The sequence below is a fragment of the Rhizobium sp. 22-785-1 genome (assembly GCF_053521965.1).
In genome coordinates this window covers 345,435-460,278 of record NZ_JBNWDI010000003.1, presented here as the reverse complement: position 1 = coordinate 460,278, position 114,844 = coordinate 345,435, and the positions used below count along the sequence as shown (strand labels likewise).

General features: G+C 56.9%; 105 protein-coding genes (1 of these 105 running past the window's edge). 47 read left to right on the top strand and 58 right to left on the bottom strand.

Translation table 11 applies throughout. The features are described from left to right. The 3 genes from ACQZ5M_RS09725 to ACQZ5M_RS09715 all read left to right on the top strand — a co-directional run. Positions 1-482: the 3' portion of an endonuclease/exonuclease/phosphatase family protein gene (locus tag ACQZ5M_RS09725; RefSeq protein ID WP_296014206.1), read on the top strand. The gene continues 340 nt to the left of window position 1, outside the view; 482 of the gene's 822 nt are visible here — the last part of the coding sequence; its start codon lies beyond the left edge, outside the window; the stop codon is at positions 480-482. Positions 483-687: 205 nt separating this feature from the next. Then, a complete protein-coding gene (locus tag ACQZ5M_RS09720) occupies positions 688-1,218 on the top strand; it encodes a DUF992 domain-containing protein (RefSeq protein ID WP_296014207.1) in 531 nt (176 codons plus the stop codon). 101 nt (positions 1,219-1,319) lie between these two features. Continuing rightward, positions 1,320-1,706, top strand: coding sequence for a c-type cytochrome (locus ACQZ5M_RS09715; RefSeq protein WP_296039135.1), 387 nt, complete (start codon positions 1,320-1,322; stop codon positions 1,704-1,706). A 10-nt stretch (positions 1,707-1,716) separates the two neighbouring features. Here ACQZ5M_RS09715 and recX read toward each other — a convergent pair whose 3' ends face one another. The 4 genes from recX to ACQZ5M_RS09695 form a co-directional block, all read right to left on the bottom strand. Continuing rightward, entirely contained in the window at positions 1,717-2,262 is a 546-nt protein-coding gene (recX, locus tag ACQZ5M_RS09710) for a recombination regulator RecX (RefSeq protein ID WP_449079588.1), read from the bottom strand. Position 2,263: 1 nt separating this feature from the next. Beyond that, positions 2,264-3,511, bottom strand: a complete 1,248-nt coding sequence (locus tag ACQZ5M_RS09705) for an adenylate/guanylate cyclase domain-containing protein (protein WP_449079587.1) — start codon at positions 3,509-3,511, stop codon at positions 2,264-2,266. Positions 3,512-3,697: 186 nt separating this feature from the next. After that, on the bottom strand, positions 3,698-3,928 hold the full coding sequence (locus tag ACQZ5M_RS09700; RefSeq protein WP_449079586.1) for a helix-turn-helix domain-containing protein: 231 nt from the start codon (positions 3,926-3,928) through the stop codon (positions 3,698-3,700). Positions 3,929-4,137: 209 nt separating this feature from the next. Then, on the bottom strand, positions 4,138-5,031 hold the full coding sequence (locus ACQZ5M_RS09695) for a helix-turn-helix domain-containing protein (protein WP_296014215.1): 894 nt from the start codon (positions 5,029-5,031) through the stop codon (positions 4,138-4,140). 86 nt (positions 5,032-5,117) lie between these two features. Here ACQZ5M_RS09695 and ACQZ5M_RS09690 point away from each other — a divergent pair, with 86 nt between their 5' ends. The 5 genes from ACQZ5M_RS09690 to ACQZ5M_RS09670 all read left to right on the top strand — a co-directional run bounded on the left by ACQZ5M_RS09690 (position 5,118) and on the right by ACQZ5M_RS09670 (position 11,311). Next, positions 5,118-6,389, top strand: a complete 1,272-nt coding sequence (locus ACQZ5M_RS09690) for an ABC transporter substrate-binding protein (protein WP_449079585.1) — start codon at positions 5,118-5,120, stop codon at positions 6,387-6,389. Between the two features lie 91 nt (positions 6,390-6,480). Next, positions 6,481-7,341, top strand: coding sequence for a carbohydrate ABC transporter permease (locus ACQZ5M_RS09685; protein ID WP_296014219.1), 861 nt, complete (start codon positions 6,481-6,483; stop codon positions 7,339-7,341). Then, on the top strand, positions 7,338-8,174 hold the full coding sequence (locus tag ACQZ5M_RS09680) for a carbohydrate ABC transporter permease (RefSeq protein WP_449079584.1): 837 nt from the start codon (positions 7,338-7,340) through the stop codon (positions 8,172-8,174). Before ACQZ5M_RS09685 ends, ACQZ5M_RS09680 begins: the two co-directional genes overlap by 4 nt. A 15-nt stretch (positions 8,175-8,189) precedes the next feature. Then, positions 8,190-9,272 (top strand): ABC transporter ATP-binding protein, encoded by a 1,083-nt coding sequence (locus tag ACQZ5M_RS09675; protein ID WP_449079583.1) that lies wholly within the window; start codon positions 8,190-8,192, stop codon positions 9,270-9,272. A gap of 35 nt (positions 9,273-9,307) precedes the next feature. Further along, on the top strand, positions 9,308-11,311 hold the full coding sequence (locus ACQZ5M_RS09670) for an aldo/keto reductase (protein ID WP_449079582.1): 2,004 nt from the start codon (positions 9,308-9,310) through the stop codon (positions 11,309-11,311). A gap of 39 nt (positions 11,312-11,350) precedes the next feature. Here ACQZ5M_RS09670 and ACQZ5M_RS09665 read toward each other — a convergent pair whose 3' ends face one another. Then, positions 11,351-12,391: a LacI family DNA-binding transcriptional regulator gene (locus ACQZ5M_RS09665; protein ID WP_449079581.1), complete on the bottom strand. Its 1,041-nt coding sequence runs from the start codon at positions 12,389-12,391 to the stop codon at positions 11,351-11,353. A 136-nt stretch (positions 12,392-12,527) separates the two neighbouring features. On the opposite strand from ACQZ5M_RS09665, the gene ACQZ5M_RS09660 reads away from it, so the two are divergent. From ACQZ5M_RS09660 to ACQZ5M_RS09635, 6 genes are all read left to right on the top strand, one after another. Further along, positions 12,528-13,562: a Gfo/Idh/MocA family protein gene (locus ACQZ5M_RS09660; RefSeq protein WP_449079580.1), complete on the top strand. Its 1,035-nt coding sequence runs from the start codon at positions 12,528-12,530 to the stop codon at positions 13,560-13,562. Between the two features lie 8 nt (positions 13,563-13,570). Beyond that, positions 13,571-14,503: a sugar phosphate isomerase/epimerase family protein gene (locus ACQZ5M_RS09655; protein ID WP_449079578.1), complete on the top strand. Its 933-nt coding sequence runs from the start codon at positions 13,571-13,573 to the stop codon at positions 14,501-14,503. 52 nt (positions 14,504-14,555) lie between these two features. Continuing rightward, complete coding sequence (locus ACQZ5M_RS09650) at positions 14,556-15,764, top strand: ABC transporter substrate-binding protein (RefSeq protein ID WP_296039154.1); 1,209 nt, start codon at positions 14,556-14,558, stop codon at positions 15,762-15,764. A gap of 139 nt (positions 15,765-15,903) precedes the next feature. Next, positions 15,904-16,806 (top strand): carbohydrate ABC transporter permease, encoded by a 903-nt coding sequence (locus ACQZ5M_RS09645; RefSeq protein WP_296014231.1) that lies wholly within the window; start codon positions 15,904-15,906, stop codon positions 16,804-16,806. Beyond that, positions 16,796-17,626 (top strand): carbohydrate ABC transporter permease, encoded by an 831-nt coding sequence (locus ACQZ5M_RS09640; RefSeq protein ID WP_449079577.1) that lies wholly within the window; start codon positions 16,796-16,798, stop codon positions 17,624-17,626. The genes ACQZ5M_RS09645 and ACQZ5M_RS09640 overlap by 11 nt, the downstream gene beginning before the upstream one ends. Then, positions 17,623-18,699: an ABC transporter ATP-binding protein gene (locus tag ACQZ5M_RS09635; RefSeq protein ID WP_449079576.1), complete on the top strand. Its 1,077-nt coding sequence runs from the start codon at positions 17,623-17,625 to the stop codon at positions 18,697-18,699. Before ACQZ5M_RS09640 ends, ACQZ5M_RS09635 begins: the two co-directional genes overlap by 4 nt. A gap of 3 nt (positions 18,700-18,702) precedes the next feature. On the opposite strand, the gene ACQZ5M_RS09630 is transcribed toward ACQZ5M_RS09635, so the two are convergent. Beyond that, positions 18,703-19,113, bottom strand: coding sequence for a TIGR02588 family protein (locus tag ACQZ5M_RS09630; RefSeq protein ID WP_449079575.1), 411 nt, complete (start codon positions 19,111-19,113; stop codon positions 18,703-18,705). Between the two features lie 7 nt (positions 19,114-19,120). Further along, the gene (locus ACQZ5M_RS09625; RefSeq protein WP_449079574.1) at positions 19,121-19,969 is read right to left on the bottom strand and encodes a TIGR02587 family membrane protein; all 849 of its coding nucleotides are present in this window, start codon (positions 19,967-19,969) and stop codon (positions 19,121-19,123) included. 210 nt (positions 19,970-20,179) lie between these two features. On the opposite strand from ACQZ5M_RS09625, the gene minC reads away from it, so the two are divergent. The 6 genes from minC to ACQZ5M_RS09595 all read left to right on the top strand — a co-directional run bounded on the left by minC (position 20,180) and on the right by ACQZ5M_RS09595 (position 26,453). After that, the gene (minC, locus tag ACQZ5M_RS09620) at positions 20,180-20,914 is read left to right on the top strand and encodes a septum site-determining protein MinC (protein ID WP_288431124.1); all 735 of its coding nucleotides are present in this window, start codon (positions 20,180-20,182) and stop codon (positions 20,912-20,914) included. 31 nt (positions 20,915-20,945) lie between these two features. Next, entirely contained in the window at positions 20,946-21,758 is an 813-nt protein-coding gene (minD, locus tag ACQZ5M_RS09615) for a septum site-determining protein MinD (protein WP_296017608.1), read from the top strand. Next, positions 21,755-22,015: a cell division topological specificity factor MinE gene (minE, locus tag ACQZ5M_RS09610; protein ID WP_296017605.1), complete on the top strand. Its 261-nt coding sequence runs from the start codon at positions 21,755-21,757 to the stop codon at positions 22,013-22,015. Before minD ends, minE begins: the two co-directional genes overlap by 4 nt. 113 nt (positions 22,016-22,128) lie before the next feature. Beyond that, positions 22,129-22,848, top strand: coding sequence for a GntR family transcriptional regulator (locus ACQZ5M_RS09605; RefSeq protein ID WP_296017603.1), 720 nt, complete (start codon positions 22,129-22,131; stop codon positions 22,846-22,848). Between the two features lie 135 nt (positions 22,849-22,983). Further along, entirely contained in the window at positions 22,984-23,919 is a 936-nt protein-coding gene (locus tag ACQZ5M_RS09600) for a dihydrodipicolinate synthase family protein (protein WP_296039166.1), read from the top strand. Positions 23,920-24,254: 335 nt separating this feature from the next. Further along, positions 24,255-26,453, top strand: a complete 2,199-nt coding sequence (locus tag ACQZ5M_RS09595) for a methyl-accepting chemotaxis protein (protein WP_449079573.1) — start codon at positions 24,255-24,257, stop codon at positions 26,451-26,453. A 29-nt stretch (positions 26,454-26,482) separates the two neighbouring features. Here ACQZ5M_RS09595 and ACQZ5M_RS09590 read toward each other — a convergent pair whose 3' ends face one another. After that, the gene (locus ACQZ5M_RS09590; RefSeq protein ID WP_449079572.1) at positions 26,483-27,592 is read right to left on the bottom strand and encodes an RHE_PE00001 family protein; all 1,110 of its coding nucleotides are present in this window, start codon (positions 27,590-27,592) and stop codon (positions 26,483-26,485) included. Between the two features lie 296 nt (positions 27,593-27,888). Between ACQZ5M_RS09590 and ACQZ5M_RS09585 the strand changes: the two genes are divergently transcribed. After that, positions 27,889-29,208, top strand: a complete 1,320-nt coding sequence (locus tag ACQZ5M_RS09585) for an MFS transporter (protein WP_296017595.1) — start codon at positions 27,889-27,891, stop codon at positions 29,206-29,208. A gap of 35 nt (positions 29,209-29,243) precedes the next feature. Here the strand turns inward: ACQZ5M_RS09585 and ACQZ5M_RS09580 are convergent, their stop codons facing one another. The 5 genes from ACQZ5M_RS09580 to ACQZ5M_RS09560 form a co-directional block, all read right to left on the bottom strand. After that, on the bottom strand, positions 29,244-30,572 hold the full coding sequence (locus ACQZ5M_RS09580; RefSeq protein WP_449079611.1) for a sensor histidine kinase: 1,329 nt from the start codon (positions 30,570-30,572) through the stop codon (positions 29,244-29,246). 4 nt (positions 30,573-30,576) lie between these two features. Beyond that, the gene (locus ACQZ5M_RS09575; protein ID WP_296103619.1) at positions 30,577-31,230 is read right to left on the bottom strand and encodes a response regulator; all 654 of its coding nucleotides are present in this window, start codon (positions 31,228-31,230) and stop codon (positions 30,577-30,579) included. A gap of 68 nt (positions 31,231-31,298) precedes the next feature. After that, positions 31,299-32,945, bottom strand: a complete 1,647-nt coding sequence (locus ACQZ5M_RS09570; RefSeq protein WP_449079610.1) for a phosphoethanolamine transferase — start codon at positions 32,943-32,945, stop codon at positions 31,299-31,301. A 143-nt stretch (positions 32,946-33,088) separates the two neighbouring features. After that, positions 33,089-34,105, bottom strand: a complete 1,017-nt coding sequence (locus ACQZ5M_RS09565) for a DNA topoisomerase IB (protein ID WP_449079571.1) — start codon at positions 34,103-34,105, stop codon at positions 33,089-33,091. Between the two features lie 98 nt (positions 34,106-34,203). Beyond that, positions 34,204-35,427: a PQQ-dependent sugar dehydrogenase gene (locus tag ACQZ5M_RS09560; RefSeq protein ID WP_449079570.1), complete on the bottom strand. Its 1,224-nt coding sequence runs from the start codon at positions 35,425-35,427 to the stop codon at positions 34,204-34,206. 182 nt (positions 35,428-35,609) lie between these two features. On the opposite strand from ACQZ5M_RS09560, the gene ACQZ5M_RS09555 reads away from it, so the two are divergent. Further along, a complete protein-coding gene (locus tag ACQZ5M_RS09555; protein WP_296017591.1) occupies positions 35,610-35,795 on the top strand; it encodes a hypothetical protein in 186 nt (61 codons plus the stop codon). On the opposite strand, the gene ACQZ5M_RS09550 is transcribed toward ACQZ5M_RS09555, so the two are convergent. From ACQZ5M_RS09550 to ACQZ5M_RS09540, 3 genes are read right to left on the bottom strand one after another with little or no spacing between them, the layout of a single operon-like run. Beyond that, positions 35,792-36,421, bottom strand: a complete 630-nt coding sequence (locus ACQZ5M_RS09550; RefSeq protein WP_296099263.1) for a class I SAM-dependent methyltransferase — start codon at positions 36,419-36,421, stop codon at positions 35,792-35,794. The two genes, ACQZ5M_RS09555 and ACQZ5M_RS09550, sit on opposite strands and share 4 nt — an antisense overlap. Before the next feature lie 8 nt (positions 36,422-36,429). After that, on the bottom strand, positions 36,430-37,098 hold the full coding sequence (locus ACQZ5M_RS09545; RefSeq protein WP_296017586.1) for a pseudouridine synthase: 669 nt from the start codon (positions 37,096-37,098) through the stop codon (positions 36,430-36,432). A 50-nt stretch (positions 37,099-37,148) separates the two neighbouring features. Then, positions 37,149-37,736: an IMPACT family protein gene (locus ACQZ5M_RS09540; protein WP_296039185.1), complete on the bottom strand. Its 588-nt coding sequence runs from the start codon at positions 37,734-37,736 to the stop codon at positions 37,149-37,151. Between the two features lie 76 nt (positions 37,737-37,812). Between ACQZ5M_RS09540 and ACQZ5M_RS09535 the strand changes: the two genes are divergently transcribed. Together ACQZ5M_RS09535 and ACQZ5M_RS09530 are read left to right on the top strand one after the other, a co-directional pair. After that, positions 37,813-39,027: a TIGR03862 family flavoprotein gene (locus ACQZ5M_RS09535; protein WP_449079569.1), complete on the top strand. Its 1,215-nt coding sequence runs from the start codon at positions 37,813-37,815 to the stop codon at positions 39,025-39,027. 137 nt (positions 39,028-39,164) lie between these two features. Continuing rightward, positions 39,165-42,116: a hybrid sensor histidine kinase/response regulator gene (locus ACQZ5M_RS09530; protein ID WP_296099256.1), complete on the top strand. Its 2,952-nt coding sequence runs from the start codon at positions 39,165-39,167 to the stop codon at positions 42,114-42,116. Between the two features lie 10 nt (positions 42,117-42,126). Here the strand turns inward: ACQZ5M_RS09530 and ACQZ5M_RS09525 are convergent, their stop codons facing one another. The 9 genes from ACQZ5M_RS09525 to ACQZ5M_RS09485 all read right to left on the bottom strand — a co-directional run bounded on the left by ACQZ5M_RS09525 (position 42,127) and on the right by ACQZ5M_RS09485 (position 53,660). Then, a complete protein-coding gene (locus ACQZ5M_RS09525) occupies positions 42,127-43,071 on the bottom strand; it encodes a 2-hydroxyacid dehydrogenase (protein WP_449079568.1) in 945 nt (314 codons plus the stop codon). Positions 43,072-43,272: 201 nt separating this feature from the next. Continuing rightward, on the bottom strand, positions 43,273-45,621 hold the full coding sequence (locus tag ACQZ5M_RS09520; protein ID WP_296099251.1) for a Wzz/FepE/Etk N-terminal domain-containing protein: 2,349 nt from the start codon (positions 45,619-45,621) through the stop codon (positions 43,273-43,275). A gap of 70 nt (positions 45,622-45,691) precedes the next feature. Continuing rightward, positions 45,692-46,684 (bottom strand): glycosyltransferase family 2 protein, encoded by a 993-nt coding sequence (locus tag ACQZ5M_RS09515; protein WP_449079567.1) that lies wholly within the window; start codon positions 46,682-46,684, stop codon positions 45,692-45,694. Continuing rightward, complete coding sequence (locus ACQZ5M_RS09510; RefSeq protein ID WP_449079609.1) at positions 46,681-47,622, bottom strand: glycosyltransferase; 942 nt, start codon at positions 47,620-47,622, stop codon at positions 46,681-46,683. The genes ACQZ5M_RS09515 and ACQZ5M_RS09510 overlap by 4 nt, the downstream gene beginning before the upstream one ends. 2 nt (positions 47,623-47,624) lie before the next feature. Then, positions 47,625-48,641 carry a glycosyltransferase family 2 protein gene (locus ACQZ5M_RS09505; RefSeq protein WP_449079566.1) on the bottom strand — a complete coding sequence of 339 codons (1,017 nt, stop codon included), beginning with the start codon at positions 48,639-48,641 and terminating at the stop codon, positions 47,625-47,627. Further along, on the bottom strand, positions 48,638-49,837 hold the full coding sequence (locus ACQZ5M_RS09500; RefSeq protein ID WP_449079565.1) for a glycosyl transferase family 1: 1,200 nt from the start codon (positions 49,835-49,837) through the stop codon (positions 48,638-48,640). The genes ACQZ5M_RS09505 and ACQZ5M_RS09500 overlap by 4 nt, the downstream gene beginning before the upstream one ends. Before the next feature lie 39 nt (positions 49,838-49,876). Further along, positions 49,877-50,668: an endo-1,3-1,4-beta-glycanase ExoK gene (gene exoK / locus ACQZ5M_RS09495; RefSeq protein ID WP_296017568.1), complete on the bottom strand. Its 792-nt coding sequence runs from the start codon at positions 50,666-50,668 to the stop codon at positions 49,877-49,879. A 3-nt stretch (positions 50,669-50,671) separates the two neighbouring features. After that, positions 50,672-51,820, bottom strand: coding sequence for an acyltransferase family protein (locus ACQZ5M_RS09490; protein WP_449079564.1), 1,149 nt, complete (start codon positions 51,818-51,820; stop codon positions 50,672-50,674). Between the two features lie 355 nt (positions 51,821-52,175). Further along, positions 52,176-53,660, bottom strand: a complete 1,485-nt coding sequence (locus tag ACQZ5M_RS09485; protein WP_296099239.1) for a lipopolysaccharide biosynthesis protein — start codon at positions 53,658-53,660, stop codon at positions 52,176-52,178. Positions 53,661-53,780: 120 nt separating this feature from the next. Here ACQZ5M_RS09485 and ACQZ5M_RS09480 point away from each other — a divergent pair, with 120 nt between their 5' ends. Beyond that, positions 53,781-54,749 carry a glycosyltransferase family 2 protein gene (locus ACQZ5M_RS09480; RefSeq protein WP_296099238.1) on the top strand — a complete coding sequence of 323 codons (969 nt, stop codon included), beginning with the start codon at positions 53,781-53,783 and terminating at the stop codon, positions 54,747-54,749. Between the two features lie 34 nt (positions 54,750-54,783). Then, positions 54,784-55,737, top strand: a complete 954-nt coding sequence (locus ACQZ5M_RS09475) for a polysaccharide pyruvyl transferase family protein (protein WP_296099235.1) — start codon at positions 54,784-54,786, stop codon at positions 55,735-55,737. Between the two features lie 24 nt (positions 55,738-55,761). Here the strand turns inward: ACQZ5M_RS09475 and ACQZ5M_RS09470 are convergent, their stop codons facing one another. After that, positions 55,762-56,751 (bottom strand): glycosyltransferase family 2 protein, encoded by a 990-nt coding sequence (locus tag ACQZ5M_RS09470; RefSeq protein WP_449079563.1) that lies wholly within the window; start codon positions 56,749-56,751, stop codon positions 55,762-55,764. A 126-nt stretch (positions 56,752-56,877) separates the two neighbouring features. Then, positions 56,878-57,168, bottom strand: coding sequence for an exopolysaccharide production repressor protein (locus tag ACQZ5M_RS09465; RefSeq protein WP_296103153.1), 291 nt, complete (start codon positions 57,166-57,168; stop codon positions 56,878-56,880). Between the two features lie 342 nt (positions 57,169-57,510). Between ACQZ5M_RS09465 and ACQZ5M_RS09460 the strand changes: the two genes are divergently transcribed. Next, on the top strand, positions 57,511-57,780 hold the full coding sequence (locus ACQZ5M_RS09460) for a DUF6074 family protein (RefSeq protein ID WP_296039217.1): 270 nt from the start codon (positions 57,511-57,513) through the stop codon (positions 57,778-57,780). Positions 57,781-57,800: 20 nt separating this feature from the next. Here the strand turns inward: ACQZ5M_RS09460 and ACQZ5M_RS09455 are convergent, their stop codons facing one another. After that, complete coding sequence (locus tag ACQZ5M_RS09455) at positions 57,801-58,844, bottom strand: LacI family DNA-binding transcriptional regulator (RefSeq protein WP_296103151.1); 1,044 nt, start codon at positions 58,842-58,844, stop codon at positions 57,801-57,803. A 162-nt stretch (positions 58,845-59,006) separates the two neighbouring features. Here ACQZ5M_RS09455 and ACQZ5M_RS09450 point away from each other — a divergent pair, with 162 nt between their 5' ends. The 3 genes from ACQZ5M_RS09450 to ACQZ5M_RS09440 all read left to right on the top strand — a co-directional run bounded on the left by ACQZ5M_RS09450 (position 59,007) and on the right by ACQZ5M_RS09440 (position 62,678). Continuing rightward, positions 59,007-60,527 (top strand): sugar ABC transporter ATP-binding protein, encoded by a 1,521-nt coding sequence (locus ACQZ5M_RS09450; RefSeq protein WP_449079562.1) that lies wholly within the window; start codon positions 59,007-59,009, stop codon positions 60,525-60,527. A 64-nt stretch (positions 60,528-60,591) separates the two neighbouring features. After that, positions 60,592-61,605, top strand: a complete 1,014-nt coding sequence (locus ACQZ5M_RS09445) for an ABC transporter permease (RefSeq protein WP_449079608.1) — start codon at positions 60,592-60,594, stop codon at positions 61,603-61,605. Positions 61,606-61,730: 125 nt separating this feature from the next. Continuing rightward, complete coding sequence (locus ACQZ5M_RS09440) at positions 61,731-62,678, top strand: substrate-binding domain-containing protein (protein ID WP_296103146.1); 948 nt, start codon at positions 61,731-61,733, stop codon at positions 62,676-62,678. A 58-nt stretch (positions 62,679-62,736) separates the two neighbouring features. Here ACQZ5M_RS09440 and ACQZ5M_RS09435 read toward each other — a convergent pair whose 3' ends face one another. The 3 genes from ACQZ5M_RS09435 to ACQZ5M_RS09425 all read right to left on the bottom strand — a co-directional run bounded on the left by ACQZ5M_RS09435 (position 62,737) and on the right by ACQZ5M_RS09425 (position 68,160). Next, a complete protein-coding gene (locus ACQZ5M_RS09435) occupies positions 62,737-63,999 on the bottom strand; it encodes an NAD(P)/FAD-dependent oxidoreductase (RefSeq protein WP_449079561.1) in 1,263 nt (420 codons plus the stop codon). A gap of 125 nt (positions 64,000-64,124) precedes the next feature. Further along, the gene (locus ACQZ5M_RS09430; RefSeq protein WP_449079560.1) at positions 64,125-65,702 is read right to left on the bottom strand and encodes a glycosyltransferase family 39 protein; all 1,578 of its coding nucleotides are present in this window, start codon (positions 65,700-65,702) and stop codon (positions 64,125-64,127) included. A 169-nt stretch (positions 65,703-65,871) separates the two neighbouring features. Further along, on the bottom strand, positions 65,872-68,160 hold the full coding sequence (locus tag ACQZ5M_RS09425) for an NADP-dependent malic enzyme (protein WP_449079559.1): 2,289 nt from the start codon (positions 68,158-68,160) through the stop codon (positions 65,872-65,874). 382 nt (positions 68,161-68,542) lie between these two features. Here ACQZ5M_RS09425 and ACQZ5M_RS09420 point away from each other — a divergent pair, with 382 nt between their 5' ends. Continuing rightward, on the top strand, positions 68,543-69,973 hold the full coding sequence (locus ACQZ5M_RS09420; protein ID WP_449079558.1) for a mannose-1-phosphate guanylyltransferase/mannose-6-phosphate isomerase: 1,431 nt from the start codon (positions 68,543-68,545) through the stop codon (positions 69,971-69,973). Between the two features lie 27 nt (positions 69,974-70,000). On the opposite strand, the gene ACQZ5M_RS09415 is transcribed toward ACQZ5M_RS09420, so the two are convergent. The 12 genes from ACQZ5M_RS09415 to ACQZ5M_RS09360 form a co-directional block, all read right to left on the bottom strand. After that, positions 70,001-70,693, bottom strand: coding sequence for a ParA family protein (locus tag ACQZ5M_RS09415; protein ID WP_296099214.1), 693 nt, complete (start codon positions 70,691-70,693; stop codon positions 70,001-70,003). Between the two features lie 115 nt (positions 70,694-70,808). Then, the gene (locus ACQZ5M_RS09410) at positions 70,809-71,897 is read right to left on the bottom strand and encodes a protein-glutamate methylesterase/protein-glutamine glutaminase (protein ID WP_296017533.1); all 1,089 of its coding nucleotides are present in this window, start codon (positions 71,895-71,897) and stop codon (positions 70,809-70,811) included. A 6-nt stretch (positions 71,898-71,903) separates the two neighbouring features. Then, positions 71,904-72,752: a CheR family methyltransferase gene (locus ACQZ5M_RS09405; protein WP_296103135.1), complete on the bottom strand. Its 849-nt coding sequence runs from the start codon at positions 72,750-72,752 to the stop codon at positions 71,904-71,906. 12 nt (positions 72,753-72,764) lie between these two features. Beyond that, entirely contained in the window at positions 72,765-73,259 is a 495-nt protein-coding gene (locus ACQZ5M_RS09400) for a chemotaxis protein CheW (protein WP_296017531.1), read from the bottom strand. Positions 73,260-73,355: 96 nt separating this feature from the next. Then, on the bottom strand, positions 73,356-75,059 hold the full coding sequence (locus ACQZ5M_RS09395; RefSeq protein ID WP_449079557.1) for a methyl-accepting chemotaxis protein: 1,704 nt from the start codon (positions 75,057-75,059) through the stop codon (positions 73,356-73,358). 130 nt (positions 75,060-75,189) lie between these two features. Then, a complete protein-coding gene (locus tag ACQZ5M_RS09390) occupies positions 75,190-77,244 on the bottom strand; it encodes a HAMP domain-containing methyl-accepting chemotaxis protein (protein WP_449079556.1) in 2,055 nt (684 codons plus the stop codon). A gap of 130 nt (positions 77,245-77,374) precedes the next feature. Next, positions 77,375-79,189, bottom strand: a complete 1,815-nt coding sequence (locus ACQZ5M_RS09385) for a methyl-accepting chemotaxis protein (RefSeq protein WP_296017526.1) — start codon at positions 79,187-79,189, stop codon at positions 77,375-77,377. A 175-nt stretch (positions 79,190-79,364) separates the two neighbouring features. Beyond that, complete coding sequence (locus tag ACQZ5M_RS09380) at positions 79,365-79,907, bottom strand: chemotaxis protein CheW (RefSeq protein WP_449079555.1); 543 nt, start codon at positions 79,905-79,907, stop codon at positions 79,365-79,367. Next, positions 79,904-81,901: a chemotaxis protein CheA gene (locus tag ACQZ5M_RS09375; RefSeq protein WP_296098128.1), complete on the bottom strand. Its 1,998-nt coding sequence runs from the start codon at positions 81,899-81,901 to the stop codon at positions 79,904-79,906. The genes ACQZ5M_RS09380 and ACQZ5M_RS09375 overlap by 4 nt, the downstream gene beginning before the upstream one ends. Beyond that, complete coding sequence (locus tag ACQZ5M_RS09370) at positions 81,898-82,266, bottom strand: response regulator (protein ID WP_296098130.1); 369 nt, start codon at positions 82,264-82,266, stop codon at positions 81,898-81,900. The genes ACQZ5M_RS09375 and ACQZ5M_RS09370 overlap by 4 nt, the downstream gene beginning before the upstream one ends. After that, positions 82,267-82,578, bottom strand: a complete 312-nt coding sequence (locus tag ACQZ5M_RS09365) for an STAS domain-containing protein (RefSeq protein ID WP_449079554.1) — start codon at positions 82,576-82,578, stop codon at positions 82,267-82,269. Next, positions 82,578-83,705: an HD-GYP domain-containing protein gene (locus tag ACQZ5M_RS09360; RefSeq protein WP_449079553.1), complete on the bottom strand. Its 1,128-nt coding sequence runs from the start codon at positions 83,703-83,705 to the stop codon at positions 82,578-82,580. Before ACQZ5M_RS09360 ends, ACQZ5M_RS09365 begins: the two co-directional genes overlap by 1 nt. Positions 83,706-84,350: 645 nt before the next feature. On the opposite strand from ACQZ5M_RS09360, the gene ACQZ5M_RS09355 reads away from it, so the two are divergent. From ACQZ5M_RS09355 to ACQZ5M_RS09310, 10 genes are all read left to right on the top strand, one after another. Continuing rightward, on the top strand, positions 84,351-85,586 hold the full coding sequence (locus ACQZ5M_RS09355; protein ID WP_449079552.1) for an ABC transporter substrate-binding protein: 1,236 nt from the start codon (positions 84,351-84,353) through the stop codon (positions 85,584-85,586). A gap of 132 nt (positions 85,587-85,718) precedes the next feature. Beyond that, positions 85,719-86,621 carry a carbohydrate ABC transporter permease gene (locus ACQZ5M_RS09350; protein ID WP_296041686.1) on the top strand — a complete coding sequence of 301 codons (903 nt, stop codon included), beginning with the start codon at positions 85,719-85,721 and terminating at the stop codon, positions 86,619-86,621. After that, positions 86,614-87,555, top strand: a complete 942-nt coding sequence (locus ACQZ5M_RS09345) for a carbohydrate ABC transporter permease (protein ID WP_296017503.1) — start codon at positions 86,614-86,616, stop codon at positions 87,553-87,555. The genes ACQZ5M_RS09350 and ACQZ5M_RS09345 overlap by 8 nt, the downstream gene beginning before the upstream one ends. A 4-nt stretch (positions 87,556-87,559) precedes the next feature. Then, complete coding sequence (locus ACQZ5M_RS09340; protein ID WP_449079551.1) at positions 87,560-88,648, top strand: ABC transporter ATP-binding protein; 1,089 nt, start codon at positions 87,560-87,562, stop codon at positions 88,646-88,648. Positions 88,649-88,685: 37 nt separating this feature from the next. Next, a complete protein-coding gene (locus ACQZ5M_RS09335) occupies positions 88,686-89,447 on the top strand; it encodes a sugar phosphate isomerase/epimerase family protein (protein ID WP_296017498.1) in 762 nt (253 codons plus the stop codon). Positions 89,448-89,557: 110 nt separating this feature from the next. Next, positions 89,558-90,691 (top strand): Gfo/Idh/MocA family protein, encoded by a 1,134-nt coding sequence (locus tag ACQZ5M_RS09330; RefSeq protein WP_449079550.1) that lies wholly within the window; start codon positions 89,558-89,560, stop codon positions 90,689-90,691. 215 nt (positions 90,692-90,906) lie between these two features. Continuing rightward, positions 90,907-91,617: a 7-cyano-7-deazaguanine synthase QueC gene (queC, locus tag ACQZ5M_RS09325; protein WP_449079549.1), complete on the top strand. Its 711-nt coding sequence runs from the start codon at positions 90,907-90,909 to the stop codon at positions 91,615-91,617. After that, positions 91,617-91,985 (top strand): 6-carboxytetrahydropterin synthase QueD, encoded by a 369-nt coding sequence (queD, locus tag ACQZ5M_RS09320; RefSeq protein ID WP_296017491.1) that lies wholly within the window; start codon positions 91,617-91,619, stop codon positions 91,983-91,985. Before queC ends, queD begins: the two co-directional genes overlap by 1 nt. Beyond that, positions 91,982-92,731, top strand: a complete 750-nt coding sequence (gene queE / locus ACQZ5M_RS09315) for a 7-carboxy-7-deazaguanine synthase QueE (protein WP_449079607.1) — start codon at positions 91,982-91,984, stop codon at positions 92,729-92,731. Before queD ends, queE begins: the two co-directional genes overlap by 4 nt. A gap of 201 nt (positions 92,732-92,932) precedes the next feature. Next, positions 92,933-93,124 carry a hypothetical protein gene (locus ACQZ5M_RS09310; protein WP_296017489.1) on the top strand — a complete coding sequence of 64 codons (192 nt, stop codon included), beginning with the start codon at positions 92,933-92,935 and terminating at the stop codon, positions 93,122-93,124. 309 nt (positions 93,125-93,433) lie between these two features. Here ACQZ5M_RS09310 and ACQZ5M_RS09305 read toward each other — a convergent pair whose 3' ends face one another. Then, positions 93,434-93,988, bottom strand: a complete 555-nt coding sequence (locus tag ACQZ5M_RS09305; protein WP_296017488.1) for a DNA-3-methyladenine glycosylase — start codon at positions 93,986-93,988, stop codon at positions 93,434-93,436. A gap of 101 nt (positions 93,989-94,089) precedes the next feature. Here ACQZ5M_RS09305 and ACQZ5M_RS09300 point away from each other — a divergent pair, with 101 nt between their 5' ends. From ACQZ5M_RS09300 to ACQZ5M_RS09290, 3 genes are all read left to right on the top strand, one after another. Next, the gene (locus tag ACQZ5M_RS09300) at positions 94,090-94,869 is read left to right on the top strand and encodes an SDR family oxidoreductase (RefSeq protein ID WP_296017486.1); all 780 of its coding nucleotides are present in this window, start codon (positions 94,090-94,092) and stop codon (positions 94,867-94,869) included. Between the two features lie 207 nt (positions 94,870-95,076). Further along, positions 95,077-96,081, top strand: a complete 1,005-nt coding sequence (locus ACQZ5M_RS09295; protein WP_296017632.1) for a L,D-transpeptidase family protein — start codon at positions 95,077-95,079, stop codon at positions 96,079-96,081. A 20-nt stretch (positions 96,082-96,101) separates the two neighbouring features. Next, the gene (locus tag ACQZ5M_RS09290; protein ID WP_296017484.1) at positions 96,102-96,848 is read left to right on the top strand and encodes a L,D-transpeptidase; all 747 of its coding nucleotides are present in this window, start codon (positions 96,102-96,104) and stop codon (positions 96,846-96,848) included. A 186-nt stretch (positions 96,849-97,034) separates the two neighbouring features. Here ACQZ5M_RS09290 and ACQZ5M_RS09285 read toward each other — a convergent pair whose 3' ends face one another. From ACQZ5M_RS09285 to ACQZ5M_RS09275, 3 genes are read right to left on the bottom strand one after another with little or no spacing between them, the layout of a single operon-like run. After that, a complete protein-coding gene (locus ACQZ5M_RS09285) occupies positions 97,035-98,063 on the bottom strand; it encodes a sensor histidine kinase (RefSeq protein ID WP_296017482.1) in 1,029 nt (342 codons plus the stop codon). 13 nt (positions 98,064-98,076) lie between these two features. Then, a complete protein-coding gene (locus ACQZ5M_RS09280; RefSeq protein WP_296017480.1) occupies positions 98,077-98,514 on the bottom strand; it encodes a response regulator in 438 nt (145 codons plus the stop codon). Next, positions 98,511-99,965 (bottom strand): sensor histidine kinase, encoded by a 1,455-nt coding sequence (locus ACQZ5M_RS09275; protein ID WP_296039706.1) that lies wholly within the window; start codon positions 99,963-99,965, stop codon positions 98,511-98,513. The genes ACQZ5M_RS09280 and ACQZ5M_RS09275 overlap by 4 nt, the downstream gene beginning before the upstream one ends. 257 nt (positions 99,966-100,222) lie before the next feature. On the opposite strand from ACQZ5M_RS09275, the gene ACQZ5M_RS09270 reads away from it, so the two are divergent. Together ACQZ5M_RS09270 and ACQZ5M_RS09265 are read left to right on the top strand one after the other, a co-directional pair. Then, complete coding sequence (locus ACQZ5M_RS09270) at positions 100,223-100,531, top strand: hypothetical protein (protein ID WP_296017478.1); 309 nt, start codon at positions 100,223-100,225, stop codon at positions 100,529-100,531. A 55-nt stretch (positions 100,532-100,586) separates the two neighbouring features. Beyond that, positions 100,587-101,777 carry a low temperature requirement protein A gene (locus ACQZ5M_RS09265; protein WP_296039696.1) on the top strand — a complete coding sequence of 397 codons (1,191 nt, stop codon included), beginning with the start codon at positions 100,587-100,589 and terminating at the stop codon, positions 101,775-101,777. Between the two features lie 18 nt (positions 101,778-101,795). Here the strand turns inward: ACQZ5M_RS09265 and ACQZ5M_RS09260 are convergent, their stop codons facing one another. The 5 genes from ACQZ5M_RS09260 to ACQZ5M_RS09240 form a co-directional block, all read right to left on the bottom strand. Further along, positions 101,796-102,932: a PLP-dependent cysteine synthase family protein gene (locus tag ACQZ5M_RS09260; protein WP_296039694.1), complete on the bottom strand. Its 1,137-nt coding sequence runs from the start codon at positions 102,930-102,932 to the stop codon at positions 101,796-101,798. Between the two features lie 256 nt (positions 102,933-103,188). After that, the gene (locus ACQZ5M_RS09255; protein WP_296039693.1) at positions 103,189-103,941 is read right to left on the bottom strand and encodes an ABC transporter ATP-binding protein; all 753 of its coding nucleotides are present in this window, start codon (positions 103,939-103,941) and stop codon (positions 103,189-103,191) included. Next, entirely contained in the window at positions 103,935-104,999 is a 1,065-nt protein-coding gene (locus tag ACQZ5M_RS09250; RefSeq protein WP_296039691.1) for a FecCD family ABC transporter permease, read from the bottom strand. The genes ACQZ5M_RS09255 and ACQZ5M_RS09250 overlap by 7 nt, the downstream gene beginning before the upstream one ends. A 1-nt stretch (position 105,000) precedes the next feature. Further along, positions 105,001-106,137, bottom strand: coding sequence for an ABC transporter substrate-binding protein (locus ACQZ5M_RS09245; protein WP_296098157.1), 1,137 nt, complete (start codon positions 106,135-106,137; stop codon positions 105,001-105,003). A gap of 96 nt (positions 106,138-106,233) precedes the next feature. Beyond that, positions 106,234-107,367 (bottom strand): ABC transporter substrate-binding protein, encoded by a 1,134-nt coding sequence (locus tag ACQZ5M_RS09240; RefSeq protein WP_296098159.1) that lies wholly within the window; start codon positions 107,365-107,367, stop codon positions 106,234-106,236. Positions 107,368-107,475: 108 nt separating this feature from the next. Here ACQZ5M_RS09240 and ACQZ5M_RS09235 point away from each other — a divergent pair, with 108 nt between their 5' ends. Beyond that, the gene (locus tag ACQZ5M_RS09235) at positions 107,476-108,285 is read left to right on the top strand and encodes a class I SAM-dependent methyltransferase (RefSeq protein WP_449079548.1); all 810 of its coding nucleotides are present in this window, start codon (positions 107,476-107,478) and stop codon (positions 108,283-108,285) included. A gap of 38 nt (positions 108,286-108,323) precedes the next feature. Here ACQZ5M_RS09235 and ACQZ5M_RS09230 read toward each other — a convergent pair whose 3' ends face one another. The 6 genes from ACQZ5M_RS09230 to ACQZ5M_RS09205 form a co-directional block, all read right to left on the bottom strand. Next, entirely contained in the window at positions 108,324-109,169 is an 846-nt protein-coding gene (locus ACQZ5M_RS09230; RefSeq protein WP_296017461.1) for a dipeptide ABC transporter ATP-binding protein, read from the bottom strand. After that, on the bottom strand, positions 109,166-110,032 hold the full coding sequence (locus ACQZ5M_RS09225; RefSeq protein ID WP_449079547.1) for an ABC transporter ATP-binding protein: 867 nt from the start codon (positions 110,030-110,032) through the stop codon (positions 109,166-109,168). The genes ACQZ5M_RS09230 and ACQZ5M_RS09225 overlap by 4 nt, the downstream gene beginning before the upstream one ends. A gap of 1 nt (position 110,033) precedes the next feature. Next, a complete protein-coding gene (locus ACQZ5M_RS09220) occupies positions 110,034-110,951 on the bottom strand; it encodes an ABC transporter permease subunit (RefSeq protein ID WP_449079546.1) in 918 nt (305 codons plus the stop codon). A gap of 15 nt (positions 110,952-110,966) precedes the next feature. Continuing rightward, a complete protein-coding gene (locus ACQZ5M_RS09215) occupies positions 110,967-111,971 on the bottom strand; it encodes an ABC transporter permease subunit (RefSeq protein WP_296017455.1) in 1,005 nt (334 codons plus the stop codon). Positions 111,972-112,120: 149 nt separating this feature from the next. Then, a complete protein-coding gene (locus tag ACQZ5M_RS09210; protein WP_296039683.1) occupies positions 112,121-113,719 on the bottom strand; it encodes an ABC transporter substrate-binding protein in 1,599 nt (532 codons plus the stop codon). 310 nt (positions 113,720-114,029) lie between these two features. After that, positions 114,030-114,722 carry a superoxide dismutase gene (locus ACQZ5M_RS09205; RefSeq protein WP_296098170.1) on the bottom strand — a complete coding sequence of 231 codons (693 nt, stop codon included), beginning with the start codon at positions 114,720-114,722 and terminating at the stop codon, positions 114,030-114,032. Positions 114,723-114,844: the final 122 nt, after the last annotated feature.

Below are 114,844 nucleotides of genomic sequence, written 5' to 3'. Positions count from 1 at the left end.
TCGTGCTGTTTCGCGAAGGTGCCGTCCGCGACGTTCATACGGTCAAGCTTCCAGGGCTGGAGCCTCGCGGCGCGCTAGTCGTGGAGCTCGATCTAAAGGCGGCTGGAACCTTGCGTGTGATAGCAGCGCATTTCGGCTTGCTGCGGCACTCTCGCGCGCAACAGGCTCGAGCCCTGGTGGAACTGCTCAACGCGCGTGAGACACAGCCGACCGTGCTGATGGGCGACCTGAATGAATGGCGGCTTGGTAACGGGTCATCTCTCAATACCTTTCGTGATGCCTTCGGCACTTTGCCGCCCGCAGTGCCGAGTTTTCCTTCGGGGCTGCCAGTGCTTGCGCTGGATCGGATCATTGCCAATCGTGACGGCATGATCGAGAAGGTCGAAGCGCACGATAGCGCTCTAGCGCGTGTGGCCTCCGATCATTTGCCTTTGAAGGCGACGATCAATACCGCACTCCTGGATGGTCCTGTGGCGAAGTAGACCTGCATCATGCTGTTTTAAAATGCCCTGATCCCGCCCAAATAGATGCCTACTCAGATACCGCAATAGGGACGATTGCAAAGAATCCCCGTTTGCCTCGAACGGTTCGAACCATTTCGTTGGAACCAATCTTGGTGGTGCGCAATTGAATGTTCAACAAAGACATCCGGGCTGCCGCGGGTCATAATTAAACAGGAGAAAACAGATGAAAAAGACTTTTGCCGTAACGTTTGCCGCTGTCACGCTTGGACTGAGCGGTCCTTTGAGCGCGGTCGCCGCAGATCTGGCGCCTTATCGCGAGACCTATCAGGACAGCGATGATCGCAACGGCGTCAAGATTGGTTACCTGACCTGCGACGTTGGCGGAGGTGTCGGCTATGTCATCGGTTCTGCCAAGGAACTGGAATGCACGTTCAAGTCCACGGTTGGCGCGCGTCGCACGGACGTCTACACTGGCGTCATCCGTAAGATGGGTGTTGACCTGGGCTTCACCACGCAAGGAAAGCTCGTATGGGCCGTGTTCGCTCCGACCGCCGGCTACCATCGCGGTTCGCTCTCCGGCCTCTATCAGGGCGCTACGGCTGAAGCGACGCTTGGTGTTGGCGTCGGTGCAAACGTTCTGGTCGGTGGCACGGCTGGCTCCATCCAGCTTCAGACCGTCAGCGTCACCGGCCAGGTTGGTCTGAACCTCGCCGCAACGGGCACTTCGGTCACCCTGACACCGGCCAACGGTTGATCGTCATTTCTGCGGCCACGTCAAAATGCCGCATGAAAGAGACTGCCCTTCTCGCTGTAATGGCTGGGAGGGCATTTCTGTGAGAGCGAACGAGGAGTTTCATGAAGGCGACCCTATCTGCCGCAGCGTTTCTGCTGACGTTGTCTGTCGCGAGCGTCAGCGCCGAAGGCGATCCGGTGGAAGGTGAACGTGCTTTTGGCAAATGCGCGAGTTGCCACAACATCGACAACCCCCGAACACGCCTTGGTCCGCATCTGATGGGTGTCGTCGGTCGTCGTGCCGGCTCCGTGGCGGATTATCCCAATTACTCGCAAGCGATGAAGGACGCTGGAGCCAGCGGTCTTGTCTGGGATGAAGCGGCATTAAGAGAGTTTCTCTCCAGCCCAAAGAAGAAGGTACCTGGCACTTCTATGCGCTTCTTCGGTCTGTGGAGCGCCACCGAAATCGACAATATCATTGCCTATCTGAAGACAAAGCCTGCGCCGTGACGCCTTTTGATCATCGCGAATCGAGGATCTCCTCTGCGTCCTCGATGGACATGGCATACACCCGATTAGCGATGTCGAAACTGTAGCCGTTGCGGGCAAATGCCGAGATTTCCTTGCTCATGCGTTTTTCATCCACCTCATCGTCCCGGCGAAACGGACCGAAGCGTCGCTTGCGCGCCAGAACGACGGCTGCGTAGAGATCGTCGCTGTCTGCAAGTGCGTGCTCTGCAATATCTCTACTCACGCCTTTCTGGGTCAGTTTCTGTGCAATGGCGCGCCTGGATCTGCCGCTCCTGACGCCAGAGCGCGTGGTGATTTCGGCAAAGGCATTATCGTCGAGCGCCTTGATCTCATAGGCAAAGCGAACCGCTGACTCGGCAAGCGCCTGCACCTGTGATGAGGAAATATCCTGGAACTTCTCCTTTGCCTTACGTGAAATGGCGTCGAACAGCTGGCGCTCCGTCATCATCCGCTTTTCGAGACGATAGATCGTGGAATTTCTGGCCCAGGACAGCATCCGGCTCGTTGGGGCGCTTTCAGTCTCGTCGTCGCTCATGTCATGCCGTGGGTGGGTCGATCGTGGAGTTTCGCAGGGCGTAGACACCGATCGGATGTTCAAGGCCTCGCAGCAGGCGCGGGCCGAGGCTCTCGAACGTGCTCTTGTCCTCCAGCATGCTGACGAAGTCCTCGGACAGAAGAACGCGCCTGCCGACGGTCTTCGTCAGGGTTTCCAGCCGTGAAGCGATATTGACTGCCGGGCCAATCACCGTGAAATCGAGACGGGTCCGGGAGCCGATATTGCCGTACATGACATCGCCGACGTGAACGCCAATCCCGTAGCCGAAGGGCTCATGGCCTCTTTTGATATTGTTTTCATTCAGCTTTTTAAGCCCTTCCTGCGCCTCACCAATAGCTGCAATCAGATTGGTTGCGGCATCGGCATTGTTCAACGGGAATATTGCCAGCAGGCCATCGCCCATGAATTTTAGGATTTCACCGCCGTTTTTCTCGATCGGCTCCGCCATCGCATCGAAATAGCCGTTCAGCAATTCGATCACGTCATCGCGCGGCCACAAGTCGGAGATCCGGGTAAAGTCCCGCAAATCGCAGATCATGATGACAGCGCTCACCGTGTTGCCGCTTCCTCTGCGGGTTGCGCCGTCCAGAATTTCCTGACTGGCATGGGGCCCGACATAGGTTTCAAGCAATGTGCGAGCCATACGATTTTTCAGACGAATTTCTGAAACCAGCGCGATCGCAGGCACCAGACTTTTCAGCGCTTCGATTTCGGAGGCCAGAAATCCGTTCGGCCGGTCGCTGGCAAATGTCACCACATGGCGCTTGCCGAATGTGTGTTGAAGCGGCCAAGCCACATAGTCTGTCAGGCCTTCTTGGCGTAGATCGCGATAAATCTGGTAGTCCCGCTCGATGACGCCCGGTCCATGGAGCGCCTGACGGACTTCCTCCGCCCCGTTATGGATATCGTACAAGGGGCTGTTCAGATATTCCGCCGCCGTTTCGCTGCCATAGGCATAGGTGTCGAATGCGGCTTCCGGCTCGCCGTTGCGCCAAAGGATACGAGCGCCGCGCCATTGTGGATGCTGGACGAGGAAGTTCATCGATGCGCGTGCAATAGAGACGCCCTGATCTCTCAGGCGCAAGCACATTTCGACGAAGATATTGTCGATATAGCGATTGCCGCTGGTCTGTGTGACGAGCCAGTCGAGCACGTTACTTCTCTGGTGTGGCCAGAGCGCTTTGTTTTCGACTGGGTCTGAAATCTCTACGCTGTCAACAAGGGCCATATGCTCGCCTCCTCCGCCTTAGCATGCTTGAAGAGGCGGCAGCGCTCCCACTCCATGCAGGGCATTTGGTGCATCATAGCGGAAAATGGAAGAGCGAAGAGGATAAGAAATATTGTATGTGAAAAAGGCGCTTGCATTTGGCATTAGCCGCAAGCGCCCTTCGTCGATCGGCGTGTGTTCAGGTCTTTAAAGAACGGCAGCCAGAGGAATCTGGAGCGCGTTGGCAACGCGCTTGAGGCGCGATGGGTCGCTGTCTGCGCCCGTTTCAAGCGCAAGAATTTCCTGAGTTGTCAGTCCACAGGTCAAGGCCAGTTGATCGACCGTATAGCCTGCCGCATTACGGGCTGAAACGATTTTACCTGCAAAAGGCGCATTGGCTTCGTGTGATGTAAAAGATGTTGAGACGGAAATCGTCATTGAAAATCTCCCTGAAAGAATGGACACGGACGTGTCGGCGGCGAGTGCCGTCGCGTTGATTGCATGCGACTGCGCTGCAAAGGAGAGATGATGTTGCAGCGCAGCAGGGAAAATAGCCATCTTTGACGCACATGCAATAGTTAAATTGCGATTAACGGTTTTGCCATATCACGGTCCGTCGCAGGCTTCAGAGCGCAATAGTCCTGCGGCTATTGAAAATAGCCATTGCTGCCGCGCCGGAAGCCTGACGGCGGAATACCGGCAATCTGGCGAAACGCCTTGTTGAATGCGCTGACCGATCCAAAGCCGCTTTCCATCGCGATGCTCAGAATGCTCTCCTTGCCATTGACCAGCATGGCCTGCGCACGTGACAGGCGCAGAAGCGTCAGATATTTCATCAGCGTCATGCCCGTCGATTTGCGGAACAGGTTCATGGCATATTTCGGGTGCAGGTTGGCCACTCGGGCAATATCCGTCGCATCGATATCGTCGAGGAAGTTGGCGGCGATAAAATCGCACATGCGTGCAACGGCAACAGATGCAGCGTTTTCCTGGCTCGTGGTATTGGCGGCTGAGGCAGCCGAAGAGATCACGTCGTAGGGCTCCATGAACATGCGCTCGACGCGCAGGATCAACTCCTCGACGGCATGTTGCGCCTTTGCCGTATCGCCGGATTTAGCATATTCCCGCCATCGGGCGAAGTTCTCGTCATCCGCCTTTCCTGTGACGTCGGTCAGCATAGTGGCGCCACCCATCAGCATGGCCGATACAGCCGGTGGCAAGCGCATTCGGAAGAAGTGAAAAAGCGGCAGATGTGCGCCAGCGTAAAAGGAATCATCTGAGGATTCGTCCATTTGATGCGGTTGCCCGCCCCAGAACAGGCACATCTGCCCGGCGCACATCCGGAACGTATGGTCGCCCATGCGATAGTGAACGCTTCCCGACATGACATAATTGACTTCGACCTGCGCGTGCCAGTGCGGCATCAGCATGACGGGCGGATGGTCGTAGAAAAACTGCAGCGTCGTTGGCCACCCTTCGATGCTGCTCGCGCCCGGCTGATAGACGGCTTTTTCATCGATCTTACTTTTCGACAAATTCACGTTCCCTTTTTACGAGACAGATTTCGCCACCCCGCTAATCTGCGCATGTTCGCTTAAGAACGGCAATTGAAAAAGGGAGGTTTTCAATGTGCTTAAAATTGACGGGCGTGGCGGTATCGCTTGCCCTGCTTGCGGCAGCACCCGCATCCGCACAAACCACCATCACGATCTGGAGCTGGAACGTTGCCGCATCGGCGCTGAAATCTACCTTGGAAGGCTTCAACAAGGCCAATCCAGACATCAAGGTGGATGTGCAGGATCTTGGTAACAATCAGGTTTATGATAAGGCGCTCGCCGCCTGTGCCGCTGGCGGGGAGGGCCTGCCGGATATCGTAACCGTTGAAAACTTTGAGGCCGAAGTTTTCTGGAGCCGCTTTCCGGATTGCTTTACCGATGTCACCGCGCTCGGTTACACGCCTGAAAAGCAGGCGCTTTTCCCTGAATTTAAACGCACGGAACTGGAAGTCGATGGCGTCGCCTATGCCGTTCCGTGGGACTCCGGTCCTGTTGCCGTTTTCTACCGCCGTGACTTCTATGAAAAGGCCGGTGTCGATCCGGCGACCATCAAGACCTGGGACGATTTCATTGCCGCCGGCAAGAAGGTCATGGAGGCCAATCCCGGCGTGGTCATGACGCAGGCCGACTTCAATGGTGATAGCGAATGGTTCCGCATGATCTCCAATGAGCAGGGCTGCGGTTACTTTTCGACAGATGGGCAATCCATCACCATCAATCAGCCGGCCTGCGTTGCGACGCTGGAAAAGCTGAAGCAGATGAAGGATGCGGGCATCATCACAGCCGCGATCTGGGATGAAAAGATCCAGGCCAACACGGCAGGCAAGGTCGCGAGCCAGATGTATGGAGGCTGGTACGAAGGCTCGATCCGCTCCGGCTCTCCGGACCTTTCCGGCAAGTGGGGCGTCTATCCTATGCCGAGCCTAACGGCAGATGGTCCTCGGGCGGCCAACCTCGGTGGCTCGTCGCTTGCCATCAGCTCCGTCTCCAAGGACAAGGAAGCGGCGTGGAAATTCGTCGACTATGCGCTGACAACGAATGAAGGCCAGGTGACGATGCTGAAATCCTTCGGCCTCGTTCCGTCGCTCCTGTCTGCCGTCAACGATCCGTTCGTCAAGGAGCCGCAACCCTATTGGGGCGGGCAGGCCGTATGGACGGATATTCTGGCGACCCTGCCGAAGATCAAGCCGAGCAGAGGCACGGCCTATCAGTCGGATGCGGAAGGCATCTACCGTGCGGTCCAGACCAAATATCTGGCGGGCGGTTACCCGGACGCCAAGACGGCACTCGACGATGCCGCCAAGCAGATCGAATCCGCAACGGGTCTTCTGGCTGCACAGTGATCTCCCAAGCTGAACCAGAGCCGGGCGCCCCTTGCATGGGGCGCCCGGATAGGCTCAGCCTTCATGCACAATCATCATTCGGGAGGTGAAGATGCCCATCAGAACCAGGGTCGCCTACGCGTTTCTCGCGCCCTATCTTTTGATCTTCACGACGTTCTGGCTCTGGCCAATCATCAATTCGTTTCTGCTGTCGTTCCAGAACACACGCGTCAATCCGTGGCGCTTTGCGCCGACGATGAACTGGGGCCGTCTGATCGGCGACCCGGCATTCTACAACGCACTTTACAACACGCTGATCATCCTCGTCATTCAGGTGCCGATCATGATCGCGCTGGCCACCATCATGGCCGTGCTGCTCAATTCTCCCATGCTGAAGGCAAGACCGCTTTACCGCTTTGCCTTCTTCGCCCCGGTTGTCGTGGGTGAGGTTGCCTATGCTGCCGTCTTCCGTCTGATGTTCAGTGCCGATTTCGGCATCATCAACAAGATGCTGGTGAATGTCGGCCTCCCACCCATATCGTGGTTCGACAATGCCACAGCCGCCATGGCGCTGATCATTATCGCCGTGACGTGGCGGTGGGCGGGCTATAACGCGATCATCATTCTTGCTGGCCTGCAATCCATTCCAGGCGACGTCTATGAGGCGGCGCGGCTAGACAGGGTCAGCAAGCGCCAACAATTCTTTCACATCACGCTGCCGCTTCTCAAACCCATCATCATCTTCTGCATGGTGTTGTCGGTCATCGGGACGATGCAGCTCTTCACCGAGCCTTTCCTTATCACCAATCGCGGTGGGCCGGGTGGCGGAACAGAGACGCTTGGCATCTTCCTCTACCGCCAGGGCTTCACCTCGCTCAATTTCGGCTATGCCTCGGCGATTGCCTATACGATCGCAGCGCTTGCCATCGTCATATCGCTCTTCAATCTCTGGGTCGGGAGGGAGCAGAAATGAGGTCGAAATCGAGATCGCTTCTCTGGCAGAAAATAGCACTGCACGCGACGCTGACGCCGCTTGCGCTGATCTGGCTCTTCCCGCTGTGGATGATGTTCGTCTTCTCCACCATGCCGGATTACGGCATCTTCAGCCCAAATATCGAGTTGATCCCGTCGACGCATTTCATCGAGAATTTCCAGAACCTTCAGGCCGATACCGATTTTCTGCGGGCGATGTTCATCTCGATCACGGTAGCGGTGGTCTACACGGTTCTTTCCGTCATGCTGACCTCGATGGCCGGATGGGCCTTGGCGCGCTATCGCTTCGCCGGACGTTCGGTGGTTGTCGCCATCATTATCGGTACGATCACCTTGCCCTATGCGGTCGTGGTCATTCCGCAGTTCATTATGGTGGCGCGCGAATTCAAGCTTGCCAACACATGGGTAGCGCTGATCGTGCCACCGCTGTTCAACTCGCTCGGCGTGCTCTTCATGCGCCAGTCTTTCACCATGATGCCGGGTGAGCTTTTCGATGCAGCGCGTGTGGAAGGGGTAAAGGAGTGGCAAATCTTCCTGCGCATCGCGCTGCCGCTTGCGCGACCGGCGATGGCCGCCCTTTCGATCATCCTGTTCCTGGCATCCTGGAACAACTACCTCTGGCCACTGCTGATCAATTCGCGGCCTGGCATGATGACCGCACCTGTCGCCCTCGGCACGTTGATCGGGCTCACCAAGGTTTCCTGGGGTGGTATCATGGCAGGTGCTGTTCTGCTCACCGCACCCATTCTCGTCATCTTCGTGGTGTTGCAGCGCCACTTCATCGCCGGCATCTCTGCCGGCGCCGTCAAGTAATCCGGGAGGAGCCGCATGGCGGGACTTTCACTTAAAAACGTCGTCAAACGTTATGGTTCGCTGGAGGTCATCCATGGTGCGAACCTGGAGATCGAGGACGGCGAGTTCGTTGTTTTCGTCGGCCCCTCCGGCTGCGGTAAATCAACTCTTCTGCGCATGATTGCCGGTCTTGAGGATATTTCCGACGGTGAGATCAGCATTGGTGGTGAGGTCGTCAACGATGCCGAACCTGCCGATCGTGGCATAGCGATGGTCTTCCAATCCTACGCGCTCTATCCGCATATGACGGTCGAAGAAAACCTCTCCTTCGGCCTTCGCATGAACGGCAATCCGAAGACGGATACAGAAGCCCGTGTGCGGCGTGCCGCCGAAATTCTTCAGATCAACGAGTTGATGCAGCGCAGGCCAAAGCAGCTTTCCGGCGGCCAGCGGCAGCGTGTTGCCATCGGTCGGGCCATCGTGCGCGAACCGCAGGTGTTTCTGTTCGACGAACCGCTTTCAAATCTCGATGCGGAGCTGCGTGTGCAGATGCGCGTGGAAATCTCCAAGCTGCATAAGCAACTCGGGACCACGATGATCTACGTGACCCACGATCAGACGGAAGCCATGACGCTTGCCGACAAGATTGTGGTGCTGCGCGGTGGCAAGATCGAGCAGGTCGGTGCGCCGCTCGATCTCTATGATGATCCTGAAAACCGATTTGTTGCAGGCTTCGTCGGATCGCCAAAGATGAATTTTCTGCCGGGCATCGTCACTGGCGAGGCCGCCGAGGGCGTAACCATCACCCTCGACCACGCGCCGTCATTCTCTTTGACCTTGCCGATTGCAGCACGGCCCGGAACCGGATCGCTTATAATTCTCGGCATTCGTCCCGAGCATTTCGAGGATGCCGGCAAGGCTGCCGATTTGACGGTCGCGGTAGATGTCGTGGAACATCTGGGTAACACCAGCTATGTCTACGCCCATCTGGCGGAGCAGCTACCGCTGGTCATCGAGCGACCCGAGTCCCGGCATGTCGGTAAACTCGATCGGCTTACCGTCTCCGTTCCTGCCAACAAGGCTTTCCTTTTCGACAGCGGTGGCAAGCGCCTACGCTGACCCCATTTTTCCATCAAAAGCAGATGAGGACTACAATGCCCGACCTTCAACCCATACGCTGGGGTATCATCGGACCTGGCACCATCGCAAAGACCTTTGCCGAAGGCGTTGCACACTCCACCACCGGCAAGCTAGTCGCGATCGCGACGCGTAACCCCGACCGCCCGGGCCTGAGCGATGGCTTCCCCGGCGCTCGCATCGTCAGTGGCTACGACGCGCTGTTATCGGATGCCGAGATCGACGCGGTCTACATTTCAACCCCGCACACCGGCCATGCGGAATGGGCCATCAAGGCGATCCGCGCGGGCAAGCATGTGCTGGTGGAAAAGCCGATTGCGCTTTCGGCCTATGATGCCGATGCCATTTTTCATGAGGCCAAGAAGGCAGGGGTCTTCGTTGGCGAAGCCTATATGTACCGGCTGCATCCGCAGACCGCCAAGATTGTCGATTTGGTCAAGAGCGGCGCGATTGGCGAGGTGCGGATTATCCGTTCCAGTTTCGGCTTCAGCATGGGCAGCTTCCGCGCTGATCATCGGCTTTTTGCCAATGAGAGTGCCGGTGGCGGCATTCTCGATGTCGGAGGCTATCCGGTTTCCATGGCACGGCTAATTGCCGGTGCCGCTTCCGGTCAGCCTTTTATCGAGCCTACCAAGGTGTCCGGCGTCGCCCATCTCGGTCAGTCGGGCGTCGATGAATGGGCGTCCGCCGTCCTGAAATTTCCGAATGATATCATAGCCGAAGTCTCCTGCTCGATCATGGCAAACCAGGATAACGTGCTGCGCATCATCGGTTCTGAAGGGCGCATCGAAGTGCCAGACTTCTGGTTCGCCTCCGGCCACAAGGGCGGGGTCGGCAAGATCGATGTGATTAAGGGCAAGGAACGCCAGACCATCGATGTGGCGGAAGATCGCTATCTTTACTCGTTCGAAGTCAATGCGGCGGGTGAGGCCATCCGCAACACATCACAGGAATTTGCTTATCCGGGGATGAGCTGGGCCGATACGCTCGGGAACCTCAGGGTCATGGATCAGTGGCGGGCATCGGTCGGCCTTGAATATGGCGTGGAAACCGCAGCCAAGCGGGTTCTGAACATCGCTGGCGGCAAGGTCGCCCCCGGCAATTCCGTGCCCAAGCGACAGATTCCTGGCGTTGCAAAGCCTGCCTCCGTCGTGGCGCTTGGTTTCGAGTTCTTTCCCAACTTCGCCTCCGCCTCGCTGACGCTCGACAGCTTCTACGAGGCGGGCGGCAATCTCTTCGATACCGCCTTCGTCTATGGCGGCGGCAAGACCGAGGCGATCTTCGGCGACTGGCACACCAGCCGCAATGTTCCGCGCGAGGAAATCGTGCTGATCGGCAAGGGAGCGCATTCGCCGCTTTGCTATCCTGACGTTATCGCCAAGCAGCTCGACCAATCCTTGAACCGGCTGAAGACGGATTATGTCGACATCTATTTCATGCATCGCGACAATACCGATGTCCCTGTGGGCGAGTTCGTCGATGCCATGGATGCCGAGGTGAAGCGCGGGCGCATCAGAGGCATTTTCGGTGGTTCGAACTGGACGCGCCAGCGCATGGATGAGGCGATTGCCTATGCTGAGAAGACCGGCAAGACAGCACCCGGCGCGCTGTCCAACAACTTCTCGCTGGCCGAGATGCTGGAGCCGATCTGGGCCGGATGCGTGGCGGCGTCTGACGAGCCCTGGAAAGAGTGGGCGAAAGAACGCCAGATCCCGAACTTTGCCTGGTCAAGCCAAGGCCGAGGCTTCTTCACGGACAGAGCAGGCCGGGACAAGCGCGACGACGAAGAGATCGTGCGCGTCTGGTACTCCGAGCGCAATTTCGAGCGCCGTGACCGTGCCATCGAGCTCGCAAAGGAGCTTGGCCGTCATCCGATCCACATCGCACTTGCCTATGTGATCGCCCAGCCATTCCCGGTCATCCCGCTGATCGGTCCACGGACCATCGCCGAGTTGGAAGACAGCCTGTCGGCGCTCGACATCAAGCTGACGCCTGAGCAGGTCCGTAGGCTGGAGGCTTGAGTGAATGAGGATATCCGGCCTCCAAATGGTGGCCGGATATCATTTGGATTGCGAGGCGGAGATATCGCTGTCGCCCGCAATGAGTTGCATCGGCCAGATGATGTTTTTTGGCTGATCGGGGTAAAAGCTGCTATAAGCCGGCATGGTCGACAGCAGGGTCTTGCCGACAGAGACGCCGAGATCACGCAGCGACATTCGAAAACTTGTGAGCCTCGGCTCGAGAAACTGGCCGCTCGGTCCTTCGCGAAAGCCGATCACAGCGAGATCTTGTCCGGCGCGCAGGTTGACCTCGGCCAAGCGCCGGTAGAGACCGATTGCCATCAATTCGTAGATCAGAATAAGCGCCGTTGGGCGTGGGCGCATTTGCAGCCATTCGCTTGCCGCGTGATAGCCACCCTGTTCGCTGGACTTGGCGCGGATGATGAGTTGGTCGTCATAGGGGAGCGAAGCTTCCTGCAGACCCTTGCGATACCCCTCCAGAAAAACGTAGCCGAGGTTGATATCGGTATCTGGTGCAGCAACGGCTATTGAACGATGACCTGCAGCGGCAAGACGAAGCACGGCGGTTCTCGCCACGCCTTCGAAATCGAGATCGATCCAGGCGTGATCGGTGCTGGAACCCGTTCGCCCAAGAGTGACAAAGGGAAGCCGTGTCTGCTTGAGGAAATCGACACGCTTGTCGATCCTGCTGGTGGAGGAGATGACCATCGCATCGACCATGCGCCGCGCTACCATCCGCTTTAAATATTCATCCGGATCTTCTTCGGCCGGACAAGGCAGCACAATGAGATCGAGATTGTGGGCGGAAAACACGCTTTGCAGCCCATCCGTCAGGCCGAGGAAGAAGTTGTCTGCATTCTCGACAGTCTGCGCATCGCTGCCTGTCATCAGGCCAATGACGTTGGTCGTTCCCTGTCTCAGACTCCGTCCAGACTGGTTCGCGACATAACCGAGCTTTTCGGCTGCCTCCAGAACCTTGCGGCGGGTGTCGTCATTCACGTCCGGCTTGCCGTTCAAGGCGCGGGATACGGTGCCGATGGAGATATCCAGATAGTCTGCGAGCTGGCGTATGCCCTTCATGCATGTCCTCCCGGCTCCGGAATTGAGAAGCCTTTCACTATCGTCTTGACACATCTAGCATCTTAAGCATAGTCTCGTAAACGTTTACGAAAGCTGGTTGCGCAAAGAGGAGTTTGCGCGCAGCGGGGAGGATCATGTGACATTGAAAGCCGTTTTGTGCGGGTGCGGAGCTATGGCCAAAGGCTGGCTGCGCGCGATTGAATCACATCCAGATTTGCAGGCTTCAATCCGCATCTGCGGTCTTGTCGATTTGAACGAAACCGCGGCACGAACTCTAGCCGACGAGTTCTCGCTCCGCGACGTCGTCATCGGCAACGACCTCGAGGACGTCCTTACCAAAACCAGTGCAGACGTGGTTTTCGACGTTGTCATTCCTGCTGCGCGTTTCAGCGTGGTCGCCACCGCATTGGCGGCGGGGTGCCACGTGTTGAGCGAAAAGCCGATGGCGCCTTCTCTTAAAGAGGCGAAGACGCTGATCGACTTGGCAGCGGATGCCGGAAAAATTCACTCGATAGTTCAAAACAGACGATATATCAGAGGTATACGCCGACTTCGCCGCGCCGTTCAGGATAGGGTCATCGGCGCGCTGACCGCCATTCACTGCGACTTCTTTCTTGCGCCGCACTTCGGCGGCTTCCGCGAAGACATGCAGAATGTGCTGTTGCTGGACATGGCAATCCACACCTTCGATGCAGCGCGTTTCGTGGCCGATCAGGATCCTCTTGCGGTCTACTGCGTCGAGAAAAATCCTGCCGGCTCCTGGTATGCTCACGGCGCATCGGCCAACGCGATCTTCGAACTGTCCAATGATGTGGTGTTTACCTATCGCGGCTCCTGGTGTGCCGAAGGCGAGCGTACGAGTTGGGAAAGCACATGGCGGTTGGTCGGATCTGAGGGTATGATCCTGTGGGATGGGGAAGGCAATTTCTCCGCGTCCTTGGCGGGGACAGACAACGGTCTTCTGCGTGGAGCGTCTTCCGTAAACGTTTCTGAAATTGTGGACGAGGAGCAGACGCAAGGGCATGCGAGCGTGCTCCTGTCGTTCCTTAGGGCGATCGAAAACGGTACGGCTCCCGAGACCGTTTCGTCCGACAATATCAAAAGCTTGGCCATGGTCATGGGCGCGATTGAAAGCGCCCGCACTGGTCAGCGTGTTCCTATCGAAATTTGAGGTCTAATATGAGCGATCCAGCAAAATCCGTCCGTATCGGCACCATGGTCAGTGCGACAAAGGGAGACGCCGCCGAGCGCATCTCTGAAATCGGCGACCTCGGTTTCGAGAGCTTCGAACCGTTCTTCTGGCAGACGACCAATGGCCAGGATCTGGCCGAGCTCGGCAAGCGTTGCGTCGAGGCGATCGGTGATCGCGATATCACCATTTCGACGCTCGGCATGTTCGGCAACCCTCTGGAGGAGACGGACATGGATATCCAGACCCTGCAAGGCTGGAAGGACTGCATCGACAACGCCCATCATTTTGGCGCCACCTGCGTGGCAGGTTTTACCGGTCGCGTCCGGGGCAAACCTTTGCCGGAGAGCTTGCCACGCTACAAGCAAATCTGGAGCGAGCTGGCGAAACGCGCTGCCGACAAGGGTGTGAAGATTGCGTTTGAGAACTGCGCCATGGACGGCAACTGGCAGACGGGCGACTGGAACATCGCTCACAATCCGGATGCCTGGGAGCTGATGTTCAACGAGACGCCAGACGATAATATCGGTCTTGAGTGGGAGCCCTGCCACCAGATGGTCTATCTGATCGACCCGCTGCCGCAAATCCGCAAATGGGCGCACAAGATTTTCCACGTCCATGGCAAGGACGCGACCGTCCGTTGGGATGTGATCAAGGAACACGGCATCTTTGGCAAGCACCCATTCGTTTTCATGCGCACACCAGGCTTCGGCGACAGCAACTGGACCAATATCATTTCCGAGCTTCGGCTGGCCGGCTGGTCAGGCTCGATCGACATCGAAGGCTGGCATGATCCAGTCTATCGCGATCAGCTGGAAATGACCGGTCAGGTCCATGCGCTCAACTATCTGAAGCATAGCCGGGGAGGGGCCTTCGTCGATCTCGCCGCAGAATATGGAGGCGGCGACCCGTCGCTTCTGTAAGGATAAGGCCGGTGGAGGCCGGCATCGCAATCATGATCAAAGGAGGAGTATCATGACTATTGCAAAGCTTATGGGTGCAGTTGCACTTGCCGCATTGTCGACGCCCGCATGGGCGGAGCCGGTTCAGATCAATCTCTGGACCGTCGATCGGCCGGGAGAGTACCACTACAAGATGGCGGAGGAATTCTCGGCCAAGAACCCGGACATCAAGGTCAACGTCCGCTCGGTTCAGTTCCCGGATATGGTCAACGAACTTGCGAAAGCCATGGCGACGGGTGAAGCGCCAGACGTTACCTATATCGACAATCCGGATGTAGCGCTTTTTGCATCGCGCAAGCTGCTGCTCGACATGAAGCCGATGATCGAAAAAAGCTCGGTCATCAAGCTCGACCAGATCCTGCCTGGCCCACTCGCTTCCGTTACCTATAAGGACGGCGTCTACGGTATCCCACGCGGCGCAAACACCATCGCGCTTTACTATAATGCTGACATGTACAAGGCCGCAGGCCTCGATCCGGACAAACCACCGCAGACATGGAACGAGCTTTACGATGCCGCCAAGAAGCTGACGCAACCGGATAAGGGTGTTTATGGCCTGGCCTTCTCCGCCGCAGCGACCGAAGAAGGCACGTTCCAGTTCCTGCCATGGCTGCAGATGGCGGGCGGTGATTACAACAAGGTCAATGTCCCGGGCGGTGTCGAAGCGCTGACACTGTGGAAGAAGTTCATCGACGAGGGGCTTGCGTCCAAGGACACGCTGATCCGTGGTCAATGGGATTCCACTGGCACCTTCAATGCCGGCAACGCTGCGATGAGCATTTCCGGCCCATGGGAGCTGCCGCGCATGAGTCAGGACGCGAAATTCGACTATCGCGTCGCGATCTTGCCTGTTCCAAAGGAAGGCGCGCCGCATGCCTCCGCGCTTGGAGAGGGCGACAACGTCATCGTTGCCAACTCCAAGCATCCGGAGGAAGCCTTCAAGTTCATCGAATATATGTATGAGCAGATGCCGCGTGTCTGGAACGAGTTCGGTTACGTTCCGGCCTATCCGGTCAAGACCGAAGACCCGAAATACCCGCAGGCCTACAAGGTGTTCGAAGAGTCGATGAAGTTTGCGCGCAACCGCGGGCCAAGCCCCGACTGGTCGAAGATTTCAAAGGCGATTCAGGTTGCCATTCAGACGACGCTGACTGGTCAGGCCAAGGCGGAAGATGCCCTGGCGACGGCACAGAAATCGATCGACAAGATCCTGGGCAAATAATCCGCAGCATCTGTCTGTCTCAAAGTGCTGCGGGCGAAGAAGTCTCGTCCGCAGCCGGTTTGCAAACTGCTTGAGCGCGTCAATCCCTAGGGTAGGTCATAGCACCCGGGGATGCTCATGTGAGATATCGGGAGGCGAAATGCTTCGTTTCAATCGAGTTTTTCGGGATGGTGGCGGATTTGACAGTGTGCTCGTGCTGTTCGCGCTCGCCTATCTTGTCGCATTTTCAGCCTTTCCGTTGATCTACAATTTTGTCATCTCGTTCCAGAGCGTCGATCTCTTCACCATCGCCACCTTCGATCGTCCGTTTGTCGGTCTCGATAATTACCGCGAGATCATAGACGATCCACTATTCGTCCCGATTGTTCGAAACACCTTTCTGTTCGTCTTTCTTTCGGTCATCTTCCAGCTGGGCATTGGGCTGGCGCTCGCCTTGTTCTTCCGGCTTGATTTTCCCGGGGCCTCGTGGCTGCGTGGTCTTTTCCTCGCGGGCTGGATCATGCCGGGACTGGTGGTCGGTGCGATCTGGGGCTGGATTCTGGCCGGTGACTTCGGCGTGGTGAACTGGCTTTTGCAATCGCTTGGTATCACCCAGCAGAAGATCTTCTGGCTCTCTGATCCGTCGATCTCGATCTATTCCGTCATCATCGCCAATATCTGGCTCGGCGTCCCCTTCAACATGATCCTGCTGTCGGTCGGCCTCGCTTCGATCCCCGACGATGTCTACGAGGCGGCGGAACTGGATGGGGCGACGCGCTTGCAGCGCTTCTTCACGATCACGCTGCCGATGATGCGGGCGCAGCTTGGTGCCGTCATTTCGCTCGGTATCATCTTCACCCTGCAGCAGTTCGACCTCTTCGCAGCGCTTACCCAAGGCGGGCCATCCAATGCCTCCAACGTGTTGCAATATTGGTCGTGGGAGCTTGCCTTCCGCGAGTATCGCATTGGCCATGGGTCGGTCGTTTCCGTCGTGATGACCCTTCTGGTCATCGTCGTTGCCACCGCTTATGTCCGCTCGACGAGGCACGAACATGTTGTCTAGTAACCTCTGGAAACGCTGGCTTCTGCTGGCCATCGCCCTCGTCGTCGTCGCGATCTACCTCTTCCCGCTCTACTGGATGTATGTGACGGCGCTGAAGACCAATACCGAAACCTTCGCCAATCCGCCGACACTCTGGCCGCATCATCCAGAGTTGAAGATAACCCGTGTCTGGAACGACATGGGCATGGATACCTTCATCCAGAACTCGCTGATCATCGCCTTTGGCACGGTGTCGCTTGTCGTGCTCTTCGGTACGGGTTGCGCCTATGCCCTTGCGCGTGTCCGCTCAATCTGGATGGATATGGCGCTCTTCCTTGTTTTGATGCTGCAAGTTCTGCCGCCGTCCCTGATGGTGACGCCCATCTTCGTCGCCTTCAGCCAGTTTGGCCTGCTGTCATGGCCGCGCACGGGCGTGATCCTGGCGACCGCTGCCAACAAGCTGCCGCTCTATATCGTCCTGGTGCGTGCCGCCTTCACCCAGGTGCCGCGTGAACTCGAAGAGGCGGGCATGGTGGATGGGAACAGTCGCATCGGCGCTTTCTTGCGCATCTCGGTGCCGCTTGCGCGAAACGGCATTCTCGTTTCCGCAATTCTTATCTTCCTTCAGTCGCTCGGCGAATATGTATATTCGCGCTCGCTTATCACCGATCGCGCCTTCCAGCCAGCGACGGTCGGCTTGCAGTTCTTCGTCGGACCGAACGCCTCCGACTGGACCGGCATCATGACTTTCGCGGCGATCTATGTAACGCCCATTCTCATCATCTTCGTCCTGCTTCAGCGCCGCATCGTCAGCGGGCTGACATCCGGAGCGCTCAAATGAAATTGCAGATCGAACTGTCCGGCATCCAGAAACATTACGGCGCCTATCACGCGCTGCGCGGCATCGATATCGCCATCCCGAGAGGCCAGTTCGTGGCGCTTGTCGGGCCGTCCGGCTGTGGCAAGTCGACCTTGCTGCGCACACTCGCCGGATTGGAGGCTATCTCGAGCGGCACAATCCGGATCGAAGGCGAAGATATCACCCGCCAGCCGCCGCGCATGCGCGATATTGCCATGGTGTTTCAGTCCTATGCGCTCTATCCGCATATGACAGTCGAAAAGAACCTCACCTATTCGCTTCGCCTCAAGGGTGTGGCCAAGGCCGAGGCGCGGCGCAAGGCGGAGGAGATCGCCGAGATCACCGGCCTGACTACTCTCCTCCAACGTTATCCACGCGAGCTTTCCGGTGGTCAGCGCCAGCGCGTGGCAATGGGCCGCGCCATCATCCGCAATCCCAAGGCCTTTCTTTTCGACGAGCCGCTTTCCAACCTCGATGCAGCGCTCCGCGTCCACATGCGCGCTGAAATCCGCAAACTGCACAACAGTCTGGATGCAACGTCCGTTTACGTGACGCATGACCAGATTGAAGCCATGACCATGGCCGACCATGTCGTCGTCATGCGAGCCGGCGCTATCGAACAGCAGGGAGCGCCGCTTGAGCTCTATGACCGGCCGGTGAACCGCTTTGTCGCTGGCTTCATTGGCTCCCCCGCTATGAATTTCGTATCGGCTGTCGCGGCGGAAGACGGACGAACGCTCGTTTTGAATTTCGGTGGAAAGTCGAAGTCTCAAACGATCATGTCGCCGGTAGCTATTGTACCGGGTATGCGGGTTACGGTCGGCATCCGGCCCGAGCACATCACGCTCGCACCGCCCGGATCCTCGACAATCACGCTGCCGGTCGGGATCGTGGAAACAACAGGGTCCGCGACCTCCGTCACCACGGCGACGCAGCCGGAAATGACGGTGGCGCTTCAGGGAAGGAGCAATGTGAAAGCCGGCGACCTAGTGGGCTTCAACATCGATCCGGCATCTCTGCATCTCTTCGACCATGAGACCGAACAGCGCCTTTGATCGTCAAGGATCGGTGAAGCCTGCAACACGCAAATCCAGCGTGCCCGATCGCGGATCGTTCTTGAGAAACAGCGTGCCGTTATCATGGGATTCGGCAGCGACATAGTCGAAGGTCACATCCGCCGTATCCGTCGCTCCGTCTGCGCTTCGCAGCGCACCGACCACATGAACTGTGGCAGCCGTGGACTGGCTGACATTGTGGATGTCGAAGTTTACCCTGAAGCCGCTGCTGACAGGCTCTATCGAGACGACGGCAAGTTCGAAATCCGCTTTAGAATCGTCATAGCGATAGATGTCCCATGAAATCCAGCCCAGCACCGCTATCACGAGCAACGACGACACGATGCCGGTTACCCACTCGATCCAGTGAGGTGAAGACGTTTCGATATGGCCGTCTGCGGAGGATTTGGTCATGGCGTTCTCATAGCACGAGGCGGGCGGAAGCCGCGCCGATTGCAGCCGGGAAACTTAAAATCACGACGGCTGCAACGATCTGCGACAAGGAAGTTCCCGAAAGCCGTTCAAAGCTCCACAGGCAATAGAGGCTGATGCCAAGGGCTATGACATAGCCTGGCATCGTAAAGCGGATGAAGGTGTTCCACCAGGCGCTGTCTTCCGGCTGGCCGTGTCCGCCCTTGAAATGCAGGGCGTAGACAAAACCATGCATCAATACGAGTGACAGCAGCACGGTGATCAGCGTCTGATAGGGTGTGATCTTGTAGGCGATCAGGATCATTTCCTCAGTCGGGGCGACATTCAGCGCAAGGAAGAGAGCGCCTACCAGCATCATGAAAAGCTCGACAAAATAGCTCGTCTCTGTTTCTGCGTCGTCGCTCTCATCATCGTCTTCGGAATGCATGCCGAGTTGGCTGCGGCCGAGAAGCGCACCGATGCTGGCAGGCACGGCTTGGAGTCCGATCTTTGCGACCGTCGTGCTGGTCGTCACCTGGTCGTTGATGATCCCGAAAAGCGCCAGAATGGCAGCGCTGACGATGATCGCAAGCCCGTAGGCTGTGACAGCATCGCGGATTGCCTCAAACCAGGAAGAGGTTTTCTCAAAGCCGACACGCTTTGCCAATACCATGAGAAGCGGGATATTAAGGAGGCATAGCAGCAGCAGCTTTTCCCGCGGCATGTAGAAGCCGAGAAACCACATCTCCATCGTCATGAACATGGGAAGTGCAAAGAGAAGCGCACCACCGACGCCGCGCGCAAGCCCAATCAGAAACTCCCTTTCCCTAGATGAGTGTTTGGTTGCGTTCTCAGTCATCGTGTTCCCCCCGGATGAGCTTATAACCTTCTGGATTATGGCCGGTTCCCGCAGGTCGTGAAGCGGCCAGTTTGGCAGGGATCGAGCGACTCAGTCCGTCAGACGGTCAAGGGGGGTATCGAAGTTAATTTTCGCAGGTGCGGATGGGCCGCGTTAACCATTTGTTAACCAAATCACCGCTACCTCTCTATCAACGAATTCTTTACCAAGATGACCAAAGTGCTAACAGACTCGCGTTCGATCCGTATCAAGGGCCGCTCATTTCTGGCGGTTGTTCTTTCTCCCGAGTCGCCGCTGGATGTCTGGCTGGAGCGACTTGACGATCTGGCAGCACGCTCTGCCGGGTTCTTTCTGTCACGTCCGGTGGTGCTGGATGTGGCCGAGCTGAAGCTCGACAAGGCAGGCCTCAAGTCCCTGTTGGCAGAGCTTTACAATCGCAACGTTGCCATCATGGGCATCGAGGGCGCGCGCCCTTCAATGATTGAAACTGGCATGCCGCCCGCGCTCAAGGGCGGAAAGCCGGCCTCCGATGTTGACGTGGAGCCAGTGGCGCTTGCCGAGGTGGAAACCCCGGCTCAGTCGCAGAAGGCACCGGTGACGGAAATCCGCAGCGTTGTTCAGTCGCTCATGATCAGCGAGCCTGTACGGTCCGGCCAGTCGATCATCTTTCCGGAAGGCGACGTGACGATCGTAGGCTCTGTTGCTTCCGGCGCAGAGGTGATCGCAGGCGGTTCGATCCATATCTACGGTGCGCTTCGCGGACGCGCCATGGCCGGTTCGCTGGGGAACGCCACAGCGCGCATCTTCTGCAAGAAGCTTGAAGCCGAGCTTCTCGCCATCGACGGTGTTTACAAGGTCGCGGAGGATATCGACCCGAAGCTTCGGGGGCAGGCCGTCCAGCTCTGGCTGGAAAACGATACGATCAAGGCGGACAAACTCAATTAAGCCGTAAGCGGCAAGGAAACAGGAGATCAGGATGGGGAAGGTAGTTGTCGTTACCTCCGGCAAGGGAGGCGTCGGAAAGACGACGTCCACCGCAGCACTTGGCGCAGCGCTGGCGCAGAACAAGGAAAAGGTTGTCGTCGTGGATTTCGACGTCGGTCTCCGCAACCTCGATCTGGTCATGGGTGCGGAACGTCGCGTGGTCTACGATCTGGTCAATGTCATTCAGGGCGATGCAAAGCTGACGCAGGCCCTCATTCGTGACAAGCGTCTTGAGACGCTGTTTCTGCTGCCGGCCTCCCAGACGCGCGACAAGGACAATCTGACGCCGGAAGGTGTCGAATGGGTCATCAACGAACTGAAGAAGCATTTCGATTGGGTTATCTGCGACAGCCCGGCCGGTATCGAGCGCGGCGCAACGCTTGCCATGCGCCATGCGGATGTTGCCGTTGTCGTCACCAATCCGGAAGTATCTTCCGTCCGCGATTCCGACCGCATCATCGGCCTTCTCGATTCCAAGACGATCAAGGCTGAGCGCGGCGAGCGGATGGAGAAACACCTTCTTCTGACCCGTTACGATGCCGCCCGCGCAGAGCGCGGCGATATGCTCAAGGTCGATGACGTTCTCGAAATTCTGTCTATTCCGCTGATCGGCATTATTCCTGAGAGCATGGACGTGCTGCGCGCCTCAAACGTTGGTGCCCCTGTTACGCTCGCAGACGCCAAGTCGGCACCGGCCATGGCGTATTTCGATGCGGCACGACGTTTGTCGGGTGAAGACATTCCCCTGTCGGTTCCCGGCGAAAAGCGCGGCATCTTCGCCAAGATTTTCGGGAGGGCTGCATGAGCATCTTCAGCCTTTTTCGCAAAGAGAAGTCCGCACCCGTCGCACGCGAACGATTGCAGGTGCTTCTGGCGCATGAGCGCACCAATCAAGGTTCGGATCTGGTGGCTATACTGCGTGAGGAAATTCTCGCCGCAATCGCCAAGCATGTGCAGATCGATAGCGACAAGGTCCATGTGAAGATGGACAGCGACGAACATATGTCGCTTCTTGAAATCGATGTAGAGATCCCCTTGAGCGCGGCGCTTCGCGCAGCCTGAGAAGATCGAGATGACGCCGGGCATTGTCCCGGCGTTTTCATTGGACGGTTTGACCTTCCCATCTGCGGCGATTCTGGACTAAGCCTGTCTAATTGACAGCGAAGGATGAACTGATGGCAGAGGTGGACAAGGCTGACGAGCGGGAAAAACAGACACACCGAAGAGGCTTTGGCGTCTCCACCGTCTATGAGACGCTGCGCAACGAGATCATCGAATTGCGGCTTGCGCCCGGCAGTCCGATCGACGAACTGCAACTGTCCGAACGCTTCTCGCTATCGCGCACACCCATTCGCGAGGCGCTGGTTCGTCTTTCCGCCGAGGGGTTGATCACGACGCTGACCAACCGTGCCACCATCGTGTCGCAGATCGACTTTCTAGGATTGCCGGAGTTCTTCGATGCATTGACGTTGATGTATCGTGTGACCACCCGGCTTGCAGCCGCCAATCATACAGAAGCGGATATCACGCAGATTCGTGCCCTGCAGAGCGCATTCGCGCTTGCTGTCGAGCAACGTGACGCGCTGGCGATGATTTCCACCAACCGCGATTTTCATGTCGCGATCGCGCAAGCCGGCGGCAACCGCCACTATGTCGAACTCTTCACGCGGCTTCTGGACGAAGGCAGGCGTATTCTTCGTCTCTATTACTCGTCCTTCAACGATGTGCTTCCCAACCAATATGTCAGCGAACACGAGGACATGATCCAGGCAATCATCGACCGCAATGTCGAAAAGGCCGATGCGCTTGCAAGGGCACATGCCGATCAGATCGTCACCCAGATCCGCTCCTACATTACCGCCGATACCCGCCAGAGCGCCAATCTCAGCCTGTGAGTCCGCCAGAGGATACTCACGGGTCAATACAGTTTCGCCGCCAAATTTCTTGTATTTTATTTGTCGACAGAGACGAGCTTTGATGCTAAAAGGGTGCATATCAGGCGGCTGTGGTGCCGCGAAAGGATTGGAACGATGGCCAGCACGATCTTTACCGGATGCATTCCCGCCCTCATGACGCCTTGCAAGGCGGACAGAACCCCTGACTTCGATCTCCTCGTGAAGAAGGGCAAGGAACTGATCGCCGCCGGTATGTCGGCAGTCGTCTATTGCGGTTCCATGGGCGATTGGCCGTTGCTGACAGACGAGCAGCGCCAGGAAGGCGTTAAGCGTCTTGCCGAAGCGGGTGTTCCAGTCATCGTCGGAACCGGCGCAATCAACACCAAGTCCGCCGTCAGCCATGCTGCGCACGCTGCAAAGGTCGGGGCCAAGGGCCTCATGGTCATTCCGCGTGTTCTGTCTCGCGGGTCGTCGGTTTCCGCGCAGAAGGCACATTTCTCCGCCATTCTGGAAGCAGCAAATGGTCTGCCGGCGGTCATCTACAACAGCCCTTATTACGGTTTCGCCACCCGCGCCGATCTCTTCTTCGATCTGCGCTCGCGCTATTCGAACCTCATCGGCTTCAAGGAGTTCGGCGGCAAGCAGGATATGACTTACGCTGCTGAAAACATCACCGCCGGTGACGACGACCTGACTCTCATGGTCGGCGTAGATACGGGCGTCTATCATGGCTTCGTCAACTGTGGTGCCGGCGGCGCCATCACCGGTATCGGTAATGCCCTGCCGAAGGAAGTGCTGCATCTGGTCGCATTGTGCGAAAAGGCAGCCAAGGGCGATGCGACCGCACGCGCTGAGGCCCGCGAGTTGGAAGAGGCACTGACGGTGCTGTCGACCTATGATGAGGGTCCGGATCTCGTTCTGCACTACAAGTATCTGATGGTCCTGAACGGCGATACCGAATACACGCTGCACTTCAACGAAACGGACGAACTCAGCGCGTCTCAGCGCCGTCATCTGGAAAGCCAATATGCTCTGTTCCAGAAATGGTACGCATCGCGCTACCCAGCTTGAATGGTCTGTGACCTCCGTGCGGGAAAGCCGATGGTGTAGCGTCAAGAACGACGCGCGTGCATCAGTCACTCGTTTCTGAGAGGTAGGATTAGAACAAGCAAGGAAGAGGTGGCTGGACGTCAGTCACCTCTTTTTATTTCCGGGCCGTGAGGGAAGACTGATCTGCCAGCTCTCGTGATCTGTCGATCAAGCAGAGCCGTGGGTTTTTCTGACAGATAAAGCAATCAATCCATTTCAAGGACTATCAATTAGACAATGCTCTTCTTTCAGCGATTTGTTTGCAGATTGTTTAAAAGTTTACACTAACGTCGCCCTGAAGTTAGAGGGCTCGTCGCATGAAGAAGATTCTCAATTCGGTTTCCGGAAAGCTTATCCTAGCCACCGGAACAGCTATCGCCGGCATCATGATTGCTTACACCGCCGTCAATGTTCTGAACGTGAAGTCAGCGACAGAGCGTGACGTCATGGCACTTGCAACGGAGAAGGCAGGTGCGGTCAGCCAGCGTATCGCTGCAGATGTATCCGTCGCAACATCGGCAGGCGCAACGCTTGCTGCCACCATCGGTGGCTTCATTGAGAAAGGTTCGCGCAGCCGCGCCGACATCGTTTCGATGATCGAGACCGTAGCGCCGCAATATCCAAACGTTTTTGGCGCATGGATGTGTGAACTGGTTGATGGCAAAAGCCCGAAGCCGACCGTGGGCACCGAGGGGCTGAACAAGGAGGGCATCTTCACGCCCTACTGGACCAAGAGTGATAGCGGCAAGGTTGAGTTCTCGACATGGTCGATCAAGCCGGAGGATGAGTATTATGGCGGCGTGCTGAAGACCGGCAAGCCACTCATCACCTCTCCCTATCTCACCAACATGCAGAAGCTCGTCACATCGGTCTCGGTGCCGGTGAAGGTGGGTGGCACGCTCGTGGGTATGGCGGGTGTCGATATAAAGCTCGACGATCTGACCGCCAGCCTGTCGCAGATCAAGCCTTTCGAGGGTGGCAGCGTCATGTTGCTGGCGAGCAACGGCAAGTGGCTGTCGCACACCAACGCCGACAATCTGATGAAGGACTACGCCGATGTCGGCGCCGATCAGGTCAAGCAGGCCTTGGGAGACGGAAAGGTACGTGTGATCCACGGCCTTCCCGATGGTTCTGTCCGCCTGATCTATCCGTTCACTGCGCCTGGCATGAACACCACCTGGGCGACGGTACTGGACGTGCCGCCAGCGGTTTTCTCCGCGCCTGTCTGGCAGCAGATCTACAACATGCTGATCGGTAGCCTGATCATTCTCGTAGTGACGCTCGGCGTTATTCTCGTCGCGACCCAGATCCTGATCAAGAAGCCTCTGACCTCCGTTTTGGGGTCGGTCGGCAAGATGGCGAATGGCAACTACAAGGACCAGGTAGCCCAGACCGGAAAGAAGGATGAACTCGGCAATCTGGCAGCCGCTCTTGAGAAATTCCGCTTCGCGCTGGCTCGCGGCGAGGACGTCCAGGCCGAGCAGGAGCAGCTGCAACGTCAAGTCGAATCGGACCGCAAGCGTCAGAGTGACGTGGACAACGCCAAAGCAGAAGACCTCCGTCACTTCGTGGAAGTTGTTCAGAGCCGCTTCAACGCTCTGGCGGCTGGCGATCTGACCGTGCGGATGAACGAAAAAGTCGCGCCGGAATTCGAGTCTATCCGGCAGAACTTCAATGTGTCCGTTACCGCACTGGAAGAAACTATCAGCAATGTCGTGCAGGCGGTTTATACCATCCGCTCCGGCCTTACCGAAATTTCCACGGCCTCGAACGATCTTGCGCGCCGCACCGAGCAGCAGGCTGCGTCTCTGGAAGAAACCGTTGCAGCTCTGAGCGAAGTCACCCGCGGCGTCAACGACACAGCTGAAGGTGCATCCGATGCGCAAAGAAAGGTCGCAAGCGCCAGGGGCGATGCTGAAAAGGGTGGTGATGTCGTTGCCCGTGCCGTCGCCGCAATGACTGAAATTCAAGGATCGTCCAGCAAGATTGGCAATATCATCAGTGTGATCGATGAAATCGCCTTCCAGACGAACCTCTTGGCATTGAATGCCGGTGTGGAAGCTGCCCGCGCTGGCGAGGCAGGTAAGGGCTTTGCTGTCGTTGCCCAGGAAGTGCGGGAACTGGCTCAGCGTTCTGCGCAGGCCGCAAAGGAGATCAAGAGTTTGATCTCCATGTCGTCCAGCCAGGTGGAGGTCGGGGTTCAACTGGTTGAGGAAACCGGTGCGTCTCTCGGCAAGATCGTCGAGCAGGTTGTCGGCATGAGCCAGACCGTCAACCAGATCGCCTCCGGCGCTCGCGAACAGGCTGTCAGCCTTCGCGAGGTTTCGTCTGCGGCCGATCAGATGGACAAGGTGACACAGCAAAACGCGGCGATGGTTGAAGAAACCACAGCGGCGGCTCAGAGCTTGTCGCAGGAAACAGAAAACCTGGCCAGCATGGTTGGACGCTTCCGTGTCGGTAGTGAAAGCAGGATCGGCGCGGCGCATTCGCACCCACGCTACGCGATGGCAAGCTGATCAAACCTGCCTAAAGGAGGGGCGTGGGGCTACAAAATCCCCCACGCCCTGAACCGTCCGCGCCCCGTCATCTCTCGCAATTCCAGTTGATTGGCAAGAACGACTGCACCCTGCGGCGTGGTACCGAGCGCCTTGACGATCATCGCGGTGGACACGACAGGATTTGCGAGAACGAGTTCGATCAGGTCGGGAAGCCTCGAATTCGAACGCCTTCCCGCAAGTCGCCTCTCCATGCGGCTCTTGCCGTTTAGCAGGCGGTCATGTTCCCTCATTCCCAGTTGCGAAGCCTCATGCATCCCGTCGAGGATTGCGATCAGACGCTCCTCCTGACGCGGTGAATGGCGTCGCTCTCGTTGAATGGTGCGGAGTCCGGTGTTAAGCGCCGGAAGCGTTGCCAATCCCCCCGCGCGAAGGGAGGCCGCTGCCAACTGACGGCCAAGCCAGGGGCTGCGATCCAGAACCTCAAGGCTGCGCCAGGCATCAAGCAGGATCGCCGCACGGAGCGGTCCGGGATAATCAACGCATTGATCCACAAGCTTTCGCCATTGCTGAAGCCGGTCGTCTTCGCTTTCCTCTACGGCCCCCCTGTCCTCGGGTATTTCTGAGGATCGCAACGCGGGTGAACGGTAGCTGAGGGCATCGCTGACCATAGCGCTGCTGCGTAAAAGCAGGGCATCCATTTCGGCGAGCTCCTCGGCAAGAGCGTCATCCGTATTGTTCTTGTCTTCGCGGTCGGGCTGTTCAGTCTCGTCGTTATCAGTATCGACATTTGGCAATAGCGGCTGCGGTTGTGAACTTTTGCCACGCAACAGATTGATGCCCTCGTCGCCGAACGGCCACTGCGGCGCATGGCTTTCCATCAATCGTCTTGCGCGAAGGATACGGTGTGCGTTGACGATTTCGTTTGTAGGAGCTCGGATATCCATCCGCGCATCGTGAAGGACAAGATCCTCGACATGCACCAATTCGCCATCGATCCAGAGGGAAGAGACCGCGTCCTGAAAATTCTGCCGCTGCAGGAACCCGTCGCGGATTGGCGAACGGCTCACCCGTTCATCGAAGCGCGCCAGCGCTTCGGCTGCCCGCGTGAGCGGCAACAGAAGCTTGGATGGCTTGAGAAGCGAAAACGCATAGGTCATTGGGATTTAATAGGGCAGACGCCGCAGTGAAAGCAATCCTGCAGGTTATGTTTCAAACGATGTTCACAAGTATGGATCGAACTGCCTAGCTTGGCACCTGCGTCGAGGTCATACCGGTCGGATGAAAGTCTCACGGCGAGACGCCACAAAGCACCTATACGTGCAAACAATAAGTAGTCCGAATTATCTTGTCCGCTCTTGTTGCGGGGGTGTATAGCCCTCAGACGCCAGTTGCTGACACCAGCACCCCACGGCCCAAATATTGTTTTTCCGGCTTGAAATAAACGGAGACCACCATGAGCAACCTTCCAGATCAAACAACCGCTGGAACTCCTCCTGATCAAAAAACGAGATTGAAGTCGATCATCGGCGGATCGGCGGGCAACCTCGTCGAATGGTATGATTGGTATGTCTATTCCGCATTTACCCTTTATTTCGCGCCGATCTTCTTTCCATCTGGCAACCAGACAGCAGAGCTGTTGAGTGCAGCCGCGGTATTTGCCGTGGGCTTTCTGATGCGTCCGATCGGTGCATGGCTGATGGGAACCTACGCAGACCGCAAGGGCCGCAAGGCGGGGCTGACGCTGTCTGTAACGCTCATGTGTCTGGGATCTCTAATGATTGCCGTGACGCCCGGGCACGAGACGATCGGCATTGCAGCGCCCGCCATTCTCGTTCTCGCGCGCCTGATCCAAGGGATCAGCGTTGGTGGCGAATATGGCGCAAGCGCAACCTATCTCAGCGAAATGGCGGGAAAGAACCGCCGTGGCTTCTTTTCCAGTTTTCAGTATGTAACGCTTATTTCCGGTCAGCTTGTCGCGCTTGCCGTGCTTCTGGTGTTACAGCGCCTTTTGACGCCAGAGCAACTCAGCCAATGGGGCTGGCGCATTCCCTTTTTCATCGGTGGTATTCTTGCCATCGCGGTGTTCTACATCCGGCGCGGGCTTGTCGAAACCCACTCTTTCCAGAACGCTAAGGCAGCCACCGCTCAGACACCAAAATCCAGCGGATGGGCGCTCTTCAAGCACTATCCAAAAGAGGCGCTGATGGTGATGGCGTTGACATCTGGCGGCACGCTCGCTTTCTATGCCTACACCACCTATCTGCAGAAATTCCTCGTCAATACGTCCGGTTTCAGCAAGGAATCCGCGACCGAGATCACCACGGTCGCGCTTTTTGTTTTCATGCTTTGCCAGCCGCTGGCAGGCGCCCTGTCGGATAAAATCGGCCGTAAGCCGCTGATGGTCGGTTTCGGTATTCTTGGCACGCTGTTCACCTATGTCATCTTCAGCGTTCTTTCGACGACCACAGACCCTTATATCGCGTTTGCCCTGGTGCTTGGCGGCCTATTGATCGTGACGGGCTACACGTCGATCAACGCGGTGGTTAAAGCAGAGCTGTTTCCCGCCCATATTCGCGCGCTCGGTGTGGCGCTCCCCTATGCGCTGGCCAACACCATCTTTGGCGGCACCGCGGAATTCGTAGCCTTGAAATTCAAGCAGATTGGGCATGAAAGCTGGTTCTTCTGGTATGTTACGCTGATGATCGCGCTATCATTGATCGTGTATGTAAAGATGCGCGATACGCGCGACCACAGCCACATCCACGAGGATTGAGCGAACCAGGCCTTCGGATATTGTTTCCGAAGGCCTCAACCTTGCTTTGGCAGATCGATCCGCGCCTCGAAGCCTTCTTCACGGCCGGGTGCGGGAGAGGCAAGCGTCAGGGTCGCGTTCATCCGCTCTGCCAGATTGCTTACGATGGCAAGGCCAAGCCCTGAGCCGGCAGCCTGGGTCTGGCCCCGCATGAAACGCGTCGTCAGGCGTGGCAGCAACGCAGGATCAACGGTCGGACCATCATTGACCACCCGTACGGTGCTATCCTCCACAAACACCTCCACCTTGGAATGCTCCGCGCCATGTGTCAGCGCATTTTCCAGGAGGTTTCGGATAGCGATGCCAAAGGCGTCGGGATCGACTTTGGCTTTCAGCGTCGCATCCGCAGCATGGTGAAGGCGGATGCGGCCGTTACCAAGTTCAGAACGATCCATGTCCGTCACCATCAGTCCAACGACTGGCAGAAGATCGACAAGCGTATCCGAAATGCCGATACCTGCTTCGGCGCGCGACATTTGCAGCAGTTTCTCGGAGAGTTGCGCCAGATTCGAGAGCGACAATTCAATTTGGTCGACGCGGCCTGCCAGGTTGGCCGGAATATCGGCTTTGAGGCGCTGTGCCTGTGCCAATGCGCCTGCGATCGGTGTACGCAATTCATGCGCGCTGTTGGAGGCGAAAGAGCGCTCCGCCTCCAATGCGGAGCGCAATCTTTCCAGAAGCAGATTCACAGAGCGCGCTATTGGATCGAGTTCGGCGGGAAGTGTGCCTGAATCGACGGGCGCGAGATTGCCGCCATCCTTACGGCCAATATCGTCCCTCAATATCTGGATTGGCGCAAGGGTACGGCGAATGACCAGGATAACCGCGATGATGCTTGCAGGGATGAGGACCAGAACAGGCAGTATAAGTGCCGTTGAAGCCTCCTCTATGGCTTCACGCCGATTGGCAAAGGCATCTGCCACCTGAAGGTAAAGATCACCTTCCGGTGTGACGACAGTGTAGATCCGCTGGGTATCGGTGTCGGCGAAACCCGGTGTGAGCGGCACGTCGAAGCCCTCTCTGGCACTGTCGTGGGAGTGCAGCAGGACCGCGCCGTCGCGGTCGCGTACCTGATAAGTCAGATATTCCGTGCCGGTGCTGGGTTGGCCTAGGCGGCGCTGCGCCTCCGGACTGCGCTCGCGAAGATCCTCAGCGACAAGCGGCAACAGCCTGTCGGCCGTTTCCTGGACGCCGCTGTCGAATATCTCTGCAAATTCGTCCTGCATCACCATCACGCCCATGGCGCAAGCGACCATCCAGGAAAGCGCCAGCACGCTCACGAGAGCAAGAACCATCCGACGCGTCATGCTGTTCTTCGGGGGGATGAGATCAGCGTATCGTATAACCAAGCCCTCTTACGGTTTCCACGCGATCGGATCCTATCTTCTTGCGCAGGCGGCTGACATAGACCTCGACGGTATTGCTCTCTATCTCGGCGCCGAATTCGTAGAGCGTTTCCTGTAATTGCGCTTTCGAGACGAGTGCGCCCGGCCTTTCGACAAGTTTCTCAAGCACCGCCCACTCGCGCGCACTCAGCGACAGCGACCGGTCATTGACCGTAATACTCTTCGCTGCCTGATCGATCTCAATTCCCGGTAGCCTGACGATCGGCGTCGAACGGCCTTCATAACGTCGCGACACGGCGAGCATCCGTGCTGTCAACTCGCCCAGATTGAAGGGCTTGACGAGATAATCGTCGGCACCTGCGTTCAGGCCTTCGATCCGATCCGAGACCTGGTCATGGGCAGTCAGGATGATAACGGGAACAGGGTTGTTTGCTTTGCGAAGCGTTCGAAGCAGTGCCAGTCCTTCTCCGTCGGGTAGACGCAGATCGAGCAGTATCAAGCCGTAGCTCACAGTCTGAGTTGCGGCTGTCGCTTCGCTCAATGTCTGAAACCAATCCACCGCGTGATTTGCCGCGGCAACATGGTCCCTCAGCGCCTCTCCCAAAACGTGATCGTCTTCAACCAATAGAACCCGCAACTCGACCCTCACTCCTGAACTGCCCATGCGTATCGCTCCGGGCAGTTCGTCGTCAAGGCGATTGTCTGTCAGGTCGAGGGCTTCGACTGGCACGGGCGGAACACATCGAGCGATGAGTCATAGACTGAAGTCGAAACGTTCATCATGCCGAGGATACTATGGAAGAAATTGTCGTGGGACTTGCCACCAGCCTTTGCCTCGTCGGCAAGGCAGGCGCGGTCGACACCCATGGAGCGTGCAAAATCATCATCCATCCAGACAAGGAATGGCACGTGCGTCTGTTCTGCCGGTGCAAGCATGTAAGGTGCGCCATGGAGATAGAGGCCGTTTTCCCCAAGAGACTCACCATGGTCGGAAGCGTAGAGCATCCCCGTCGCCAGCTTGTTGGAGCGTGCCTTCAGCTTGTCAATGATGGCCGAGAGGAAATGGTCCGTGTAAAGGATCGTGTTGTCATATGAGTTGACGATCTCTTCGTCCTTGCAATTGCCGAGTTCGGAGGTGCGGCAATCCGGCGTGAATGTCCTGAAATTGTCGCCATAGCGAAGATAGTAGGACGGACCGTGGCTGCCAAGTTGATGAATGACGATGACGCTGTCTTTCGTAACGCGGTCGAGCCAGCTGTCCAGCCTGTCGAGAAAGATGTCGTCGCTGCATTCACCTGTCTTGCAGAAGGTGGGATCGCGCGTCGCGCTCAGGTCGAAATAGGGAATTCTGTCGGCAACGCCCTTGCTTCCGGTGTCATTGTCGAGCCACTGCGCATCGATGCCGGCATGGACCAGAACGTCCATGACATTCTCGTTCGAAAGGGCTTTACTATGTGTGTACTCCGAACGGGTGAATTTCGAGAACATGCAGGGAATGGAGATTGCAGTGGAGGTTCCGCAGCTGACCGTGCTCGGGAAATAGATAATATCTCTTTTCTTCAGTTCCGGATTGGTTTCCCGTCCGTAGCCGTTCAGGGAAAAATTCGCCGCACGGGCGGTCTCGCCCGCAACGACCACCGTGATGCGCGGCTTGTTGATAGCCACGACCGGGGCCTTCACTTTCGCATCCAGGCCGGTCTGCGTGACCGTCAGTTGCGCTTCCTTATTCGCGGCCTGGAGATAATGCGCGGTCGAGAAGATCGGCGTGATTGGGTTCAGGCTTTTGACGATGTCCCGGTGCTGACGAATTGCAGTGGTGAAGGTTTTGGAGTTTAGCGCACCCATCCCGGCGATGATGACCAGGCAAGCGATCACGCTGACCGTATTCCAGAAAAGCTTCCCAAGAATTGGGCGATGGCGGATGCGGACGAACGCGAGAAGCACGATTGGAACGAGCGCATAAATGATCATGTGCACGACAAATGCAGATGTGATCAGATTGTTCGCTTCGCCGGTGGTCGTTTCGAATGCATTACGCACCATGTCGCGGTCGATAACCGCTCCGAAGCGATCCATGAACCAGGAGCACAATGCCGAAATGACGATCAACACCATGAAGATCGGCTTCATGATGTACTTCGCCGAGAATGTCACCAGAACTGCGATGAAAAACGCCGTCATCGCAATGTAGAGCGCGTATATGGCAACTGGATAGGCCGACAGATGCGTGTTCACCTTCGACCAGAAGGTCTGGTTCATGAAGAAAAGCAGATAGAGCGCAGTGATAACACTGAGCGTGACGCTGCCGATCTCGGGACGCCGGATAGTGCTGCGATGAAGGTCATCTGTCAAAGGTGCCAAAACTTATGCTCTCCAGTGGCAATGGGTGTAGCCGGAGGCGCACAGTTGTTTTGCTTTGCCGGCTCATCAGCGCCTTCTGGAGGGCGTTGCTGACACCAAGCTGAACGGAAGAGATCGATCAGCGCACCCGGTTATCAGGGGAGATAGGCAATCAGGCGCCTTTCGTCGGCCCTCAGCCCGGATATCGCTTTCGCAGGGGCTTCGAGAACGGTCTCCAGCCGCTTGATGGCTTTGGGCTCCGTTGCCAGGGAGAGGACGGAGGGATGCACATAACTTTTGCGGCAGATGGTCGGCGTGTTGGACAGTTCTTCAGCGGCTGCCTCGCAGATGCTTTTGATCGTCGGTGTACTTCCGCTCGCCAGCCGCTCGGCGGCATGGCAGAACCCTGCCAGCGTACCGCCCCATGTGCGAAAGGTCTTGGCCGATATGCCTTCGCCTGATGTTTCCGAAAGGTAAGCGTTCAACGCGCTGGAATCGATTGGATGGACGACGTGATTTTCATCCTGCCAGACGAAGAGCTGCTTGCCGGGCAAGTCGGCGATTTCTTCAAGGATTTTCTGCAGGCGGGGATGCCGGAGGCTGCGGCGGACCTTCTGGCCACCCTTTGCAACGAACCGCAATTCGATAGTTTCTCCGAGTGATACGTGGCGCTTCAGAAGAGTGGTCGCCCCGTAGGTTCCGTTGCTCTCCAGATAGGTCTTGTTGCCCACGCGAAGATAGGCTGCATCCAGAAGGAGCACCAATGCGGCAAGTGTCCGGCTCTGGCCGTTCACGTCCTTTTCTATGTCGGAAATCGCCCTGCGGCGAATCGCCGGGAGGGCTTCACCAAACGCTTTCAGCTGGAAAAATTTCGTTTCACCGCGGAAGGCATGCCAGTCGGCATGATAACGATACTGCTTGCGCGCTCTCGCATCAAAGCCGGTTGCCTGAAGATGCCCGGACGGCTCCATGCAAATCCAGACGCGCTGATAGGCCGGCGGGATGGCCAGTGACCGGATGCGGGTAATTTCTATCTTGTCGGAGAGCAGCGTGCCATCCGGAAGCCGGTATGAAAAGCCTTTGCCGCGCCGCTCCCGGGTAATGCCCGGTTCCTGATCGCTGACATAGGTGAGGCCGATTTTCTTCAGGAGTCGGACGGGATGTTGGTTCATGGTGCTCACGCTGCCTTCGAGTTTCCTCAAATAACTGTCGTGAAGAGCGTCCGTTCCCGCAAAAAAGGAGCGGGACGCGCCCGCTCCTGCGAATTTGATCAGGCTTCCGGAGCTAGGCGAATGATCTGCGATTTTCCGCCGCCCCGCTCTTCGGTCACCGCGTAGACCGAGCCGTCTTTTCCCAGCTCGACGTCACGGATGCGTGCGTCCAGCGGCAGACGCCCTTCCGACTTAACCTTGTCGCCGTCCATTTTCAGCACCACCAGACCCTTGGTAACCAAGCCGCCGATGAGGAAGGAGCCCTTCCACTCCGCAATTGCATCGCCATCATAGTAAACCATGCCCGAAGGACCGACGACGGGATCCCAATAATAGACTGGCTGCTCCATGCCCTCCTTGGCGGTCGAGCCTTCACCAACCCTGTCGCCGCTATATTCGATGCCGTAAGTAATGACCGGCCAGCCGTAATTCAGACCCGCTTGGGGACGGTTGAGCTCATCGCCGCCCTTCGGCCCGTGTTCTACTGTCCAGAGGCGTCCCTCACCGTCGAGGGCGGCAGACTGGATGTTGCGGTGACCATAACTCCAGATTTCAGGCAACGCGTTTTCACGTCCGGCAAAAGGGTTGTCCTTGAGCGCCTTGCCGCTGGTGTCGATCCGGAAAACTTTTCCCAAGCCGCTGGACAGATCCTGCGCCTGCACACGTGGTTCCTTGTCGGAGCGTTCGCCCACCGTCACATAGAGTTCCCCATTCTTGCCAAAGACCAGCCGCGAGCCGAAATGCTTGTCTCCGTCATAGGTCGGCATTTGACGAAAGATGACGGTGGTGTTCTCCAATGTTGCCGAGCCGTCTTTCTCAACGAGCTTTGCAGAGGCTACCGAGGTGCCGTTTCCGCCATCGCGCGGCTCGGAGAACGAAAAATAGATCATTCCAGATGTAGCGAAGTCAGGAGCGAGTGCAATGTCGAGAAGACCGCCCTGGCCGGACGAAGCGACTTCCGGCACGCCTTCGATCGCAGGACCGACTTTGCCGCCGGAAAGGATATGCATGGCGCCTTCCTTGGCCGCTACAAGGATACGCCCGTCGGGAAGTAGGGTCATCGACCACAGATGGGGCAGGTCGTCGGCGATGACGGTCTTTTGCAGAGACGGCATTTTCTCCGGCTGTGGCGCCCGGGTCTGCCCTTCGAAAGCAGGACGCTGATCTTTGCCGTGCGGCGGGTTGGTTTCAGCCGGGCCGGATGATTGTGCGATGGCGTAGCCCGGCACAGTCAGCAAGGCGGATAGAATAGTGGTGGACAGCATCTTTCGTAGGCGCAACATGGCACTCCCTTCCAGTTTTTATCGAGCGGACCGGGAACAATTCGAGCGTTTTTTAGTTGCAACAACAAGCGTCAAGAAAACTTGATCGACGCGTGTTCGCGCATGCAAAATATCCTCCACGCATTTTAGTGAGGAACATTCCCTTTGACGCGGCGTTTATCCACGTCAGACAGGAGGGCATCATGCAAATATTGGATAAGGACACGCTCGACACTACAGAGGTCAAGCCGATTTTGAGCGTCGTGGAATTTTGCCGGCGCTATAGGCTTGACGAAGCTGAGGAGAAACGTCTTCGCAAGCTTTTCGGGGATTTTGCTTCGCGTCATGAGCTATTGATGAACGCCCATCGCAAACCGGTTTTTCGCTAGTCTTCTGCAGGCAAATTTCGGAACATCATGAAGACGTCGTAGCGGGTGTTTTTTCCGCAAATCTGGTGAGAGGGCTTTGGCAGTCCCTCCATCGGCGCCGCCCTCAGCGGCCACTTCAGTACAACCCTTTTCGATGCGCATTCCAGGGCTGTCATCATCAGCTCAAACTGGTCCGGGTCTGCACCCACCACAGCGCGTAATACCCTCATCTCCTTCTTCACCAGCGCACTGTTATGGCGCGGTGGATGCATCGGATCGACGACAACCACCTCGGGGGATAGAACCTTTATCAAGTCTCTGGAATCGCCAAGAAGAAGGGTCATGCGTGATGCGATCTCTTCGTAGATTCCGCCTTCCGCCTTCGCCCTAGCAATCCCGTCTGCCAGATGCGCATGCATCTCCGGCGATCTTTCAATCAACGTTACGTCAGCACCGAGTGAGGCGAGCAGAAACGCATCCCGGCCCAGTCCCGCCGTCGCGTCCACGACACGCGGTGTACGGCCTTTGGTGAAGCCAGCTGCCTTCGGCAAGGCCTGCCCGCGTCCTTCACCGGAGCGCAGCCGATGACCGACTGCTCCACCGACAAAATCAACGACAAATTCTTCTTTGGTTTGTTTCGGTGCCATCATGCATCTCAAAAGGGGGCTAGAACACGAAAGGTGACATCGCCCCCATCGGGATGGGTGAAGCCGAGCTCTTCCGCATGCAACAGAAGACGGCCCGATGCCGCAAGTGCCTCACTTTCCGCGTAGAATTCATCTCCGAGAATTGGATGACCGATTGCTTTCATGTGGACGCGCAACTGGTGAGTTCTTCCCGTCAGAGGCCGCAGCTCGAGCCGCGTTGAAGGCAGAGGAAGACGCTCCAAAACATGCCATTGCGTTTGCGCCGGGCGACCGTCCGCGTAATCCACCCGATGGCGTGGCTTGTTGTCCTGGTCCAAGGCAAGCGGGAGATCGATCTCACCATCCTCGCCCTTAACGTCTCCCCAAACGATAGCCTTGTAGATCTTTCGTGTCGTGCGGCTTTCGAACTGGCTGGCAATCGCCGCATGCACCTTTTTATTGAGAGACACCAAGACTATACCTGAAGTGTCCTTATCCAGGCGGTTGATCATCTGCGCTGATGGAAACTGCTTTTGCACTCGGGTTGCGAGACTGTCTGCAAGAGCCGGGTCACGTCCCGGTACCGACAGGAGGCCGCTTGGCTTGTCCAGCACGAGAAAGCCTTCATCCTGATGGACAATCGAGATGAAGGGTACGCGCGGCGGATTATAGATCGGGTTGTGCAAATCGACGGACATGCACGCCTCATAGCATGTTTTGGGGAGCATGCCAGCGCAGCACAGACCTGCTACTCCGGCGGGGGAAGATTGGCACGTCCGCTGGTCACGTCCTGGATCGTTTGCGCAATGCGCTCCGCCTCGCTGACCGGCACGGACAACTTCAGATCCGCGCCCGAGTCGGTGAATGTTTCACTCTCGATCACAAGGTGATCGATGGAAAGAAGGCGTGCCTTGACCAGTGCGAGATCGGAAAAAACGCAGCTCAGTCGCGCCTGATAGGCTGGAATGATGGCAGTCTTTTCCGCGCTTTTGAGGCAGGATGCCGCCGTTCCGCCATAGGCGCGCATGAGACCACCGCTGCCAAGGAGAATGCCCCCGAACCAGCGCGTCACGACCACCGCGACATGATCGAGGGCATGTCCATCAATGGCCTGAAGAATGGGTTTGCCCGCTGTGCCGGAAGGTTCGCCGTCATCGTTGAAGCGGTAGTTTTGTCCGATCTTCCAGGCCCAGCAGTTATGATTGGCGGCGGAGTTAGAGTGCTGAGCGATGAAGCGTTTAGCCGCGTCCTGATCGGCCACCGGACCAGCTATCGCGAGGAACCGGCTTTTCCTGATGTCCTGCTCGAAGTTTTCCGTTCGGGTCAGTGTGAACATGACGTCTCAATAGCGGATATACGCACGGTGGCAAACGGATTAATAAGAGCAAACACGCGAAGGATGACGGTTGGCGATGCGCAGAAAACAGGTTGCTATCATTGGCGCAGGCCCGGCGGGCCTCATGGCTGCCGAAGAGTTGTCCTCGTCGGGTGTAGACGTAACTGTTTATGAAGCTATGCCGACCGTTGCGCGAAAGTTTTTAATGGCCGGGAAGTCCGGGCTCAATATCACCCACGGCGAGGACTACGCACTCTTCACCACGCGCTACGGTGCTTCGCAGCCTCGGCTGAAAGAATCTCTCGATCGCTTTACCCCGTCTATGCTGCGCGACTGGGCGCATGCATTGGGACAAGAAACCTTTGTCGGCACATCCGGCCGGGTCTTTCCGCGGGCAATGAAAGCGTCACCCTTGCTACGCGCATGGCTTGGCCGTCTCGCTAGTGACGGTGTCGAAATCAGGACCAGACACCGGTGGATTGGACTGCGTGATGGCACCTTTCTCTTCGAGACCCCGACTGGGTCGCTTGAGATCAGACCGGATGCTGTTTTGCTTGCGCTTGGTGGAGCGAGCTGGCCGCGGCTTGGCTCAACCGGGGAGTGGGTGGAAGAACTCCGAAATGCCGGAGTCGATGTAGCGGATTTCCAGCCGGCCAATTGCGGCTTCGACGTTGCCTGGAGCGACCATTTTCGCGATCGTTTCGCTGGCGAGCCGGTAAAATCCGTGACCACGACCTCGTCTGCCGGGCGGTTCGAAGGCGAGTTTGTCGTCACCCGGCATGGCGTGGAGGGTAGTCTGATCTACGCCCATTCCGCCGCGCTAAGGGATAGCCTCTCGGCGACAGGCCAAGCCGTCTTGACAATTGATCTGGCGCCGAGTCGTTCCGAGGAGCGCATCGAGCGGGATTTGGCGCGCGGCTCCAGCAAGGACAGTCTTTCGAACAGATTGCGCAAGAGTGTTGGTCTTCCGCCGGTAAAGGTGGCGCTTTTGCGCGAATGCGGCTCCCTCGCGGGCATGTCTGCCAGTCAGATCGCACGGCTGATCAAGGCGCTTCCACTCAGTCTAGATGCGCCTCGTCCGATCGCAGAAGCAATCTCCAGCGCGGGAGGGATTCGCTGGGAGGGCATTGATGACGATTACATGCTCAGAGCACGCCCGGGCGTCTTCGTCGCGGGGGAGATGCTCGACTGGGAGGCGCCGACAGGAGGATACCTCCTAACGGCTTGTTTTGCCACGGGAAAAGCGGCCTCAGACGGTCTTTCGAAGTGGTTGGCACATGGCTGTATCTAACAGCGTTTCCATGCCTCTTGCATAGTGTTGAAAAAAAAGCTTCATAAGTGCATTCGAAAGGGCGAGCGAAAGCGCTTTCCACTTCCTGTGTTCAAGGCTTGGCTGTTGCAAGCCTACGTTCTTGTTGGTGAATTTGCATGAGTGATATGGACGCTTCGGCCAATTGGCCCGTTGGCGGTGGAGAAGCCGGTGCGCTGGTACGGGCGTTCGACTGGTCCAGAACTTCGTTGGGGCCGATTTCCAACTGGTCTTCCATATTGCGGTTGAAGGTGAATTCAGTCGTTAACTCCCCCATCCCACAGGTTTTGATGTGGGGGCCCGATCATGTGATGATCTACAATGACGGCTACTTCGAAATTGCCGGAAACAAACATCCGCAAGCGCTTGGTGGTACCGCTGCACAGGTGTGGCCGGAAATCTGGGACTGGAACCGGAAAGTTCTGGAAGCGGGTTTTCGTGGAGAAATCCAGTCCTTCCGCGATCAGAGAATGGTGCTTCACCGAAACGGCGCTGCGGAAGAAGTGGTATTCGATCTCTTCTATACTCCGATCTATAATGATGCGGGTGTTGTCGAAGGTCTGTTATGTACGGTTCTTGAAAACACCGAAAAGGTTAAGACAGTTCAGGCGCTGGCGGCAAGCCGCGAGGAACTCAGCCGTTTAACCGCCGCTTTGCCCATTCTCGTCGGCTTCATCGACCTCAACTACACCTACCGCTTTGCCAATCAGGGCTATTTTGAGTGGTTCGGGCGAAAGCCTGAAGATGTTCTTGGCAAGCAGGTTATCGATGTTGTCGGCGAGGAATTCTTTCGCGAGCGCAAGCCCTTCATAGAAAAGGCGATGGCTGGTGAGGAGGTTGTGTCCGATACCACCATCAAACGTGCTGATGGAGTACGGCATGCGGCTGAAATTCGTTATGTTCCTAGACGCGATCACAGAGGTGAAGTCGACGGCTGCTACATCCTCATCATAGATATCGAAAACCGCAAGCAGGCAGAGCGCGAAATTATCGTCAGCAACAGCCGTTTCAAGGCCGCGGTTAATGCAGTTCATGGCGTATTGTGGACCAACAGTCCCGAAGGACGGATGAAGGGTGAACAGCCAGCATGGTCGCAACTGACCGGCCAGTCTTTCGAGGAATATCAGGGTTTCGGTTGGGCCGAGGCGGTGCACCCGGCTGATCGCGAAGGTTCCATAAACAGCTGGAATCGCGCGGTTGCAGCCAAGGCCACCTATGTATGGGAACATCGTGTCCGTAGGTGTGACGGCATGTATCGCACGTTCGCCATTCGTGGCGTGCCGATCATCGGAGAAACAGGCGATATCATTGAGTGGGTCGGCGTCCATACCGACATCACCGAACAGCGCAGCGCGGAGATGGCTCTAAAGGAACATGCCGCTAATCTCGAGCGTGAAATCCGTCACAGGATCAGGGCCGAAGAGCAGCTTCGTCAGTTGAACGAAGGCCTCGAGACGCGCGTCGAAAAGGAAATAGCCGAGCGCCGCCAGACGGAGCTTGCGCTTCAGCAAGCGCAGAAAATGGAGGCCATCGGCCAGTTGACCGGCGGCGTTGCGCATGACTTCAACAACCTGCTCCAGGTCATTGCCGGAAATCTTCAGCTCCTCTCCAAGGATGTCGCGGGTAACGAACGGGCGGAGCGCCGGGTCGGCAATGCGCTGGCCGGGGTCAGCCGTGGCGCGAAACTGGCAAGCCAACTCCTGGCTTTCGGACGTCGTCAGGCGCTGGAACCGAGGGTGATCAATGTCGGCCGTTTCGTCGCCGGCATGGACGATCTTCTCAGACGCTCGCTCGGCGAAGCGGTCGAAGTCGAGGTCATCACGGCGGGTGGCCTGTGGAATACGTTTGCCGACCCGACTCAGGTTGAGAACGCCCTTCTGAACCTTGCGATCAACGCGCGCGATGCAATGGAAGGCGCTGGCAAGCTGACGATCGAAGTGGGCAATGCCTCGTTGGACATGGACTATGCCCGCAGTCATGCGGAGGTCGAACCTGGACAATATGTCATGCTTGCGGTGACCGACACCGGCAGCGGCATGCGACCGGAAATCCTAGACCGCGTCTTCGAACCATTCTTTTCCACCAAGCCTGAAGGCAAGGGGACGGGTCTTGGCTTGTCGATGGTCTATGGTTTCGTCAAGCAGTCCGGCGGCCATGTGAAGATCTATTCGGAGATCGGGCAGGGAACGACGGTTCGCATCTATCTGCCGCGCTCCATTGCCGATGAGGATCGCGAGATCGTCGTTCACAACGGTCCCGTCGTCGGTGGATCCGAAACCGTTCTCGTTGTCGAGGACGACGATGAGGTGCGTGGCACCGTGGTAGAAATGCTGTCTGATCTCGGCTATCGCGTGCTGACCGCACGGGATGCTCAGGCTGGATTGACGGTGGCCGAAAGCGGCGTGCCGATCGATGTCATCTTCACCGATGTGGTCATGCCCGGGCCGCTCAAAAGCAGCGAGATGGCACGGCGCGTGAAGGAGCGCATGCCTCATCTGGCGATCCTGTTTACGTCCGGTTACACGGAAAACTCCATTGTTCATGGTGGCAAGCTGGATCCGGGCGTCGAGCTTCTGTCGAAACCTTACACCCGTGAAGCGCTTGCCAGACGTTTGCGCCATGTCATCGCCAACCAGAAGCAGAGGGCAGAGGCGGGACGCGACCGCACGCCCGACAGCGCCGCCGCGCCCGAGATATCGGCGAAGGTTGCCAGTACAGACGCCTTACGTATTCTGCTTGTCGAAGATGACGATCTGATCCGCATGAACACGACCGATATTCTTATGGAAAGCGGTCACGCAGTGGTCGAAGCCGCTTACGCATCTCAGGCGCTGGACCTTCTCGACCGCGAAGAGGTGGACGTTCTTGTGACCGATCTCGGCCTGCCGGATATGGGAGGCGCGGAACTTGCCGTGCTGGTCAAACAGCGCAAGCCCGACGTTGCCGTGGTCTTCGCCACCGGCGACAATCTGTTGCCGAAGAACGCTCCTGCTGGTGCCGTGCTGCTATGCAAGCCCTATACTGAAACCGACGTCCGTTTTGCAATCGAGCAGGCAATGGGCAAGCCTTGACGCTCAAGGCTTAGTAGCCTCGCTGCACGTCGATCGTTGCCGGCAGGTTTCCGCTAAGCCGCCAGTTGCGGATATTTTGTGCGACGATCGCCGCAGATGAGCGAGGATCGGTCGGGGCCGAGATGTGTGGGAGAACCGTGATTTTGGGATGCGTCCAAAAGGCAGAGTTCGCATCCAGTGGCTCTTTCTCGAAGACATCGAGAACGGCGTGGGCGATATGGCCACTGTCGAGCGATTCCAGAAGATCGTCGCCAACAATGACCGCGCCTCTTGCGAAATTGATGATGGAAGCGCCCTTTTTCATACGCTGCAAGCGGCGAGCGTTTATCAGCCCGCGGGTTTGTGCGGTCAGGGGAACGAGGCACACGGCGATATCGCTTTTTGCCAGAAGTCGATCAAGACCGGCTTCGCCGGACAGGGTTTCCACGCCCTCTTGGACCTTGAGCGAACGGCTCCAGCCCATGACATTGAAGCCGGCATCCTGCAAACGCTTTGCGGATGCCGTGCCAAGCAAACCCAAACCGATGAGACCAACGGTCACCTCCCGTGGATGCCGGTAGTCGAGGTCTTTCCAGATCCGCCTTTCCTGCTGCTGACGATAGGCCGGCATGTCGCGATGCAGATAATAGGTCCAGGCAAGAACGGCCTCCGCCATTACACGCGATAATTCCGGGTCCTTCAGCCTCACAATGGGCGGCGTTGAGGGCCCAAGTTCGGCGACCAGCCGCTCGACCCCTGCCCACAGGCTGTGAATCCACTTCAGACCAGAAAGTTTGCCGATATCGTCGGGATCGGGATTGGCAACGACGGCGATTTCCGCAGCTTTGTGCTGGTCGTCCGTCATCTGACGCACGGAAACGATCGTCTCTTCCGGCATCGCCTGAGACAGCATCGCGACCCACTTTGCCTCCTCCTCATCGGTTGCGCGAGAGACATAAGCGATAGGGGAAGTCATGTAGCATTATCCTGCGTGGCATCTGTCGTACCGACATAAAGGCGAATAATCGATCAGCTCGCAAGAGGATGCGAAGAAAATGCCCGCTCATGGGCGGGCATTTCTAAAGAGCTTTGCCGCGGCCTGGACGCGTGAATGAGGCTATCACTGCCTCAATCAACGCGTCACGCTTTCCAATATCCATGCCTATTGTCTGCCTGGTCACACCGTTTCCGGCGTTGGCTTCTTGGCGTCACCGTAATAGGCGTCGAACTGCTCGTGATAGTGCTCCGAGCCACCGGGGTCGGCGTAGCGCTGAAGCTCTGTCATGTCCGTCTTGTTCAGGACGATGCCGAGAGTCTTGCTGGCGATTTCCGGTTCGTGGTTCATCAGGTTCTGAACCATCTGGATCGGCGTCTTGCCCCATTCGGTGACGAAGACGAAACCATCCACCTGTGAGGCGAACGCCTTCGCGTCGATAACGGGTACGACCGGCGCAAGGTCTACGATGATATAATCGCAGGCTTCGCGGGCAGATTCCATGAACCGACGCATGCCGGCTGATGCCAGAAGCTCGCTCGAATGGGCGAACTGATTGCTGACGGAAACCGGCAGGATGCCCATCTTGGTGCGGCTGTCGACCTTGACTGCTTTCGTCCATGGAACGTCGTCGAGAACGACTTCGACAAGCCCGGCGGACTGACGCGTCGTCAGCATGCGGCTGAGGCCGGGGTTGCGGATATCGGCGTCCACGACAAGGGTCCGCTTTCCGGTGGTGGCGATCAGGCCTGCGAGATTGAGCGCCACGACGGATTTGCCTTCATTCGGCAGGCAAGAAATGACGCCGATGACGCGGCACTGACGTTCCTGGATCACGACATCTGCCGTCAGTTTCACGTTGCGCAGCGTTTCGGTGAAGCTGGAGCGCGGACTGTCGACGGCAAGTCGCAGCATCTTCTGGAACGAGACTTGCCCATTGTCCTCGATATTGGCATCCGGCACATCCGGCGTAGCGGCGCCCGTTTCCGATTTACCGCTTTCGACGCCCTTTTCGCCAATGAAGGGCAGGTAGCCAAGGAAGCGCATACGCAGGTTGTCACGAACATCGTTGCCCGTATGGAAATACCGGTCGCGGAATTCCAGGACCGCTGCCAGGCCTCCACCGAGCATCAGCCCGAGTACGATCGACAGTGCCATCGTCATGGTCTTCTTGGGGCTGGAAGGCGATGTCGGAAGTCCTGCCTCTGAGATGATGCGTGCTTTTGCAATCGGGAACGACTGTTTCTGCGATGCCTCCTCGAAGCGGCCGAGATAGGACTCGTATAGCGTCTTCAATGCTGCGGCCTGCTGTTCCAGTTCCCGCAGCTTGACCATCGTTATGTTGGTCTGCGAATTGCGGCCAGCAACTCTGTCGATGTTCTCGCGTAGCGATTTCACGCGCGATTGCGTCACGTCGTATTCATTCTTGAAGCTACCGGTCAGTTGCTGAAGCTCCTGGTAGATCTGGCCTGCCACATCCTTTTTCTCGGACTCGAGTGCGACGGCCTGCGGGTGATCCTTGCCGAACTGCTGCACCACGCCGCGCTCGCGGTCAGAGATCGTAATGTAGCGCTTGCGCAAGTCCTGAATGACGGTGTTGTCCGTGTCCCGCGCCGAAACGACCGCATTGTTGACAGCGTTTTCCGGTCCCTGATCGATAATTGTCTTATACTGCGTGTAGCGCGCCTGCGCGGTCGCGGCATCGGCCTGCGCTGCGATCAACTGACCGTTCAGATCGGCAAGCTGGCCCTCTGAGATCAACTCCCCGCGAGAGGAGACGATATTGTTGTCGGACTTGTATTTTTCGACAGCAAGCGAAGCGGCCTGAGCGCGCTGGTTCAGATCCGTCAGACGTTCCTGTAGCCAGACGGAAGCACGCTCGGACGCGTCGAAATTGGCGTTCAACTGTTCCGTCAGATAGGCATTGGCGTAGGTCTTGGCGATGGTTGCCGCCAACTGGCGGTCGGTGGACCGGATAGAGATGGCGATCACCGAGCTTCGTCCGACGCGCTCTACGGTCAGCGCCTGCTGGATGACAGCGGCTGCCTTTTCTCGCTTGCCATTGCGGATGGCATCTTCGGAGGCGGCAGGATCGCTCGGTGTAACCAGATCGACGATCGTCTTGACGGATGATTTGACAATATCCACGGGCGACATGGACGGGTTGACGATCGTGTCGTTCTCGTCAAGCTTCGCCTTGTCGACAACGGTCAGGGCCATTTCCTTCGACTTAAGAACTTCCACCGCGCTGGCAATGCGGTTGTCGATGACCTGTGCTGCCGGGACAGGCGCTTCTTCCTCGGCGTAGCGAGAGAGGCTTTCATCCAGCAGTACTTGCGTCATTGCGGTATAGACCGGTGTCGCGACCACAAGATAAAGGCCGGCCAGAACCATGCACGCAACCACGCAGGCACCGATCACATTGGCGCGGCGGACAATGGCGGCCCAAAGGCGGTCAAGGTCGATGAAGGTGTCGGAATCCTTCTCGGGGTCGTGGAAATGGCCGTTTGATCTAAAGGTTTTCTGGTTCATGGACCTACCTTGTAACTTTTAAAAGGGCGCGGGACGCGCGGCAGTCATTGCCTCGCCTGACCCGCAGCGTTCAGTTTCTGGACGGCGTCGCCGAAGATAAGGCTGAAGGAAGTAAAGTATTTCGGAGCTTCTGTAGTCTAATAGAGATCGGCATACGGAGATGTTTCAAAGCGATCGGGTCACGAAGCGCGATCTTGACCGTTTCGCCCAAAGAACGCCGTTTGATGCTGTCGACCAGCATGAGGAAATGCCTCGCCTCGATGAGGCTCCTCGTTCGTTCGGCTTGTGCATCCGTTGCGGCGGGCAAAAGCGGAAATTCCCGAAGAAAGCTTTGATCCGCCTCTATCATCGCGTCCACGTGGTGGATTTCGAGCACACGGGAGATCGATCCTTGCCGCACATGATAGACATAGCCCGGCATTGGCTCGATAACGCAGGAACCGCCAGAGGCAAGCGCCGATGCGAGGAGAAGGTAGTCCTCGCCGATGCGCAATTCCGGCCGAAAACGCAGACCATTGTCGTTGAGAAAACTGCGGCGGAACATAGGCTTCATGTAGCCGAAATTGAACGTCGACTTGAAGACGATGTTGGAACGAATGAAGTCTTCCAAAGTCAGATATGCTTTGGCTTCCAGAAAAGCTGGCTCGAACATTGTCTCCCGCGCACGTCCGTCGCTATATACGACGTCCAGATTGTCGACGGCGATCTCCGCATTGGCCTTCTCCGCGCGCCCAATCATCTGCACGGCGCGATCCGGATAGATGACGTCGTCGGAATCGAGCACCGCAATCCAACGTCCCTGAGCAGCATCGATACCTGCATTTCGTGCACCACCCGGACCGCGATTGTCGTCAAGGGCAATGAGCTTGACGCGGGGATCTCGTTGAGCGACGGCGTGAACCACGGCTCGGGTATCGTCGGGGGAGCAGTCATCCACGACGATGACCTCAAGCGAGACATTGTCTTGCGACAAAGCGCTATCGATGGCCGCGACAATGGTATCGCTGGCCTTATAGGCTGCGATGATAAAGCTGACGTCCGGTTGCGTTTGCAGCGCGCTCATACAGTCTCCACCGTGCCATATTGACGGATTTCGCGAACACCAAAAATGCCGCTCAGTGCGCCGGCATGAAGCGCGGTGCGCAAGGCGGAGCGCGTGCGGCGCACGGGATCGAATGCAGTCAGAAGCGTGAACGCAGCGCTGTAGGCAACCTTCGCCGCTGTCACTCCTACCAGAGGCAGTCGACGCAGACCCGTTTTATGCTCTGCTTGCAATCGACCATGGGTCTGACCGGAGCGGAAGCGCCGCTTGGCAAGCCATGTGAAGCTTGCTCGGTTGCCCGGTACGGGCTCTGTCAGAAGAGCCTTTTCAGCGTAAGCGATGCGGCCTCCTGCCTGATGCATATGAGTGAAGAAATGCGTGTCTTCGCCTCCGCTTTGTCCAAGAGACAGCGCAAAGCGTCTGCCTTTCACTGTATGGGACGCCATCCGCAAAAGCGTGTTGCACGTATAGCCAGTGACGATTTCGCCATTGACCCAGACGGGCCGTGTGGAGTGGAAATCGCCCTTTCGCATCCAGAGAGGGGTGTCATTATCGTAAAGCGCGGTTACCGGGCCAAGTACCGCGTCTGCCCCCGTTTCCTGTGCCGTTTTCAGGAGTTCAGCCAACCAGTTGGATGGTGCCGTTTCATCATCGTCGATAAAGGCCAGATAGTCCGCTTCACTGTGAGAAAGGCAGGCATTTCGCGCAATAGAGATGTTTGACTTCGGGCAGTGGACATAGTGGATCGGGAAGGGCGAGCGCTCCCGCAATGCATCGATGATACCGCGCGCTGACGGCTCGGCGTCATTGTCCGCAACGATCAGGCGAACGGAAAGATCGGCCGTAACCTCCAGTCGGAAGAGCGACAGCAACGTATCCGCCACCATGGGACGGCGATAGGTGCAGATGGCGATATCGATCTTCAGCGAAGCAGGCGGGATTGGCAAGGCTGAGTTCATCGTCACGAGACAGCCTTTCCTGCAAGCGGCTGGGTTGCTGTGATGGAGCCTATGAGCTCGCGCCAGAAACCTGTCGACCACGCTAGGTGCATGGTCATAGCCGAGATCGCCGCGAGCGGCCCGTAAGGATTCTTTTCTGCAATCGCCATCCAGACGCCATATGCCAGGCATGCGGCAATCCAGAGGCAAAGCGGCAAAACGGCAAGCCAATGCACAAAGCCGAACACAGAGAGGGCGGCACAGGGCAGCACGGCAAGCGGGATCATCTGACGAATTTTGGGTATGGACCGGTGCTTGAGCACATTTTTCGCTCTGCCGCGCCCGTAGCCCATGTACTGGCGGAAAAGCGGCCCGATACTGGCGCGTGGATAGTAGGTCATGCGGGTCTTGTCAGTCATCCAGATACGAAAGCCTGCTTTGCGCAGGCGATGGTCGAGTTCGGCATCCTCGTTGTGGCTGAAGCTCTCGTCATAGCCGCCGACGGCTTTAAAGGCTTCAATCCGCATCAACGCATGATGGCCGTGATCGATCCAACGGCCTTTCGCGCCCTCGCGATGCTTCGATCCGCCGTTACCAAGCTTGGAGTTCTGCGCCACGGCCGTTGCCTTCTGGAAGACGCCGTGCCCAACGGTCTCCATTGCGACCACCACTGAATCCGCGCCCGTTGCGACCGCGTCTTCCAGCAGCCGGTGGCAATAGTCATCGGGATAGTCACCATGCGCATCGATGCGGATCATATAGTCGTAGCCTACGCCGAAAACGTCCACAGCCAGATTGATCCCCGCGCTCTGTATGCGTTTGGGGTTGGCCAGTAGAATGACACGCTGATCCTGGCGCGAAAAATCGGCGACGATTTCGCGTGTTCCATCCGTGCTGCCGCCGTCTGCGACAATGATACGATCATCGCGATTGTTCAGTGTGCTGGAGAACTTCAACAGCAAATCGTCAATGGTTCGTGCTTCATTGAGGCAGGGGATGACAATCAACGTCTTCACGTGAGGGATTAATCCTGACTTCATGATGTTCTCCCGCACAGAGCAAGTGGGGCAACCGGATCGGCAGCAGTCCCCGACGTCTGTGACGTCAGAGAGTGAAGAACGCGGACGAATTCACGGCAAGCGTTTGTGTCCGTTACCCATTGCTGGCGCCCGATCGCCGCAAGCTTGCGGACCCCGTTCAGGTAAGCTGCATCGTCAAGATCGGCAAACAGTCCCTCTAAAGAGGCAGGGTCTGCTTTCTTCAGAACATGGCCGATATGACGCTCCTCAAGAAAACGGGCTGTCTCAGTTCCTGCAACCGCAATCGGCAAGGCACCATGCAAACAGCCTTCATAGAGCCGGTTAGGTAACAGCCAGCTTGAGTTCAGACCTTCTTCGAAAAAGTCGATCGCCCATGTGAACTGGACCTCACGATAGATCGACGCCAAATCCTCCGGGTTTCGATACGGCCCTAGAAAAGTGAGATGCGGCGATCTTTCGACGAAGCCATCAAAATCGTCGAACTCGGAGTAGGCCGGACGACCGCGCAGGATCACCTCGACCTTGCCATCCATGCGCGCTGCAAAGTCGGCTAGAACTTGGAGAGACTTGCGGCAGCGCAATGCGCCGAACCATCCGATTTTCCAGGGTTGTCCGGCTACGGGCACTCGGGGGGAGGGAGCTTGTATGGTGGCGCTGTCCAGTGCCAGCACCTTGTTTTCCTGCAACAGCACCGGAAGGTTGAGGCCGGAGCGTGGCGTGAAATAATTCTCGACGAATGCCGGCGAGCTTGTGACAAGCAATTTGACGTTTCGGCCAAGAGCACGCTGAACCGCGTTCAGCAATTTGCCAGGCAATCCATTATTCAACAGCAAGCGATGGATATCCAGGCACTCATAGACCACCGGAATGTCGGCTCCATAAAAAGCGTTCGCCCGACGGCCGAGTGCGAGCATCTCCAAATTGCGGGCAAGGATGATGTCTGGCTTTGCGTTCCCCTTCAGTCTTACACCAAGATTGAAGCTTGCCTTTGCGACCGATGCGATACGCTGAGCAAAACGGCCATCCGCAGTCTCCCCGAGCACAATAGGCATCAGGCCATCCACGCTGGCCAGCGTATTGTCGCCGCGCTTGAAACCCGCAAGGCTGACGGTCGCCCCGCCAGCTTGCAACGTCATGACGCGGCGGCGGATGGCGGGGTCGCCCAAATCATGCGCGAGATAGAGAATATGGGTCATGGTCGATCCAGTCATCCAATCCGTTCGAGTTGGCTTGCGTCAGTTGTTATCGGCGTTGCAGGCTACCGACTCAGGAAATTGGCACTTGTCGCCGAGCGCGGTGAAAGCGAAGCGATCCACCTGCATGTCCACTGGGCCGGAATAGTCGAATTTGCCCATCCAGCTTTTCAGCGTGTCGGTGCCCCAAAGGCTGAAGAAGATCTTCTGAGCATTTTGCGGTATTTTCGACGGGTCGGTGACGTCGTGAACCATCTTGCCATTCACATAGTAACGCAGCCGCTGCGGTTCCCAAACAAATGCGTAATCATTGAAGCCATTGTCGGCGCCGCCTGGCACATCCACCAGCTTTTCATTGCCGCCCTTGGCTGAGATATATTGGTTCAGCTGAACTTGGTTGCTGTTCTTTCCCAATATCTCCATGTCGATTTCGTCATGCGGTTTTTTGTCGGTTGGTCCGATATAGGTGAAGAAGGCCGAGTTGAGGCCGGGTCCGGACGCGGTCTTGATCCGGGCCTCGTAGGTGCCATACCGGTAGCGGCCTTTCGTCTGGATTTCGCCACACGAATAGTTGCGATCTCCAAGCTTTTCATCGGAAAATCCCAGTTGCAGATGGCCGCCTTCGAACTGCACCAGCTTCTTGGACCAGGTGCAATTCTGGTGCGGACCATTGTTCCAACCGTCGGAGACGTACCAGAAAGAGCGGTCCATGCTATCGAAGTTCTCGACGAACGACTTTCCGTTGTCTTCCTGGGCGAAGGCAGGAGAGATGCTGGTAAGCGCGATCAAAGCGGTCGCCAGAATTTGCGACTGGCGTTGGGCGGGGTAGGCCATGTGTTACCTCCGTCGTTGCGTGTAAGCGGTTGTTGCGGAAATGCGTTGAGACGAAGCCGGTTCTGCCGCACTGTTACTGGCGAGAGGTTTCGGTTTCCCGCTACGGCTGCCTGTCAGGATCGCATAAAGTGCTGGAAGCCTAGCGCGCATCTGTTGATTGGTGACGATGAGAAGCACGAAGGTCACGGCTACGGCGCCGATGTAGAAAGCGGGGTAGAAGTCCGCCCCTCCCTTGTTCCAAACCATCCAAAGAATGACCAGCAGCGGGTAGTGAGCGCAGAAAATCCAGAAGCTCAGGCTCCCCGTCTCAGACAGGCGCCGCCCGAGACGGTTCTCCACCAGCAAGGACGAGGCGACCCAGAAGCCCAGAGCGCCGAAAACTGCCAACAGATTTCGCAGAAGGTTTAGGCCAAAGGTGAATTCCGGCCCGGTCAAATAGAGCCCGGTGGCAAGCCCGGCAGACAGGATCAGCGTAGTGACCGTCAAGAGTTTGGCATAGGGATCGAGCATCTTCAGATCGATTTTGTGAAGAGCAAGAGCAATGCCGAGCGTGAAACTGAACAGGATGGATTTCTTCTGCACGATCACCAGGCTGAGATCGGGTATGGCCGTCAATAGCAACAGGACGGCAAGCGTCGGCACAGCGAAGCGCCGAACCGATAGCGCAAGCAGAGGGGATAGCAGGATGCAGACAAAGAGATCGCGCAGGAAGTAGAGCGGAACGTTGACGGGCAGTTCTTCCACCGCCACCCCATGGCTTAGCATTTCGCGCGGGCTGGCGTTCCACAGGTCCGGAAAATAACCAACGCCGACACCTGCGCGCTGGAGAAGCATGACCGCGATCAATAACCCGCCATTCCACAGGATAAACGGTAAAAGCACGGTCTTGGTCTTGGATTTGATCGTTGCCGGATAATTGAAGGCATTCCAGCCGCGACGAAACAAGAGATATCCGGAGATGGCGCTCAGGCATGGCACGCCGATGCGGAAAAGCGCATCGCCAAAAAACACCCGCAACCAGTCGAACACGCCATAGAGACCCAGAAACGGGCTCGTTTCAGGGTCGTGTGGCACGTGAACAAGTACGATGCCGGATATCAAAATTATACGCATCAGATTGATACGGGAAGATAGGTTCTGATCAACAGTCACATCAGTTACCCTTGTTGGGCGGTGTCTCCCCTCACCGCGATTCAAACAAAGCGAACTTGAAGCCCGTGACTAAGAGTCTGGTTTTGACTTGAGGATAAAATGTGGCGGCGCGGGAAAAACGCGCCGCAAGATATGAGGGGTAAATGTCTGGGTGCGAATACTCAAAAATGAAATTTCATATCAAGCTATTGAAATTTATTGATTAAAAACAGGATCCCGCGTTGGGGCAAGCAGGCTTTCAACTGTGGATAGCGCTTGGGATTTATGCTGCATCGCAAAAAAGATCGCGATGCGCTGTCTTGTTACGCCACATTGAAAACGAAATCGCCATTGTGGCAAGGGGAACTGTGTTCCGTTATGTGGCGATCGGCGTTGGTGCGCCTGCGCCTTTGCGCGCCCGCACGAGCCCGATGATTTTGAGCAGAAGCGCTCTTTCGGTCAGCAGGATCAGTGCGCCGTAGATGACGCCGCCTGCAAGAGCTCCCACCAGAACCTGCATGTAAGCATGAGGAAGCGCAGGGCCCGTCCATTGCAGAATGTAGCGGACACCGAGCGCCATGATGAAAGCGGAGATCATCGGTCTGTTGCTGATGTAGAGACCGGAGAAGAAGGGTGTCTCACTTGCCTTGAATACTGCCCAGGAATAGGCAACGAGTGTTGCCGCATTGACAATGCAAAGCCAGACCATCGCATCGATCAGCGACCCATAGATTGCCGCAAGCCAGACGGCGCCAGTAGTGACGACCGCGCGGATCGTTGCCGACCAGAACAGCACGCGACCATAGCCTGCCCCTTTGAGATAGGGGATGAAGGTGCTGCATGGCGTCAGAATGGCCTTGGAAAGCGCAAGCAGACCGAGAACCGGCCAGGCATAGGCCCAATTTTGCCCGAATATGACGAGCATTGCCGGCTCTGCTACCGCCCAAAGGCCGAACATCATGGGAGCAAGGATGACGGTCAGCACCTGCGTGCTGAACATCAGCGCTTCGCGCCGCCGCTGCCGATCGTCCATCATCCGACTAAAGGCCGGGAAAAGAACGCCCATAACGGCAGAGAGCACCACTTGGTTGGGTATACTGGCGAAGCGGTTGGCTGCGGAGTAGGCGCCGGCGTCGGCAAGTCCTAGATGCCGGGCAATGACGACCATTGGCGATTGAAACGTGACGAAATTGGCGAGTTCCGATCCCATCAGACCGGAACTGAAGCCAAGCAATGGGACGAGCCGCCTCGGCCTCATAACGAAACGCGGTCTGTAGCGCGATACGACGTATAGCCCTACGAGCCGGATGAGTGCTGCGGCAAAAAGCTGGATGATCAGAGCCCAGACCCCGAAGCCAACAAAGGCCAGGACGACGGCAAGAACGGCCGCAGCGCTTTCGGACGTCATGCTCCAGATGGCGTCCTTGCTGAAATTCATTCGTCTCGCCAGCAGCGAATAAGCGACATCGCCTGCCAATTGCAGCGGAATAAGAAAGGCCATGATGCGAAGGAGATAGGCGCTTTCAACAGCGCCCAGCAGCCCACCGAAAAACTCGGCACCGAAATAAAGGATCGCCGCCATGGTGCAGGAGATGGCGAGATTGGCCCAGAATACGGTATGGATCGTATCCATATCCTCTTCCTTCTCCACAATCAGTGCGGAGGTCAGGCCAGCGCCCGCAATCATCGTCAGGAATTGCACGACGGTCAGCCCGACCGCTACCACACCGAATTCTTCCGGTGTCAACAAACGTGCGAGAATCGGGACTGTGACAAATTTAAGCCCGAATGTGCCTGTCTTTGATAGCACGCTCCAGCCGACATTGGCCGTGATGGTTTTGACGCTTGGGGCTGGAGGCATGGGTCCATCCTGTGTCTGGAGGCCGGCGAAATAAGGTATGCCGGCGGGAGGTTTGCCACTCATCGGGGCCGTAGTCCTACGGCGGGCCCGACACTTCTTGATGAAACAAGGGGCGAAACAATGGCGAAATTTACAGTCGTTATCCCATACTACCAGAAGAAACATGGCATACTCGGTCGTGCATTGGCATCGGTCTTCTCGCAAGAATGCCAGGATTTCGATCTTGTGATCGTCGACGATGAATCGCCGTATCCTATTGAAAATGAACTGGCTGAGCTCAGCGAAGAGCAGACGAATCGTATCAAAGTCGTCAAGCAGCCGAATGGTGGTCCAGGCGGAGCGCGCAATACCGGGCTCGATCACGTGCCAACTGAGACGCGCTACGTCGCGTTTCTTGATTCGGACGATATCTGGACGCCGGAGCATCTGACGAACGCTGAACTGAGCCTCGACCGCTTCGAAGGCGAATGCTATTGGGCGTCGATGCAGGCAAGCGATGAGTTTTACTATCACTTCGCTATGTCGGAGCTTGAGAAGAACGAGGGTGCCGAGCGCTTAAGCGAATCACCGCGAGTCATCGAACTGCCGGATCTCGCCAGCGTCATGCTGCGAAATTGGAGCTTTCTTCATCTCTCCTGCATGGTCATCGGCAGGCCGCTGTTTGAAAAAATCCGTTTTGATCCAGCACTTCGGCTGGCGGCAGAAGATGTCCTGTTTTTCTGCGACTGCATTCTGGCGTCAAAGCGCACCCTTCTGTGTGACGATGCCGGTGCCGCACGCGGCATGGGCGTCAATATCTTTCACAGCATCGACAACACCTCGCCGGAGTTTCTGCGCCAGCAGTTCAATACCTGGGTCGCGCTCGACACCTTGCAGAGCAGGTTTTCGGCACGGCCCGCCGATGTTGCGTCTATCGCATCTTACAAAAATACGGCGCGCAGACAGGCGCTTTGGAGCCAGGCAGGTAATCTGAAACGCCGCAAGGCGCCGGAGCTTGGCCTTCTGTTCAAATGGATGATGCGTGATCCAGCAATTTTGCGTGCAGCTTTCGAACTTGGTGCGGGCAAATTTGCCCGCTCGAAGTCATGATCCCTGCATTCCGTTTTTCTTTCAGGAGTGATCCATGAAACCTTACCATTGGGAATCCCATCACGGGAATTTCGGCGACGACCTCAATCTCTGGCTCTGGGATTTCCTGCTGCCGGGGCTTCGCGATGTTCATCCGGATGTTCTGCTTGTCGGAGTCGGCACCGTTCTCAACGATGTGCTCTTCCCCCCCGGTCAGCGCAAGCTGGTGATCGGCAGCGGATATGGATATGGTGCCGTGCCCGATACATCGAACCCCGATCTCTGGGATATTCGTTGCGTGCGCGGTGAAATGACCGCCGCCAAGCTTGGATTGCCGCCCGAAAAGGGCATCGTCGATCCTGCCGTGATGGTGACGGAGATGCCGGAGTTTCAGAACCTGCAGAAGATCTACAAGAAGACCTTCGTTCCCCATTGGGAATCGGCGGAGTTCGGCATGTGGGACACTGTGTGCGAACCGGCTGGTCTCACCTATCTCGATCCGAGAGGAGAGGCGAAGTCCGTGATCAAGCAGATTGCCCAGTCGGAAATGATCGTGGCCGAATCCATGCATGGCGCGATCCTCGCCGATGCGTTTCGCGTTCCCTGGGTAGCGGTCAGCACCTCGCAATCGATCAACAGCTTCAAGTGGAGTGACTGGGCAGGAAGCGTCGGCGTCGCCTACGAGCCTCGTTACATTCCCGTGTCCACACGCGCAGAAGCTGCAAAGAAAGGTTCGAAGTTCTGGGGCATGAGCTTTCCGCCACCGCCACCGCCCGTCATCGTCGAACGTACCTCTGCCGCGCCACATGACGATGGCGACGTGCTCGTCCGTGCCGATACCCAACGCCCGCTGCGCAAACTGGCAAAGCAGGTTCTCGCCGCTCCGTCGATTCTGGCGCTATGGCAGGCAAGCCGTGCGGAACCAAGACTGAGCCCCGACGGACGGCTGGAAGAGCGTAAGGAGCGTTTTCAGGCGGTTCTGGAAACCGTCAAGCGGGACTATTTCTGAGACGAAAAAACGCCGCTTTTTCCATCAGGAAGACAGCGGCGTTCCTTTCAGAAGATAACGAATATCGGCGGGCTGAGCGGGCTTCTTGCGCAAGCGTGCTGTCTTGTCGTGCCAAATCCCGTTGGTGATGGCAGGAACGGCGGGAAGGCGCCACAATGCATGAACCATGGCGCCGCCCAAGCCACGCTGTGATTTGGCGTCGAGGAAATCCCGCAATTCGAACTTCTCCCGAATGTGCCGCTCATGCTCCCTCAGCGCCGATTGTTCCTCTTCCGACAGAGCGTAGTCGGCGAGAATCTTGCGATCGGCCTCATAGAGACGCCTGAGATCCTGTGTGCTGTGTCGTCCGCTCAAGGAATTGCCGCGCACGATGGCACCGTAACCGCAATTGTGGATAACTTTGTATCGCGCACCTGAGGCAAGTGCCCGAACGTAGAGTTCGTAATCCTCACCAAGACGCAGGGCGTCGTCATAGCGAAGCTGGTGCTGGTCGAGAAACGATCGGCGGATGACGGGTTTCAGAAAGCCGGTTTCACCGCGCTCAATTCCTCTTGTGGAAATATTTCCCTTTACGAATTCGGTGAGCGTCAGGAAGTGATGCTGGGGGGCAAAGCGACGGGGAGTGATACCGGTTGCCGAAGGTGACCCTTGCTGAATGAAGGCTATATTGTCTGCCACCAGATCCCAGTCGTCCTTCTCCACCATTGCGGCAAAGCGCCCGTCGAAGAAAAAATCGTCCGCGTCGAGAATGCTGATCAGCGGTGCCGAGGAAATGCCGATCGCATGATTGCGTGCGGCGGAAGGGCCACGATTGATATCGAAGCGCTCAACGACTAGTCGTCCCGTTGCGTCATCGCATTGCTTGGCAACCTGAAACGTGTCGTCCGTGGATGCATCATCGATGACGACGACCTCCGAGACTTCCGGCTCCACCAGCGCTGATCGGATCGCCTCTGCGATCGTCGATGACGCATTTTTAGCTGCAATGATGACGCAGATGGATTGTGAGCCCATGACTTCGCTCCCGTTCTTCAGCATTCGACATGATTACTGGAGAGGAAACATGGCAGGGATGAGGAGAGGGAAGTGCTATTTCGCACCTGCGAAATATATTCAAAACACTTCAGGAGGTGAGCGCAGTCAGATGTCTTTTAGCGTCGGGCGATGACGACTGACGGCCGGTATGGCTTCCGGGCCTGCCTGGTCGGGTGAAGCAGGCCGATCTTTCTGAAATTCGAGTGTCTTGCGCATGCGCTTCTTCTCGCGCGATACCATAAACACGACACCGATGAAGTAGAATATCTGAATGATGACAAGCGAGATGGCCGTCTGGATCAACGTTGTGTAGAAGGAGCCATGGATCCAATATGTCGCCACCGCGAACACCAGCAAGGCGCAGATCATGCTGACGAAAACGCGGGGCGCGTACATGTCTCTCTCCTCGCCTGATGTCACCCCGCTTTGTGGGCTACAATTTTTCATCTGTTCTTTTTCCATAAAATATATGGGCAAATTGGCATCGTTTCAACCAAGTAATAGGCTCAAATACCCCGCCGAACATGAAATTCAGGTAAGGTTTCAGGGTAAAAATATGCTCAACAAGGATATTTTCACATCGGAGGATGCGACCTCAGGCAATCGCCCTTGACGGGAATCCTGAGCAAAACGTGACGTCGAGTTGCCGATAACCCGTTCCGCTCGACCTCTCCAGACTTCGTTAACTATGTAGACCGTAAAACTTGGGAACCGATTCTCAAGCTGTCAGGTGTATGTGTGACCAAGCGTTCAGAAGTAATTGCGTTTCCCGTCAAAAACCGTCTGCGCGATATTCAGCGTTGCGCTGATATGCTGGAGACCCTTCATGGGGATCAGGCGAACCGGTTCTGGCGGGATGAATGCCGTGCGCTCGCCGCGCATTTGACGGAGTTGGGCTACGACGAGACAGCCATGCGTGAAGAGGTGATGGAGTTTCAGAACGCTGTCCAGACAACGCTTTGGGCGCAATCCCAAACCGAAGAAGCTGCGCGCCGGGATACTTACTAAATATCAGCGGCCTTTTTTGATCAGCTTCTGTCGCGCGGTCTCTGGCCGCGCCTTGATGGCGCCGCCACGGAATTTCTGACGACAAGATCAGGCGTCAGCAGGATGTCCGACTGCGCCGGCTCCTCATTGTTGAGGAGTTGCAAGAGAAGCGCCATAGCATGCTTACCGATCGCGCTGCGGGGCTGGCGAATGGTGGTGAGCGGCGGCGACATGAAGACGGCTTGCGGAATGTCGTCAAAGCCCGTCACCGAAAAATCCGCAGGCACATCATAGCCACGTGCAGACAGGCCGATCATGACCCCGATGGCCGTCTGATCGTTTACACACATGAAGGCTGTCGGCAACTTGTCGCGCATGAAAAGCTGTTCCACGGCAAGCCGCCCGCTTTCCAGCGTGCCGTCGCCTTCCAATATCATGCGGTTGCTCTTCGCCAAGCCCGCGGCGTTCATGCCCTCGTCGAAGCCTGCGCGCCTGCGCATATAGGCGAGGCGAACGCGCGAATCGCCGATGAAGGCGATGTGCTCATGTCCCTCGGCAATCAGCATGTCCACCACCTTTCGAGCGCCTGCGGTATCGTCCACGCCGACATAAGGAATGCCGCCGTTGAAGATGGGCTCGAAGACGCCAACGCTCGGCGGAAGACGCGCCGTCATCGCCTGATGTCCAAACGGGAGAATACCGGTGAACAGGATGAGACCGGCGGTCTGATTGGCATTGAGAAACTTCAGATACTCAAGACCGCGCTGGGCATCGTTCTGCGTATGTCCGATCAGGATACCGTATCCATGGGCGCGAGCCTCGTTCTCCAACCCAATCAGAATATTGGAGAAATTGGGATCGCCGATATCTGGCGCCACCACTAGGATCATATTGGAGCGCCCCAGTCTCAAGCTCCTTGCCACTGCATTGGTGGTGTAGCCTGTCACTGCAATGGCTTGATTGACCTTCAGCCGGGTCGAGTTTGCAACCTTTTCAGGGTTGTGGATGGCGCGAGACACGGTGGCAATCGAAACCTCCGCAATACGGGCTACGTCTTCAATCGTGGCTGGTGGCGAATTGGACAAAGAAAAGCCTCGGGTCTGCCTGCGACCGGACACTACACACGCCGCGCTTTGCGTCAAATGGATTGATCACATCTGTGTAACGAGAAGCAATGTAAACCTTTACATTGTCCATGTAAAGGTTTACACCGACCTAGCGGAATGGGAGCCGCATGGAGGAGTGGGATGGAAACCGTCGAGAACGGCAATGCGGTGCTGTGCGCACGCCGGGTTTCAAAATCGTTCAATGGTGTGCAGGTCTTGTTCAGCGTCAATTTTGAGCTGAGGGCGGGCGAAATCCATGCTCTGATGGGCGAAAACGGTGCAGGTAAATCTACGCTTGTCAAAGTTTTGTCTGGCTTCGAGCAGCCAAGCTCCGGTGATATTCTTCTGGACGGGCAGCCTGTGAGGCTGCCGCCGAACGGCGCGGCTGAAGCTCTTGGCATTGTCATCATCCATCAAGAGTTCAATCTCGCAGAACACCTCACCGTTGCCGAAAGCATTTTTCTTGGTCGTGAGGTAACGCGCTTCGGGGTCCTCGATCGCAAATTCATGCGTGCCGAAACACGCCGCATCCTCGACCTTCTCAATTGTCATGTTGATGAGAATGCGCTGATTTCCAGCCTTTCCATCGCAGAAAAGCAAATGGTGGAAATCGCCAAGGCTATCAGCCGTGAAGCGCGCATCGTTTTCATGGATGAGCCGACCGCCGTCCTGTCACGGGAAGAAACCAGCTATCTGTTCAAGCAGGTGCGCAAGCTGCGCGATCAGGGAACGAGCTTCGTTTTCGTATCACATAAGCTCGACGAAGTGATGGAGTTGACCGACCGAGTCACCGTTCTTCGAGACGGTCATTGGGTCAAGACCGCCCCGACCTCGATGTTAGATGGAGAGGCGATCGCGCAATTGATGGTAGGGCGTGAACTTTCGAGCCTCTACCCTGCAAAACGCGAGCCGGATGTGGATGAAGAGATCGTTCTTAATGTGAAAGGCGTCTCTACCGGCTACGTCAAGGACGCGAGTTTCGATCTGCGCAGGGGGGAAATCCTGGGCTTCTCCGGTCTGATCGGCTCTGGACGAACGGAACTGATGGAGGCGATTGTCGGCCTGAAGGGCAGGCAGACGGGCGATGTAGACGCCAATGGCGTTACACTTCCCTCGCATGATCTGCATGCCTCTATCGATGCAGGACTTGCCTATATGACGAAGGACCGCAAATCCAAGGGGCTTCTGCTGGGTGCCGGCATGGGCCTCAATCTCACCTTGCAATCGCTCGATCGTCATGGGCGCTTTGGTTATCTCAGTTCGGGCAGCGAGGCGAAAGCTCTCGAGAAGGCGCGTCGGCGCTTCGATATTCGCGTGCGCGATGGCAATGTGATGGTCGGTCGGATGTCGGGTGGCAACCAGCAGAAGCTTCTTTTGGCGAAGGTCATGGAGACCGAGCCGAAAATCATCATCATTGATGAGCCTACACGCGGTATCGATGTCGGCACCAAGCAGCAAATATATCACTTCATCTCGGCACTTGCGCGCGATGGTCATTCCGTCATCGTCGTCTCCTCTGAAATGCAGGAAGTCATCGGACTTTGCACTCGCGTTGCGGTGATGCGCGAAGGTCGGATTGTCGGCATGCTTGAGGGTGACGAGATCAACGAGCATGAAATCATGCGCTATGCCGCCGGATTGAAAACAAAGACAGCAGCCTGATGCAGAACTCGATCAAGCGAGATCGCACGGGCAACAATCGCAGGACGGGAGGTCCTTTGTGGGTATGAGCATAAGTGAAGATGGCAAGGAAAAGAGTGCCCGCCGTTCGCGATCCTTTCGCGATGTCGACTTGCGCGCAGTGGCGCCCTTTGTGGCCCTCCTGTTGCTGTTGATCGTTGGGGCATTGGTCAACCCCAACTTCATCAGCATCACCAATCTGGCCAATGTCGCGACCCGAAGTGCTTTCATCGCCATCATTGCCGTTGGTGCGACTTTCGTCATTTCGGCCGGTGATCTTGACCTGTCGGTCGGCTCAATGGTCGCCTTTGTTGCAAGCCTCATGATCCTGCTGATGAATTCAGGTGCGATTGCCGATCCTGCCCTGATGCTGGCAGCGGCAATCGTGTTCGCTGTCATTGCCGGTTCGCTTTGCGGATTGGCAAACGGCCTGATCACCACGGTCGGCAAGATCGAGCCTTTCATCGCCACACTCGGTACGATGGGCGTCTATCGTGGTTTGACTACATGGCTATCGCAAGGCGGAGCCATTACCTTGCGCGAACCGCAATTACAGAGCATGTATCGCCCGGTCTATTTCGGCACGATTTTCGGAGTGCCTGTTCCGATCATCGTCATCCTCGCTGTGACGGCGATCGCTGCCTTCATTCTTTACCGGACACGCTACGGGCGGCATGTAACGGCGGTGGGATCGAACCGCGACGTTGCCAAGTATTCCGGCGTCGCCGTCAACCGGGTTCGCACCATTGCCTTCGTCATCCAGGGGCTTTGTGTTGCCATTGCCGTTCTTCTGTACGTGCCACGCCTGGGATCGACATCTGCCACGACCGGAATGATGTGGGAGTTGCAGGCGATCACTGCGGTCGTTGTCGGCGGTACAGCGCTGAAGGGCGGAGCAGGTCGCGTCTGGGGAACGATCTGCGGCGCGTTCATTCTCGAACTCGTCGGCAATATCATGCTGCTCTCAAACTTCATCAGTGAGTATCTGATTGGCGCCATTCAGGGTGCGATCATCATCATCGCCATGTTGGTACAGCGTTCGCTGATGCGTCAGCGCTAATGCGGATCACAGAATCTTGGAGCGCCGCCGAATGTGTCCGGTCGGACTGGCGGTGCTCAAGAAATACCGGGCTTTGAGGTCGCCCGGCTTCAGGAATGAGACCTTATCTTGTGGGAGGAAGACACATGCGTAAAAGACTGTTGGGAATGGCTGTCGCCATGGTGGCGTTGGCAGGGGCAGCACATGCCGAAGACAAGAAGGTAACGATCGGCGTCTCGATCCCGGCCGCCGACCATGGCTGGACATCGGGCGTCGTGTTTCACGCTGAGCGCGTTGCAAAGCTTCTGATGCAGGAGCATCCGGGCCTGAACGTAATCGTCAAGACATCGCCGGATGCGGCAACGCAGGCGAATGCGGTGCAGGATCTCGAGACCCAGGGCATCGATGCGCTGGTCATCCTGCCGTCCGACCCGGATCCGCTGGTCAACGCCATCAAGGAAGTCAAAGGCAACGGCAAGTTCGTGGCGCTTGTCGACCGCGCTCCAAGCGTCAATGACGACACCGTGCGCGATCTCTATGTCGCCGGCAACAACCCGGCACTCGGCGAAGTCGCTGGCAAATACATCGCGGAAAAGACACCTGAAGCGGAAGTCGTCATCATTCGCGGTCTTCCGATCCCGATCGATCAGCAGCGCCAGGACGGTTTCGACAAGGGCATTGCCGGCTCCAAGGTGAAGGTTCTCGACCGCCAGTTCGGCAACTGGAACCGCGATGACGCTTTCAAGGTGATGCAGGACTATCTGACCAAATATCCGAAGATCGACGTTGTATGGTGTCAGGATGACGACATGGCAGTCGGCGTTCTTCAGGCTATCGAGCAGGCCAAGCGCACCGACATCAAATACGTCGTTGCCGGCGCAGGCTCGAAGGACATGATCAAGAAGGTCATGGACGGCGACAAGATGATCCCGGTCGACGTTCTCTATCCGCCGTCGATGGTTGCGACTGCAATGGAACTGACCGCTGCCAATTTCTACGATCAGGTCCCAGTCCGCGGCACCTATATTCTGGATGCCACGCTTGTCACCAAGGATAATGCGAAGGACTTCTACTTCCCCGATTCGCCGTTCTGATTTTATCGAAGGGAATGATGAGAGGCCCGCTGTCGAAGCGGGCCTTTTTGCGTCGAGGTCAAGAGAAGCGGTTGGCGCGGAAGGGATCGACAGGGACCGACGTATCGCGCTCGCAAACCAGTTCGGTGACAAGGCGGGCCGTTGCTGCCGATTGCGTCAGACCAAGATGGCCGTGGCCGAAAGCGTAGATGACCGAACGCGTCGCACGCGATGGTCCGATAATTGGCAGAGTATCGGGTAGCGAGGGGCGGAACCCCATCCACTGCTGACCGCCTTCGGTTTTCAAGCCCGGCAGGAAGCGGCTTGCTTTTTTCAACATCGCTTCGGAGCGACGGAAGTTTGGCGGCAGGTCGAGACCGCCGAGTTCGACGGCACCTCCGACGCGTACCCCACTCGACAGCGGGGTGACGACGAAGGCGTGGTCGTTGAAGTAGATCTGGCGTTTCAGATCAAAGCTACCGGCAGGCAGGGTCGTGTTGTAGCCACGCTCGGTTTCCAGAGGAACCGTATTGCCAAGAGAAGCTGCGAGTGGCTTCGACCATGCACCGGCGGCGAGGATGACCTTGTCGGCATCGATCTTATCGCCATTGGCGAGTGTAACGATGGTGCTTTCACCGACGGTTTGAATCCGGACTGCTTCACCATTTCTGAAGCTCGCACCACGTGCAATAACCAGTTCGGCAATGGCTTTGGTAAATTCGTGCGGGTCGCCGACCTGCAAACCGGAGGGTGTGTAGATCGCGTGTTTGAATTGCGGGGCAAGGCCTGGCTGCAACTCGTCGATCTCGTTACGCTGAATTCTGGAAAAGACGAAGCCCGCTTTTGCCTTCTCTTCCCAGTGGTGGCTCGACGCGTCGAAGCTCGTTGCGCTGTCGTAAAGATCGAGCGTTCCGGTGTTGGAGATGAAAGACGACAGCTCCGGCATCGCGGCGACATGCTGCATTTCTTTTGCGGCAAGCGCCATCATCCTTGTTTGAACCCGCATGCCATGTTCGAACATGCGTGGAGAGCTGGCTTTCCAGAAGCGCCATAACCAGGGTGCGATCCTGTGAGCATAGGCTGGAGGAACGCTTAATGGTCCGAGTGGGTCGATCAGCCACTTCGGTGCTTTCTTCATGATCCCAGGGGCTGGTATCGGAATGATCTCTGGAAAGGCTAGAATACCGGCGTTGCCCGCACTTGCTCCACGTGCGATCTCGCCTCGTTCCAAGAGTGTCACGGACTTGCCCGCATTTTGCAAATAGAGCGCCGACATGACGCCGATGATCCCGGTGCCGATGACCAGCACTTCGCATTTCCTCTGAGAGCCGTTTCTATCCATGTCGCATCCATCCGGAACGAGCCAAGCGCCGATCGCTGATCTGTCGACCTGATTAGCACCTTTAAATACTGTTTGTCGACTAAGGGCGCCGACCTCTCGAAGGGTTGTTTCCCCTTACAGAGGTTCTATGGCTGCCCTGCCGTTTTTATCACGTTCTCGGGCTTGATCAGGATGTAGCTGAACCTTTGCATCTTGCCTTCCACTTTGAAATACATCGGCGCCTCGAAGGTTTGAATGCTGAGGTCTTTCAAGGTTGCGCCCATCTGCGCTTCCAGCCATTGCGCCATGCCCGCGGATTGATCCCTTGCTGTCGTCCAGACCATCAGAACAGGCCGATCGGCAGTAAGCCGGAAGGCAGGGTCGAAATCGTCATAGGTCGTGGTTGCGACGGTGATTTGGGGGAACAGGAAACGCATGTTTCCACCCGTGAACCAATCTGAAGTCACAATGAGCGAGGGGGTGATGCCTTTGTCTTGCAGGTGATGGCGGAATACCTGCCAGTCATTGTTTGATCTGGATGTATTGCCGAACATCGCCTGGACCGGCACGGAAACGATCAAGGCGATAGGAATAAGCGCCATCACGACAAGGCAGACGGGAAGCACCTTCTTGACGAATGACGCGACATCGAAGGCTTTCCGTTCAAGCCACAACACGCCGAGAATGGGAAACGGCATGACAAGCGGTAGCAGCCATCTGTCACGGACTTCAGTCATCGTGGTGGCGATGATGACAACGAGGAGTACGGCCCCGAGGGCAAGAAAATAATGAAGGAAGAAACGTAGCCAAGACGAACCTTCAGGCTCTTGCCTTTCCAGTTCCCGTCTGGTCCCGCGGCATGCAAAGAGCATCAGCGCTGGCAGGATGATGACGATCGCTGACCCCAACAAAACCCGCGCAATGCCCGTGAGGATCTGCAGCCACCGGCTTTCCGGCGCCTCTTCCGCCATACGCCGCAAGGTCACGTCGGATGCGAATTGCAGATTGTCGAAGAGCCATATGGAGTGGGGCAGAAACACCAGAAAACTGATACCGATCGTCAGAAGAAAGCGACGGTCAAAAATGCGTTCCCGGCCCTTTGGATGAAACCAAACGGCGAGCAAGGTGGCTAGCAGAATGAGGATAAAATTATACTTGGACAACATACCCAGGCCGACCGCGAGCCCGGTGAGGACGTAGCCAAGTGTGGTCGGCTTTTGAAGAAGGCGAACGCTCGTGTAGATCGCCCAGAGGCCGGTCAGCATCAACATCGTGGTATGCGTGAGATCGCGCTGCGCCTGCCAGAAGAGTTGCGGGCTGAGGAAAAATGCCAGCGCGGCAACGATGACCAGACGCTTCTCTTTCAGCACAGCATCCGCCAGCTTGACGTAGATGGCGAATATCAGAAAGAGCATGAGGTTCTTGGCGACGGCGAGGCCAAGCAACGACGTCCCAAAAATTTCGAAGAAGACTTGCTGATACCAGTTGTAGAGCGGCGGCTGGGCATCATAGCCGAGTGCCAGCCACTGCGCGAACAGCACCTGTTGCGCCTCATCGATGCGCAAGGCCGGAGGAAGCAATAGCCTGACAACGATCTGAACAAGATAATAGACGCCGAAAAGAGCGATGACTGCATTCGGCTTTTCAAGCAGGCATTCTGACAACCGGGCGTAAAGACTGTTTCTGCCGGGCATGTCTTCCGCCGGGCATGTGCAGGTTTTCATGGGCTATCCAGCTATTTGTAACGCGCACCCGCCGGAGCGGCGAATGTTTCCGAGGCCACTTAGCACGAGCTGCTGTATTTGTTGATGAAGAATGTCGCGTTTGAAACAGGAAATTCTCGCGCCTAGCGCGCGAGACGAGGATGCCCGGCAGACCGGGCATCCTTTCGCATCATCGTCCTGCGTTATAAGCGGCAATGGCCGCCATGTTGACGATATCGCTGTCCTTCGCACCCATGGCGGTGATTTGTACCGATTTGTCGAGGCCCACCAGCAGTGGGCCGATGACAGTGGCGCCGCCCAGTTCCTGCAACATCTTGGTCGAGATCGACGCGGAATGGATGGCGGGCATAACGAGGACGTTGGCCGGTCCCGAGAGGCGGGCAAACGGATACTGGCTCTGCATCTTCTGATGATTGAGTGCGATGTCGGCGGACATCTCACCATCAACCTCAAAATTCACATTGCGCTTGTCGAGGATACGAACGGCCTCCCGTACCTTGTCGGAGCGTTCACCCGTCGGATGGCCGAAGGTCGAATAAGCGAGCATGGCCACTCGCGGTTCGTAACCAAAGCGACGTGCAAGCCCCGCCGCTTCCTCCGCGATGTCCGCCAGGTCTTCCGACGACGGCATGCCATGAACGGCTGTGTCGGCAACGAAGACGGTGCGATTGCGCGATACGACAAGCGATACGCCGATGACGCGGTGACCCGGCTTGACGTCGATGCAGCGGCGCACATCCTCGAGCGCTGTCGAGTAATTGCGCGTCGTGCCAGTGACCATGGCGTCGGCATCGCCCATCGCCACCATGCAGGCCGCAAAATGGTTTCTATCATTATGGATCAGGCGCTGGGCGTCGCGCAGCAGGAAGCCTTTTCGCTGCAATCGCGCATAGAGATAATCGATATAGGAATCCACCCGCGCGGAGAGGCGTGCGTTGGTGATCTGGATATTCGGGCGGTCGAGATCGATGCCGGCCCGCTCGGCATTCGCCTTGATGATGTCGTCACGACCAAGCAGGATCGCCGTGCCAAGACCTTGCGCGGTGAAGGAGATTGCCGCACGCATGACCTGCTCTTCCTCTGCCTCGGCGAAGACGACGCGCTTCGGTGACCGGCGAATGCGTTCGTAGAGGCGCTGCGTTGTGGATGCCATCGGATCGCGACGGGCGGAAAGTTCACGTGCGTAGGCGTCGAGATCCGGCAGGACACGGCGCGCGACACCGGTCTCGATCGCGGCCTTGGCCACAGCAACAGGGATAGCCGAGATCAGACGCGGATCGAAAGGAACCGGAATGATGTATTGAGCCCCGAAGCGAGGACGATTGCCCTGATAAGCGGCAGCGACATCATCCGGCACGTCTTCACGGGCAAGGTCCGCCAGCGCCTGTGCGGCTGCGATCTTCATCGCGTCATTGATCTGGCTGGCGCGAACGTCCAGCGCTCCGCGGAAAATATAGGGAAAGCCAAGAACGTTATTGACCTGGTTCGGATAGTCCGAACGCCCTGTCGCCATGATCGCGTCGTCGCGAATGCGCGAAACTTCTTCCGGCGTTATTTCCGGATCGGGGTTGGCCATGGCGAAGATGATCGGCTTCGGTGCCATGGAGGCGATCATCTCTTCGGTGAAGGCGCCCTTCTGCGACAGGCCGAAGACGACATCCGCATCCTTCATAGCTTCGGCAAGCGTGCGGTCTTCCGTCTTTACCGCATGTGCCGATTTCCACTGGTTCATGCCTTCAGTGCGGCCCTGATAGATGACACCCTTGGTATCGCACATGATGATGTTGGCAGGGTTGAAGCCCATGGCCTTGATGAGGTCCATGCAGGCAATCGCCGCTGCACCCGCGCCATTGCAGACGAGCTTCGTGGTGTTGAAGTCGCGCCCTGTGAGGGCGATGGCATTGATGAGGCCGGCGGCGGCAATGATGGCCGTACCGTGCTGATCGTCATGGAATACCGGAATGTCCATCAGCTCGCGCAGGCGACTTTCGATGATGAAACATTCAGGGGCCTTGATGTCTTCGAGGTTGATACCGCCGAAAGACGGGCCAAGATAGCGAACGCAATTGATAAAGGCATCCGCATCTTCGGTATCGACTTCCAGATCGATGGAATCGACGTCAGCAAAGCGCTTGAAGAGAACGGATTTGCCTTCCATCACCGGCTTCGACGCCAGGGCGCCAAGGTTCCCCAGCCCGAGGATCGCGGTTCCATTGGAGATCACCGCGACCATGTTGCCACGCGTGGTGTAATCATAAGCGGTAGCCGGGTCTTCGGCGATCGCCTTGACCGGAACGGCAACGCCCGGGGAGTAGGCGAGAGACAAATCTCGCTGCGTCGCCATCGGCTTCGTTGGAGTGATCTCAAGCTTCCCGGGGCGGCCCTGCGAATGGAAATCGAGGGCCTCCTGATCCGTCACCGACGTTCTCGTGCTGGCAGGTTTGGTCGTATCTGACATGAGCTTGAGGAACCTTCCTTCATAACAAACGGCATAAAGTTCCATCGTTGTTATTGTATTTTTTGCGCAGCTGCCAAGTTCTGAATGTTGTTCGGTGCAGCAAAAATGAACGAGTAGATCCAACGCTTCGATTCAATCGATTGATTGCTGAAATTGCGGTCGAGACTTTGTGGAACACCGTCAAGCGTGATGTCGATAAGCGCTACGGCTTTCAGATTAGGGAACTCGAACTCCCCCGTGACGTTAGGAATGTGCCGGGCAGAGGGGGCGTACCGTGTACCGCTGAGCTTTCGCCTAAGCTTTCCCAAACCGAAGATGGCGGTATCGGGAAATTTCTATATTGTCCGGCGCAGGAATTTTATGCGTTGGAAAGGTCTATGCCGTGAATGAACAGGTTCGAAAGATTACTCCCGTACTTCTGGCAGGCGGCGCGGGGTCAAGACTTTGGCCGGTGTCACGCGATCAGTTGCCCAAGCAGTTCCAGCCGCTGGTAGGTGAACTGTCTACCTATCAGCAGACATTGAAGCGTGTCGGCGATAAGAGCCTCTACGACGAGCCGCTGGTCATCACCAATGAGGACTTCCGCTTTTTTGCGCGGCGACAGGCAGAGGAGGTCGACCTTCCTGCAACGGTCGTCCTGGAACCTGCAAGGCGCGACAGCGCCGCGGCGATGGCTGCGGCTGCTGTGTTGGCCGACCGTCGCGAGAAGGGTTCGCTCGTGCTGGCGCTTGCTGCTGACCATGTGGTGATGGACGAAGACCTTTTCGCGGACGCCGTGCGTCTGGGCGCTGAAGCCGCAGAGCAGGGCAACATCGTGGTCTTCGGCTTGACGCCGACGGAGCCGCGAACCTCTTACGGCTATATCAATGCCGGTGAAAGCCTGAATGGGAACCCCGATTTGTGCAGCGTCGAGGCTTTCGTTGAAAAGCCTGATGAAGAGCGCGCGGTCAGCTACGTTGAAAAAGGCTATCTCTGGAACTCGGGCAACTTTCTGTTTCGCTCTGATATCATGATCGAGGAGTTGCAAAATTACGCACCGGACATTTTGAAGGCGGTCGAGGCGGCAGTTGAAAACCACGAGAGCGATCTGGGTTTCCTTCGCCTGCATAAGGAGAGCTTCGAAGCGTCGCCGAAGAATTCTATCGACTATGCCGTGATCGAGAACACCAAACGCATGGCTGTTGTTCGGGGTCATTTCCGGTGGTCCGATATCGGAAGCTGGGATGCCATCTGGGAAATCGCCGACAAGCATAATGATCGCAACGCAATCGAAGGGCAGGGTGTCCTGCTGGATTCAGAAGGTTGCCTTGTCCACTCTAACGGAATTTTGACGACTGTCGTCGGAGCAAAAGACCTGGTGGTCGTTGCGACCAAGGACGCAGTCCTCGTCACGCCGAAGGATCGCGTGCAGGAAGTCAAAGGTCTCGTTGAGAGCTTGAAGGATGGCGATCACTCGCTCAAGACCGAGCGACACAAGCGCGCCTATCGTCCGTGGGGACATATCGAGCAGACGGATTCCGGTCCGCGCTACCGCGTCAGCCACTTGAAGGTGGAGCCTGGCCATCGCATTTCGCTTCAACAGCATTATCACCGGTCGGAACATTGGATCATCGTGCGCGGTACGGCAACCGTGACGATTGAGGATGAGACCCGGCTTCTAACCGAAAACGAGTCCATCTATATTCCGATCGGAAAGTCCCATCGGCTCGCCAACGATGGCCAAATTCCACTGGAGCTTATCGAGATCCAGACCGGTTCCTACTTCGGAGAGGACGACATCATCCGGTTGCACGACGATTACAAGCGCGAATAGCGCGACGTTTGCTTCAACTGAGCGCTATCACGCCGCGGAAGACAATCGCGCCGTGGACTGGGCGGGAAGAAGTCTCAGCACTTCGTCGGCAAGCGCGGCGCTGTTTTGAAGAGCCTTGTCCAGGTTGCTGACCTGGGACGGGTTCATCATGTGGAGATAGCCGCTGAACTCGAACATATCGCGGAAGGCTGCGCGTTCGACGATCGGTGTATTGAGAACGTTGACGTTGCGTTTCGCCAGTAGCGCCTTGGCTGCAAGCAAGGCGCGTGTGGTAACCATCGAATTGACGCGTGACAGCAGTACCGAATGCGGGATCTTGATGCCTGCGCGATCATCGAGGTAGCGCAGTAGCTCCAACACCTGCGCGCCGCCCTGGGCGTCCATCGTGCTGCCTTGTACCGGGATGACGACATGATTGGAAAGACCAACGGCTGTCGCAAGCAGTGGTGATTGCGCTCCCGGAAGATCGATGATCACGTGGTCGAATGCTTTGCGATTGTCGAGCACATGCTGTTGCAGACTGGTCGCCGAAACATAGGTAATGACGGAAAGATCGACGCGGTAATCGGCATTCTCCCGCCATCTGGAAAGCCATCGCTGCGGGTCGGTATCGATAACGCAGATACGCAGTCCTCGCCGTGCAAGCTCCGAGGCGAGTAGAAGAACCGCCGTTGTCTTGCCTGCACCACCTTTGGTGTTTGCGAATGTGATGACCGCCATAATGGACCCAAGTAAAAGAGGGAGGCGATCATCGCGCGTTGAACGCACCGCTTCATAGTGCCGTTCAATCATTCAACAATATGGTTAACAGCGTCTGAAGATGGAGGACCACAAACTAGCGTTTGTAATCTTCTGCCATGATTTCGCGAGCAATCTGATCCAGCGGTACGATCTTATCGACGCCGCCATGGGCAATCGCTTCCTTCGGCATGCCGAAGACCACGCAAGAGGCTTCGTCCTGGGCAATCGTATACGCGCCCGATTGGTGCATTTCGAGCATGCCGCGCGCGCCGTCGTCACCCATGCCTGTCATGATCACGCCCATGGCATTCGATCCTGCAGAGCGGGCGGCGGACCGAAACAGTACATCGACCGATGGCCTGTGGCGTGACACGAGCGGTCCGTTCCTAACCGAAACGTAGTAGCGTGCGCCTTGACGCTCGAGCAGCATGTGCTTGTCGCCGGGAGCGATCAGCACATGACCGCGCAGCACGGGATCTCCGTCTTCGGCTTCCTTTATCTCGACTTCGCACAGGCCGTTGAGACGCTTGGCAAAGGCTGCGGTGAACTTTTCCGGCATATGCTGGACGATGACCATGCCGGGCGCGTTTGCGGGTAGTCTCTCCAGCATTTCTCGCAGGGCCTCGGTGCCGCCCGTCGACGCACCGACGCAGATTACCATTTCTGTGGTGCGTGCCATGGCCTTGCCGGAAGGTGGTGGCAGCACAGCATCTGCGGTGAGCTTGGCCTGAACGCCGAGTGTGCTTGTCCCACGCGGCTGCATGCGTATGTTCTTGACGCGGGCATGGGCGGCACTTTTGACCACCTCGCAGATGCGAAACGCAGATTCGGCCAGATGATCGGCGGCACCGATGCGCGGTTTCAGGATAATGTCGACCGCTCCGGCCTCCAGCGCCTGAACCAGTGTTTCGGAACCGGCTTCGGTGAGCGAGGAGCACATCACAACGGGTATGGGATGCTGCGACATGATCTTGCGCAGGAAAGTGATGCCGTCCATTCGTGGCATCTCGACGTCAAGCGTAATAACGTCGGGTAGGTCCTCCTGGATCCTTTTGGCGGCCATGAAGGGGTCGGACGCCGCACCAATGACCTCGATTGCAGGATCGGCTTCCAGCACGGCAGTCAGCGTCTGCCGAACGCTAGCAGAATCATCAACGATGAGGACGCGGACTTTTTTGACCATGGTGACTTACTCTTTGACAAAAACGGTGTTTGCGACCTGTTTGACCGGCAGACTGATGCCCGTCACAGATTCCGAATGTCCGATCATGAGATACCCGCCAGGCGCCAGGCATTTGCACAGCTCAGTCAGGACGTGCGTCTGTGTCTTCTTGTCGAAGTAGATCAGCACGTTGCGGCAAAAGATGGTGTGAACTGGCTCGCCGATATCATAGGAAGGGTTCATCAAGTTCATACGCGCAAATCCCACCTTCGAGCGGAGCTTCGGCGAAATCCTGACATCGTTGCGATATTTGTCTCGCGCCTGCATGACGTATTTGCGGTGCATCGCGTTTGGAACCGGCTCCAGAAGGTCACGATTGTAGATGCCGGAATGTGCCTTCTTTAAAACGTCGGTTGATAGATCCGTTGCGAGAATGTTGAAATCCGAGATAACACCCTTCTCGACGGCTTCCGCCATGATCATCGCCATGGTGTAGGGTTCGGCGCCTGTCGAGCAAGCGGCGCTCCACATGCGAGGTTGTCTGATCCCCTTTTTGGCAAGCGTAGGAAGAGCGGTCCTTTCAAGAAAGTCGAAATGGTTCGGTTCGCGAAAGAAGTCCGTTTTGTTCGTCGTTACGACGTCGATAAGATAGATAACCTCATCTTTGAGGCCGTCCTGGCGAAACAGGTACTCGCAATAATCCGCAAAGGTTGTAAAGCCTGTGGCGCGCAAGCGCTTGCGAAGCCGTCCTTCCAGCATCGAACGCTTGGCGTCCGTCATTTTGATTCCGCAATAATCATAAATGAAGCTGGACAGCTGGCGGAAATCACGTGTGCTTATACTATCGTCGAAATTAACGCTGACAGCGGTACTCAATTACTCGTCCTTTCAGGCTGCGCGCATCGGGCCGTTGTCGACCTTCGCAAGCTCCCCGGCGTCGCCGGTGAACAGCTTTGCGAGGTCGATGATGACGACGAAATCGCTTTCGCGCCGAACCACTCCAGCGATATAGCTGGAGTTCCAGCGAATGCCGATGTCAGGCGCGGTCTCGATCTGGTCCTGCCTGAAAGGGGTTACCTCGAAGACCTTGTCGGCAACGAGACCAAGCGCCAATACCTTTTCGACGAAGGGAATGTCGAGCACCAGAATGCGCGTATGCGATGTCTTCACCGTCTTGGTCATGCCAAGGCGCAGACGCAGGTCGATGACCGGAACGCCTTGGCCGCGGACATCTCTCAGGCCGAGAAGATAATCGGGACCATGAGGGATCTTGAACGCCTCTTCGTGGTCGAGGATTTCACGAACGACGTCCACTGGGACCGCGAAGACTTCCTCGCCAAGGCTGAAAGTCACGTATTGCATGATAGATGTTGGGCTCGCCATTTGCGTGTTCTCCAGAAGTCTTGGTCGCCATTGCCGATTGAGAGATTGTTGCGTCAGGTCAGGGAAGCGGGCTTGTCGCCCACGTCCATTTGTTCATCAGCCAGCGTGTCGGAAGTCATCGTCATTCTCGTCCGGGCCACCCATGGACATGTCCAAGGCAAATCCCTTTGCTCGTGCCTGCTGGGCGTGGACAGGGCTCGACGGGGCAGGGCGACGACCTAGAGCGGCGGGCTTCGCAGCACTGCGCGAAGACGATACCGGCGCTGCGTGTCGAATCTGGGCGGAATGCGTCAGAGCTGCGGCATTTGAGCGCTCGACCTTGAAGAAGGCGATGCTCGCCTGAAGCTCTTCAGCCTGCGCAGCCAGTTCTTCAGAGGTGGCAGATACCTCTTCGGACGCGCCGGAGTTCTGCTGCGTTACCTTGTCGAGCTGCTGGATCGCTTCGTTGATCTGACTTGCACCGATGTCCTGCTCACGGCAGGCAGCAGAGATTTCCGAGACCAGTTCTGCGGTCTTGCGGATATCTGGAACCAGACGGTTCAGCATCTCGCCTGCGTCGGTTGCGACCTGAACGGTTTCGCCGGAGAGGGAGGAGATTTCAGATGCTGCCGCCTGGCTGCGTTCTGCAAGCTTACGGACTTCGGAGGCCACGACGGCAAAGCCCTTGCCATGTTCACCAGCACGTGCAGCTTCCACAGCGGCATTCAATGCGAGAAGATCGGTCTGACGGGCGATTTCCTGAACGATGGATATCTTCTGCGCAATGGTACGCATTGCAACGACTGCACGGCCCACAGCTTCGCCACTGGCTTCGGCATCCTTGGACGACTGACGAGCGATCTTTTCGGTCTGGGCAGCGTTATCGGCGTTCTGCTTGATGTTTGCTGCCATCTCTTCCATCGAAGCGGAAGCTTCTTCGGCAGAGGACGCCTGTTCGGTCGCGCCCTGCGAAAGCTGTTCGGAAGACGAGGACAGTTCCTGGCTACCGGAGGAGACGTTGTCAGCAGCAGCGAGCGCATCGCCCACCACGCCACGCAGGCGCTCGACCATTTCGTTGACATGCGTAATCAGCACACCGATTTCGTCGCGGGATGTAACCTGAACACTTTCTGTCAGATCGCCTTCGGCAACCCTTCGAACCGCCGTCGTTGCCCTTGTGAGGCCGCGGCTGACGGAAATGCTGATCCAGATTGCCGAAACGATTGACACCAGGCCAGCAACACAAGCGATAATCACAAGTGTACCGAACGTGCTTTGATAGGCAGCATCGCTCGCCTCATCGGCTTTCTGAACGGAGGCTTCGGTCAGACTGGCAAGAGACTCTGTCAGGGCATCGAGCTTTTGACCTGCGATTGTTCCTTCATTCTGGTTCAAAGCAAGCGCGTCGTCACGGCGACCCGTTTTCATGAAGCCGACAAGACGATCTTCCAGCTTTTCGTAACCAGACCAGAATTCGCGAATTTCCGCCCATTTGCCTTTGAATTCTTCGGGGGCCGAAGCCTCGCCCGCATCAAGCGCCGTACGAAAATTTTTTCGCTCGTCTTCGATGGTATCAAACGCGGCGCTGATTTTCTGATCGGTGGCTGCGAGCAAAAGATCGCCCTCTGCCAAACCCAGACCATCAAATGCCTTGGCCAAATCATTGGCTACATTATCCTGCCTTATAGGTCCGGTCATCATGGCGTCTTGAAGCGCGGCGAGTTGCTTAAGGCCACTGATCCCGAAAATAGCGCAGCCTGCCATCAGCCCGACGAGCAGGGTGAAGATGAGGGTCAGTTTCAATTTGATCGTAAAACGCATGGAGGTGTTCCTTAGCTAAGTAGGACACGTAGCCTCGCTATCATGCCGCTTTTCAAAGAGACCTTAGGCCTTGTGGTGGCGGGCAAAATTGCCCGCCATAGTACTGTTGATGGTCGTCTTGTACCTGGTGTTAAGCGCTTTCGCGGAAGTCGTGGTCGTCTTCATCTGGTCCACCCATCGACATGTCGATTGCAAAGCCGGTGGCGCGCGCCTGTTGTGCCTGGACGCTGCCGGGGGAAGGGCGCCGAACTGGAGCGGCAGCCTTTGCCGGAGTGCGATGTGCGACTGTTGGAGCCGGCGCGCGAACCGGCGCAGGACGTGCACTTCCGTGAGCGCGCTCGACCTTAAAGAAGGCGATGCTGGCCTGAAGCTCTTCAGCCTGTGCGGCCAACTCCTCGGAGGTAGCAGACATCTCTTCCGACGCACCAGAGTTCTGCTGAGTCACCTTGTCGAGCTGCTGGATCGCTTCATTGATCTGACTTGCACCGATGTCCTGTTCACGGCAGGCAGCAGAGATTTCCGAGACCAGTTCGGCGGTCTTGCGAATATCTGGAACCAGACGGTTCAGCATCTCACCAGCTTCGGTTGCGACCTGAACGGTTTCACCGGAAAGCGAAGAGATTTCAGCCGCGGCTGCCTGGCTGCGTTCTGCGAGCTTACGGACTTCGGAGGCGACGACGGCAAAGCCCTTGCCATGTTCACCGGCACGAGCAGCTTCGACGGCGGCGTTCAATGCCAGAAGGTCTGTCTGACGTGCGATTTCCTGAACGATGGAAATCTTTTGCGCAATAGTGCGCATCGCGACGACGGCACGGCCAACCGCTTCACCGCTCGCCTCGGCATCCTTGGACGACTGACGAGCGATCTTCTCGGTCTGTGCAGCGTTATCGGCGTTCTGCTTGATGTTAGCTGCCATCTCTTCCATCGAAGCGGAGGCTTCTTCGGCAGAGGATGCCTGTTCGGTTGCGCCCTGCGACAGCTGCTCGGAAGACGAGGACAGTTCCTGACTACCGGAAGAGACGTTGTCGGCCGCAGCAAGCGCATCGCCCACCACGCCACGCAGACGTTCAACCATCGACTGCAGCGCAATGCCCAAAGTATCTTTGTTGGACAGCGGCTTTGGCGTGACAGTCAAATCACCGTCGGCGATCTGGTTTGCGACCTTTGCCGTCTCGCGCAGATTGGTCACCATATTGAGCATGGCTGTGCCAAGAGTATCTCTGTCAGAGAGAGGCTTTACGTCCTTGGAGAGATCGCCAGCGGCGATTGTGCTCGCGACGTCGGCGGTCGCGCGCAGATTGACGACCATGTTGCCCATGGCGATCCCCAGGCTATCCTGGTCGGAAAGCGGCTTCACATCTTGAGAAAGATCGCCTTGCGCAATGTTGTTGGCAACTGCTGCGGTAGCGCGCAGATTGGTCGTCATCACGTTCATGCTGTCGACCAGATCCTTGATCTCGTCATTGCTCTTGATCGCGATGTCCTGATCGAGGTCGCCTATTGCAACTGCGCGCGACGCACGGATTGCTTGCTGCAATCCCTTGTTGATGCCAAGTGCGATCCAGGTGGCGATCAGGATAGAAAGGATGATAATCGCTGCGACGACACTGACGAGGATCGTGCGCGAAGTGTCATATTCCTCATTGGTCGCTTCGTCCGTTGCCTTCAAGTCAGTAGCGATTTCGTTGTTCAGACCTTCGAGAATTGTCAGCATGGCGCGTGTCGCCTTCTCGCCGTCTCCCATGGAGATGGCGCCCGCCTGACGGTTGCTTTCCGTGGTGTTGACGGTGGCGAGGCGCAGGACTTCTTCCTGCAGCTTTTCCCATGCGGGAATGGCTGCCTTCAGCTCCAGCACCTTGGCGTGAATGGCCGGATTGGTCTCTTTTTCCAATGCAGCAATAATCTGCGTCATCTTCACGCGCTCCGAACGCGCGGCATCGACATAGGTGGAAATACGGGCAGCGTCTTCGTTGAGCGCCGCGCTCTTTTCGTTGGCGATCGCACTCATGATCGCGTCAGAAAGATCGCTGGAGTTGCGAAGATTGGTGGCAGGGCCCTGCACGATATCCGTGACGGCAGAGTTGAGTGATGACAGCTGTGTGATGGCCATGCCAGCCATACCCGCCGACAGCAGGATGATGAGCGCAAAGGCGAATGCAAGTTTGAGCTTAATCGTAAATCGCATCGTAGTGATCCTTAGGTGTGGCGCTAGGCCACGAGACGGAAAAGCTCAGGCACAAGGAGCTTTGCGTTGGGATTGGCTGAATGAGTGACGAGGAGCCTGTGTGTGTTCGGTCACAGGCTCCCGGAAAGTCTTAGGCGCTTTCGCGGAAGTCCTGGTCGTTATCGTCTGGTCCGCCCATAGACATGTCGAGCGCAAAGCCAGTGGCGCGAGCCTGCTGAGCGTGGACAGAGTGTGTGGGGGCAGGGCGACGAACTGGAGCGGCTGTCTTTGCCGGAGCGCGATGTGCGATCGTTGAAGCCGGGGCGCGAACCGGTACAGGGCGGCCATTTGCATTGGCACGCTCGACCTTGAAGAAGGCGATGCTTGCCTGGAGCTCTTCGGCCTGCGCAGCCAGTTCTTCAGAGGTGGCAGACATTTCTTCTGACGCGCCGGAGTTCTGCTGCGTTACCTTGTCGAGCTGCTGGATCGCTTCGTTGATCTGGCTGGCTCCGATGTCCTGCTCACGGCAGGCAGCAGAGATTTCCGAGACCAGCTCTGCGGTCTTGCGAATATCTGGAACCAGACGGTTCAGCATCTCACCAGCTTCGGTTGCAACCTGAACGGTTTCACCGGAGAGGGAGGAGATTTCGGCTGCTGCTGCCTGGCTGCGTTCTGCAAGCTTTCGGACTTCGGAGGCAACGACTGCAAAGCCTTTTCCATGCTCACCGGCACGAGCGGCTTCGACGGCGGCATTCAGTGCCAGAAGATCGGTCTGACGCGCGATTTCCTGGACGATGGAGATCTTCTGGGCAATGGTGCGCATGGCCACAACGGCACGGCCAACCGCCTCACCGCTGGCTTCCGCATCCTTCGACGACTGTCGAGCGATCTTCTCGGTCTGGGCAGCGTTATCGGCGTTCTGCTTGATGTTGGCGGCCATCTCTTCCATCGAAGCGGAGGCTTCTTCGGCAGAGGATGCCTGTTCGGTCGCACCCTGCGAAAGCTGCTCGGAAGACGAAGACAGTTCCTGACTACCGGAAGATACGTTGTCAGCTGCGGCGAGCGCATCGCCCACCACGCCACGCAGACGCTCGACCATCTTTTCAAGCGAAATACCGAGCGTATCTTTATCCGATAGCGGCTTCGGCGTTACCGTCAGGTCGCCCTCGGAAATCTGGTTTGCGACATTTGCCGTATTGCGAAGGTTTGCGGTCATCACATTGATGCGCTCGACAAGATCCTTGATTTCGTCATTGGTTTTGATCTCAACATTCTTATCGAGATCGCCGACGGCAACAGCTTCAGCAACCGTCATGATCTTGCGCAGGCCGGTGTTGATGCCGAGCGCGATCCAGGTTGCGATGACGAGGCTACCCAGAACCGCTGACGCGACGGCGATGATCATGATGAGCCGGACTTGCTCATAGGTTGCCTGGCTATCGGCAAGCATTGTGTCCACACGTTCCAACTGAACTTTGACAAGTTCCTTGGTGTTCGTGCCGATCGATAGCGCGAGAGCGCGCATCTGACCGTTGGAGTACTCGATGGCGCCTCGTTTGTCTCCTGCTGCCAACAAATCCTTGAGCTTTACGGACTCACCGCTGAATTTCTCGAAAGCCTCGACAGTGGCGGCCCAGTATGGCTTGCCTTGCGGAGAAGCCTGAGAGAATCCGGTACGTCCAAGTTCCAGGGTGGTGGCTGTTAGATCATCCGCGACCTTCAGATAACGATCGGTGCCTGTAGTCTCATTTTCGAGCAAAGCATTCTTTTGCTGGCGAATGATTTCAGAGAGGTTACGGTCGATCTGAAGTGCATATTGAAGCCGCTTCTCAGGACCATTGGCGAGTTCGTTGATCGCTTGGTTGACGGTGCCCAAGCTTGTGATGCTGTAAAAGGAAAGCGCGGCAAGAACGGTCAAGATAATCCCGAACGCCAGCGTCAGTTTAAGTTTGATCGTAAATCGCATGTTGCCCCCGTGATTGATGCGTGATTTTGGCGCATCAGGTGTTTGCTGTCCGGAACGCTCTATTTCTTCCGGTGCGCTGTTTCGTTCGGTTCCATGCGCCCAAACCGGGCGTGTGGTAGATCAATCAAGTTTTTGGTGGTTCCTTGGCCGCCGATCCCCTTCGACGGTCTGGAATTCATACTTTTCCTAGTTCAACCACGTTGCCTTGAACGCCTACTTTTCCAGGCATGCTTTCACGCTGTGCCGAAAAGATCGCGATGAGGTTCGGCATGATGACGAACTCTGAGCCGCGTTTGATCAGGCAATTGATGTAGTCTGGCCGCCAACGCATGCCGACACTGGGTGGTGGCTCGCTGGCTGACTTGGAAAATGTGGTGACCTCATAGACCTTGTCGGTTCTCAGCCCGACCAGCGTCTGTTCGCCTTCAAGCGAAATTTCGATAACGACGATGCGGCTGTCGATGGTCTTTTCCGCAGCGTGCATGCCGAAGGCGAGACGTATGTCCGCCAGCGGAATGACTTTGCCGCGAAAATTGATGACGCTTGATACGAAGGCCTTGGCGCCCGGAACGGCAGTCTCAGGCAGCAGGTCCAGGATTTCTTGTACCTGTGCGGCTTCGATGGCAAAGGTCTCGCCTTCGATCGAAAAGGTCAGGACTTCGATGTCTTGGCGATCCGCCCAGAAGTCTTCGGGTTGTTTCAATAGCGGCTGGTTCATCCGGCGATGCGCATCTGCGCCTCCTGTTGCTGGCCCGCCGCAACCAGGTGTGCGACGTCGAGAATGAGAGCGACGCTGCCGTCACCAAGAATGGTCGCGCCCGAGAAAGTCGCGACGTCGTGGTGCAGCTTGGACATGGCTTTGATGACCGTCTGGTGATCGCCGATGATCTGATCGACGACCAGTCCGACACGCTCCGAACCGGTGGAAATGACCACGACCTTCTGGAACTGGTCCGGCTTCGTGCCGCTCTGGAAGAGTTCACGCAGGCGGATGAAAGGCACCAGGCTTTCGCGCAGCGAAATAAACGAACGACCGCGGGATTTGACGTCGTCTTCGGGTGACAGTTCCAGGCACTCTTCCACGGCAGAGAGCGGAATGACGTAGCAGCCATGGCCGACGCGAACGAGCAGGCCATCGATGATGGCAAGTGTGAGCGGAATGGCAAGCGACACTTCAGAGCCAGCGCCTGGCGCGCTGGTGATGTTGATCGTACCACGCAGCGCCTCGATCGTCTTCTTCACGACATCCATGCCAACGCCGCGACCAGAGAGATTGGTTACTTGCGCTGCTGTCGAGAAGCCGGGTTCGAAAATCATCTGAAGCAATTCCTGATCTGTCAGGAGTGCTCCCGGCGCGACCAGGCCGGAGGATTCCGCCTTGGCACGGACACGCTCGCGGTTGATGCCTCGACCATCGTCCTTGATGGTGATGATGACGTCGCCACCGGTCTGACGCGCGACCAGCGAAACATGCCCGACCGGGTCCTTGCCGGCTGCAATACGTTCTTCCGGCGTTTCCAGGCCGTGATCGCAGGAATTGCGCACGAGATGTACCAGTGGATCGGCCAGCCGCTCGATCACGGCCTTGTCGACTTCAGTGCTCTCGCCTTCGGTAATGAGCTCGATCTGCTTGCCGGTTTCGCGCGCCAGATCGTGTGTCAGACGCCGGAAGCGGCTGAAGAGCTGCGCGATCGGCACCATGCGCAGAACCATCATCGTGTCGCGAAGCTCGCCCGAAAGGCGCTCCACATCTTCAGACACAGCACGCAGATGAATATCGACGCTAGTATTGGCAAGCTGCGATAGACGTGACTGAGCGATGACAAGTTCGCCAACGCGGTCCATCAGCTCATCGAGACGCTCAGCCGGGACGCGCACGTTCTCGGCTGCTCGACCCTGCTTGCCCTCCGTGGCCGCCTGGACAAGCTGAGGATTGGCCTTGGCTGCTTCTTCGACAGGTGCAGGAGGCGGTACGATTTCCTTGGAAGCGGTAGCGGCTTCCACTTGGGTGATCTCAAGTTCCATGTCGTCCATGACGAAGATGAAGACGTCGTCGATGGCGGAACGGGGCTGTTCAGTCGTCAAGGTCACAGACCAGCCGAGGTAGAGCTGTGTGGGGTCTATTTCTCCAAGAGGAGGAATGGCGCCTGTGTTGGCGGCGATGGTGCATTTGCCGAGTTCGCGCAGCTCATTGAGGAGGCCAAGCGGGTTGGTGCCATTGGCCATCGCATTCTCAGGGAGGCGGAACTTGATGCTCCACGTCGCACCGGACATCTGTGCCGGTGCGCCAGCGGCCGTGGCCTTCGGAGCCGTCGGCGTGGTTGCCTTGTTACCGGCGCCTTCGCCGACCGCTGCCTGTAACTTTGCCAGCAACCGGTCCCCTGTTTCGGGAAATGCGGTGGCCGGGTTGTCAACCAAGCGGCGCATATGGTCCTGCGCTTCCAAAACGGCAGCAATCAATTCGCTCGTGGCGGGAACTTCACCCTTGCGTACCCTGTCAAAGGCCGTTTCGCAGTGATGGGTGAAGGCCGCAAGAGCCTCGAAACCAAACATTGCGCCGGACCCTTTTAAGGTATGCAGGCCGCGAAACACGGCATCAATCTGACTTTGATTGGAGAGATCGTGCAGAAGGTCGAGAAGCCCGCTTTCGATTTGCTCGAAGAGCTCGGCAGCTTCCGTCCTGAAAACCTGAATAGGGTCCAGCAGCGTCATTTACCGAGTACCTTTCTGACAATCTTGACCAGATTCTCCGGGTCGAATGGCTTGGTTACCCAACCTGTGGCACCGGCAGCTTTGGCGCGCGCCTTCATGTCGGCATCGGATTCCGTCGTCAAAAAGATGATCGGTATTCCGGTATGCGCAGGCGATTGGCGCAGAGCCTCGATCATCTCCAAGCCGTTCATATTCGGCATGTTGAGGTCGGTGACGATCATATCGTAGGAAGCGCTTTTCGCTTTCGAAAGGCCGTCTGCGCCGTCAACCGCTTCGGTCACGTGGTAACCGGCATTTGTGAGGGCGATCTTAGTCGTCATTCGAATGCTTGCGGAGTCGTCCACCGTCAGAATGTTGGCGCTCATTTATATGTCCTTTCCGTGTAGCCAGAAGAGGCGCGAGGCCTCGTCCATGTTCTCGAGAAAGCCAGCACGCTCAAGCGTCTCCACGACGCCTTGCGTTGCGGGCTTCTTCAGGGTGATGAATTTGCCCTGTTCGCGGGCGTATAACCTTGAGGACTCGACAAGCTGGATGAAGCTCAGATCGACGGTCGCATCCTCGGGTATGTCGAGCACGATGGCGCTTTTTTCCTGAAAGGCGGAAAGCAGGGTCTCGTGAATGGCGTTGATCCCTCGTATCGAAAGGGATGACGGAAGTGTCACTGTTTCAGGGGTCATCAGCTTTCCTGGGTATGTTCGATTTGCGCTTGCCCTGCGGATGCGAGGGAGAGATAGTCTGTCAGGCTGGCTGCCAAAGCTGGCGGCTCTACGCTGTCGGTGCCGTTTTGTGTCATCAGCGGCGCGATTCTGGGCCATTGCCGCTCGAAGGCCGCTACGCAATCCGGGTCGAAATGCAGCCCGCTGTTTTCGCGAATGTGCTCGCGGGCCGCTTCTACAGGCCATGCTTTCTTGTAAGGCCGCTGTGTACACAGAGCTTCGAAGACATCCGCAACTGCGACGATCCGCGCAACGAGAGGAATGTCGGCACCTTTGATGCCGCTCGGATATCCGGTGCCGTCCCATCTTTCGTGGTGGCCGCCAGCAATCGCCTCTGCAACCTGGAGAAGGCGCGACGTACCATTGCTGAGCAGGCTCACGCCGAGTTCCACATGCTTGCGCATCACGGTGATTTCGGCGGGCGTCAGCTTGCCTGGCTTCTGCAGAATATCGTCGGTGATGCCGATTTTACCCACATCGTGGAGAGGTGCTACCAGATAGATCATCCGGCAGGTTTCTTTGTCGAGACCGAGATCTGCGGCAATTAATTGACTGATTTTTGCAACGCGCGAGATGTGGTCTCCAGTCGCGCCATCACGAAACTCGATTGCACGGGCCAGACGCCAAATGATCTCTTCTTCCCGGGCAACCAGTTCCTGCGTGGCGCGGGTTACCTCTTCTTCAAGCCGGGTGGCTTGGTGAGCCAATTCGAGATGGGCTCGGCGAAGTTGCAGGAGATTGGTCGCACGGGCCTGAAGCTCGATTGCGTCGAAGGGCTTCGACACAAATTCGGTTGCGCCCGCCTCGAAGGCGGCAAGGAGAATTTCGCGTTGCCGCTCCGCGGTTACCATGACCATTGGCACAAGTGTGTAATCAGGTGACTGTCTCAGTGCCCTGATAACATCGATTCCCGTGTGTCGCGGCATCATGTAGTCGACGAAAACCAGGTCGACAGGGTTGACGAGGCAATAGTCAAGCGCCGCTTCGGGCGCTAGAAATGAAATGATTTCAATGCCTTCAATATTGCTCAGAGATGTTTCGAGAGCAAAAAGCGCGGATCGGCTATCGTCTAAGAGTACTACCTTCACCTTAGCTCCAGGCATTCGATACGGAACGACTGTCCGTTCTTCGGCTCGAGCCAAAGCGGGCGTTCGCAATTGATTTAAACATTTTGGGAATTTGGGCTTGCGTCATGCGCCCAGTAAGAATGTCTTGCCTAAGCCCAAAAATCTGGAAGCCGGATCAAGACATATTTTCTACTCTTTTTTTAATATGAGGATAGTTAATGCGTCATTAAAATCGAAAGGACGGGCTTCACTTGCTGACCGGCTAAAATGTTACTTTGATCAAGCCTTTATCCATCTTCGATTGTTTATCGACATCATTATTTCTATTTTTTACGTGAAAATCCGTATTTCTCTCTAAGGATGTAAATGGATCATCCCAGTGTCGAGAAAAAGCAAGCCTATATATCTGAAGATTTTTATTGAGTGGCTAGGGTTTCTTTCCGCGCAACACCGCTTGAATTCGGCACTTGGTTGCTTTGGGTATATCTAATCGTACCAAAGTTCAGGCGCGTGAGGGCATCAGCGAGGACGCTCAGCTGGAGGATTTGTTAAGGTATTGATATATATCAATAATTTATAAAATCAAAATTTCGCCTTTCCCCTGTTGCGCAAGCAATATGATTCGCATACGGTCTTACGGCAACGTTTCAGTGAGGGAGGAGACTCATGCGCATTCGTTCTATTTTGGCCGCTCTGGCGGCAAGCGTCATGCTGCCGGCGGGTATTGCCGGGGCGACGGATCTCGAAGTAACGCACTGGTGGACATCGGGAGGTGAGGCGGCCGCCGTGGCTGAGCTCGCCAAGGCTTTCGATGCAACTGGAAATAAATGGGTGGATGGCGCCATTGCCGGCTCCGGCGGTACGGCTCGTCCTATTATGATCAGCCGCATTACTGGCGGCGACCCGATGGGCGCTACGCAGTTTAACCACGGACGTCAGGCGGAAGAACTCGTTCAAGCCCGTTTGATGCGCGATCTGAGCGACGTGGCTGAAAAGGGCAACTGGAAAGAGGTAATCAAACCCGCCAGCCTGCTCGATAGCTGCACCATAGACGGTAAGATCTATTGCGCTCCGGTGAATATTCATTCCTGGCAGTGGCTGTGGCTTTCCAATGCAGCCTTCAAGAAAGCTGGCGTCGAGGTTCCGAAGAACTGGAACGAATTCATTGCGGCTGGTCCGGCCCTGCAAAAGGCGGGCATTCAGCCTCTGGCTCTCGGCGGTCAGGCATGGCAGGCGAATGGGCTCTTCGATACGCTGGTCCTGTCGCTTGGCGGCAAGGAGCTTTACGAGAAGGTCTTCAAGGACAAGGATGCGGACGCCGCTAGTGGACCGGAAATGGCCAAGATTTTTGCAGCCGCCGATGCAGCCCGAAAGCTTGCCAAAGGCTCCAACGTTCAGGACTGGAACCAAGCAACCAACATGGTCATCACCGGCAAGGCTGCCGGTCAGGTCATGGGTGACTGGGCCCAGGGTGAGTTCCAACTCGCAAATCAGAAGGCTGGCACAGATTATTCCTGCCTCCCGGGCCTCGGGCTTAGCGAATATCTCACAACAGGTGGCGACGCCTTCTACTTCCCGCTTTTAAAGGATGAAGCCAAGTCAAAGGCGCAGGAGGTTCTCGCGGAAACGATTGTCGATCCCAAGACGCAGGTTGCGTTCAACCTGAAGAAGGGTTCGCTGCCGATCCGTGGCGACGTCGATCTCAATGCCGCCAATGACTGCATGAAGAAGGGTCTTGCCATTCTGGCCAAGGGCAATGCGCTGACCAGCACCGACCAGCTGATTTCCGCAGATTCGCAGAAGCAGAAGGAAGACCTGATGGCAGAGTTCTTCGCCAACGAGTCGCTGACTGCCGAGCAAGCGCAGAAGCGTTTCGCCGACATCATCGGTTCGGCGGACTGATTATCAATCGCAACCCATCGGCGGGCGATATCCCGCCGATGTCGCGAACCTTGCCGGGCGCGTGACGCTGGCTGGCAAACCGTTTGGACGTCGCTCTGCGTATGTCCGGAACACCGATTGATAGGAGGGCATATGGCCGTAAAGAGCCATTCGGGACGTCCAAACCAGCTATTTCGCAATCTGAATTCAAAGATTGCATCCATCCCCCTGATCTTGACGTCCATGGTCATTTTTCTTGGGGGCACAATCTGGACTGTCGTTTATTCCTTTACCAACTCAAAGCTTCTGCCGAGGGCAAGTTTTGTCGGTTTCGACCAGTATGAGCGCTTGTGGGCCGCGCCGCGCTGGATCGTATCAATTCAGAACCTGGCCATTTACGGCGTGTTGTCGCTGATCTTCAGCCTGGTAATAGGCTTCGTGCTTGCCGCTTTGATGGATCAGAAGATCCGCTTCGAAAACACATTCAGAACAATCTTCCTTTACCCCTTTGCCCTGTCCTTCATCGTGACGGGCCTCGTCTGGCAGTGGCTGCTCAACCCTGAATTCGGCATTCAGTCCGTTGTCCGCTCGCTTGGCTGGGAAAGCTTCACTTTCGACCCACTCTATAACTCACAGATCGTCATCTATGGTATTTTGATTGCCGCACTCTGGCAGGGCACGGGTCTTGTCATGTGCCTTATGCTTGCGGGCCTGCGCGGCATCGACGAGGATATCTGGAAGGCAGCGCGTGTGGATGGAATTCCCATGTGGAAGACCTATCTCCTGATCGTCATTCCGATGATGCGCCCGGTCTTCATCACCACGCTCGTCATCATCGCCAGCGGCATCGTCAAGGTGTACGATCTCGTTGTGGCGCAGACCAGCGGCGGTCCGGGCATCGCCTCCGAAGTGCCGGCGAAATATGTTTATGACTACATGTTCCAGGCGCAGAATCTGGGGCAGGGCTTCGCCGCTTCAACCATGATGCTGCTTACTGTCGCCATCATCATCATTCCATGGGCTTACCTCGAATTCGGAGGGCGCAAGCGTGGCTAATATCAGCACTCTCAACACTGTTGCTGCCGGGGCCGATGCCGTATCGGACCGATTGAGCGGACCGCGCGGTCGGAAGCCCCGCAAGACGCTATCGCGTCGCAACATCGTGCTTTACGGAACCCTAATCGTAGCAGCACTTTACTACTTGCTGCCGCTCTACGTCATGGTGGTCACTTCGCTGAAGGGTATGCCGGAAATCCGCCTGGGCAATATCTTTGCCCCGCCGGTGGAGATCACGTTCGAGCCTTGGGTCAAGGCCTGGGCGAATGCCTGCACAGGCCTAAATTGCGATGGTCTGTCTCGCGGGTTCTGGAACTCCGTTCGCATCATGGTGCCATCCACTATCGTGTCTATCCTGATCGCCTCGATCAGCGGCTACGCGTTGGCGAACTGGAAGTTCAAGGGTTCGGAGTTTTTCTTCTCCATCCTCATCATCGGTGCGTTCATCCCCTACCAGGTGATGATCTACCCTATCGTCATCGTGCTGCGCGAAATGGGCATTTACGGAACGCTAACGGGTCTTGTCATCGTCCACACCATCTTCGGCATGCCGATCCTGACGCTGCTGTTCCGCAACTATTTTGCCGGTCTTCCGGAAGAGCTGTTCAAAGCGGCGCGTATCGACGGCGCCAACTTCTGGCAGATCTATTTCCGCATCATGTTCCCCATGTCGATGCCGATTTTCGTCGTCGCCATGATCCTGCAAGTGACGGGCATCTGGAACGACTTCCTCTTCGGCGTCGTGTTCACCCGACCTGAATATTATCCGATGACGGTGCAGCTCAACAACATCGTCAACTCAGTTCAGGGCGTGAAGGAATATAACGTCAATATGGCAGCGACGCTGTTGACGGGTGCAGTCCCTCTCTTCGTCTATTTCGTTTCAGGCCGGCTTTTTGTGCGCGGCATCGCCGCAGGCGCAGTCAAAGGGTAAGTTTATGGACAAAAGCGTTTCCATTCGGGATTTGTCTCTGTCGTTTGGCGCCGTCAACGTGCTCTCGAACCTCAATCTCGATATCTATGACGGTGAGTTCCTCGTTCTTCTGGGTTCCTCAGGCTGCGGAAAATCCACCTTGCTGAATTGCATCGCCGGACTTCTGGAACCGACTGAAGGCCAGATCTTTATCAAGGATCGCAATGTCACCTGGGAGGAGCCGAAGGATCGCGGCATTGGAATGGTCTTTCAGTCCTATGCGCTCTATCCGCAGATGTCGGTTGAAAAGAATCTTTCCTTTGGGCTTCAGGTAGCAAAAGTGCCGAAGGACGAAATCGATCGTCGGGTAAAAAGGGCAGCGGGAATCCTGCAGATAGAGCCGCTGCTGAAGCGCAAGCCAGCCGAACTGTCTGGTGGCCAGCGTCAGCGTGTCGCAATCGGGCGGGCGCTGGTGCGTGACGTGGACGTGTTCCTTTTCGACGAACCGCTGTCCAACCTCGATGCCAAGCTGCGCTCGGAGCTGCGGGTGGAAATCAAGCGCCTGCACCAGTCGCTGAAGAACACGATGATCTACGTGACCCATGACCAGATCGAGGCACTGACGCTGGCGGATCGCATCGCCATCATGAAAAGCGGCGTCATCCAGCAGTTGGATGACCCGGTTTCGATCTACAACAAGCCGAGGAACCTCTTCGTTGCGGGCTTTATCGGCTCGCCATCGATGAACTTTCTGCGGGGCGAATTGATCGAGAAGGATGGCGAGGTGGTCTTCACGACGAATGGCGTGAACTTCAGCCTGGACGGTTATCAAACCGCTGCGCCGTTGATGGCGGGTAAACCCGCAGTTCTCGGCGTGCGACCGGAGCATATCCGCGTCGATGCTGACATCACCGGCGGCGAGATCCATGACGCGACAGTCGATATCGAAGAGCCTATGGGTGCGGACAATCTGATCTGGCTCAAGCTTGCCGGTCACACGATCTCGGTCCGCGTCGGCGGTCACAGGAGATTTGCGCCAGGTACGAGGGTCAAGCTTGCCTTCGATATGACCATGGCCTCGCTTTTCGATGCGACGACCGAAGAGCGTATCTAAACCCTTTCACTCGATAGCCAAATGTCAGGAGAGACATATGACCAAACTCGGCTTTCAACTTTATAGCGCGCGCAATTTTCCGCCGCTTTCCGACATGCTCAAGAAGCTCGCGGCAGCAGGCTACGCCCATGTGGAGGGATTTGGCGGTATCTATGCCACCATGGATGAGGCCGCGCTGAAGGGTCTTCGTGCCGATCTCGATGCGAATGGTTTGACCATGCCGACCGGCCATTTCGGTCTCGATATGCTGGAGAACGATCGCGAGCAGTCGTTGAAAATTGCCAAAACGCTTGGCATCCAGGCAATCTATTGCCCTTATCTTCTCCCGGATCAGCGCCCGAGCGACGCCGCCGGCTGGTTCGCCTTTGGCAAGCGTCTCCAGGAAGCTGGGAAGCCCTATCGCGACGCCGGGATTTCCTTTGGATGGCACAACCACGATTTCGAGTTCGCAACCCTTGAAGACGGCTCGACCCCACAGGAGCAGATCCTTGCCGGCGGACCCGATCTGGAATGGGAGGCCGATATCGCCTGGATCATCCGCGGAAATGCCGATCCACTCGCCTGGATCGAAAGTTATGGCAAGCGTATCACCGCAGTCCACGTCAAGGACATCGCACCCGCTGGCGAGAACAAGGACGAAGATGGCTGGTCGGATGTGGGCCATGGCACGGTCGACTGGAAGGCCTTGATCGCGGCCCTTCAGAATACCGCGGTCAAATATTACGTCGTGGAGCATGACAATCCGAGCGATGCTGATCGTCTCATCACGCGCTCTATCGCATCGTTCAACAGCTACTGACTAGGAAGCGGTGAGCCACGGTTCACCGCTTCCTCCCTTTTTTCACTCGAGTTCCGGCAGGAATATTGTTTGCTGGAATGATTCAACATCGACGATTTCGGAGTCATAACATGGCCAAGGAACTTGGCGTCGGCATCATCGGATGCGGCAATATTTCAACCACTTACTTTTCCCTCTCGCCCCTGTTCAAGGGATTGAAGGTGCTCGCCTGCGCAGATTTGAACAGAAGCGCTGCTGAACTGCGTGCCGAGGAATTTGGCGTCAAGGCGCAGTCCATCGAGGAACTGCTGGCGAATGACGAGATCGATGTCGTCGTCAACCTCACCATTCCGGCGGCCCATTTCGAGGTCTCCAAGGCAATTCTCGAAGCAGGCAAGCACGTCTACTCGGAAAAGCCGCTTGTTCTAAGCCTGGAAGAGGGCGAAGAGTTGCGCCGTATCGCCAAGGAAAAGAACCTGGCCGTTGGTTGCGCGCCAGATACCTTCCTCGGCGGCGCGCATCAGTTGGCCCGCAAGCATATCGACGAAGGCGGTATTGGCCGTGTCACGTCTGGCACGTGCCATGTGATGAGTCCCGGCATGGAAATGTGGCACCCCAATCCCGGCTTCTTCTTCTTGAAGGGCGGCGGACCTATCCTGGATCTCGGTCCCTACTATATCGCGAACCTCATCAATCTGATTGGGCCGGTCAAGCGCGTCGGCGCCCTGACCTCCATGGCAAACCCGACGCGTACCGTCACCAGCCAGCCGCTGAACGGGCAGATTATACCGGTAGAAACGCCGACCAACATTCATGCGCTTTTGGAATTCGTCAACGGCGCCACGATTACGCTGTCGGCGAGCTGGGATGTCTGGTCGCATCGCCACGCCAATATGGAGCTTTACGGCACCGAGGGCTCCATCTACGTGCCTGACCCAAACTTCTTTGGGGGCGTGGTCGAAGCGAGCGGTCGCAACAAGGACATCCAGCCCCTCGAAGACTGGGCGCATCCCTTCGGTATTGCCAACCAGGAAAGCCCGAACGGTCCACGCGCAAACTACCGTACGGCCGGCCTTGCCGATATGGCGATGGCGCTTATCGAAGGCCGCGACGCGCGATGCTCGCTGGAGCGCTCGCTCCATGGCATCAACGTCATGACTTCGATCCTGAAGTCCGGCGAGGAGGGGCGCTTCATCGACCTGACCACAACCTGCACACAGCCGGCAGCGCTCGGTATAGAGGAAGCTCAGTCTCTGCTGCGGTAACGATAAAGCATCGAAAGCATGCTGCCGTTCGAAGGAAATAGAGCGTCCTCAGTGTCTTAAAGGGCGCAGGGCGCTCTACTCCTCCATCAATATCGGAAAGCCGCCAGGTTAATCCCGGCGGTTTTTTCGAGTCTTCACAACTCTTATTCTTTGCTCTAAAAGCCCCTTCGTAATCCGGTCGCAGCCCACCCGGTCAAAACAAGGGATCCCAACTTATGAAAACCATCGTCATCTGCTCCGGCGGATTGGACTCCATTTCGCTTGCGCACAGAATTGCAGCGGAACACGAACTTCTCGCTCTTCTCTCTTTCGATTATGGCCAGCGTCACAGGAAAGAAGTCGATTTTGCCGCTGCTTGCGCGGTCCGTCTCGGCGTGCCGCACCATATCATCGATATCCGCACCATCGGATCACATCTCACAGGTTCGGCCTTGACCGACGATGTGGACGTGCCGGACGGTCATTATGCGGAGGAAAGCATGCGCTCTACCGTTGTGCCGAACCGTAACGCGATCATGCTCACCATTGCATTCGGTCTGGCCGCTGCCCAGCAGGCAGATGCCGTGGCGATCGCCGTACACGGCGGCGACCATTTCATCTATCCAGATTGCCGCCCCGGCTTCATCGACAGCTTCAACGTCATGCAGCGCCACGCGTTGGAGGGTTATGCCGAGGTGGAGCTTTACGCGCCCTATGTGAATGTGACCAAGGCGGATATCGTTACAGATGGGGCAAAACATAAAACGCCTTTTGAGCAGACATGGTCCTGCTATAAGGGCGGCACACGCCACTGTGGCCGCTGTGGCACCTGCGTGGAGCGTCGCGAAGCTTTCCATCTAGCCGGGGTGAGCGATCCCACCGATTACGAAGACCCGGATTTCTGGATTGCCGCCACCAGTGCCTATGCGGCGCAGGAGGTGCGCTGATGTTTCGCATCACCAAGGAGTTTCATTTTTCGGCTTCGCATCAGTTGAAGGCGCTACCGGCCGATCACCAATGCGCCCGTCTGCACGGCCATAATTATATCGTCGAAGTCGAGCTTTCAGGAGAAACACTGAACGAACATGGGTTCGTTCGTGACTATCACGAGCTTGCGCCCCTCAAGCGCTACATCGACGATTGCTTCGATCACCGTCACCTCAACGAAGTGCTGGGCCATGATATGGTGACAGCGGAACGGCTCGCACAACATTTCTACGACTGGTGCAAGGAACGACTCCCGGAGACGAGTGCCGTGCGCGTCAGCGAGACGGCCAAGACATGGGCGGAATACCGTCCACCGGCCCAACCATGACCGCGCCGGAAGCGCAACTGCGCGAGCAGCCCATCCGCATCAGTGAAATCTTCGGCCCTACCATTCAGGGGGAGGGGCCGCTGATCGGCCTGCCGACGGTCTTCGTGCGGACCGGTGGGTGCGATTATCGCTGCGCTTGGTGCGATACGCTTCATGCTGTCGACAGCGCCTATCGGGAAGACTGGAAGCCGCTTTATGTCGAGCAGATCTGGGCGCAGGTCGAAACGCTGTCCGGCGGCAAGCCGATTACTGTTTCGCTGTCCGGCGGTAATCCGGCGATCCAGCCACTTGCGGCGTTGATCCAAAAAGGAAAGTCGAAAGGCTATCGCTTTGCGCTGGAAACCCAAGGCAGCCTTTCCAAGGACTGGTTTGCCGAGTTGGATCACCTCGTGCTCAGCCCCAAGCCGCCGTCGAGCGGAATGGACACCGACTGGCAGGCGCTTGAAACCTGTCTCAAGGCGGCCGGTGGCGCGCCTCGCGTTGCACTGAAAGTAGTTGTTTTTGACGATGCCGACTACGCCTTTGCTCGGCAGGCTTCCGGGCGTTTCCCCACCCTTCCCGTCTATCTGCAGCCCGGAAATCATACGCCTCCACCACCCGATGACGACGAGGCGAGGGTGGATCTCGACGGCATCATGGATCGGATGCTTTGGCTGGTCGACAAGGTGACATCGGAACGCTGGTTCGAAGCGCGTGTGCTGCCCCAACTTCACGTCATGCTGTGGGGTAACCGGCGAGGGGTGTAGGATAGCCCGAGCCGTGAAGACATACCATACGGCGTCGGGTCTGCTCAAACTCGTGCGCTCGATAAGAAGTGTCGCATTCGTATAAGGATTCATCAAAATAATGTGTGTTAAAATTGGGCGGTAACGAACATAGTCGGCGCCACGAGGAGGAACGTAGCGCCGGGTGATGCGTTAGAAAGAAACTTCGAATGGGAGGAAGCCATGTTCGATTTTCTAAAGCCTGCTCATACCATTCTCGACATTGACGAGGAAACCGGCACTTACGCTGACGCCTTGCTGCAGGTGCCGGATTTACAGCTGACGCACGCAGCGCACGAATATGGCCATGACGCCCATACGCGGGATTATGGCGACCAGCGCGAAGTGGCACGCAGTTCGCTTGGCTACGCGTAATCACAACACAGTAGGCAACCTTCTCACTATCCCGGCGTTTTAGTGTAACGAACCGCGGGCAACCTGATCAGATGACGGGATCGTTTCGGCGACAATAGCGGACCGGGCGACGAAATCAAAAATCAGACTGCCCGCATAGATTGGGAGAAGAAAAACAGTGGGTATCGTTCCGACCGAACCAAATCCGGTATCGCCTCCCTTGCCACCCCAGCCTGAAACGCCGCCGATCAAGGAGCCAGAGCCTGATCGCTTGCCCGACGAGGCGCCGGACCCCAATCCTGATGAGAATGATGACCCACCGATGGTGGTCTAGCGCAAGCGCGTAATTGGCTTGCTGAGGCAGTCTGAACCTTTCAGGCCAAATCGCCACTGCGCTTCGGTCGCCTTACTGATGCCAATGCGCGCGCCGACCAAGACATCAGGCACGGACTGGCGATCTCGCAGAAGGAAGGGTTCTTGTAGAACCGAAACTCCATCCAGATTGCCAGTGATCCCCAGCGCTTGGCAAAGCTTTCCTGGTCCAGAGCATAAAGCTTTCGTGGCTGCAGTTCCGCGTCGAGACGCCATGAGGTCAAGGCCGGTTTGAGGGTCGAGAGCCCGTATCAGCACAGCGGAGCCAGAAAGACAGACTATGTTCGCGCACCAGTGAATGCCGTAGGACCGGTAGACATAAAGATGTGCTGGCGGTCCGAACATGGCGCGATTGCGTACGGTGGGGCCATTGAAGCTGTGGGACGCCGGATCGTCCGACCGATAGGCTTCTGTCTCGACGACGATCCCGCCCGTATTGTGGAGTCGGAACTCCATGCCGATCATCGCCTTGGCAACGGTAACGGCGTCCCTCGAAAAAAAATCCTTGTTCATCTGGACATGTTGCCGCGTTGTGTCTTTCGGAACAACCGTTTTTCTAAGCAGTTTGTGGAGGGCGCGGTTAAAAGATCGCGTTGCAGCACAGGGGAGATCTTATGGTGAAAGGAAAAGTCGCACTCGTGACCGGCGCCGGATCAGGTATCGGAAAAGCAGCCGCGATTGCGCTTGCCAAAGAGGGCTATGCGATAGGCGCGCTCGGCCGCACGGCGAGTGAACTCGACGAACTTGTGGCGGAAGTTAAAAGCCAGGGTGGTACCGCAAAAGCGCTCATTGCCGATGTTGCAGATCCGTACGAGATGGCGCACGCAATCGATCAACTGACGGAGACCTTCAGCCGCCTGGATGTTGTTGTTGCCAATGCCGGCATTAACGGCGTATGGGCCCCGATTGAGGATCTGACGCCTGAGGAATGGGATAATACCATCACGGTCAATCTTCGCGGAACCTACCTTACCCTCAACAAGAGCGTGCCACATCTTAAAGCCGCTGGCGGCGGATCGATCATCATCGTCTCGTCCATCAACGGAACGCGCACCTTTACCTCCCCCGGTGCCACTGCCTATTCGGCTACAAAGGCTGGCCAGCTTGCCATGGCCCAGCAGCTAGCGCTCGAACTGGGGCAATACAAGATCCGAGTGAACGCGATTTGCCCAGGGGCCATCGAAACCAAAATCGATGACAACACCGATATTCGCAGTTCGCGCGAGACCGCTGTCCCGGTTGAGTGGCCGGAGGGGGACATTCCTATTACGGGTGGAAAGGCCGGTTTAAGTGAGGATGTGGCTGATCTGGTGGTCTTTCTGGCCGGCGACAAATCGCGTCACATCACCGGCACGCCGGTCTGGATCGATGGCGGACAAGGGTTGCTTCGCTAGCCGGATTGCCGCACACGGTTTCTCACGTGTTTGTGTGTCTATGATTAACGAACTCGTAACGCAAATTCACGACTCTTTGTGCAAGCGGGTGGTTGCCGTCATGTGGTCACCTTCTTTAGTTACGCAGTAGCGGCAGAGAGACAGGCAAGACATTCCATGGGCACTTCGGCAAAATCGGGTTTCGCACCAACGAAGCTTCGAGACATCATGATTGCTTCGGCACGTGCCGCTGCCGTCGTAGCACTGTGCGCGTCGCTTGCTGCCTGTACGTCTATGGGTTTTGACAGCGCGTCGAAAGAGCCGCCGAAGCTGTCCTCCAAAGTTGCAGCTGCCATGTCCGCCAAGGGCATGAAGCCGGAAAGCCCGGTTCTTGTGCGCATATTCAAGCAGGAAAGCGAACTGGAAGTTTGGAAAGTCGACAAAACCGGCAACTACGCTCTGTTCAAGACCTATCCCATGTGCCGCTGGTCCGGCAAGCTCGGACCCAAGACGAAGAGCGGAGACAGACAGGCGCCGGAGGGCTTCTATCACGTGTCTTCCAGCATGCTGAATCCGAACTCTCAATACTACGTCTCGTTCAACCTCGGTTATCCGAACAGGCTCGAATCTGCGCTTGGCTATACCGGCGAAGCACTCATGGTGCATGGTGCGTGTTCTTCGTCCGGCTGCTATGCGATGACGGATGCGCAGGTGGGTGAAATCTATGCGATCGTCGAACGGGCATTGAAGGGCGGTCAGGACCGTTTCCAAGTGCAGGCCTATCCTTTCCGTATGACGGCGAAAAACATGGCCGCCTACAAGAATGACCCGAACTTTGCCTTCTGGCGGACCCTGAAGGATGGCTATGATTACTTCGAGGTCACCCGTCGCCAACCGAAAGTGTCAGTCTGCGGTCGCCGTTATGTCTTCAATGCGGAGTTTGCCAATGGAGAACCGAGCGATCCGCTGGCCGCGTGCCCGCCTGCCATCAATCAACCCGAGGCGCAGGTGGCAGCACGTCTGAGTGCCGAGAAGCAGAAGCTCGACGTTGCAATGGCTGAAGGAACTTCAAGCGCTCTGAACGCTTATGTGGATGGCGGAATGCATCCGAGTTTCCGTGCTCTTCTGAAAAGCAGCGGACCTAAGGATATGGCAGGGCGCGTATCCGGCACAAAGTACCCGATAAGCCGCCCGGACGCGGCGCTCGCAGACCCGTTTTCGGGAACGCGATGACCAGTTGATGAGGATCTGGATTGAATAAGCATGACACGACACGCCGGAGTTTCCTGTTCGGCACCGGCGGACTGGCGCTGACGGCATTGGCCGGCTGTACCACAACACCACGCGAAACAGTGGAGGTCCGCCCAAGGGTTGATCCCTATTACGCCGAAGTCTACGGACCGAAACCTGAGGAGCAATTTCCGCTTCCGGCTATCCCTTACCAGAAGATCGACCCGCGCTTTTACCGTCAGATGGTGGAAAACCCGACTGGCGAACGGCCCGGTACGATCGTGGTCGATACGGCGAACCATTTTCTTTATCTGACATATGAAAACAATCAGGCCATGCGCTACGGCGTCGGTCTTGGGCGCGCCGGGTTCGAGTGGTCGGGCAGGGGCGTCATCCAGTACAAGCGCCAATGGCCACGCTGGACACCGCCTGACGAGATGATTGCACGTCAGCCCGAGCTTCAGCCCTATAGCGCCGCCAATGGCGGCATGGCACCGGGTTTGATGAACCCGCTGGGCGCGCGTGCGCTCTATATCTTTAAGGACGGTCGTGATACGATCTATCGCCTCCACGGTTCGCCTGAATGGTGGACGATCGGCAAATCCGTCTCGTCCGGTTGCGTCCGCTTGATGAACCAGGACATTGTCGACCTTTATAATCGCGTGCCGGACGGCACGCCGATCGTTGTAACATCGTTGGCGCCTCCCTCGCAAATGATGGCGGGTACGCCTGCACCGCAAGTCGTTGCTGGCCTGCCGGGCACATACTGAAGCGTTCGCTCTTAATGGAGACGCGCCCGAAAGCGTCGCTCGGAAGGTCGGGATCGATTGTAGGAAAATACGATGCTTAGATCTAAGGACGCTGGGCGCCGCGCGGCCAGTGTCCTCTGTTTATCGCGTGTCGTGATTGCGGCGAACGTCCGCCCAATCTGCGTGAACTGAAAACGCATCGCCGATTCAGACGTGTGTCGCGTCCCACTCTACGCAGATGCGCGTTCCCGTTTGCGGCTGCACACTGCTCTGTTCTACTGTCGCCTTGAGGCTTCGGGCCATGGCGGATATCAGCTTGGTGCCGAGCCCGGTGCCTTGCGGCGTAGGCGCGCTTCCCATGCCCACGCCATCGTCTTCGACTGTCAATTGCAGCTTTCCGTCCCGGCTTCTCAGCGCAATGCGAATATCTCCGCTTCCGGAGGGATAGGCGTATTTGAGAGAGTTGGTGGCCAGCTCGGTGACGATCACACCAAGCGCCACCGCCTGATCGGGTGCGGCGCTGATCGTCTCCATATCCGTGGTGATGCGGATACGCTCTTCATCGGGACCGGACTTGGCAAGCTCGCTGATGATCGAAGAGAGATAGGCATCGAGATCGACGACACCCATATTGTCCGCGGTGTAAAGGCTGCGGTGAACGCCTGCTATGGCGGAAATGCGGTTTTGCGTTTCCGATAGCACGGTGCGCGCCTCCTCGCTGGAGGCCGCGTTCATCTGCATGCGTATCATCGCGGAAACCAGCGAAAGGCTGTTGGCGATGCGGTGGTTCATCTCCTTCGCCATCAGTTCGGCGCGCTCCTTGGCACGCACCAGAAGACGCTCTGCCTCCTCCTTTTCCTTACGAAGCTGGAAGTTCGCGCAGACCTGCTCGATCGACGTCAGCAGCAGAGGGAAGAAATCGTCTGTGACAGTCTTGATCACATAATCGGCAGCGCCGGCTTTCAAGGCATCAATGGCGATTTGCGCCTCGCTCGCACCCGTTACGTAGAGAACGGGCGTGTCGCGTGTCCGCTCTCCAATCGCCTTGAGGAATTGAAGACCTGTTCCGTTTTGAAAGTAGTGATCCAGAACGACGGCGTCGAAGCGGGCCGCATTGAACTTTTCCAACCCGATGGCGACCGACGGCGCATGTTCGACGTCAACGCCGTGTCGGCGCAGCACGCGGGTGGCGAGCCTGGCAACTGTTGGATCGTCATCGACATAAAGTATATGCACCGCCGTTACGCCTTCATGGGACCTGTATGACCGAGAAGAAGAGGCCGAGGTTTCTAATTGCTGTTGCAAAGCCTTCGTAATCGACCGGCTTGGTGATGTAGACATTCGCACCCAGATCGTAGCACTTCTGGATTTCGGTCTCATCGTCCGTTGTCGTCAAAACCACGACAGGCAGACGCTTCGTGTGTTCGTTGCTCTTGATCTGCTCCAAGATCCGGATCCCCGACATATCGGGAAGATTGAGGTCCAGCAGAACCAGCAGGTATCGGTCCTTGCTGACGAGACCGTCACGCTCCGGTCCAAGAATATAGTCGAGCGCCTTGTTGCCCAATGTGAAGGGGACGATGTCGTTGTTGACGCCTGCGCGTCTTACATTCTTCTCGATCAGGCGGGCATGTCCCTCATCGTCTTCGATCATGACGATCGTGACTTCCTGTCCTGTTATTTTCATATCTCGTTACCTCGTGTGATTTTCCGCAGATCCGTTGGCAAAGTCAGCTGAAAGGTGCTTCCCTTGCCAAGTTCCGAGGTGACGGTAATGTCTCCACCTAAATTTCTTATTAGCGAACGCACATGTGCGAGTCCAATACCCTCGCCTTGTTGATCCTGGTCGCCGGCGCGTCTGAAGAGTTCAAACACCCGTTCGAGATCATCCTCTGCGATTCCGCGTCCATTATCGCAGATATCGACCCGGACTAGGCCACGTCCTTGCGGCAAGATGCGCGCCGAAAGTTGAAGTGGACGGCCTTTCATCTGGTACTTTACGGCATTGTCAAAGAGGTTGCCAAGAATCTGGTCGAGCGAAATCCTATCACTGATCACAGTGAATGGCTGTACGTTCACGTCGATATCACCATCCACAGCAGAAACCTGGTGCTGAACGCTTGCAGCCGCTGTTGCCAGTAGCTCCTTCAGGTCGACTTTCTCCGCCTGCAATTTGCGACGGCCGTCGCGTGAGATCTTTAGGATGGCATTGATAAGCTGGTCCATCTTGCGGGTGGACGAACGAATGAAGCCTATCGCTTCCGGCAGATCTTCTTCAACGGCAAGCCGGGCTTCCTTGATCTCGCTGTCTTGAAGCGTTGCACCATTGGCAAGGACGTAGCGCTCAATTGGTTTGAGCGAGGCCTCGAATTCCGAGAGGAATCCCATGATATTAACGAGTGGCGCACGCAGGTCGTGGGTCACGATATAGGCGAAGCGTTGGATTTCCTGATTAGCCCTAATCAGGTCTCTTGTTCTTTCGTTGACGCGCTCTTCAAGGCCGCGGTTGAGCGAATCGACCTCCTCGCGTGAGCGCATCAATTCGCCCACATATTTCGCGATGAGGAAAAGCGCACCGCCCACCACCGCGACGATTGCGATTGCACCGCCGACCGTCACCCAGCGAAGGTTGTAGGCCGCGTTGAGCTGTTCGGAAACGATCGTGCGCAGCCGGTCATCCGTAATGTCCTGAAAATAATCCAGTGTTTGACGGATTTCCCGCATATATATGAGGCCGCTATCGGCCCGCACGATGTCAATCGCTTCATCCGTGCGTCCCGCATTGACGAGGTCGATCGTACGCCCGATTTCGTTGAGCTTGGCTATGAGCGCGGCTTGCAGCCCCGGAAGTTTTGCAGCGTAGGCAGGCTTGTTCTGAATGGCTGCTACCAAGCGCGCGCGTTTGTCCGCAAGCGTTTCGGCAGCATCGCTATAGGGCGCCAGATATTCTTCCCTTCGCGTCAGAAGATAACCGCGCTGTCCCGTCTCTGCGTCCTGGATCGTGGTCAACAGATCCAGAATGGCGGCGCGCGTCCGCCGGAGATCGACGATCTCATGTGAATAGCTGTCGTTCTTCTGCACAAGCCAAAGAGACGCGCCGACCATCCCGATCAGCAGCGCAATTCCAAGCCCCAGCATGACGAGCGTTCGCCTGACGAAAGGAGATAGCTTGACCAATGACGTCCCCAGATCCCGATATGTAACTTTGCAAGGCATGTCGCAATGTTCGGTTGAACTGGACCTAGGCCTATGCCTTTGCTTATGCAAGTTTCTGTCCGCTTTCCAGAGCTTGAGTACGCTTTCGCACAAATGACTAGGCATGACGCAACGGCGGTGGAACCATATTTCCCTGATTTATGTTGTTCGTGCAAAGCAAGATAGAGCTGGAGAAGAAGATGAAACGGTCCGCTGTAGGCGCCGCTGCGCTATTCCTATTGTCAACGACGACCGCTGTGCTAGCGCAGACCTACGAAGTCAGCAGCGTTATTCCGTCAAAAAAGCCGTCGCTGGCGACGGTTACGAGGCAGGCCATGGAAGATGTGCGGCCTCACTATATCGTCGATGTTGCGGGAAAGCGCGTTCGATTGATAGGTCCACGTTTCTATCCAGACAACTCCAGCGACGTGGAATTGATGGGGCGTAACCAGGCCTTGGAGCGGGAAGCTGGGCATCCTGACATGTCCTTCGCGACCGCGGCACGGTAGTTTAAACGATCGCTTGCCGCCAGCTCGGTAAAGCATTTACACCGGGGAGCCAGTATTGGCAAAAAATGCGGATAGGGGTTGGATCAGGCCAGACGGCGACGAGTCGCAGAAGGCCACGTTCCCGGAGCTATTTTTTGACCTTGTTTTCGTCTTTGCGCTGATCCAGCTTTCGGCCACCCTGGCGAAAGATTTCGGCCCGACCGCGCTTTACGAGGCGGCGATCCTTATCCTTGCCCTGTGGTGGCTTTGGGTTCACACCACGTGGCTGACCAATCTGTTGAACACAGACAAGGGCCCGGTCAGGATGTTCCTGTTCGGGCTAATGTTTGCGGGTGTCCTTTTGGCGATTGCGCTGCCGAAGGCATTTGAGAGCCAAGGCCTTATCTTTGCTTCTATCTACACGGCGATGCAGCTGTCTCGCTCGCTCTTCGGGCTCTATGTCTTCCGCGGGGTCGATCACGGAAATTCCAAGACCTTCGGTAGGATGACAGTCTGGCTGATGGTGTCCAGCCTCCTCTGGATCGCCGGCGGTTTCCAAGACGATCTAACTATTCGCTTGATCCTGTGGACCGTGGCCATTGCCATAGAATATGCTGGACCTTTAGCGCGCTATCATGTTCCCGGGTTGCGGGCTCAAGACGACGAGCAACTTCTTCTCTCGGGAGAGCATCTGGCGGAGCGTTGCGCGCTCTTCGTCATTATCTGCCTTGGCGAAACCATTTTGACCACAGGGAAAACAGCGACGGAATACATGAATTCGAACCTGACGTTCATTGTATTCTGTGCTGCCTTTTTAAGTACGGTCGTGATGTGGTGGATATATTTTCACCATGGCCAAGAGGAAGTATCGGATAAGGCCGAAGAGGCCGAGGAGGCCGCAGAGCCGGAAACGATCGCGCAAAATCTCTTCAACTACGGCCACCTGCCAATCGTTGCCGGAATCATTCTGACGGCAGTTGGAGAGGATTTCAGCCTTTCCCACAGTCACGATGCGTCGACGTTGCGGGAATCGCTTGCCATCATGGGCGGGCCCATCCTTTTTCTGATCGGCAATATCGGCGTGAAGGTTGCATCGTCCTTCGTGAGGCCGATTTCGCACTTCGCAGGTATCGTTGTGCTGGCCGCACTTCTCTTCGTGCCGGGCGTACCGCTCTATGGATTGCAGATCGTCAGTGCCGCTGTCCTGCTTATGGTCGCGATCTGGGAGTATGTAGCACTTCGCCGGCATGCCGCATCCGTGGGATAGTTGCAGCGCGGCGCTGCTCTATGCCGTCTCGACGCTTACATCGAAGTTGCGGAAGTCGCCACTGTCGATGAAGGCTTCCACCATGGCCTTGTAAGGCGCGATGTCGATCTTGTTCTCAGCCAGCCAGTCTTGGTTATAATAGGTCGCTGCGTAGCGGTCACCGCTGTCGCAGATGAGCGAAACCAGAGAACCTTCACGCCCTTCCTTCATCATCGCCGCAGCGATCCAGCAGACGCCGAAGAAGTTTGTGCCAGTTGAGCCGCCCACACGTCGGAAAAGTCGCTCCGACAGCACATGCATAGCAGCGATCGATGCCGCGTCTGGTATCTTGATCATGTGGTCGATGACACCGGGAATGAAGGACGGTTCCACGCGCGGGCGTCCCACGCCTTCGATGCGCGACGGCGTCGAGCAGGTGACGTTGCGATCCCCAGACATATAAGACTGGTAAAACGCCGAGTGCTCCACATCCACCACGCAGAGCCGGGTTGGAAGATTGCGATAGCGAATGTAGCGGCCGATGGTGGCAGAGGTGCCCCCTGTGCCGGCATTCATCACCACCCATGATGGTTGTGGATGCTCTTCGCTCTGCATCTGGTCGAAGATGGACTCGGCGATGTTGTTGTTGCCACGCCAATCGGTTGCGCGCTCGGCATAAGTGAACTGGTCGAGGTAATGACCATTCGCTTCCGCAGCCAGTCTCTCTGCCTCGGTGTAAACTTCGGCGGGGCTGTCGACAAAATGACAGCGGCCACCGAAGCGCCCGATGGCTTCGACCTTCTGGCGGCTGGTAGAGTGCGGCATGACGGCGATAAAGGGCAGGTCGAGAAGATGTGCGAAATAGGCCTCGCTGACAGCGGTCGAACCGGACGACGCCTCCACCAGCGTGGTTCCCTGCCGGATCTTGCCGTTGCAGATGCCATAAAGGAACAGCGAGCGCGCGAGGCGATGCTTCAGACTGCCGGTCGGGTGCGTCGACTCGTCTTTCAGATAGATCGATATGCCGCGCAGACCATTGAAAACGGGTTTAACGAGGTGGGTATCTGCCGAGCGGCGACCATCACCCTGAAGTATGCCGATGGCGCGTCGGGCCCATTCGCGGTCTTCGCATGCAGGCAGTGGCGTGATTGGCGGCGTGGAAAGGCACTCATGCATGACGCTCGAACTCCATCTGCATCAGCAAGTTTGCTGCTAATGATGCATTATTCAAATATTTTGCCGAACCGTCATTATCCATAAAAATATGCTCCCATGAGTGTATATGGAAGAAGAATGTTCCATGGAATCGTCCTATATTAGAATGGTGCTTTTGCAAAGCGGGACGTTGTCAGCGTCATGGACCGCAACGCAAAAAAATTAGCGCCGTGTGGTTTGACCGGCTCTACCAGAGCTATTTGTAAACGCGGTGGCGTCAGGCCGTACCATCTACCAGAACGAAGCGCTGTCCCCTCGAGCATGTTTCGATGCGCGCATCCACCCGATAAATATCGCGCAGCATTGCAGGCGTGATGACATCTTCGGTCATGCCGCTCACCACCATCTGGCCGCCTGCAATCACGAGCGTGTTTTCACAGTAGCGCAGAGCGTGGTTCAGATCGTGAAGCGCAATCAACACGATCATGCCTTGGCGGCGAGCAAGGCCTGAGATGAAGTCCAGCACTTCCACCTGTCGGTGGAGATCGAGCGCCGACGTCGGTTCATCCATCAACAGCACTTCCGGCTTGCGCACCAGTGCCTGCGCTAAAGACACGAGCTGACGCTGACCACCGGACAGTTCGCCAAGTCCGCGGAAGGACAGGTTGTCGATGTTGAGCGCCTTCAGGATCGCGTCGATCTCGGCAAGTTCGTCGTCGCGAACTTTCCAGCCGCTTCCCTGCTTGGCAGAAAGCAGGATGGATTCGTAAACCGTGAGCACCGCATTGGCACCAGTGTCCTGGGGCATGTAGCAGATGGTCTTCGGCCCTTGCTCCGTTTGCGATAGCGTCACCACGCCGGGACCGGAAATCAGGCTGGCAATCCGCTTGAAGAGCGTGGATTTTCCTGCTGCATTCGGGCCGATGACGGCAGTGACGCTTCCGGCTTTCAGCATGTCCATGGTGACGTTGGAAAGAACTGTCGTGCGGCCATACTTTGCGCCGACATCCTGAAGAGCCAAGGCTACCATGCGCGTCTCCTGTTGGAAAAGATCAGGATGAAGAAGAAGGGAACGCCGACAAGGGCGGTAATAACGCCGATCGGCAGAACAGCACCTGGGATCAGCATCTTGCTGACGACCGAGGTGACCGACAGCAGCAGCGCGCCGCAGATGACGGAGCCGGGCAGGAAGAAGCGCTGATCTTCTCCGACAACCATGCGGGCAATATGCGGGCCGACCAGACCGACGAAGCCGATCGTGCCGACGAAGGACACTGGTATGGCGGCCAGCAGGCTTACCGTCAGCATGGTCTGGAGGCGCAGGCGCCGGACATTGACGCCCATGCTGGCCGCCTTGTCGTCGCCGAGCCTGAGCGCCGTCAAAGCCCAAGCGTTCTTCATGAACAATGGAACGGTGAGCACAAGAATAGCCGCCGTGACATAAACCTTCGCCCACGTCGCTTTGGTCAGGCTCCCCATGGTCCAGAAGACGACGGCTGCCAGCGCTTGTTCGGATGCCAGATATTCCAGCAGTGATAAGGCGGCATTGAAGGTGAAGACCAGGGCGATGCCGAGAAGCACGATAGTTTCGACGCTGACACCGCGCATGGTCGAGGCGAAGTGGATGAAAAGCGCTGCCAGCATGGCCATGAGGAAGGCATTGATCGGCACCATATACTCGACAGCGCCGGGGAAGATCGCGATGCCACCGACGAGTGCCATGGCCGCACCGAAACTTGCCGCGGCCGAGATGCCGAGCGTGAAGGGACTTGCCAAGGGGTTCGACAGGATGGTCTGCATCTGCGCGCCCGCAACGGAGAGAGAAGCGCCGACGGTGACCGCCATCAGGGCAATCGGCATGCGGATATCCCAGATGACGACGCGCAGCTGGTTGGCGACGGCAGCTGGATCGAAAATCGCTCCGACCACTTCGGAGAGTGTGTATCTCGCTGGCCCAAGCGCCATATCGGTCGCGACGCTGAGACACAGCGCCAATGTCAGTCCGACCAGGATGAGGATACGGCGACCGGCAAGGGCGCGATATCGATGGCCCCCCGTTTCCACGGACGTCTCGCTGATGGAAGCCATATCAGTTCACGCCTTTTTCGAGGGAGACGAAGTAGCCTGGCTTGTAGGTGATGGGCAGGAATTTCTTGTGGAAGTCATCAAAGTTCTTTTCCGGATCAAGGTCGGCAAAGAGATCCGGGTGGAACCACTTGGCGAATTGCTGGATCGGAACGAACTCATAGGGAGCGCCGTAGAACTGGTGCCAGACGGCGTGCACATTGCCGTCCTTCACTGCCTTCAATTCCGGGAAGGGCGTGCGGGTCATCAGCTTGGCCAGACGTTGCCGCGAAAGCTTCATGTCCGCACCGCGTCCGACTGGAACGAACTGGTTGATGTCGGATTCTGCCGCCCAGTTTGAACCGGTGACAATAATGTGCTCGGGATCGGAAACGACCAGCTGTTCGGGGTTCAGGTCGCCGAAGGTTGTCTTGATCACGTCAGACGCAATGTTGTGGCCTCCAGCCTTTTCGATCATTTCACCGAAATTGACCGGGCCGAAGGTGCGGCAGCAGGTGTTTTCTCCGGAAATGCCCGGCGCGCGTTCGATGAAGACGCCTGGGCGTTTCAGGTCCTTGACCGTTGCAAGTCTGTCGGTGACGAGCGCAATTTGCTGGCGTCGATAGGCCATGAACTCGTCGGCCCGCTGCTCGGCACCGAATATCTGTCCAAGGGCGCGAATGGAGGGTTCGGTGTTCTTCTCTGGATCGAGGCGAAAATCGAGATAGACGACCTTGATACCGGCAGCGGCGGCCTTGTCCTCGAAACCGCTTTCCTTGGCACTTTGCTCCGCCTCCAGGTTGAGTGTGATGATATCCGGCGAAAGGGCGATGGCGGCTTCGAGGCTGAATTCGCCCTGCGGCAGATAGCCGAAGCGGGGCAAGTCCTTGATCTGCGGGAAACGCTCCACATAGGCCGTGTAGCTGTCGGGATCCTTTTTGATGAGATCGTCACGCCAGCCAACAACCGTATCGAATGTCTTTTCACCCTTGAGGGCAGCCACCACATGAACCTGACGGGCTTCGCCGAGGATAACCCGCTTTGCCGGCAGGTCCATCTCGACGGTGCGACCAGCAGCGTCGATTATCTCAGTCGACCATGCTGGGGATGAAAGTGCGGCAAGGATAATCGTTGCAATGGTGCCAAGCGTTTTGAAAATCATGGGATAACCCTCTTTTAAAAACAGCATGGCGAGCCGGATGGAGGGCCGCCTCGCTTCGTTCGGTCTGGCCTGGTTCGGGCCATCACGGTACAGCTCTTACGTGTCGTCCTTGAGAGACACGAAGTAGCCGGGCTTATATTCGAGCGGCAGGAAGCGCTCGTGCAGTTCCTTGAACGTCGCTTCAGGATCGAGATCCTTGAAGAGAGCGGGGTGCAGCCACTTTGCGATCTCCTGGATGGCGACGAACTGGTACGGGTTGTTGTAGAACTGGTGCCAGATGGCGTGGACGTTGCCGTTCTCCACCGCCTTGACGCCGGTAAAGCCCGGACGTTTTGTCAGATTTTCCAACTTGCGGCGTGCTTCCTTGAGGTCCGCGCCATAGCCCACGCCGACCCAGTTGCCGCCTGGTACATAGGCATCCCACTTGCCGCCGGTAATGATGATCTGATCAGGATTGGAGGCGATGATCTGTTCCGGGTTGACCGTGCCGAAGGTGCCGGGGATTATACCCTTGGCCATGTTGATGCCACCGGCGATTTCGACCATTTTGCCGAAGTTTTCGTTGCCGAAGGACATGCAGCAATCGTCCGAATAGCCGCCAGCGCGCTCGACGAAGACCACGGGCTTCTTCGGGTTTTCCTTTTCAAGGACGTCGGTTACGCGCTGGATGCTGTCGGAGCGGAACTTGATGAAGTCTTCCGCGACTGTTTCCTTGCCCATCAGCTTGCCCATGAGGCGCATGCTCGGCTCGGTGTTTTCCATCGGCTTCTCGCGGAAGTCGACATAGACGAGAGGAATCCCGACCTTGCCGAGCTTCTCAATATAGCCGGCTTCTTCTGTTGCGGTCTTGGCGTCGATGTTCATCAGGATGACGTCAGGCTTCAGCGCAACCGCCTGCTCGATATCGAATGTGCCGTCCTTCATCCCACCGAATTTGGGAAGCTTGGCGATGTTCGGATATTTTGCGAGATAGGCGTCATATGTTTCCGGGTCGGCCTTCGGCAGATCGTCGCGCCAACCGACGACATGTTCAAAAGGATTGTTTTTGTCCAGAGCGGCGAGAAAATAGATTTGGCGGCCTTCGCCGAGAATGACATGCTTGACTGGCACATTGACCTCGACATCGCGTCCAGTGACGTCTTTGACCGTCACTTTTTCAGCGAAAGCTGGCCATACGCTCGAAACCACAAGGCCCATTGCAAGAACTGCGGATCTGCCCGTAATGCGCATTGAAATAGCTCTCCAATAAAACTTTTGGCGCTTTATGATTTTATGATTGCATTCGTCAAGTTTTATCTTTTAGAGCAATTCTCAACTGCAATCCTGAGGTTCACCGGCATGGACAGCGCAAATGGCTACGGAAGCAACTTTGGTCTGAAGGACGAGATCAAGGCCTATTGGTCCGCGCGCGCTGCAACCTTCGATCTTTCACCAGGTCATGAGATTTTTTCCGAGGATGAACGCGCCGCCTGGCATCGCCTTGTGTTGAAGCATCTGGGACCGGGTGAGGGGAAGCTGGCGCTCGATCTCGCAAGCGGCACGGGCGTCGTCTCGCATCTGATGGACGACCTCGGCTATCGTGTCACTGGCCTCGACTGGGCAGAGCCCATGCTGGAGCGCGCAAAGACGAAAGCGAAGAGCCGCAACCGAGCAATCACTTTCCGGATGGGCGATGCAGAAAATACCATGGAGCCGGACGCGAACTATGATGTGGTGATCAACCGCCATCTGGTCTGGACGCTGGTCGATCCAGAGGCTGCCTTCCGCGAGTGGCTGCGTGTGCTGAAGCCCGGCGGCAAGGTGCTGGTCGTCGATGGTGATTTCGTCAATGTCAGCCGCACCGAGAAGCTTCTGAAAGATCTGGCGAACTGGCTGCAAAAGCGCGGAGTTCTCAAGGCTGAAGCCGTTCATATGCCGCCAGATATGGCGGGCACCCATAACAGCATTCTTTCACGCGTCTATTTTTCCAATGGTGCGCGCGCGGACGCGGTTGCAGTATTGTTGCGTGATGCTGGTTTCGAGGAGGTGACGATCGACACCGACCTTCGCGACGTCCATAGGAGCCAAGCCAAGAACTGGAATTTCCTGAAGGCTGCGGCCCGCGGAATCCAGCACCGTTACGCGATCTGTGCGCGCAAGCCGGAATAAAAAACCCCGGATCGCTCCGGGGTTTAAGGATCGTCCAATCAGCCGGCCTTCGCCATAGCCTTGGCGGCCACACGGGCGCGGATGGATTCGACATCCGCTTTAGGCGTTGCCGCAAAGAGTGTACGCGTATAGCTGTGCTTCGGGTCGGAAAAAACCTCATCGCGCGTGCCGTGTTCGACGGCTTCACCGAAATACATCACCATCACTTCATCGGCGATATACTTCACCACCGAAAGATCGTGGCTGATGAAGACATAAGTCAAGCCGAACTCGTCCTGCAAGTCGGCGAGCAGGTTGAGAACCTGAGCCTGGACCGAAAGGTCAAGCGCCGAAACTGGCTCGTCCAGCACCAAGAGCTTCGGGTTGAGCATCAAGGCACGCGCAATGGCGATGCGCTGGCGCTGGCCGCCGGAGAACATATGCGGGTAGCGGTTGTAATGCTCTGGGCCGAGACCCACGCGCACCAGCATATCATTGGCCTTTTCGCGACGCTCGGCGGCGGACATGTTGGTGTTGATCAAGAGCGATTCACCCAGCACATCGCCGATCTTCTGGCGCGGGTTCAGCGAACCATAGGGGTTCTGGAACACGATCTGAACCTTCTGGCGCATCTCCGGCGTCAAATGGCCGGGACGTGTGTCCATTTTCTCGCCGTCGATGAAGAGGTCACCCGATGTCGGTTCGTCGATAAAGGTCAGCATACGGGCAAGGGTTGACTTGCCGCAGCCGCTTTCGCCGACAATCGCCAGCGTCTTGCCGGTCTCGAGCTTAAAGGACACGCCCTTGACGGCATGGACCGTCTTGCTCTGCTTCATGAATCCGCCAGGGATATGGTAATCCCGCTTCATGTCGCGGACTTCGAGCATGATTTTATTGTCACTCATGCCGTTTCTCCCGCAGCGCTTGAGGCTGGTGTCGGCGTACCGTCGAAGAACTGCGACACGGTGGTCAGGCGATCACCCGTCGCATTCTCCGGCAGCGCTGCCAGAAGCGCCTTCGTATAGTTGCTCTTGGGGTTTTCAAACAGAGTGAGCACGTCGGCTTCCTCCATCTTGCGACCCTTGTACTGCACCACAACGCGATCGGCCGTTTCCGCCACCACGCCCATGTCATGGGTGATCATGATGAGGCCCATGCCGGTTTCGGCCTGAAGGCGCATGATCAGATCGAGGATCTGCTTCTGGATCGTGACGTCGAGCGCGGTTGTCGGCTCGTCCGCGATCAAAAGCTTCGGATTGCAGGCAATGGCAATCGCGATCATGACGCGTTGGCACTGGCCACCGGACATCTGGTGCGGATAGTGCTTCAGACGCTCTTCCGGGGCAGGCAGTCCGACGAGCTTGAAGAGTTCGATAGCGCGTGCACGACGCGCTTTCTTGTCGAGACCCATGTGGATGCGCAGAACTTCCTCGATCTGGAAACCGACCGTGAAGCAAGGGTTGAGGCTTGCCACCGGCTCCTGGAAGATCATTGCGACATCCTTGCCGATCAGCTTGCGGCGGTCGGATGGGCTGAGCTTCTGGATGTCTTTGCCCTGAAAGAGCATGCGGTCGGCAGTGATGCGCGCCGTCCAGGGCAACAGACCCATGACAGCCAGCATCGAGACGGACTTGCCGGAGCCGGACTCGCCGACAATGGCAAGTACTTCACCCGGATCGACCGAGATCGACACGCCATCCACGGCGCGGAACCAGCCATTGGCGGTTTCGAACTCGACGGTGAGATTATCGATTTGCAGAAGTGCCATATCAGGACCTCTTCAGTTTCGGGTCGAGCGCATCACGCAGACCGTCGCCCATCAGGTTGATGGCAAGAACGGTGATGAGAATGGCAAGACCGGGGAAGGTAACGACCCACCACGCGCGCAAAATGAACTCGCGCGCTTCGGCAAGCATGGTGCCCCATTCGGGTGCGGGCGGCTGCGCGCCCATGCCGAGGAAGCCTAGAGCCGCCGCATCGAGAATGGCGTTGGAGAAGGAGAGTGTCGCCTGAACGATGAGCGGCGCGGTGCAGTTCGGCAAAATCGTGCGGAACATCAGACGCAGCGGACCGGCACCGGCCAGACGCGAGGCCGTGACGTAATCCTTGGACTTTTCCGCCATGACGGCGGCACGCGTCAGGCGCACGAAGTGCGGCTGAAGAACGAGCGCGATCGCGATCATGCCGTTGGTGAGGCCCGGTCCGAGAATAGCGACCAGAACCAGCGCCAGAAGCAGGGACGGGAAGGCTAGAATAATGTCCATCAAACGCATGATGGCGGTATCAAGCCAACCGCGATAGTAGCCGGCCAGAACGCCGATGACGACGCCGGTGGTCAAGGACAGTGTGGTGACGAACACACCGATGAACAGCGAATACTGTGCGCCATAGATCAGGCGCGATAGGATATCGCGGCCGACGGGGTCGGTGCCTAACAGGTATGTCAGGCGTCCACCTTCAACCCAGGCAGGCGGAAGAAGAACGGCATCGCGATATTGCTGGAATGGCGAATGCGGCGCGATGATCGACGCAAAGACTGCGATGATCACGAGTGCCAGGAAAACATAAAGGCCAATGACGGCACCCTTGTTTTCAGAAAAGTAAAACCAGAATTCCTTCAGCATCTGCTTGCGCATGGCGGAAGAGGAAACCGGTGCTGTGGTTTTGGTAATGGCGGTATCGGCCATGAAACGGTCCTCCTTTTAGTGCCGGATGCGCGGGTTGATCAGGCCATACAGGAGGTCAACGATAAGGTTGACGACCATGATGATGCCCGCAATCAACAGCAGGCCGCCCTGAATAACCGGGTAATCGCGGCGGAAGACGGAATCGACCATCCACTTGCCGATGCCCGGCCAGGAGAAGATCGTTTCGGTGAGGATGGCACCGGCCAGCATGACGCCGACCTGCAGGCCGATGGTGGTGATGACCGGGATCATGGCGTTGCGCAACGCATGGATGCCGATGACCCGGAAGGGAGACAGGCCCTTGGCGCGCGCGGTGCGCACATAGTCTTCCGACAGCACTTCCAGCATGGCCGAGCGCGTCTGGCGCGCAATGACGGCAAGCGGGATTGTGGCCAGCACGATCGACGGCAGCGCCAGATGGCTTAGCGCCGAGGCAAAAGCGCCTTTTTGGCCGGAAAGCAGCGAGTCGATCAGCATGAAGCCGGTGACTGGCGGGAAATAGAACATCAGCGAGATGCGTCCTGAAACCGGTGTCCATTGCAGGATGCCCGAGAACAGGATGATTAGCAGCAGGCCCCACCAGAAGATCGGCATGGAGTAGCCGACGAGGGCCACGCCCATTAGGCCCTGATCAAAGATCGAACCACGCTTGATGGCGGCGATCACGCCTGCCGGAATGCCGATGAAGACAGCAAGGATGATGGCGCAGACGGAGAGCTCGACGGTTGCTGGAAACAGCGCGAAGAACTGATCGATGATCGGCGACTTGGAGACGATCGAGGTGCCGAAATCACCCGTCAAAATACCCTTGAGGTAATCAAAATACTGGATGACCAGCGGCCGATCCATGCCGAGAGCGGCGCTGATCTGCGCATGGCGCTCTGGCGACATGACGCGCTCGCCGGACAGAAGTGCGACCGGATCGCCCGGCAGAAGCCGGATGAATAGGAACGCGATAATGGAAACCCCGATGAATGTCGGGATGAGCACGGCGATACGCCGCACAAGAAAGCCAATCATGAGAAACCTTCGATCTGTTCCTTACAAGGAACCTATGCTCTGGCACGAGGCAGTTTTTTGCCTGCTTATTGATGTTTTATAAGTGCCGCATAAAAGAAGTGCCGCGCACCTTTTACGAGATGCGCGGCAATTCTATTCGGGTGCAGCGATTACTCGGTGATGTCGACGTTTTCGAACGTGAAGTCACCCAGCGGGCTCTGTACGAAGCCGGTTACTTCCTTACGCATCGGAACGATGGACAGGGAGTGGTCGAGCGTGGCCCAAGGCGCTTCCTTCTTGAAGACGACCTGAGCTTCTTCGTAGAGCTTGGTGCGCTCGGCCTGATCGGTCGTAACCTTGGCCTTCTTAACCAGATCGTTGAACTCCTTGTTGCACCACTGTGCACGGTTGTTACCGCCAACAGCTTCGCAGCCGAGCAGCGTGTCAAGGAAGTTGTCCGGATCGCCATTGTCGCCGGTCCAGCCGAGCATGACGGCGCCGTCACGATCCTTGGCCTTGGAGCGGTCGAGATACTCGGCCCACTCGTAAGAGACGATTTCAACCTTGACGCCGATCTTGGCGAAATCATCCTGGATGATTTCAGCAGCGCGGCGGGCGTTCAGCATGTAAGGACGCGAAACCGGCATCGCCCAGACCTTCATGGAAAGGTCCTTCACGCCGGCATCTGCCAGCATCTTCTTGGCGGCGTCGAGATCGTAGGCGTCGTCCTCGACCTTGTCGTTGTAGGACCACATGGTCGGCGGCAGCGGGTTCTTGGCAGGTGTTGCCATGCCCTGGAAGACTGCGTCGACAATGGCCTTCTTGTTGATGGCCTTGTTCAGCGCCTTACGAACTTCGATCTTGTCGAACGGAGCCTGTGTGGTGTTGTAGGCAAGGTAGGCGACGTTAAGGCCTTCCTGCTCCATAACCTTGAGGTTCGAATCCGACTTCATGGACTGGACGTCGGCAGCGTTCGGGTAAGGCATCAGGTGGCATTCGCCAGCCTTGAGCTTCTGGTAACGAACGGCAGCATCGGTGGTGATGGCGAAAACGAGATCGTCGATCTTCGGTGCGCCGCCCCAGTAGTCCTTGTTGGCCTTGTAGCGGATGACGGCATCCTGCTGGTAGCCGACGAAAGCGAACGGACCAGTGCCGACCGGCTTCTGGTTCAACTCTGCCTGCTTGCCTTCAGCGGCGAGCTTGTCGGTGTATTCCTTCGAAACGATCGAAGCGAAAGGCATTGCGAGGTTTGCAAGGAAGGGAGCTTCCGGGCGGTTCAGCGTGAACTTGACCGTCATGTCGTCGACCTTTTCGACCGACTTGATCAGTTCAGGGAAGCCCATGCCGGCTGCGTATTCCCAGGACGTGCCCGGAACATACTGGTGCCATGGATTGTCGGTCTTGATCTGGCGCTCGATGGAGAAAACAACGTCATCGGCGTTCAGTTCGCGGGTCGGGGTGAAGAACTCCGTGGTCTGGAATTTGACGCCAGGACGCAGCTTGAAGGTGTACTCCTTGCCATCCTTCGAAACTTCCCAGCTCTCGGCGAGGCCTGGTACTGGCTTCGTGGTGCCCTTTTCGAATTCCAGCAGGCGGCTGTACACGGTGTGCGCAGCGGCGTCGAAGGTGGTGCCGGCGGTGTAGAGGCCTGGATCGAAGCCTTCTGGCGAACCTTCGGAGCAGTAAACGAAGGTCTTCGCGCTTGCCACGTTTGCAAAGCACGTCGCCGAAAGCAAGGCTGCGGCGATGATGCTAAGTTTGTATCTCATATGTGAGCTCCCAATTTTTTGTAACCGGCTCGCTTGTCCCGCGGATGCCGACTGATCGTCGTTATAAGAAAGTCTTTACATACTCAAGCGGACACCTGAAACGATTCATATGATTTTTGATGAAATAATCAACTTATCGCGATCTGATACTATTTTAGGCGGCGCGATTAGAATGTTATGATCGTTGAGATGCTTAAAAGCGGTATATCCTCCTATCGTCCTTTACGCTCACTCATGTCAAAACGCCCCGCTGAAAGCAGGGCGTCTATGATTTACATCGGGGCTTGGCCTTGGATTTGCCAAAGAAACTTTACGCCGCAGACATTTTCTCGCCGACGAAGCGCCAGTTTATCAAGTTTTCCAATACGGCTTTGATGTGGGCAGGCTTTCGGTTCTCGTAATCGACATAATAGGCATGTTCCCAGATATCGATGCCGAGATAAGCTGGGCGACCAACGGCTACAGGATTGTTTCCGTCTTCGTATCCCACTAGCGCAAGTTTGTTGGCGTCATCTCTGGTAAGCCATACCCAGCCTGTGCCGAAAACTTCATCGGACGCGGTCACAGCCTTTTCGATGAACTTGTCATAGCTGCCGAATGCCGTGTTGATCTCGTCCGCCGTTTTGCCCTCAGGTCTGTTCGGGCCGCCCGGGACGAACTGCTCCCAGTAGAAAATGTGGTTCCACGCCTGAGCGGCATTGTTAAAGATCTTTTTGTCTGCGGGCTTGCCGTAGGACGCTGTCACGATCTCCTCGAGTTTCATGTCAGCATAAGGCGTGCCCTTTGCGAGCGTGTTGAGTTTGTCGAAATAAGCCTTATGGTGCTTTCCGTAATGCAAACCCACTGTCTTTGCCGAAATATGCGGTGCCAGCGCATCCTCCTTGAACGGGAGTGAGGGCTGCTCGAAAGGAACTGCGGCGCGGCCAATGGACGGCGTTGAAAGAACCGTGGCGACAGCGGAGGCCGCTCCTGCTGCAAGGACTGTGCGTCTGGTCAGTATCATGGCGGTTCAAAGCTCCTGATCGCGAGAGGTCAAGCCCCGTTAACCGAAGCAGTTGCGGAAAGGTTTCCTCTGGAGGCGTCATTTGAGAGACGCTCCCGAACTTGTTATCGCTTCGCCTCCGC

Coding starts and splice junctions, on each gene's coding strand:
- ACQZ5M_RS09505 (WP_449079566.1), bottom strand. CDS start 48,641: ATGAAGTCAGGATTAATCCCTCACGTGAAGACGTTGATTGTCATCCCC.
- ACQZ5M_RS09370 (WP_296098130.1), bottom strand. CDS start 82,266: ATGAGCGCCAACATTCTGACGGTGGACGACTCCGCAAGCATTCGAATG.
- ACQZ5M_RS09270 (WP_296017478.1), top strand. CDS start 100,223: ATGAAACGGTCCGCTGTAGGCGCCGCTGCGCTATTCCTATTGTCAACG.
- ACQZ5M_RS09235 (WP_449079548.1), top strand. CDS start 107,476: ATGGACAGCGCAAATGGCTACGGAAGCAACTTTGGTCTGAAGGACGAG.
- ACQZ5M_RS09430 (WP_449079560.1), bottom strand. CDS start 65,702: ATGAAAACCTGCACATGCCCGGCGGAAGACATGCCCGGCAGAAACAGT.
- ACQZ5M_RS09440 (WP_296103146.1), top strand. CDS start 61,731: ATGCGTAAAAGACTGTTGGGAATGGCTGTCGCCATGGTGGCGTTGGCA.
- ACQZ5M_RS09555 (WP_296017591.1), top strand. CDS start 35,610: ATGCAAATATTGGATAAGGACACGCTCGACACTACAGAGGTCAAGCCG.
- ACQZ5M_RS09470 (WP_449079563.1), bottom strand. CDS start 56,751: ATGGGCTCACAATCCATCTGCGTCATCATTGCAGCTAAAAATGCGTCA.
- ACQZ5M_RS09565 (WP_449079571.1), bottom strand. CDS start 34,105: ATGAACCAACATCCCGTCCGACTCCTGAAGAAAATCGGCCTCACCTAT.
- ACQZ5M_RS09230 (WP_296017461.1), bottom strand. CDS start 109,169: ATGAGTGACAATAAAATCATGCTCGAAGTCCGCGACATGAAGCGGGAT.
- ACQZ5M_RS09415 (WP_296099214.1), bottom strand. CDS start 70,693: ATGGCGGTCATCACATTCGCAAACACCAAAGGTGGTGCAGGCAAGACA.
- ACQZ5M_RS09425 (WP_449079559.1), bottom strand. CDS start 68,160: ATGTCAGATACGACCAAACCTGCCAGCACGAGAACGTCGGTGACGGAT.
- ACQZ5M_RS09240 (WP_296098159.1), bottom strand. CDS start 107,367: ATGCGCATTACGGGCAGATCCGCAGTTCTTGCAATGGGCCTTGTGGTT.
- ACQZ5M_RS09655 (WP_449079578.1), top strand. CDS start 13,571: ATGAGCGATCCAGCAAAATCCGTCCGTATCGGCACCATGGTCAGTGCG.
- ACQZ5M_RS09705 (WP_449079587.1), bottom strand. CDS start 3,511: ATGGCCCTTGTTGACAGCGTAGAGATTTCAGACCCAGTCGAAAACAAA.
- ACQZ5M_RS09225 (WP_449079547.1), bottom strand. CDS start 110,032: ATGGCACTTCTGCAAATCGATAATCTCACCGTCGAGTTCGAAACCGCC.
- ACQZ5M_RS09310 (WP_296017489.1), top strand. CDS start 92,933: ATGTTCGATTTTCTAAAGCCTGCTCATACCATTCTCGACATTGACGAG.
- ACQZ5M_RS09685 (WP_296014219.1), top strand. CDS start 6,481: ATGCCCATCAGAACCAGGGTCGCCTACGCGTTTCTCGCGCCCTATCTT.
- ACQZ5M_RS09645 (WP_296014231.1), top strand. CDS start 15,904: ATGCTTCGTTTCAATCGAGTTTTTCGGGATGGTGGCGGATTTGACAGT.
- ACQZ5M_RS09590 (WP_449079572.1), bottom strand. CDS start 27,592: ATGACCTATGCGTTTTCGCTTCTCAAGCCATCCAAGCTTCTGTTGCCG.
- ACQZ5M_RS09215 (WP_296017455.1), bottom strand. CDS start 111,971: ATGATTGGCTTTCTTGTGCGGCGTATCGCCGTGCTCATCCCGACATTC.
- ACQZ5M_RS09435 (WP_449079561.1), bottom strand. CDS start 63,999: ATGGATAGAAACGGCTCTCAGAGGAAATGCGAAGTGCTGGTCATCGGC.
- ACQZ5M_RS09690 (WP_449079585.1), top strand. CDS start 5,118: ATGTGCTTAAAATTGACGGGCGTGGCGGTATCGCTTGCCCTGCTTGCG.
- ACQZ5M_RS09300 (WP_296017486.1), top strand. CDS start 94,090: ATGGTGAAAGGAAAAGTCGCACTCGTGACCGGCGCCGGATCAGGTATC.
- ACQZ5M_RS09220 (WP_449079546.1), bottom strand. CDS start 110,951: ATGGCCGATACCGCCATTACCAAAACCACAGCACCGGTTTCCTCTTCC.
- ACQZ5M_RS09515 (WP_449079567.1), bottom strand. CDS start 46,684: ATGAGCGCGCTGCAAACGCAACCGGACGTCAGCTTTATCATCGCAGCC.
- ACQZ5M_RS09465 (WP_296103153.1), bottom strand. CDS start 57,168: ATGTACGCGCCCCGCGTTTTCGTCAGCATGATCTGCGCCTTGCTGGTG.
- ACQZ5M_RS09355 (WP_449079552.1), top strand. CDS start 84,351: ATGCGCATTCGTTCTATTTTGGCCGCTCTGGCGGCAAGCGTCATGCTG.
- ACQZ5M_RS09375 (WP_296098128.1), bottom strand. CDS start 81,901: ATGACGCTGCTGGACCCTATTCAGGTTTTCAGGACGGAAGCTGCCGAG.
- ACQZ5M_RS09330 (WP_449079550.1), top strand. CDS start 89,558: ATGGCCAAGGAACTTGGCGTCGGCATCATCGGATGCGGCAATATTTCA.
- ACQZ5M_RS09585 (WP_296017595.1), top strand. CDS start 27,889: ATGAGCAACCTTCCAGATCAAACAACCGCTGGAACTCCTCCTGATCAA.
- ACQZ5M_RS09600 (WP_296039166.1), top strand. CDS start 22,984: ATGGCCAGCACGATCTTTACCGGATGCATTCCCGCCCTCATGACGCCT.
- ACQZ5M_RS09395 (WP_449079557.1), bottom strand. CDS start 75,059: ATGCGTTTTACGATCAAATTGAAACTGACCCTCATCTTCACCCTGCTC.
- ACQZ5M_RS09535 (WP_449079569.1), top strand. CDS start 37,813: ATGCGCAGAAAACAGGTTGCTATCATTGGCGCAGGCCCGGCGGGCCTC.
- ACQZ5M_RS09720 (WP_296014207.1), top strand. CDS start 688: ATGAAAAAGACTTTTGCCGTAACGTTTGCCGCTGTCACGCTTGGACTG.
- ACQZ5M_RS09385 (WP_296017526.1), bottom strand. CDS start 79,189: ATGCGATTTACGATCAAACTTAAACTGACGCTGGCGTTCGGGATTATC.
- recX (WP_449079588.1), bottom strand. CDS start 2,262: ATGAGCGACGACGAGACTGAAAGCGCCCCAACGAGCCGGATGCTGTCC.
- ACQZ5M_RS09365 (WP_449079554.1), bottom strand. CDS start 82,578: ATGACCCCTGAAACAGTGACACTTCCGTCATCCCTTTCGATACGAGGG.
- minD (WP_296017608.1), top strand. CDS start 20,946: ATGGGGAAGGTAGTTGTCGTTACCTCCGGCAAGGGAGGCGTCGGAAAG.
- ACQZ5M_RS09715 (WP_296039135.1), top strand. CDS start 1,320: ATGAAGGCGACCCTATCTGCCGCAGCGTTTCTGCTGACGTTGTCTGTC.
- ACQZ5M_RS09450 (WP_449079562.1), top strand. CDS start 59,007: ATGGAAACCGTCGAGAACGGCAATGCGGTGCTGTGCGCACGCCGGGTT.
- ACQZ5M_RS09625 (WP_449079574.1), bottom strand. CDS start 19,969: ATGACTGAGAACGCAACCAAACACTCATCTAGGGAAAGGGAGTTTCTG.
- minC (WP_288431124.1), top strand. CDS start 20,180: ATGACCAAAGTGCTAACAGACTCGCGTTCGATCCGTATCAAGGGCCGC.
- ACQZ5M_RS09390 (WP_449079556.1), bottom strand. CDS start 77,244: ATGCGATTTACGATTAAGCTCAAACTTGCATTCGCCTTTGCGCTCATC.
- ACQZ5M_RS09540 (WP_296039185.1), bottom strand. CDS start 37,736: ATGTTCACACTGACCCGAACGGAAAACTTCGAGCAGGACATCAGGAAA.
- ACQZ5M_RS09255 (WP_296039693.1), bottom strand. CDS start 103,941: ATGGTAGCCTTGGCTCTTCAGGATGTCGGCGCAAAGTATGGCCGCACG.
- ACQZ5M_RS09605 (WP_296017603.1), top strand. CDS start 22,129: ATGGCAGAGGTGGACAAGGCTGACGAGCGGGAAAAACAGACACACCGA.
- ACQZ5M_RS09500 (WP_449079565.1), bottom strand. CDS start 49,837: ATGACCCATATTCTCTATCTCGCGCATGATTTGGGCGACCCCGCCATC.
- ACQZ5M_RS09595 (WP_449079573.1), top strand. CDS start 24,255: ATGAAGAAGATTCTCAATTCGGTTTCCGGAAAGCTTATCCTAGCCACC.
- ACQZ5M_RS09305 (WP_296017488.1), bottom strand. CDS start 93,988: ATGAACAAGGATTTTTTTTCGAGGGACGCCGTTACCGTTGCCAAGGCG.
- exoK (WP_296017568.1), bottom strand. CDS start 50,668: ATGGCCTACCCCGCCCAACGCCAGTCGCAAATTCTGGCGACCGCTTTG.
- ACQZ5M_RS09280 (WP_296017480.1), bottom strand. CDS start 98,514: ATGAAAATAACAGGACAGGAAGTCACGATCGTCATGATCGAAGACGAT.
- ACQZ5M_RS09335 (WP_296017498.1), top strand. CDS start 88,686: ATGACCAAACTCGGCTTTCAACTTTATAGCGCGCGCAATTTTCCGCCG.
- ACQZ5M_RS09520 (WP_296099251.1), bottom strand. CDS start 45,621: ATGAACCAGAAAACCTTTAGATCAAACGGCCATTTCCACGACCCCGAG.
- ACQZ5M_RS09640 (WP_449079577.1), top strand. CDS start 16,796: ATGTTGTCTAGTAACCTCTGGAAACGCTGGCTTCTGCTGGCCATCGCC.
- ACQZ5M_RS09665 (WP_449079581.1), bottom strand. CDS start 12,391: ATGAAGGGCATACGCCAGCTCGCAGACTATCTGGATATCTCCATCGGC.
- ACQZ5M_RS09400 (WP_296017531.1), bottom strand. CDS start 73,259: ATGGCGAGCCCAACATCTATCATGCAATACGTGACTTTCAGCCTTGGC.
- ACQZ5M_RS09295 (WP_296017632.1), top strand. CDS start 95,077: ATGATTGCTTCGGCACGTGCCGCTGCCGTCGTAGCACTGTGCGCGTCG.
- ACQZ5M_RS09340 (WP_449079551.1), top strand. CDS start 87,560: ATGGACAAAAGCGTTTCCATTCGGGATTTGTCTCTGTCGTTTGGCGCC.
- ACQZ5M_RS09700 (WP_449079586.1), bottom strand. CDS start 3,928: ATGACGATTTCCGTCTCAACATCTTTTACATCACACGAAGCCAATGCG.
- ACQZ5M_RS09275 (WP_296039706.1), bottom strand. CDS start 99,965: ATGCTGGGGCTTGGAATTGCGCTGCTGATCGGGATGGTCGGCGCGTCT.
- ACQZ5M_RS09675 (WP_449079583.1), top strand. CDS start 8,190: ATGGCGGGACTTTCACTTAAAAACGTCGTCAAACGTTATGGTTCGCTG.
- ACQZ5M_RS09475 (WP_296099235.1), top strand. CDS start 54,784: ATGAAACCTTACCATTGGGAATCCCATCACGGGAATTTCGGCGACGAC.
- ACQZ5M_RS09530 (WP_296099256.1), top strand. CDS start 39,165: ATGAGTGATATGGACGCTTCGGCCAATTGGCCCGTTGGCGGTGGAGAA.
- minE (WP_296017605.1), top strand. CDS start 21,755: ATGAGCATCTTCAGCCTTTTTCGCAAAGAGAAGTCCGCACCCGTCGCA.
- ACQZ5M_RS09550 (WP_296099263.1), bottom strand. CDS start 36,421: ATGGCACCGAAACAAACCAAAGAAGAATTTGTCGTTGATTTTGTCGGT.
- ACQZ5M_RS09525 (WP_449079568.1), bottom strand. CDS start 43,071: ATGACTTCCCCTATCGCTTATGTCTCTCGCGCAACCGATGAGGAGGAG.
- ACQZ5M_RS09560 (WP_449079570.1), bottom strand. CDS start 35,427: ATGTTGCGCCTACGAAAGATGCTGTCCACCACTATTCTATCCGCCTTG.
- queC (WP_449079549.1), top strand. CDS start 90,907: ATGAAAACCATCGTCATCTGCTCCGGCGGATTGGACTCCATTTCGCTT.
- ACQZ5M_RS09630 (WP_449079575.1), bottom strand. CDS start 19,113: ATGACCAAATCCTCCGCAGACGGCCATATCGAAACGTCTTCACCTCAC.
- ACQZ5M_RS09510 (WP_449079609.1), bottom strand. CDS start 47,622: ATGAACTCAGCCTTGCCAATCCCGCCTGCTTCGCTGAAGATCGATATC.
- ACQZ5M_RS09485 (WP_296099239.1), bottom strand. CDS start 53,660: ATGCCTCCAGCCCCAAGCGTCAAAACCATCACGGCCAATGTCGGCTGG.
- ACQZ5M_RS09670 (WP_449079582.1), top strand. CDS start 9,308: ATGCCCGACCTTCAACCCATACGCTGGGGTATCATCGGACCTGGCACC.
- ACQZ5M_RS09635 (WP_449079576.1), top strand. CDS start 17,623: ATGAAATTGCAGATCGAACTGTCCGGCATCCAGAAACATTACGGCGCC.
- queD (WP_296017491.1), top strand. CDS start 91,617: ATGTTTCGCATCACCAAGGAGTTTCATTTTTCGGCTTCGCATCAGTTG.
- ACQZ5M_RS09245 (WP_296098157.1), bottom strand. CDS start 106,137: ATGATTTTCAAAACGCTTGGCACCATTGCAACGATTATCCTTGCCGCA.
- ACQZ5M_RS09205 (WP_296098170.1), bottom strand. CDS start 114,722: ATGATACTGACCAGACGCACAGTCCTTGCAGCAGGAGCGGCCTCCGCT.
- queE (WP_449079607.1), top strand. CDS start 91,982: ATGACCGCGCCGGAAGCGCAACTGCGCGAGCAGCCCATCCGCATCAGT.
- ACQZ5M_RS09260 (WP_296039694.1), bottom strand. CDS start 102,932: ATGCATGAGTGCCTTTCCACGCCGCCAATCACGCCACTGCCTGCATGC.
- ACQZ5M_RS09545 (WP_296017586.1), bottom strand. CDS start 37,098: ATGTCCGTCGATTTGCACAACCCGATCTATAATCCGCCGCGCGTACCC.
- ACQZ5M_RS09445 (WP_449079608.1), top strand. CDS start 60,592: ATGAGCATAAGTGAAGATGGCAAGGAAAAGAGTGCCCGCCGTTCGCGA.
- ACQZ5M_RS09210 (WP_296039683.1), bottom strand. CDS start 113,719: ATGAGATACAAACTTAGCATCATCGCCGCAGCCTTGCTTTCGGCGACG.
- ACQZ5M_RS09650 (WP_296039154.1), top strand. CDS start 14,556: ATGACTATTGCAAAGCTTATGGGTGCAGTTGCACTTGCCGCATTGTCG.
- ACQZ5M_RS09380 (WP_449079555.1), bottom strand. CDS start 79,907: ATGAACCAGCCGCTATTGAAACAACCCGAAGACTTCTGGGCGGATCGC.
- ACQZ5M_RS09350 (WP_296041686.1), top strand. CDS start 85,719: ATGGCCGTAAAGAGCCATTCGGGACGTCCAAACCAGCTATTTCGCAAT.
- ACQZ5M_RS09410 (WP_296017533.1), bottom strand. CDS start 71,897: ATGGTCAAAAAAGTCCGCGTCCTCATCGTTGATGATTCTGCTAGCGTT.
- ACQZ5M_RS09250 (WP_296039691.1), bottom strand. CDS start 104,999: ATGGCTTCCATCAGCGAGACGTCCGTGGAAACGGGGGGCCATCGATAT.
- ACQZ5M_RS09680 (WP_449079584.1), top strand. CDS start 7,338: ATGAGGTCGAAATCGAGATCGCTTCTCTGGCAGAAAATAGCACTGCAC.
- ACQZ5M_RS09480 (WP_296099238.1), top strand. CDS start 53,781: ATGGCGAAATTTACAGTCGTTATCCCATACTACCAGAAGAAACATGGC.